Below are 112612 nucleotides of genomic sequence, written 5' to 3'. Positions count from 1 at the left end.
AAAGGTCCAGACCTATTGACGCACTGGTCTAGTCCTCTTAATCTCTGCGTCACCTCCGAGGTTCGGTCCGGCGGTGTGCGCACACCAGGACCCCGACACGACCCACCCCTTTGCCAGTTGTGTTCTGCCGACCTCCCCAGGAGGAACGACCACATGCTGTCCCCCACCCGAGCGAGAGCCACGCTGCTCGCCGCCGGCGCCGCCGTCGCCGGACTGCTGCTGAGCTCACTCGCCGCAGGTCCGTCGGCCGCCGCCGACCAGACCTCCTGTCGACCCGACGGGCTGTACCAGACCCCCGGCGTCGATGTCCCCTACTGCTCCGTCTACGACGCCGACGGCCGCGAGAAGATGGGCGCCGACCACCAGCGGCGCGTCATCGGTTACTTCACCAACTGGCGTACCGGCAAGGACGGCAAGGACGCCTACCTCGTCCCGGACATCCCGTGGGACAAGGTCACGCACCTCAACTACGCCTTCGCGCACGTCGACGGGTCCAACAAGCTTTCGGTCGGCCCCGACAGCGCCGACAACGCCTCCACCGGTATGACCTGGCCCGGTGTCGAGGGCGCGGAGATGGACCCGGCGCTCCCCTACAAGGGGCACTTCAACCTGTTGACGAAGTACAAGAAGCTGCACCCGAATGTGAAGACCCTGGTCTCCGTGGGCGGTTGGGCCGAGACGGGCGGCTACTTCGGCCCCGACGGCGAGCGGGTCGACTCGGGCGGCTTCTACTCGATGGCGACCAACGCCGACGGCTCGGTCAACCAGACGGGCATCAACACCTTCGCCGACTCGGCCGTCGACTTCATCAAGAAGTACGGCTTCAACGGCGTCGACATCGACTACGAGTACGCGACCACGATGAAGGACGCGGGCAACCCGCTGGACCACGCGCTGTCCAACGGCCGCCGCGCCGGGCTGGTCCAGGGCTACGACGCCCTGATGAAGACGCTGCGCGAGAAGCTCGACCGCGCGGGCGAGGCCGACGGCAAGCACTACCTGCTGACCGTCGCCGCCCCCTCCTCCGGCTATCTGCTGCGGGGCATGGAGACGTACCAGATGCAGAAGTACCTGGACTACGTCAACATCATGTCCTACGACCTGCACGGCGCCTGGAACGAGTACGTCGGCCCGAACGCCTCCCTGTTCGACGACGGCAAGGACGCCGAACTGGCGCAGGCGGGCGTGTACTCCACCTCGCAGTACGGCGGCACCGGCTACCTCAACACCGACTGGGCCTACCACTACTTCCGCGGCTCCATGCCGGCCGGCCGGATCAACATCGGCCTGCCGTACTACACCCGCGGCTTCAAGAACGTCGAGGGCGGCACCGACGGCCTGTGGGGCAAGGCGGCCACGACCGAATGCCCGGCGGGCGCGGGTCTGACCACGTGCGGTGACGGCGCGGTCGGCATCGACAACCTCTGGCACGACAAGGACACCAACGGCAAGGAATCGCCCGCCGGTTCCAACCCGATGTGGCACGCGAAGAACCTGGAGAAGGGCATCGTCGGGGACTACGTCACCGACTACGGCTTCCCCGCGGACACCCAGCTGACCGGCACGTACGCCCGTAAGTACGACTCCACGCTGGTCGCCCCGTGGCTGTGGAACGCCCAGAAGAAGGTGTTCCTCTCCACCGAGGACGAGCAGTCGGTGAAGGCCAAGGCCGACTACGTCGTGGACCAGGGCATCGGCGGCACGATGATCTGGGAACTGGCGGGCGACTACCGGTGGAACGAGGCAAAGGGGCAGTACGAGACCGGCTCCACGCTGACGACCGCGATGTACGACGCGTTCAAGTCGGCGGCCCCGTACGGCGCGAAGCGCTCCACGATCGACCTGCCGACCGAGGCGCTGGACATCGACGTCTCCTTCGGGCAGTTCCCGCTGGGCGACTCCAACTACCCGATCAGCCCCAAGCTGAAGATCACCAACCGGACCCAGGCGACCCTGCCGGGCGGTACGGAGTTCCAGTTCGACTACTCCTCCTCCGCCCCGGCCAACGCCAAGGACCAGTCCGGCTTCGGTACGACGATCATCCGCAGCGACCACACGGCGGCCGACAACATCGGCGGCCTCAAGGGCGACTACAACCGCGTCTCGCTGAAGCTCCCGGCCTGGCAGACCCTGGCCCCCGGCGACTCGGTGGAGCTGGACTTCGTCTACTACCTGCCCACCTCCACCCCGTCGAACTGGACCGTGACCTTCGACGGGAAGTCCTACTCCCTCGCCGGTGACCTGGCCCGCGGCACCACCGTGGTCGAGCCCGGCACCGGGACCGGCCCCACGCCGACCCCGGACCCGACCGGCCCGACGCCGACGCCGACCCCGACCCCGACCGAGCCGGGCGGCGACTGCTCGGCCGCGGCCTGGGACGCGGCCACCGAGTACGGCGGCGGCTCCACCGTCAGCCACGGCGGCCACGAGTGGAAGGCCTCGTGGTGGACGAAGGGCGAGACGCCCGGATCCACCGAGTGGGGCGCCTGGAAGGACCTCGGCGCCTGCTGATCCCTCCATCGACCGCCCGGCGATCCGTCCTGTGACCGCCGGGCGGTCCCTCCCGTGACCGCCGGACAGGCCCCGGAGGCATTCCGGCGCACCGAACCCTGTTCTGGCAGGCTGGCCCCATGACGACGATTCTGGTCACCGGCGCCACCGGAACCCTCGGCCGGCAGGTCGCGGAGCGGCTGCGCGCCGAGGGGGCCGACGTCCGCGGGCTCAGCCGGCGCTCCCCCTCGTACGCCGTCGATCTGCGCGACGGCAAGGGGCTGGACGCGGCGGTCGAGGGGGCGGACGTGATCGTCCACTGCGCCACCACCCCGCGCGGCGGCGACGACCGGGCGGCGGGGTTCCTCCTCGACGCGGCGGAGCGGGCCGGGACGCCGCACCTTCTCTACATCTCGATCGTCGGCGTGGACCGGCTGCCGCTGGGCTACTACACGGTCAAGCACCGGGTCGAGCAGATGATCGAGAACTCCGGGCTCGGCTCGACGATCCTGCGGACCACGCAGTTCCACGACCTGGCCCTGCGCATCCTGTCCGGCGCGGCGAAACTGCCCGTGCTGCCGGTGCCCGCGGGCGTGTCGCTCCAGCCGGTCGACAGCGGCGAGGTCGCCGACCGGCTCACGGCCCTGGCGCTCGGCGGTCCGGCGGGCCGGGTGCCCGACCTGGGCGGCCCCGAGGTCCGTGAGCTGACCGACCTCGCCGGGGCGTTCCTGCGGGCCACCGGCCGCAGGCGGCGGGTGGTGCCGGTCCGGCTGGCGGGCAAGGCGTACGCGGGCTACCGGCGCGGCGATCATCTGTCACCCGAACACGCCGTGGGGACCGTGACGTTCGAGGAGTTCCTCGACCGCCGCCACCGCCACCCGGCCTGAGCCCGCGCGAACCGGCCACCTGCGGGTCAGCGGGTCAGCGGGTCAGCGGGTCAGCGGGTCAGCGGGTCAGCGGGATCCTCGCGGGGGGGGCGGTCAGCCCTCCGGTGCGAACAGCGCGTCCTGCGCCGCGTCCCGCGCGGTGATCAGCGCACCGCGCAGCACGGCCCCGTCGCCCAGCGAACCAGCGCGGACCTCGGTGCGCAGCGGGGACATCGTGGCCAGCCGCTCCTCGACCCGGGCGGCGAGCGCGGCCCCGCCCGCATGGCCGACGGCCCCCGCGAGCAGGACGCAGCCCGGGTCGAGCACCGAGACGACGGCGGCGGCGCCGAGGGCGAGGCGGTCCGCCAGCTCCTTCAGGAAGGGCTCGCCGGTCTCCCCCGCCTCCAGGGCGGTCCGCACCGCGTCCACGGCCGCCGCCTCCTCCCGGCCGTCGGTCGGCGCGCCGAGCTCCACGAGCCCGTGCCCGGCGGCGAGTTCGCAGAGCGCGACGGAGCCGGCCAGCGAGTGGAAGCCGCCCTCGCAGTTGACCGCCGAGGGCAGCCCGCTCACCCCGGGAACGGGGAGGAAACCGATCTCCCCCGCACCGCCGGACGCGCCCTGACGCAGCTTGCCGTCCAGCATCACGGCGGCCCCGATCCCCTGGCCGAGCCAGAGCAGGACGAAGGTATCCCGGTCGTGGGCGGCGCCCTCCCGGTGCTCCGCGACGGCCGCGAGATTGGTCTCGTTCTCCACCAGGACGGTGGCGGGCAGCCGCCGCTGGAGCTCCCGCACCAGGCCCCGGTGCCAGGCGGGCAGCCCGGTGGTGTCGCGCAGTTCGCCGGTGACGGGGTCGATCAGCCCGGGCGCGCCGACACCGACGCTGTGCAGCGGTACGGATCCGGCTTCGCGGGCGGTGCGCTCCAGCAGGGCGGCGGCCTGCTCGACGGCCGGTCCGGTGCCGGTGTCGCTGCCGATGGGCAGGGAGCCCTCGGCGAGGGTGGCCCCCAGCAGATCGGTGACGACCACGCCGACGCTTCCGAGGCGTACGTCGAGCGCCGCGAGGTGGGCCCGGTCGGCGACGATCCCGTACAGCCGGGCGTTGGGTCCGCGGCGGACGGCGCCGGACTCGCCCACGACCCGGATCAGCCCGGCCCCCTGGAGCCGCTCGACGAGGTCGGCGACGGTGGGGCGGGAGAGTCCGGTCAGCGTCTTGAGCTGGGTGGCCGTCAGCGGGCCGTCCTGCTGGAGCAGCCGCAGGGCCAGCCGGTCGTTGATGGCCCGAGCCGTGCTCGGTGATGCGGGCATAACCGGGATCCTTCCAGATCGTCGCCGCGCCGCTTCCGGGGCGTTCCCCGAGGCGTTCTCCGGGGCACGAAGTAACGACTATTTATCAGGCAGGGTTCCTGATAGTTTACGCCACGCATCGTCGCAGGGGAGCGCCGGGACGGCCGGGGCATCCGAGAATTCCCAGGGGAGGGACACGACGGCATGACGAACGACTCGACCGTCACGGTCTACAGCGCGGACCAGGTGAAACGGGCGCGGATCGCCGTCGCCGCGGTCTTCACCGTGCACGGGGCGGTGACCGGCAGCTTCGCGACCCGGGTGCCGTGGATCCAGGATCACGCCGGGGTGAGCGCGGGTCAGCTCGGACTGGCGCTGGCCTTCCCGGCGATCGGCGCGTCGATCGCGATGCCGCTGGCCGGCCGGATCAGCCACCGGTTCGGGGCGCGGACCGCCCTGCGGGGGCTGCTGGCGCTGTGGACGGTGGCGCTGATCCTGCCCGCCCTCGCACCGAGCCTGGTCACGTTGTGCGCGGCGCTCTTCGTCTACGGGGCGACGGCGGGGATGTCCGATGTCGCGATGAACGCGCTGGGCGTCGAGGTGGAGAACCGTCTCGACAAGTCGATCATGTCGGGTCTGCACGGCATGTGGAGTGTGGGCGCGCTGATCGGTTCGGCGGCGGGCACGGTCGCCGCTCACACCGGTACCGACGCCCGTCTGCACCACGTCATCGCGGCTCTGGTCCTCACGGCGCTGGGGCTGATCGCGTGCCAGGGCGTCCTCGATCTCCAGAGCAGTCCGGAGGAGGAGCCGCCGCCGCGTTTCACGCTGCCGCCGAAGTCGGCCCTGATCATCGGGGCGGTCGGATTCTGCGCGGTGTTCGCCGAAGGGGCGAGCCTGGACTGGTCGGCGGTCTACCTGCGGGACGTCCTGGACAGCTCCGACGGTCTCGCGGCGGCGTCCACCACGGCGTTCGCCCTGATGATGGCGGTGGCCCGGATCGCCGGGGACCGGATCGTCGACCGGTTCGGCGCGGTCCGCACGGTGCGGACCGGTGGGCTGATGGCCACCGCGGGCGGCCTGCTGGTGGTGTTCTCGCCCTCCGCCGCGGCCGCGATGTGCGGCTTCGGGCTGCTGGGCCTGGGCGTGGCGGTCGTGGTCCCGCTGGCCTTCGCCGCGGCGGGGCGCAGCGGACCGAACCCGAGCCAGGCCATCGCGGGCGTCGCCACCATCACGTACACCTCCGGTCTCATCGCCCCCTCCGCGATCGGCTCGCTGGCCGAGGCGACCTCGCTGGTGGTGTCGTTCGGCGTGGTGACGGTGCTGGCCTTCGGCCTGGTGCTGGGCGCCGGGGTGCTGCGGTCGGCCGACCGGAAGGTCACCGGCTCGGCGGTCGGCGGCGGTACGACGACGAAGAGCGCGGCCGGAAGCTGACCGGGGCCGGACCCGGGCCGACCCGGGCCGAGCCGGACCGAGCCGAGCCGAGCCGAGCCGAGCCGAGCCGAGCCGAGCCGAGCCGAGAGGAACGGCGTGTGCGCGGCGGCGGGAAACGGGCGGCGCACGAGCGGTACGAGGACGGGAACGCGGTACGGCGGCGCGCGGCGGGTGACCTCCGCGTGGACGCCGTCCGCCGCACCACTACCATGGCGCTGATCTTTTCCGCAGGTGAACACCGAAGCCCGGATCGCGGACCGGCCGGCACACCGAGCAGACCTTCAGGGAGCAACCATGAGCCTCGGCGTGCGCTGGACCTTGCACGGCGACGGGAAGACACCGGCGCCCGGGGCGGTGGTGCGCCCCGACGAGCGGCTCTCCTGGCCCCGTACGTTCGGACTCGGCGCACAGCACGTGGTGGCGATGTTCGGGGCGTCGTTCGTCGCGCCGGTCCTGATGGGCCTCGACCCGAACCTCGCGATCATGATGTCCGGCGTCGCGACCGCGATCTTCCTGCTGGCGACCAAGGGCCGGGTGCCCAGCTACCTGGGCTGCTCGCTCTCCTTCGTCGGCGTCGCGGCCACGATCCGGGCGAGCGGCGGCGATGTCGCCACCATCACGGGCGCGGTGTTCGTGGTCGCGGTGGCCCTGTTCCTCGTGGGTCTCGCCGTGCAGCGGTTCGGTGCGCGGATCATCCACGCGGCGATGCCGCCGGTGGTGACGGGCGCGGTCGTGATGCTGATCGGCTTCAACCTGGCGCCGGTGACCGCGTCCACGTACTGGCCGCAGGACCAGTGGACAGCGCTCGCGGTGATGCTGTTCACCGGCCTCGCCGTGGTGTGCCTGCGCGGGTTCCTCTCCCGGATCGCGATCTTCCTCGGGCTGGTCTTCGGGTACGTGCTGTCCTGGGTCCTGGACCTGGTGTTCGGCAAGATCCACTCTCCGGCGGGCGGCGCGGAGGCCGTCGACCACTGGCGCCTCGACCTGTCCGCCGTCGGCTCGGCCGACTGGATCGGACTGCCGTCCTTCCACGCGCCGAGCTTCGAGTGGTCCGCGATCCTGGTGGCGCTGCCCGTGGTGATCGCGTTGGTCGCGGAGAACGCCGGGCATGTGAAGGCCGTGGGCGAGATGACCGGGGACTCGCTGGACGACAAGCTCGGCACCGCCATCGCGGCGGACGGTGCGGCGTCGATGCTCTCCACCGCCGTGGGCGGGCCGCCCAACACCACGTACTCCGAGAACATCGGCGTGATGGCCGCGACCCGGGTCTACTCCACGGCCGCGTACTGGGCGGCGGCCTGCTTCGCCCTGCTCTTCGGCCTGTGCCCCAAGTTCGGCGCGGTCGTCGCCGCGATCCCGGGCGGGGTGCTCGGCGGGATCACCGTGATCCTTTACGGGATGATCGGCCTGCTCGGCGCGCAGATCTGGCTCAACGGCCGGGTGGACCTGCGTAATCCGCTCAACCTCGTCCCGGCCGCCGCGGGCATCATCATCGGCGTCGGCGGGGTCAGCCTGAAGATCACCGACAACTTCGAGCTGGGCGGTATCGCGCTCGGCACGATCGTCGTGATCACCGGCTACCACGTGCTGCGGGCCTTCGCCCCGGCCCATCTCAAGACGCAGGAACCGCTGCTGGACTCGGGCACCTCCGCGTACGACGAGGACGCCGCCGAACCCGAGGGACCCGAGAAGTCCTGAGTCGCCGGTCAGCAGCGCCTGGTCCCGGGGCGAGAGATCGCGGACCATCCGGTCCAGTTCGGCCGTCACTTCGCCATGGGTCCCCATCGCCAAGCGGGTGCCCTCCTCGGTCAGCTCCACCCAGCAGCCGCGACGGTCGCTCTCGTCCCGGGAGCGGATCAGCAGCCCCCGCCGCGCGGCGCGGTCCACCAGACCGCTCAGGCTCGACTTCTCCAGGTGCAGGGCCTTGCCGAGTTCGTTCATCCGGGCCCGGCCACGGACGAGGACGGCGCACAGGAGCTCGGCCCGCTGCTGGGTGAGGTCGTGCCGGCGTCCCGCGTCCGCGAACAGATGCAGGACGAGGTGCGACAAATTTTGGGATCACGAACCATATCCAGAGCAAGGGCACGCTCGGCGAAGGAAGGGAACGGAACATGACCGTACAGAGAGTCGTCTTCGGCTTCGGTGCGCCGACCGGTTTCGACGATGTGCCCGGACTGCTGCGGGCCACGGAACAGGCAGATCGCGACGGCCTCGACCACTTCTCGCTGCCGGACCATCCCTACCTCGGCGACCGCCTCGACGCGTACGCCGCCATCGGCTTCGTCCTCGGCCGGACGCGGAACATCGCGGGCATCGCCAACGTCAGCAATCTGCCGACCCGGCCGGCTCCGATGCTGGCCAGGACGGTGACGACCCTGTCGGCGCTCTCCGGCGGGCGCATCGTGCTCGGTATGGGCGCGGGCGGCCTGTGGGACCGGATCGCCGACCTGGGCGTGGACCGGCTCTCGCCGGGCGAGGCCGTGGACGCCTTCGAGGAGGCGATCGTGCTCATCAGGTCGCTGGGCGGCGGCGGCGCGCCGGTCACGCACCGAGGACGGCACTACCGGATCGACGCGATCGAACCGGCACCCGTGGCGGTGCCGCCCGTGTGGACCGGGTCGGTGGGCCGCAAGTCGCTGGCCGCCACCGGCCGGGTGGCCGACGGCTGGATCCCGGGCCATGCGGCGGACTGGCTCAGCGAGCGCTACCGCGAGTCGCGGCCCGTCATCGACGAGGCGGCGGCGGCCGTGGGCCGCGATCCGGGCGAGATCCGGACCGTCTTCAACCTTCCCGGACGCATCACCGACCGGCCGTCGGCCGCGCCGCGCGACCGGGCCGGGCGCTGGGTGGGCGGTTCCGTCGGCCAGTGGACCGAGGAGCTGACCGGTGCGGTGCTGGAGCACGGCGCGTCGGGCTTCACGCTCTTTCCCTCCGGCGACGAGGACCCCGACGTCACGGTCGGCCACTGGGCCCAGGACATCGTCCCGGCCGTCCGCGAGGCCCTCGCGAAGGAGTACGGCACAGCGGCGGAAAGCCCGTGAGCCGGAGCAGCCGGTGCACCGGGTCCGCGGAGCAGCGGACCGGCGCGTTCAGCAGGTGGGCCTGCCCGTGGCTCAGCCGGTGGCCAGGGCGTAGGCGTACTCCGGGGTGAAGGAGCCCGCCGCGCCCGAGCAGCCGTCGGACTCCCCCGGCAGCTTCACCCACAGGTAGGCGTCGATCCGGGCCTCGCCGGTCCGTGTCGTCGGGGTCTGCCCCAGTGCCCGGCCCTCCGGGTCGCACCACTGACCGGCGGCGGGCGCTCCGTTGCCGTTGCGGCTGGTGTCGACGACCGCGCCGAGGCCGGCCGGGCCGCCGAGCGCGGCGAGCACCCGGCGGGCGTAGGCGGTCTCGTCGGCGGTGCGGTGGAAGTTCGACACGTTGGTGAAGATGCCGTCGCCGCTGGTGGCCGCCCCGGCGGCCCTGAGCGCGGCGGCCTGTTTCGCGGGGGTGTGCCAGCCCGAGTGGCCGCCGTCGAAGTAGACCCTGGCCTGCGGGTTCGCGGTGCGCAGGGCGCGTCCGGCGCGGGCCAGCGAGGCGAAGCGGGCGGCCCGTTCCGGGGCGGTGAGGCAGTCGGACAGGGCGATGGCGTCCGGCTCCAGGATCACGATCGCCGGGCCGGCGCCGAGCCCCTCGGCGAACTCCCGTATCCACGCGTCGTACGCCGCGAGGTCCGGGGCGCCGCCCTGGGACGCGCCGCCGCAGTCCCGGTCGGGTATCGCGTACGGCACGAGCACCGGGGTCCGTCCGGCGGCGGCCGCGCCCCGGGTGACCGCGCGGACCTGTCCGGCTATCTCGCCCGGGTTGTGGACGGCGAACCAGACGGCGGCGGGCTGCGCCGCGATCCGGGACTCGATCACCGGGCGGCGCGGGTCGTCGGGGTGGGCCCGTACCCAGTCCAGGACCTGCGACTGCGGGTGCCGGAACAGCCGGGCCCCGGGCGGCGCGGCGGGGGTGGCCGGGCGGGTGGGCGAGGGCGTGGCCGTGGGGGCGGCGCTGGGGCGGGTCGCCGTGCGCGAGCGCGAAGGGGCCGGGGCAGGGGTCGCGGAGGGCGGGATCGCCGTAGCTGACGGGGCCGTGGGCGTCGGCACGGCGGGGAGGGGCTGGAGGACCGGCGGGGGCGTGGGTTCGGGGCGGGCGGTGTTGCGCCCGTCGTCCTGGCCCGCGTCGATCAGCCCGGCGGTGGCGCCGATCGCCACGACCGCCGAGGCGACGGCCAGCAGGGCGTGGCGGCGGGTGGCACGTCGGCGTTCCCGGTGTGCGATACGGCGTTGCGCGCGTGAACCCGGCACTCCTCGATCCCCTTTTCCGGCACCGTTGTTCGTCCGTTCCGATGAACCTCCGGCCGGTCGGCGCCGTGCCGAGCCTATGGCTGGGACGCTCCGCGCATGACGCAGATCGAGCAGTCCGCGGTACCGGGCAGGGGCGGCGACCAGACGACAGCCGACTCCCCGGTGATCGAACGTATGCGGGAATTGCGTTCCCGGTGGCCGTCCGGGGACGGGGTGGCGGTCTTCAACGAGGCCTATCTGGACGTCGTCGAGCGGGTGGATCCGTACCTCGGCAGGGGCGGCTTCGACGACCGGGAGGCCGCTGCCCTGCTGGGCGTGCGCTGCGCGGAGCGCTATCTGTCGGCCGTGGAGACGGCGACGGCGGGCGGGCGGCCGCCGGAGTGCTGGCGCCCGCTGCTCCAGTTCCGCCGCCATCCCGGCGTACGCCCGCTGCAGTTCGCGCTGAGCGGTCTGCAGGCGCATGTCGGGCACGACCTGGTCCTGGCGGTGGTGGACACCTGTCGTACGCTCGGCTGCGCTCCGCCGGACCTGGAGGGGGAGTTCGAGCGCGTGGGCGATCTCCTCGTGTTGCTGGAGGAGCGGATCCACGACGATCTGATGCCGGGTCCCGAGCTGCTGGAGATCGCGGATCCGGTGACGCACCTGGTGAGTGCGTGGAGTCTGGAGCGGGCCCGCGAGGCGGCCTGGTCGGCGGCCCGGGTGCTGTGGCGGCTGCGCGGATTCCCCGCGCTGGCCGAGGAGTTCGGGCAGCGGACCGACGCGGGCGCGGGCCTGGTGGCGCGTTTCCTGCTCACGCCCTGCCGCTGACGCCCACGTCGGTGTGGAGCCTTCGTGCTCAGTCCTCCGGGAGCTCCACCGGGGCGATCTCGTCGAAGACGTCGCCGGGGCCGGGGTTGGTCCCGTCGGTCGCCCCGCCGAACTGGTGCATGACGCCCCACACGGCGTTCAGCGCGGTCTGCACGGCGCCCTCGGCCCAGCCGGCCGTCCAGGAGATGTCGTCGCCCGCGAGGAACAGGCCCCGCTTGTCGGCGGGCAGCCTGTCCTGCATGAAGTGGGTGAACAGCCGCCGCTGGTAGCGGTAGTGGCCGGGCAGGTTCGCCTTGAACGCACCCATGAACCAGGGCTCGTTCTCCCAGGAGACGGTGACCGGGTTGCCGATGATGTGGCTGCGGACATCGACGTTCGGGTAGATCTCGCCGAGCGACTTGAGCATGACCTCCATGCGCTCCTTCGGGGAGAGCGGCAGCCACTTCAGGCTGTCGTCGCACCACGTGTAGGAGAGGCAGATGACGGCGGGCTTGTCCGGCCCGTCGTCCAGGAGGTACGTCCCCCGGGTCATCCGGTCGGTGAGCGTCATCGACATGGTGTCGCGGCCGGTGGTCGCGTCCTTGTCCAGCCAGAACGGGCGGTCGACCGGGACGAACAGCTTGGACGACTCCATGTAGTGGGTGCGCTCCATCGCCGTCCAGTGGTCGATCGGGAAGAGCGCGTCATCGCAGTCGATCTTGGAGAGCAGCAGCCAGGACTGGCCGGTGAAGACCGCGGCCCGGAAGGTGCGGATGTCGCCGGTGGCGTCGGTGACCGTGATGCGGTTGCCCGCGGTACGGGTCAGCCGGGTCACGGCCGGGCGCGGCTCGCCGTCGTGCAGGGAGGCCAGCGAGGTGCCGAGCGGCCAGTGGACGATCTTCTGCGGCTCGCGGTCCCACAGGCGCAGCGGAAGCTGCTGGCTGCCGCCGACGATGCCGCGGTGGTGGTCGTCGGCCTCGGTGTAGACGACGCGCAGGATCTCCAGGATGGAGTTGGGGAAGTCGGTGTCCCAGCCGCCGGTACCGAAGCCGACCTGGCCGAAGATCTCGCGGTGCCGGAAGGACTTGAACGCGTCGGACTCGCAGAGGAAGCCGTAGAAGGTCTGGTTGTCGAGCCGCTCGACGAGCTGCGACCAGATCTCCCGGATGCGCGGGACGTCGCGCTCGCGCAGCGCCCGGTTCATGTCGGAGAAGTCGGCGCCCTCCTCCAGACAGGCGTTCCAGGCCTCGGCCACGTCGCGGTAGACCTGCGGCAGGTCGTCGATGGTCTCGGCGTAGTGCGACTCGCCCTTGAGGTCCACGACGGTCGAGGGCGTGGCCGGGGAGAGCGGGTTGGGGAAGGGCCGGGTCTCCAGTCCCACCAGGTCGATGTAGTGCTGGAGCGCCGTGGAGGACGGCGGGAAGCGCATCGCGCCCATCTCGGCGGTGAGCGAGGGGTCGCAGCCGTCGAAGCCGACGGTACGCAGCCGGCCGCCGATCTGATCGGCCTCGTAGACGACGGGCTTGAGGCCCATCTTCATCAGCTCGTACGCGGCGATGATGCCGGAGAGCCCGCCGCCGATGACGGCGACCTCCTGGCCGTGCTCGGTCGCCGGTATCTGGCCGAGGCCCGCCGGGTGGGCGAGGAAGTCGTCGTACGCGTACGGGAAGTCCGGCCCGAACATGGTGATCGGCGGGGCGGCCGCGTCGGTGTGCTGGACGGCGTTGGGCACCGTGGACGTCATGGGGTACGGACTCCTTGCGCGGTACGGAAGAGAAGGCGGGGCGGGCTCAGGCGAGGGAGCCGTACAGACCGGGGCGGCGGTCCTGCAGATAGGGGTTGGCGGCGCGCGAGGCGGCCAGGAACTCCGGGTCCACGTCGCCGACGACGAGTTCCTCGCCGCGTCCGGCGCGGGTGCGCACGGTGCCGTCGGGGCCGGCCAGACAGCTGAGCCCGACGAACTCGAACTCGCCTTCCGGGCCGGTGCGGTTGACGTACGCCACGTACATCTGGCTCTCGAAGGCCCGTACGGGGACGACGGATTCGGCGACGAACTGGAAGGGGTGCATCTGCGCGGTGGGCACCAGCAGCAGATCGGTGCCGGCCAGGGCGTGCGCCCGTACGTTCTCCGGGAACTCGACGTCGTAGCAGATCAGCAGGCCGATACGGAGGCCGTCGAGGTCGGCCTGGACGACGGTCTGCTCGCCGGGGGTGAACCACTCCTGCTCGAAGCAGCCGAAGAGGTGGGTCTTGCGGTAGTTCGCGAGGCGCCCACCGTCGGGGCCGATGAGCTGGGAGGCGTTGAAGATCCGCTCCCCGTCGCGCTCCGGGTAGCCGTACAGGACGGCGAGTCCGTGGCGTACGGCGATCTCGGCGACGGCCTCGGCGCCGGGGCCGTCGGCGGGCTCGGCCAGCACGGGGACGGCGTCGCCGATGGCGTAGCCGGTGAGGAACAGCTCGGGCGCGACCAGCAGCCGGGACCCGGCATCGGCGGCCCGTGCGGCGGCCTCGTCGAGCACCTTCAGGTTCTCGGCGACGGCGCCCGGGCGTCCGGAGCTCTGAAGCAGGGCGGTGCGCAACGACGGCATGGCTGACCTCGGACGGTGCGGGCGGGGTGGGGAGACGTATCGAAGGTACGTGGCCCGGTTCGGCCCGGACAAGGCGCGAGTGTTGCGCGTCGACCGTTGATTCGTTGCGCGCGGAGGGCTGGCGGCGGCGAATCGTTGCGCCGGGGATCTACGCAGGTCAGCGGGGTGATGTGCACCACTGTGCGCCGGGTTCTACCGGGCCCTCCCTAGACGGGTGGCGCCTCCGCCGAGTACCTGCGCAGGAGCGGCGAGAGCACCAGGACGGACTTGGTCCGCTCGACGTACGGCTCCCCCGCGATCCGCTCCAGGACCTGTTCGAAGTGGCGCATGTCGGCGGCGAAGACCTGCACCACCGCATCCGCGTCGCCCGTGACGGTGGAGGCCGCGGCGATCTCCGGGTAGCGGGCGAGGCCCTGCTTGATCGCTTCCGGGGAGGTGTTGCGGCTGCAGTAGATCTCGATGAACCCCTCGGTCTCCCAGCCGAGCGCCGCCGGGTCGACCCGCACGGTGAAGCCGGTGATCGCGCCTTCGGACCGCAGCCGGTCGACGCGGCGTTTCACGGCGGGGGCGGAGAGGCCGATGAGCGCGCCGATGTCGGCGTAGGAGCGCCGGGCGTCTTCGGCGAGGGCGTGGACGATGCGTTCGTCGAGGTCGTTCAGGCGCACGTCGGGCGGTTCACTTCTCTGCGGTGGGTCGGCTTGCGGGAGGCGGAGGGTGCCGCCTCCCGCAGTAGACCACGGGCCGCCGCCCTGGGCATGCCCGGTGCGGCGGGGCAGGCCGTCAGAAGGGGAACTGTGAGCGGCCGTGCTGGATGGAGATCCACTTCTGGGTGGTGAAGGCGTCGATCATCGAGTCGCCGTTCAGCCGGCCGAGACCGGAGCTCTTCTCGCCGCCGAAGGGGACGATCGGCTCGTCGTGGACGGTGCCGTCGTTGATGTGGATCATGCCGGTGTGGATGCGCTGTCCGATCCGCACCCCGCGCTCGATGTTGCCGGTGTGGACGGCGCCGCTGAGCCCGTACGGGGTGTCGTTGGCGATGCGGACGGCCTCGTCCTCGCCGTCGAAGGGGATCAGCAGGGCGACGGGGCCGAAGATCTCCTGGTGCAGGACGGGCGAGTCGGCGGCGAGGCCGGTCAGCACGGAGGGGCTGACCAGGTTGCCGTCGGCGCGGCCGTGCAGGAGGGCCGTCGCGCCGGCCGCGACGGTCTGGTCGACGAGCTTGGAGACGGACTCGGCCTGCGAGGAGTTGATCAGCGGGCCGATCTGGGTGGCCGGGTCGGCGGGGTCGCCGACGGTGAGCGAGGCGACCTTGGCGACGAACTTCTCGGTGAACTCCGCCTCGACGGCGCGGTCGACCAGGATGCGGTTGGCGGCCATGCAGACCTGGCCCTGGTGGACGTACCGGCTGAAGACCGCCGCGTCGACGGCGTAGTCCACATCGGCGTCGTCGAGCACGATCAGGGCGCTGTTGCCGCCGAGTTCGAGGACGGCGCGCTTGAGGTTCCGGGCGCAGACGGTGGCGACGTGGCGGCCGACCTTGTCGGAGCCGGTGAAGGAGATGACCTGCGGCACGGGGTGCTCCAGCAGGGTGTCGCCGATCTCCGCGATGTCGGTGATCACGACGTTCAGCAGCCCGGCGGGCAGCCCGGCGTCCTCGAAGATCCTGGCCAGCAGGGTGCCGCCGCAGATCGGGGTGTTCTGGTGCGGCTTGAGGACGACGGCGTTGCCGAGGGCCAGCGCGGGCGCGACGGACTTGAGGGAGAGCAGGAAGGGGAAGTTGAACGGGCTGATCACGCCGACGACCCCGACGGGCACGCGGTAGACGCGGTTCTCCTTGCCCTCGGTGGGCGAGGGGAGGATCTGTCCGGCGGGGCGCAGGGCCAGCTGGATCGCCTCGCGGAGGAACTCCTTGGCCAGGTGGAGTTCGAAGGCGGCCTTCAGCCGGGTGCCGCCGAGCTCGGCGACGATGGCCTCGCCGATCTCCGCCTCGCGCTCCTCGACGAGGCGCAGCGCCTTCTCCAGGACGGCCCGCCTGCTGTACGGGTTGGTGTCCGCCCACGCCTGCTGGGCGCGCTCGGCGGCGCGGTAGGCCTGGTCGACCTCTTCGGCGGTCGCGACCGGGATCGAGGCGAGCTTCTCCCCGTCGAACGGGTTGAAGTCGATGATGTCCCAGGACCCCTTCCCCGGCCTCCACTCGCCGTCGATGTACTGGTGGGCCAGGTCAGTGAAGAAGGACATGAGATCCCTTACCGCAGAGAGGCAGGCAGCTGAGTGCGCTTCATATTACTTATATTTCAACAGAGTTGAAGCGCGCCCCCGGCCACCTCCGAAGGCCCGAAAACGACCCCGCCCCCTCCGGTGCGAAGTACCGGAGAGGGCGGGGTCGTTGCGGTGAATTCGGGATCAACTCCAGCTGGCGTGCAGCGGCTTGCCCTCGGCGTAACCGGCGGCGCTCTGGACGCCGACGACGGCCTTCTCGGCGAACTCCGCCAGGGAGGCGGCACCGGCGTAGGTGCAGGAGGAGCGGACGCCCGCGATGATCGAGTCGATCAGGTCCTCGACGCCCGGGCGGGTCGGGTCGAGGAACATCCGCGAGGTGGAGATGCCCTCCTCGAAGAGCGCCTTGCGGGCGCGGTCGTACGCGGACTCCTCCGAGGTGCGGTTCTTGACGGCGCGGGCCGAGGCCATGCCGAAGGACTCCTTGTAGAAGCGGCCGTCGGCGGACTGCTGGAGGTCGCCGGGCGACTCGTACGTGCCCGCGAACCAGGAGCCGATCATCACGTTGGACGCGCCGGCGGCGAGCGCCATCGCGACGTCGCGCGGGTGGCGGACGCCACCGTCCGCCCAGACGTGCTTGCCGTGCTTCTTCGCCTCGGCGGCGCACTCCAGGACGGCGGAGAACTGCGGGCGGCCGACGCCGGTCATCATCCGGGTGGTGCACATGGCGCCGGGGCCGACACCGACCTTGATGATGTCCGCGCCCGCCTCGATCAGGTCGCGCACGCCCTCGGCGGCGACGATGTTGCCCGCGACGATCGGCACCTGCGGGTCGAGCGCCCGGACGGCCCTGACCGCGCTGATCATGGATTCCTGGTGGCCGTGGGCGGTGTCCACGACGAGGACGTCGGCGCCCGCGTCCAGGAGCTGCTTGGCCTTGCCGGCCACGTCGCCGTTGATGCCGACGGCGGCCGCGATGCGCAGCTTGCCCTCGGCGTCGGTGGCGGGGGTGTAGAGCGTGGCGCGCAGGGCGGCCTTGCGGGTGAGTATGCCGACGAGGCGTCCCTGCGCGTCGACCGCGGGGGCGAGCTTGCGGTTGGCGCCGTCGAGCTTGTTGAAGGCGTCGCGCGGGTCGATGTCGGCGTCGAGCAGCACCAGGTCCTTGGACATGACCTCGGAGAGCTGGGTGAAGCGGTCGACGCCGGTGAGGTCGTGGTCGGTGACGACGCCCACGGGACGCCGGTCGGCGTCGACGACGACGCCCGCGCCGTGGGCGCGCTTGGGCAGCAGCGACAGCGCGTCGGCGACGGTCTGGCCGGGGGCCAGCTCGATCGGGGTGTCGAGGACGAGGTGGCGCGTCTTGACCCAGGAGATGACGTCGGTGACGACCTCGATCGGGATGTCCTGGGGGATGACGACGAGCCCGCCGCGGCGGGCGATGGTTTCGGCCATTCGGCGGCCCGCGATGGCGGTCATGTTGGCGACCACGAGCGGGATGGTGGTGCCGGTCCCGTCGGGCGACGAGAGGTCCACACCCTGCCGGGAGCCGACCGCGGAGCGGCCCGGAACCATGAAGACGTCGTCGTACGTGAGGTCGTACGGAACCGCGGGGGACTCTGTGTAGCGACCGGTGCCCGGCTCAAGAAAGCGCATAACACTCATTTTTTCATACGAAACGGTGCAGGTCGTTTCCACGAAGACACAGCAAAAGACCCCCGCGTTCGTCCGTTCCTCCAAGAGTGCTCCGAGGAGGTGGCCGGGGGCCCCGGGCAAGTGCAACCTGCCTTACCCACGGACCCTACCCGAACGGTATTCGAATCATTCGTGATCACCATCCCTGGACCGGGTGACAAGGGGTCAGGTAGCTTCAAACCCGCAGGTCTCGGGGGTGTCCGAAGCGTCGATCGGGCTCGTCGGCAACCCTGGGCACACCGTTTGACCGGAGAGGATCCAGATCCGCCTGTGGACAGCGAACTGCCGGACATCTACTGCCCGTTCCCGCAGCGGACCAACCCGCACGTGGGACACACCCGGGGGCATCTGGACGCCTGGACCAGACGGACGGGTCTGGTCCACCGCGAGTCCGCGAGGAACCGATTCGAACAAGCCGATTTCGGGGCGTTCGTCGGCATGGTCTACCCGACGGCCGACGAGCACCACCTCGATCTGGTGGCCGACTGGTTCGTCTGGCTCTTCCTGGTCGACGACCAGCTCGACGACGGCCACCTCGGCCGTTCACCCGACCGGGTGAGAGACGTCGTCGACCGGATGCGCGCGGTGGTCGACGGCTCCGCCCCCGAGCCGCTGCCGGGGGAAGAGGTCCCGGCCGCCGTGGTCGCCCTGGCCGATCTGTGGAAACGTACGACGCCGAACGCCGCCCCGCACTGGCGGACCCGGTTCGCCTGGCATCTGGTCACCTACCTCACGACCGCCACGACCTGGGAGGCGGGAAACCGCGCCGAGGACATGGTGCCCTCGGAGGACACGTACATCGCCAAACGCCGGCACACCGGGGCCATCCACGTCTGCATGGACCTCATAGAGATCGTGGCGGGCATCGAGGCCCCGGAGTCGGTCCACAACGACCCCCGCTTCATCACCGCCCTGGAAGCCGCGTGCAACCACGTGTGCTGGGCCAACGACGTGTACTCCTTCGAGAAGGAGCAGGTGCTCGGCGAGATCCACAACCTCGTCCACCTGGTCCGCCACCACCGGGGCCTCGGGGAACAGCAGGCGCTGGACCACGTCGCGGAGCGCCTCGCGATGGAGACCGAGCGGTTCCTGACCGCCGAGGACGAGCTGCTGGAGCTGTATCCGGAGCTGTCCGGGCTGCTGGTGCCCTATCTCGACGGGATGCGGAGCTGGATGCGCGGCAACCTGGACTGGTCGCGCCAGACGCCGCGGTACAACCCCGCCGACGTGGGCCAGTACGAGGAGCCCGAGGAGTATCTGGAGGAGACCGTGCTGGGCGCCCCCCCCGGCCCCCCCGCGCCCCCCGCCCCCCCCCGGGGCGGGGCGGGGCCCCCCCGGGCGGGGGGGGGCCGGCCCGGCGGGGGCCCGCCCCCCCGGGGGGGCCCCGGCCCCGCGGCGCGTCCTGGGTGTCACTCCCCGTCGGGGTCGGCCCGCTCCAGCGCCGGGCGGGTGCCCGCGGCGGACTCGGTGAGCAGATAGTCGGCCGCGGCGGTGTCCGTGACCAGGCTGGTGACCAGGCCGGAGCGGAGCACCGCGCCGATCGCCGCCGCCTTGCGCTGGCCGCCCGCGATCGCGACCACCTCGGGGATCCGGCGCAGCCGGTCCGCCTCCACGGTGATGCAGCGCTCGCCGAGGTCACGGCCGACCCGGCGGCCGTCGGAGTCGAAGAGGTGCGCGGACATCTCGGCGGCGACGCCGAGCGAGGCGTAGTGGGCGCGCTCCGCGTCCGAGAGCATGTCGTGGACCGTGGAGATGCCCGGCTCCCAGGAGCCGATGGAGACGGCGGCGACCGTCACCTTGTCGAAGTACTCGAAGGCGCGGGCGATGCCCGTCTGGTCGCGCAGCGCGGCGGCCGTCGCGGGGTCGGGCAGCAGCATCGGGGCGTAGATGGGGTGCGCCTCGCCGCCGGACACCTGGGCGGCCCGGCGGACCGCCTCGACCGAGCCGCGCTCGGCGGTGCCCGCGTCGTAGACGCCGGTGAGCTGGACGACCGTGCACGGCGGGAGCCGGTCGAGGGCGGCCGCCATGTGAATGGTGGAGCGGCCCCAGGCCAGGCCGAGCACATCGCCCTCGGCCACCAGTTCGCCGAGGAGATCGGCCGCGACCTCGCCCAGGTTCTCCGGGTCGGGGGCGTCCTCCTGCTCCTCGGCCGGGGACTCGACGACGACCGCGTGCCGCAGCCCGTAGCGGGCGCGCAGGGCGTCGGAGCGTTCGGCGTCCAGCTCGGCCGGTACCCGGATCTCGATGCGTACGAGATCACGTTCCAGGGCCGTCTCCAGGACCCGGGCCACCTTGAAGCGGCTCACGCCGAACTCCTCGGCGATCTGGATCTTGGACTTGCCCTCCAGGTAGAACCGGCGGGCCATGGCCGCCGCCTGCACCAGCTCCGCGGGTCCCATCCGCATGGCTGACCGACCCGCCGAGATGCCAGACACCGCGATCTCCTCACTGCTGTTCACACGCCTGATACGCCGTTCATCCTGTCAGATCCGGCGATCCTTGATCGGTCCTGTCGGACCGCGTTCATCTGCCCTTGGTTCAGTGTCCGCACGCCCAGGGGGCGACGGCCGTGACCGCGTCCGCCTGCGCCCGCAGCTCGCGCACCGCCGCCGCCGGGTCCGCCGCTCCGTAGACCGCGGATCCGGCCACGAAGACATCGGCGCCGGCCTCGGCGCACCGCTCGATGGTGGTGGCCGAGACCCCACCGTCGACCTGCAGCCACAGTTCGAGGCCGTGCTTGCTGATCAGCTCCCGGGTGCGGCGGATCTTCGGCAGCATGATGTCCAGGAAGGCCTGCCCGCCGAAGCCCGGCTCGACCGTCATGATCAGCAGCATGTCCAGCTCGGGGAGCAGATCCTCGTACGGCTCGATGGGCGTCGCGGGCTTGAGCGCCATGGAGGCGCGCGCCCCCTTCGCCCGGATCTCCCGCGCCAGGCGCACCGGAGCCGCCGCCGCCTCCGCGTGGAAGGTGACGGAACCCGCTCCGGCCTCCACGTACTGCGGGGCCCAGCGGTCCGCGTCCTCGATCATGAGGTGGCAGTCCAGCGGGGTGTCCGTGGCCTTGCTGAGCGCCTCGACGATCGGCACGCCGAGGGTCAGGTTGGGCACGAAGTGGTTGTCCATGACATCGACGTGGAGCCAGTCCGCGCCTTCGACGGCCTTCGCCTCCTCGGCGAGACGCGCGAAATCGGCGGACAGGATGCTGGGGTTGATCTGCGCCATGCCCCAAGCCTGCCACGTCTCCCGCCGGTTCCCCGCCTCGATGCGCCCCGGAACCTCACACAGCCATCACAGTTCGCACATTCTGGGCATTTTGCCAGCGCTTTACTGTTCTTTTGCTGTTCGTCGGGGCGAGATCCGGCCGGGGCCGCACGAGCCCCTCCGACGGCCGGGCGGTCAGCCGGTCCGGCGCAGCAGCGCCAGGTACATCGCGTCCGTGCCGTGCAGATGCGGCCAGAGCTGGACGTCCGGTCCGTCGCCGAGAGCGGGCACACCGGGCATCAGCGGGCGCGCGTCGATCCACTCCGCCTCCACCGGCTCCCCGCCCCGGCCCTTGAGGACGTCCTGGACCACCACCCGGGTCTCCGCGAGATGCGGGGAGCAGGTCGCGTAGCCGACCACGCCGCCGACCCGCACCGCCTTCAACGCCTCGCGCAGCAGGCCGCGTTGGAGCGGGGCGAAGGACTCCAGGTCCTCCGCGCGACGCCGCCAGCGGGACTCCGGGCGACGCCGCAGCGCGCCCAGGCCGGAGCAGGGCACGTCCATCAGGATCCGGTCGAACGTGCCGGGCAGCCACGGCGGACGGGTGCCGTCCGCCGTGATCACCTGGTACGGGCCGGGGTTGCCGGCGAGCGCCCGCTCGACCAGCCGGGCGCGGTGCGGCTGCTTCTCGGCGGCGAGCAGGGTGGCGCCCCGCCCGGCGGCGAGGGCGGCCAGCAGGGCGGCCTTGCCCCCGGGTCCCGCGCAGCCGTCCAGCCAGCGGGTGTCGCGGCCCTCCACGGGGGCGGCGGCCAGGGCGGCGGCGACGAGCTGGCTGCCCTCGTCCTGGACGCCCGCCCGGCCCTCCTGGACGGCCTCCAGCGCGCCGGGCTCGCCGCCCTCGGCCATCCGGACGGCGTACGGGGACCAGCGGCCCGGCAGGGAGTTGTCCTCGCCCAGGGCCTTGGCCAGCTCTTCGGTGGTGGAGCGGCCGGGGCGGGCCGCCAGCGTCACCTCGGGCCGCTCGTTGTCGGCCTCCAGGAGATCCTCGATGCCCGCCCGGCCGCCGCCCAGCGCGTCCCAGAGGGCGGAGACGATCCAGCGGGGGTGGGAGTGCACGACGGACAGGTGGTCCTCGGCGTCCTCCTCGTACGACGGGGCGACCTTCTCCACCCAGCCGTCGAGGTCGTGCGCGGTGACCTTGCGCAGCACCGCGTTGACGAACTTCGCGCGCCCCTCCCCCAGCACCACCCGGGCCAGCTCCACACTGGCGGAGACGGCCGCGTGGGTGGGGATACGGGTGCCGAGCAGCTGGTGGACGCCCATGTTCAGGACGTCGAGGACCGGCGGGTCGACCTCGCGCAGCGGCCGGTCGATGCAGGCCGCCACGATCGCGTCGTACGTGCCCTGACGGCGCAGCGTCCCGTAGACCAGCTCGGTCGCCAGCGCCGCGTCCCGGCCGTCGAAGTCGCCCTTGGCGCGGGCCTTCTTCAGCAGCGGGGGCAGCACGAGGTTGGCGTACGCGTCACGCTCGTCGACGGCCCGGAGCGCCTCGAAGGCGAGGAACCGGACCGGGTCCTTCTGCGGACGGCGATGGGGCTTGGCGGGACGGCGACGCGGCTGGTCGTTCACGTGAAAGGTGCTCCGCTGATGGTGAGAGGTGCGAACCCTCCCAGCGTACGTCGCCGTCCCCGGGCGCCCGAACGGCAGCCCGGGGCGCGCGAACGCCGCCCCGGACCCCCGAAGCCCGCTACAGGCCCAGCAGCTCGCCGTGGACGATGCGGACGCCGCGCGCCCAGTCGGCGGCCTTCATCGGCTTCTTGCCCTGCGGCTGGACCCAGAGCAGCTCGACCGCGTGCGAGCCGGTGCCGACGTACACGTTGTTCTTGGCGGCCGACAGCTCGCCGGGGGCCAGGTCGGTGCGGTCCAGGACCGGCGTGGCCTGGATGAGCTTGAGCCGCTCGCCCCGGAACAGGGTCCAGGCGCCGGGGGCCGGGGTGCAGCCGCGTACGACACGGTCGACGCGCAGCGCCGGAGCGGACCACTGGATCTGCGCGTCCTCCACCGTGATCTTCGGGGCCAGGGTGACCCCGTCGTGCGGCTGCGGCACCGCGTGCAGCGTGCCGTCCTCGATGCCGTCCATGGTGGCCGCCAGCAGCCCCGCACCGGCGAAGGCGAGCCGGGTGAGCAGGTCGCCGCTGGTGTCGGTGGGGCGGATCTCCTCGGTGAGGACACCGTAGACCGGGCCGGAGTCCAGGCCCTCCTCGATCAGGAAGGTCGAAGCGCCGGTCACCTCGTCGCCGGCCATCACCGAGTGCTGCACCGGCGCCGCGCCGCGCCAGGCGGGCAGCAGCGAGAAGTGCAGGTTGACCCAGCCCCGGGCGGGCACGTCGAGGGCGACCTTGGGCAGCAGGGCCCCGTAGGCGACCACCGGGCAGCAGTCCGGGGCGATCTCGCGCAGCCGGGCGAGGAACTCCTCGTCCCGGGGCTTCGCGGGCTTGAGCACCTCGATGCCGGCCTCCTCCGCCCGCTCGGCCACCGGGCTCGCGACGAGTCGGCGGCCCCGCCCGGCGGGAGCGTCGGGACGGGTCACGACGGCGGCCACCTCATGGCGGTCGGAGGCGATCAGGGCGTCCAGGGCGGGGACGGCGACCTCGGGGGTGCCGGCGAAGACGAGCTTCATGGTGGCTGACTGCCTCTCGGGCCAAGACGTACGGTGACGAGCAGCACACCAGTCTAGGGTCTCCGCCCGGGCCGGGCCCCGGCCCCCACCCTGGTGGAAGAGCACCGCCGCCCTCGCGGAAGCGCGCCGCCCGGGGGGCGTACGCGCGCCGCGCACGCCCCGTGCATATGCACATACGCCCCGATAGCGTGACCACATACCCGGCTCGGGCGTTGGTCAAAGGAGATTGACCGAAGCGGGCCGCCCCGATGCGGCCCGATCCCTTTCAACGCCGGTTCGAGAGGCTTCTTCATGGCCGACCACGCAACCCACGACGCCCAAGCGCGGGCCAGTCTGCATCTTCTGGTGCGGGACATCGAGCGGGTCCGGCGGCAGGTGGACGCGCTGCGCACCCTCACCGCCCAGCTGGGCAACGTCTACCGTCCGCGCCGCTCCGGCCCCTCCGCGGGCTTCGTCGTCTACGGCAGGGCCCCGGCCCCCACCGTCCGCCTCGCGCAGGAACTGCGGGACAGCGTCGAGACCCTGGTCACGGCCGCGGTGGACTTCGACCGCTCGCTGGGCTTCTCCTGGGACGCGGTGGGCTCCGCCCTCGGCGTCACCAAGCAGGCCGTGCACCGCCGTTACGGGACGCGTCGGGCCACGCCGCAGCCCACGGCCGAGACGGGCGGCGAGACGACGGCCGTGCCGCGCCCGGTCTCCGTCGGCACCGGCCTGGCCGGGTCCTCCGCCGGGTCCACCGCCGGAGGGTCCGCCTCGCCGGTGCCCTCCGTCCCGGCGGCCCGCTCGATGCCGCCGCAGCCGTCGACGCAGCCGTCGACGGACCGGCAGCCGGTCCGCGAGGAGCTGCGTCCCGGCGCCTTCCCGGGCCCGCGCAACGGCTGACCGTACGCCGCCCCTCTGCCCCACCGTGCCGGTCGCACGGCGGGGCAGTCTCCTGTCCGGGCCCCCTGGTTGTCGGGACCCCTGGTCCGGGCCCCTGGTGGGTAAGCGCTCCCGGGACTCAGCCGATATCGGGCGGGTCGATCCTGATGCGGATCGGGTCGGTCGCGCCCTTGGCCATGCGGGCCGCGAGCGCCGACTTCAGGGCGCGGGCGAGCGCCGCCCCGCGCCCCGGGACCACCCGGATCAGGGCACGCTCCCAGGTCTCGCCCGGCGGAGCGTCCCCCGGCCGGCGGGGCCTGCCGGGCTCGGCCGAAAGAACGGGCACCGGGCCCAGGATCTCGGCCTCCGGCGGCAGCCCCGCGGTCCGGAGGAACGCGGCCAGGGCATCCGCCGGGCCGGTCGCCGCGGCCATCCGGGAGACCGGCGGGAAGCCCAGCTCGGCCCGCTCCGCCAGCTCCCGCCGGGCGAATCCCGCCGGGTCCCAGCGGACCAGCGCCTGCACCGCACGCTCCGTCGGCTCGGCCACGATCACCACCGTGCCGCCCTCGTCCTGCCCCCGCACCAGCGCCCCCGCCGCCGTCCACCGGCGCAACGCCTCCTCGCCCGCCCGGAGATCGGGACGGCCGAGCATGGCCCAGCCGTCCAGGAGCAGGGCCGCCGCGTATCCGCCCTCGGCGACGGGCTCCGCGCCGGGGGTGGAGACGACCAGGGCCGGAGCATCGGGCACCGCGTCCAGGATGTGGTCGCGCCCCGAGGTGCGGACGGGCACGGCGGGGAAGGCCCGGCCCAGCTCCTCCGCGGTGCGGCGGGCGCCGACGATCTGGGCGCGCAGCCGGGTGGAGCCGCATTCCGCGCAGTGCCAGGTGTGCTCGGCCCGCCCGCACCAGGTGCAGTTCAGATCCTGCTGGTCCGGGGCCTGGAGGGGGCCCGCGCAGTGCCGGCAGCGGGCGGGGGTGCGGCAGCGTTCGCAGGCGAGTCGGGGGGCGTAACCCCGGCGGGGCACCTGGACCAGCACCGGACCGCTGCGCAGGCCGTCGCGCACGGTCTGCCAGGCGAGGCTGGGCAGCCGGGCGGACCGGGCGGCGCCGTCCCGGGCCAGCTCGCCGTCGCCGACCGTACGGATGAGGGGGGCGGCCCGGCGCAGTCGCTCGCGGTCGGCGAGGAGCGGCAGCGCCCAGCCGCTCTCCACGAGCTGGGCGGCCTCGACCGTGCAGCTGGTCCCGCCGAGCAGGAAGCCGCAGCGGCCCTGGGCCGCCCGCAGCTCCAGGACCTCGCGGACATGCGGGAAGGGGGCGTTGTCGTCGCTGTGGCTGGAGTCCCCGTCGTCCCAGACGACGACGAGCCCGAGGTCCTGGACGGGGGCGAACATGGCGGCCCGGGTCCCCACGACCGCCCGGACCGAGCCCCGGCGCACCGCGAGCCACTGGCGGTAGCGCTTCTCGGGGCCGGAGTCGGCGGTCAGCAGGGCGTGCCGGCCCTGGCCGAGCGCCTCGGTCAGGGCGGCGTCGACCCGTCCTGCGGCCCGCCCGTCCGGGACGACGACGAGTGCGCCGCGGCCGGAGGAGAGCGTCGCCGCGACGGCCCCGGCGATCTCGGCGGGCCAGTGCGGGCCGGGCAGCGCGGTCCACACGGCGCGCGGCGCACCGCCCTCGGCCAGTGCGCGCAGGAAGGCCGGGCCCTGGCCGTACCGCTCCCAGGTGCCCGGCTCGGGGGCCGGCGGCGGGGGCAGTGGTTCCGGGGAGGGCTTGGACTCGGCGCGGGCGTTGCGCGGCGGGACGGCGAGCTGGAGGACGTCGGCGAGGCTGCCCGCGTACCGGTCGGCGACGGCGCGGCAGAGCGCGAGCAGCTCGGGTCCGAGGACCGGCTCCGGGGAGACCACGGAGGCGATGGCGGCCAGCGCTCCCTGGTAGTCGGAGTCGGCGCGGCGCTCGACGATGAAACCGTCGATCAGCCCGCCGCCCTCGCGCCGCCCGCCCTGGACGTTGCGCCCGCCGGCTCCGAAGCGGACCCGCACCCGGACGCCGGGCCGGGCGTCGGCGTCCAGCTCCTCGGGGACCGCGTAGTCGAAATACTGGTCGAGGTGGAGGACGCCCTTGTTGACCAGGACGCGGGCGACGGGCAGCTCCTCGGCGAGGGGCGCGCCGCGCCAGGTCCGCGGCTTGGCGCGCGGCACCTTCGCCCGGCGCACGGTCTCCCGGATCAGCGCAAGCTGCTCCGGCGCCCCGGCACCGGGTTCGGCGGACTGCTCGTTCTCGCTGCTCACAGCTGAATTCCTACCAGAGACCACTGACAGCGGCGGGGGCACGGCAGCGGGGCCCGGCCACCGCGTTCGGTGTCCGGGCCCCGCTGTCGTACTCGATGTCGCCCGTCCCGCTGTCGTACGCGGGCGGGTTCGCTACAGACCGGCGGCGGCGCGCAGGGCGTCCACGCGGTCGGTGCGCTCCCAGGTGAAGTCGGGCAGCTCACGGCCGAAGTGGCCGTAGGCGGCGGTCTGGGCGTAGATCGGGCGGAGCAGGTCGAGGTCCCGGATGATCGCGGCCGGGCGGAGGTCGAAGACCTCGCCGATCGCGTTCTCGATCTTCTCGGTGTCGACCGCGGCGGTGCCGAAGGTCTCCACGAAGAGACCGACGGGCTCGGCCTTGCCGATCGCGTAGGCGACCTGGACCTCGCAGCGCGCGGCGAGACCGGCGGCCACCACGTTCTTGGCGACCCAGCGCATCGCGTACGCCGCGGAGCGGTCGACCTTGGACGGGTCCTTGCCCGAGAAGGCGCCGCCACCGTGGCGGGCCATGCCGCCGTAGGTGTCGATGATGATCTTGCGACCGGTGAGGCCGGCGTCGCCCATCGGGCCGCCGATCTCGAAGCGGCCGGTCGGGTTCACCAGGAGGCGGTAGCCCTCGGTGTCCAGCTTGATGCCGTCCTCGACGAGCTGCGCGAGCACGTGCTCGACGACGAACTCGCGGATGTCGGGCGCGAGCAGCGAGTCCAGGTCGATGTCGGAGGCGTGCTGCGAGGAGACGACCACCGTGTCCAGCCGGACCGCCTTGTCACCGTCGTACTCGATGGTGACCTGGGTCTTGCCGTCGGGGCGCAGGTACGGGATGGTCCCGTTCTTGCGCACCTCGGACAGCCGCCGGGAGAGGCGGTGGGCGACGTGGATCGGGAGCGGCATCAGCTCCGGGGTCTCGTCGCAGGCATACCCGAACATCAGGCCCTGGTCGCCCGCGCCCTGCTTGTCGAGCTCGTCCTCATCGCCCTCCACCCGCTTCTCGTAAGCGGTGTCGACGCCCTGGGCGATGTCCGGCGACTGGGCGCCGATGGACACCGAGACGCCGCAGGAAGCACCGTCGAAGCCCTTTTTGGAGGAGTCGTAGCCGATCTCCAGAACCTTGTTGCGCACGAGGTTGGGGATGTCGGCGTAGGCCTTGGTGGTGACCTCGCCCGCGACATGCACCAGACCGGTGGTGATCAAGGTCTCCACGGCGACGCGCGAGGCGGGGTCCTCGCGCAGGAGCGCGTCGAGAATCGTGTCGCTGATCTGGTCAGCGATCTTGTCGGGGTGACCCTCGGTGACAGATTCCGAGGTGAAGAGACGGCGGGACACATCGCTCCCTGGGGTTGCAGCGGCTGCTGGCTGATCATGGGTGGCACGTCCGAGAGCTGCGCTCGGTGCGTACCGTCGGCCAGTTTATCGGTCGCATCCGGCGGGCGGGCCAGGTGTCTCGCCCTTTGGAGGGTTCGTGACATGCGCCACGTGGGTCGCCAGTAGGACAATCCCCCCTCCTCGGCCGCCATTTTGGGCCTTATGGGGCGATTTCGCTCGGCCGGAGGGTTGATTGTGAAATCGGCTGGAACCTTCCTGAAACCAGATCCCAGACCGTGTCGGCAAGTGCTTCCTTGGGTCCGTACGGCACTGGCGTCTCCTGGCCGTCGGCGGCGAGGACGACCGCTTCGTTCTCCTCCGAGCCGAAGGTCCTGCGCTCCCCCACCTCGTTGACGACGAGAAGGTCGCAGCCCTTGCGGCGGAGCTTCGCCCGGCCGTTGGCCAGCACATCGTCGGTCTCGGCGGCGAATCCGACGACGATCTGGTCCGGCCGGGCCCGCTCGGCGGAGACCTCGGCGAGGATGTCGGGGTTACGGACCAGGGTGACTGCGGGGGCCTCCTCGCCGTCCTTCTTCTTGATCTTGCCGGTGGCGTACTCGGCAGGGCGGAAGTCGGCCACCGCGGCCGCCATCACCACGACATCCGCGTCGGACGCGGCCTTCAGCACGGCCTCGCGGAGCTGGACGGCCGTGCCGACCCGCAGGACGTCGGCCCCGGCCGGGTCGGGCAGCCCGGTGTTGGCCTCGATCAGGGTGACCCGGGCCCCCCGGGCCACCGCGGTGCGCGCCAGCGCGTAGCCCTGCTTGCCGGAGGAGCGGTTGCCCAGGAAGCGCACCGGGTCGAGCGGCTCACGGGTGCCTCCCGCGCTGATCACCACATGGCGGCCCGCGAGGTCGGGCCCGGTGACCCCGCGCGCCAGCGTCCGGCGGCAGACCTCGAAGATCTCGCCCGGGTCCGGGAGCCGGCCCTTGCCGGTGTCGACGCCGGTGAGCCGCCCGACGGCGGGCTCGATGACGACCGCGCCCCGGCGGCGCAGGGTGGCGACGTTCTCCTGGGTGGCCGGGTGCTCCCACATCTCGGTGTGCATGGCGGGGGCGAAGACCACGGGACAGCGGGCGGTCAGAAGCGTGTTGGTGAGCAGGTCGTCGGCGAGCCCGTGGGCCGCCTTGGCCAGCATGTCCGCGGTGGCCGGCGCGACCACGACGAGGTCGGCGCCCTGCCCGATCCGCACGTGCGGGACCTCGTGGACGTCCTGCCAGACCTCGTCGGACACCGGGTGGCCGGAGAGCGCCGACCAGGTGGCGGCCCCCACGAAGTGCAGCGACGCGGCGGTCGGGACGACCCGTACGTCGTGGCCGGACTCGGTCAGCCGGCGCAGCAGCTCGCACGCCTTGTAGGCGGCGATGCCCCCGCTGACCCCCAGGACGACCTTCGGCTTGTCCACTGCGTCTCCCCGCACTCGGCAACGTAAGGCAACGTATGCGTCCCATGCTGCCTCACCGCCGTGAGCGCGTTCACCCGGCCCCGGACACACCTCAGGCCCGGCGGACGGGCCGCCGGGCCTGGAGTGAAGGTGCTGTGCCGCTGAATTACTGCGCGGGGCCCTCGATGGCCTCGGAGGTCAGCAGGCCCGCGTTGATCTCGCGGAGCGCGATCGACAGCGGCTTCTCGTGCACGTGGGTGTCGACGAGCGGACCGACGTACTCGAGGAGGCCTTCACCGAGCTGCGAGTAGTACGCGTTGATCTGGCGGGCGCGCTTGGCCGCGTAGATCACCAGGCTGTACTTCGAGTCGGTGGCTTCGAGGAGCTCATCAATCGGCGGGTTGATGATGCCCTCGGGCGTGGTGATGGAAGAGGACACTCTCTGCCTTCCGAAGGGGGTGTAGATCAAAGATCAAAGAGATCTGAGCGATCGCATGGATCTAGGCCTGAAGCATCAACGTTAGCAGCTCGCGGGCCACGTCCTCGACGGAGGTGTTGACGAGCGTCGTATCGAACTCGGCCTCGGCAGCCAGTTCGACCTTCGCGGCGGCGAGCCGGCGCTCGATCACCTCGGGCGCCTCGGTGCCCCGGCCGGTGAGCCGGCGGACCAGCTCCTCCCAGCTCGGCGGGGCCAGGAAGACCAGCCGCGCGTCATCCATCGACTGACGGACCAGCCGGGCGCCCTGGAGATCGATCTCCAGCAGGACCGGCTCGCCGGCCTCCAGGCGGTCCAGCACGGCACGACGGGGTGTGCCGTAGCGGTTGCCCGCGAACTCGGCCCACTCGAGCAGTTCACCGTTGGCGACGAGCTTGTCGAACTCCTCGTCGTCCACGAAGAAGTAGTGGACACCGTTACGCTCCCCGGGGCGTGGCTTGCGCGTCGTCGCCGACACGGAGAGCCAGACCTCGGGGTGCACGGTGCGCATATGAGCGACGACCGTGCTCTTGCCGACGCCCGAAGGGCCGGAGAGCACGGTCAGCCGCGGACGTACGTCCGGGGGTACGGGGGACGTCCCCCGGGATGTTGCAGCCATGGGGCGATTATCCAGGTTCTCAGGAGTGCCTGAGAACGTCAGGCGGCGCTGCCGCCGAACTCACGCTCCAAGGATGCGATCTGATTGGAGCCAAGACCCCTGACCCGGCGGCTCTCGGAGATGCCGAGACGCTCCATGATCTGCTTGGCGCGGACCTTGCCGACGCCGGGCAGGGATTCCAGCAGTGCGGAGACCTTCATCTTCCCGATGACGTCGTTCTCCTGGCCCTGCTTGATGACCTCGTGGAGGGAGGCGCCGGAGTGCTTGAGTCGATTCTTGACCTCGGCCCGCTCCCGGCGAGCCGCGGCGGCCTTTTCGAGCGCGGCTGCGCGCTGTTCAGGGGTAAGGGGCGGAAGAGCCACGCCTACGTCACCTCGGATGTCGATCTGTCGGATACGGACCGGCGGGGAAGCTGGACGCCACCCCACCAGGTGAGCGACGAACACACTGTGCTCGGCTGCTCTCGACGGAGACTAGCGGCAAGGGCCGCTCTAGTCAGCGAGAACAGACGAAAAGTCCTGGTCAGCTGTGGCCGACCAGGATTTTCCCGACATATCGACCACGTTTCCGGTCAGTAACGCGTCAGTAATTCGTCAACACGCTGTAAACGTGTCAGGGTCAGCTGCCGGATACGGCACGACGGACCTCGTCCGCGAACCGCTCGGCCGCTTCGCGCAGCCCGGACACGTCCGGACCCTGGCGCAGCACGCCCCGGCTCACGCTGGGCACCACGTTGCCCACCGCGTCGCCGAACACCGCCGGAAGATCCGCGGGGGTCGCCCCCTGGGCGCCGATGCCGGGCGCGAGGAGCGGTCCGTTGATCGCCAGGTTCACCCCCGCGTCACCGAGCGTCGCGCCGACCACCGCACCGACCGAGCCGAGCGGAGCCGCTCCCTCGTTCTCCGCCGCCATGTGGTCGAGCATCAGCTGGGCGAGCGAGCGGCCGTCGGCGGCCGTGGCCCGCTGGACCTCGGCGCCCTCCGGGTTGGAGGTGAGGGCGAGGACGAAGACGCCCGCGCCGGAGACGGCGGCGGCGTCCAGCGCCGGGCGCAGCGAGCCGAAGCCCAGGTACGGGGAGACGGTGACCGCGTCCGAGAAGAGCGGCGAGTCCTTGTCCAGGTAGGTCGCCGCATAGGCCCCCATGGTGGAGCCGATGTCGCCACGCTTGGCGTCCATCAGGACGAGCGCGCCGGCCGCCCGGGCCTCCTCGACGGCCTTCTCCAGGACGGCGACGCCGCGCGATCCGAAGCGCTCGAAGAACGCGGACTGCGGCTTGAGGACGGCGACCCGGTCGGCCAGCGCCTCCACGACGGTCCGGGTGAAGCGCTCCAGACCGGCGATGTCGTCGTTCAGGCCCCAGGAGGTGAGCAGCGAGGCGTGCGGGTCGATGCCGACGCAGAGCGGCCCGCGGGTGTCCATGGCGTGGCGCAGGCGGGCGCCGAAGGGTTCGAGCGTCACAGGGCGGCCTTCTTCCGGGTCTCGGCGCCGACGGCCTCGGCGAGGGTGGCGTACGGGGAGGCGGCGAGCCGGGCGGCGAGGCCCTGGTGGATCGCGCGGGCGTAGCAGGGACCTTCGTAGATGAAGGCGCTGTAGCCCTGGACGAGGGTGGCCCCGGCGAGGATGCGCTGCCAGGCGTCCTCGGCGTTCTCGACGCCCCCGACGCCCACCAGGGTGATCCGGTCCCCCACACGGGCGTACAGACGGCTCAGGACCTCCAGCGAGCGCTCCTTGAGGGGTGCGCCGGAGAGTCCGCCGGTCTGTCCCACCAGCTCGGGGTCGGACTTCAGACCCAGGCCCTCGCGGGCGACGGTGGTGTTGGTGGCGATGATGCCGTCCAGGCCCAGCTCCACGGCGAGGTCGGCGACGGCGTCGACGTCCTCGTCCGCGAGGTCCGGGGCGATCTTGACGAGCAGCGGGACGCGCCGGGTGGTGACGGTGCGGTCGGCGGCCTCCCGTACGGTGGTGAGCAGCGGGCGCAGCGACTCGGTCGCCTGGAGGTTGCGCAGGCCGGGGGTGTTGGGCGAGGAGACGTTGACGACCAGGTAGTCGGCGTGGCCGGCCAGCGCCTCGGTGGACTTCACGTAGTCGGCGGCGGCCTCGGCCTCGGGCACGACCTTGGTCTTGCCGATGTTGACGCCGACGGTGGTGCGGAAGACCGGGTTACGGGCGGCCAGGCGGGCGGCGACGGCGGCGGAGCCCTCGTTGTTGAAGCCCATGCGGTTGATCAGCGCACGGTCCGCGACGAGCCGGAAGAGGCGCTTCTTGGGGTTGCCGGGCTGCGGTTCGCCGGTGACGGTGCCGATCTCGATGTGGTCGAAGCCGAGCATCGCCATGCCGTCGATCGCAACGGCGTTCTTGTCGAAGCCGGCGGCGAGCCCGAAGGGGCCGTGCATCCGCAGGCCGAGGGCCTCGGTGCGCAGCTCCTTGTGGCGGGGGGCGAGGGCGGCGGCGACGAAGGTGCGCAGCACGGGGATCCGGGCGGCGAGGCGGATCCAGCGGAAGGCGGCGTAGTGGGCCTGCTCGGGGTCCATCCGCTTGAAGACCAGCCGGAAGAAGAGCTTGTACATGAAGAGATGTCCTTGGTGCTCGGTGCGCTCGACAGGGCTCGCAAAGAGGGGGACACCGTTTCCGGTGTCCCCCTCTCGGGCGGCTAGTCGCGCGCCGCGGTCAGATGCTCGGCGTGTTCCTGGAGGGAACGGACGCCCACGTCGCCGTGGTTGAGTGCGTCGATGCCCTGGACGGCGGCGGCGAGCGCCTGGACCGTGGTCAGGCACGGTACGGAGCGGGCCACGGCCGCGGTGCGGATCTCGTAACCGTCGAGCCGGCCGCCGGTGCCGTACGGCGTGTTGACGATGAGGTCGACCTCGCCGTCGTGGATGAGCTGGACGATGGTCTTCTCACCGTTGGGCCCGGTGCCCTCGGACTGCTTGCGCACGATGGTGGCGTTGATGCCGTTGCGCTTGAGGACCTCGGCGGTGCCGGAGGTGGCCATCAGCTCGAAGCCGTGGGCGACCAGCTCGCGGGCCGGGAAGATCATCGAGCGCTTGTCCCGGTTGGCGACCGAGATGAACGCGCGGCCCTTGGTGGGCAGCGGGCCGTAGGCGCCGGCCTGCGACTTGGCGTACGCCGTGCCGAAGACCGAGTCGATGCCCATGACCTCGCCGGTGGAGCGCATCTCCGGGCCGAGGACGGTGTCGACGCCCCGGCCGTGGATGTCGCGGAAGCGCGACCACGGCATCACGGCCTCCTTGACGGAGATCGGCGCGTCCAGCGGCAGGGTGCCGCCGTCGCCGGTCTTCGGCAGCAGGCCCTCCGCGCGCAGCTCGGCGATGGTCGCGCCCAGCGAGATGCGGGCGGCGGCCTTGGCGAGCGGGACGGCGGTCGCCTTCGAGGTGAAGGGGACCGTGCGGGAGGCGCGCGGGTTGGCCTCCAGGACGTAGAGGATGTCGCCGGAGAGCGCGAACTGGATGTTGATCAGTCCGAGCACGCCGACGCCCTTGGCGATGCCCTCGGTGGAGGCGCGCAGCCGCTTGATGTCGAAGCCGCCGAGCGTGATCGGGGGCAGGGCGCAGGCCGAGTCGCCGGAGTGGATGCCGGCCTCCTCGATGTGCTCCATGACGCCGCCGAGGTAGAGCTCGGTGCCGTCGTAGAGGGCGTCCACGTCGATCTCGATGGCGTCGTCGAGGAAGCGGTCGACCAGGACCGGCCGGGTGGGGCTGATCTCGGTGGACTCGGAGATGTACGAGGCGAGGCGCGTCTCGTCGTACACGATCTCCATGCCGCGTCCGCCGAGGACGTAGGACGGGCGGACCAGGACCGGGTAGCCGATCTCGTCGGCGATGGCCTTGGCCTCGCCGAAGGTGGTGGCGGTGCCGTGCTTGGGCGCGGGCAGTCCGGCCTCGGCGAGGACCCGGCCGAAGGCGCCGCGGTCCTCGGCGGCGTGGATGGCCTCCGGGGAGGTGCCGACGACGGGCACGCCGTTGTCCTTGAGCGCCTGGGAGAGGCCGAGCGGGGTCTGGCCGCCGAGCTGCACGATGACACCGGCGATCGGGCCCGCCAGCGATTCGGCGTGCACGATCTCCAGGACGTCCTCCAGGGTGAGCGGCTCGAAGTAGAGCCGGTCGGAGGTGTCGTAGTCGGTGGAGACGGTCTCCGGGTTGCAGTTGACCATGACGGTCTCGTAGCCCGCGTCGCTGAGCGCGAAGGAGGCGTGCACGCAGGAGTAGTCGAACTCGATGCCTTGGCCGATGCGGTTGGGGCCCGAGCCGAGGATGATCACGGCCGGCTTGGTGCGGCTCGCGACCTCGCTCTCCTCGTCGTAGGAGGAGTAGAAGTACGGCGTGTTCGCGGCGAACTCGGCGGCGCAGGTGTCGACCGTCTTGTAGACCGGGCGGATGCCGAGCGCGTGCCGGACCTCGCGGACGACGTCCTCGCGCAGTCCGCGGATCTCGCCGATCTGGGCGTCGGAGAAGCCGTGCCGCTTGGCCTCGGCGATCAGGTCGGCGTCCAGGCGCTCGGCGGAGGCCAGCTCGTCGGCGATCTCCTTGATCAGGAAGAGCTGGTCGACGAACCAGGGGTCGATCTTCGTGGCGTCGAAGACCTCTTCCTGGGTGGCGCCGGCGCGGATCGCCTGCATGACGGTGTTGATGCGGCCGTCGGTCGGGCGGACCGCTTCCGCGAGCAGCTCGGCCTTGTCGCCGACCGGGCCGGTGAAGGCGAACTGCGAGCCCTTCTTCTCCAGCGAGCGCAGGGCCTTCTGGAGGGCCTCGGTGAAGTTCCGGCCGATCGCCATGGCCTCGCCCACCGACTTCATGGTGGTGGTGAGGGTGGAGTCGGCGGAGGGGAACTTCTCGAAGGCGAAGCGCGGGGCCTTGACGACGACGTAGTCGAGGGTCGGCTCGAAGGAGGCCGGCGTCTTCTCTGTGATGTCGTTGGGGATCTCGTCCAGGGTGTAGCCGACGGCCAGCTTGGCGGCGATCTTGGCGATCGGGAAGCCGGTGGCCTTGGAGGCGAGCGCCGAGGAGCGGGAGACACGCGGGTTCATCTCGATGACGATGACCCGGCCGTCGGTGGGGTCGATGGCGAACTGGATGTTGCAGCCGCCGGTGTCGACGCCGACCTCGCGGATGATCGCGATGCCGACGTCGCGCAGCCGCTGGTACTCGCGGTCGGTGAGCGTCATCGCCGGGGCGACGGTGATGGAGTCGCCGGTGTGGACGCCCATCGGGTCGAAGTTCTCGATGGAGCAGACGACCACGACGTTGTCGTGTCTGTCGCGCATGAGCTCCAGCTCGTACTCCTTCCAGCCGAGGATGGACTCCTCCAGGAGCACCTCGGTGGTCGGGGAGAGCGTGAGGCCCTGTCCCGCGATGCGGCGCAGCTCCTCCTCGTCGTGGGCGAAGCCGGAGCCGGCGCCGCCCATGGTGAAGGAGGGGCGGACGACCACGGGGTAGCCGCCGAGGGTGTCGACGCCGGCGATGACGTCGTCCATGGTGTGGCAGATGACGGAGCGGGCGGACTCGCCGTATCCGATCTTCGCCTTGACGGCCTCGACGACGCCCTTGAAGAGGTCGCGGTCCTCGCCCTTGTTGATCGCCTCGACGTTGGCGCCGATGAGCTCGACGCCGTACTTCTCCAGGACGCCGTTCTCGTGCATGGAGATCGCGGTGTTGAGCGCGGTCTGGCCGCCGAGGGTGGGCAGGAGCGCGTCGGGGCGCTCCTTGGCGATGATCTTCTCGACGAACTCGGGGGTGATCGGCTCGACGTAGGTGGCGTCGGCGATCTCCGGGTCGGTCATGATCGTCGCCGGGTTGGAGTTCACCAGGATGACGCGCAGGCCCTCGGCCTTGAGGACGCGGCAGGCCTGGGTGCCGGAGTAGTCGAACTCGGCGGCCTGGCCGATGACGATCGGACCGGAGCCGATGACCAGGACGGACTGGATATCGGAGCGCTTAGGCACGCTGGCCCTCCATCAGGGTGGTGAAACGGTCGAAGAGGTACGCGGCGTCGTGCGGGCCCGCGGCCGCCTCGGGGTGGTACTGGACGCTGAAGGCGGGCCGGTCCAGGAGCTGGAGGCCCTCGACCACCTGGTCGTTCAGGCAGACGTGGGAGACCTCGGCGCGGCCGAACTCCGTGTCGGAGACCTTCTCCAGCGGGGCGTCGACGGCGAAGCCGTGGTTGTGCGCGGTGACCTCGACCTTGCCGGTGGTGCGGTCCTGCACCGGCTGGTTGATGCCGCGGTGGCCGTACTTCAGCTTGTACGTGCCGAAGCCGAGCGCGCGGCCGAGGATCTGGTTGCCGAAGCAGATACCGAAGAGCGGGGTCGAGCGCTCCAGGACGCCGCGCATCAGGGCGACCGGGTGGTCGGCGGTGGACGGGTCGCCGGGGCCGTTGGAGAAGAAGACGCCGTCGGGGTTCACGGCGTACACCTCCTCCAGGGTGGCGGTGGCGGGCAGCACGTGCACCTCGATGCCGCGCTCGGCCATCCGGTGCGGGGTCATGCCCTTGATGCCGAGGTCGATCGCGGCGACGGTGAACTTCTTCGTGCCGATCGCGGGGACGACGTACGCCTCCTTCGTCGCCACTTCGGCGGAGAGGTCGGCGCCGGTCATCTCGGGGGCCTGGCGGACCTTGGCGAGCAGCGTGCCCTCGTCGGGGATGGCGTTGCCGGAGAAGATCCCGACGCGCATCGCGCCGCGCTCGCGCAGATGGCGGGTGAGGGCGCGGGTGTCGACGCCGCTGATGCCGACGACGCCCTGCGCCACCAGCTCCTCGTCCAGCGAGCGCTGCGAGCGCCAGTTGGAGGGCTTGCGGGCGGGGTCGCGGACGACGTAGCCGGAGACCCAGATGCGGCCGGACTCGGGGTCCTCGTCGTTGACGCCGGTGTTGCCGACGTGCGGGGCCGTCATGACGACGACCTGGCGGTGGTACGAGGGGTCGGTCAGCGTTTCCTGGTAGCCGGTCATGCCGGTGGAGAACACCGCTTCGCCGAAGGTCTCCCCCACGGCCCCGTAGGCACGGCCGCGGAAGGCGCGGCCGTCCTCCAGGACGAGTACGGCGGGGGTCTGGTCCCCCCGGGTGGAGATCGTCATCGTGCGGTGCCTTCCGTAGTGGTGCTGGTGAGTTCCGTGGCGGCCCGGCCGCCGGTGAGCAGGCTGACGGCGTCGACCCAGGCCTGGTGCTCGGCGGCGTGGTCGGAGCGGAAGCCGGAGTCGATCAGCGTCTCGCCGTGCGCCCAGGTGATGATCAGCAGGCCGCCCTCGGGGAGGACCTTGCCCGCGAGCGCCTTGTCGAGACGGGCCTCGCGCAGGGCGTCGGCCGGGATGAAGAAGTCGGCCGCTCCGGGTCGTACGACGTCCAGGCCGCGGGCGGTGAGCGTGAGCTCGGTACGGCTGCGGGTGCCGAGGCCGTGCGCGACGATCCGGTCGAGCCACTGACCTGCGGTGGTGGAGGCGTGGTAGCGCCCCTGGAGGGTCAGCAGCGTCTCGTCGTCGGCGAAGTCCTCGGGGGTGGCCGGGAGCTCCGGGATGCCGGACTGGAGGCTGGCGCGCCACTTCCAGCCCTGGCGCATCAGCCAGTAGACGAGGGCGATGAAGACGAACAGGCCGGCCACCCAGGCGATGCGGGCGGCCCAGTCCGTCACTTCCGCCGACTTCTGCTCGGCGGCCAGGTGGTACAGGGGGGTCAGAGTTGTCACGCGAGCTTCCCGTCGACGACCGTGGCACGGCCCCGCAGGAAGGTATGGGTGACGCGGCCCGGCAGCTCACGACCCTCGTAGGGGGTGTTGCGGCTGCGGGACGCGAAGCCCGCGGGGTCCACGGCTCCACGGTATGCCGGATCGACCAGGGTGAGGTTGGCGGGCTCACCCGCCGAGACGGGGCGGCCGTGTCCTTCGAGCCGGCCGATGGCCGCGGGGCGGAAGGACATGCGGTCGGCGACGCCCGCCCAGTCGATCAGGCCGGTGTCCACCATCGTCTGCTGGACGACCGAGAGCGCGGTCTCCAGGCCCACCATGCCCATGGCGGCCGCGGCCCACTCGCAGTCCTTGTCCTCGTGCGGGTGCGGGGCGTGGTCGGTGGCGACGCAGTCGATCGTGCCGTCGGCGAGCGCCTCGCGCAGGGCCAGGACGTCGGCCTCGGTGCGCAGCGGCGGGTTCACCTTGTAGACCGGGTTGTAGCTGCGGACCAGCTCGTCGGTGAGGAGGAGGTGGTGCGGGGTGACCTCGGCGGTGACGTTCCAGCCCTTGGACTTGGCCCAGCGGACGATCTCCACGGAGCCGGCGGTGGAGAGGTGGCAGATGTGGACGCGGGAGCCGACGTGGGCGGCGAGGAGGACGTCGCGGGCGATGATCGACTCCTCGGCGACGGCGGGCCAGCCGCCGAGCCCGAGTTCGGCGGAGACGATGCCCTCGTTCATCTGGGCGCCCTCGGTGAGGCGGGGCTCCTGGGCGTGCTGGGCGACGACGCCGTCGAAGGCCTTCACGTACTCCAGGGCGCGGCGCATGATCACCGCGTCGTCGACGCACTTGCCGTCGTCGGAGAAGACCCGCACCCCGGCGGCGGAGTCGTGCATCGCGCCGAGCTCGGCGAGCTGCTTGCCCTCCAGGCCGACGGTGACGGCGCCGATGGGCTGCACGTCGCAGTAGCCGGACTCCTTGCCGAGCCGCCAGACCTGCTCGACGACGCCGGCGGTGTCGGCGACGGGGAAGGTGTTGGCCATGGCGTGCACGGCGGTGAAGCCGCCGACGGCCGCGGCCCTGGTGCCGGTGAGGACGGTCTCGGAGTCCTCGCGGCCGGGCTCGCGCAGATGGGTGTGCAGGTCGACCAGGCCGGGCAGCAGGATCTGGCCCTCGGCCTCGATCACGGTGGCGCCGGCGGCGTCGATGCCGGTGCCGACCTCGGCGACGATCTCGCCGTCGATGAGAACGTCCTGCGGCTCGCCGCCGAGGATCCGCGCACCGCGGATAAGGATCTTGCTCATGGTTACTTGTTCTCCTCGGTACGGGCGGGGGCGGCGGACAGCGCGGTGTCGGAGCCGCCGAGCAGCAGGTAGAGCACGGCCATGCGGATGGAGACGCCGTTGGCGACCTGCTCGACGACCGTGCAGCGGTCGGAGTCGGCGACCTCGGCGGTGATCTCCATGCCGCGGACCATCGGGCCGGGGTGCATGACGATGGCGTGTTCGGGCATCTTCGCCATCCGCTCGCCGTCCAGGCCGTAGCGGCGGGAGTATTCGCGCTCGGTCGGGAAGTAGGCGGCGTTCATCCGTTCGCGCTGCACACGCAGCATCATCACCGCATCGGACTTCGCCAGCACGTTGTCGAGGCTGTAGCTGACGTCGCAGGGCCACTGTTCGACGCCCACGGGGACGAGGGTGGGCGGGGCCACCAGGGTGACGTGCGCGCCGAGCGTGGTCAGCAGGTGGACGTTGGAGCGGGCGACGCGGCTGTGCAGGATGTCGCCGACGATCGTGATGCGGCGGCCGTCCAGGTCGCGGCCGAGCCCGGCGTCGGCGCCGACGAGCCGGCGGCGCATCGTGAAGGCGTCCAGCAGGGCCTGGGTGGGGTGCTCGTGGGTGCCGTCCCCGGCGTTGACCACGGCCCCGTCGATCCAGCCGGAGGTGGCGAGCCGGTAGGGGGCGCCGGAGGCGCCGTGCCGGATGACGACGGCGTCGGCGCCCATCGCCTCCAGGGTCAGGGCGGTGTCCTTCAGGGACTCGCCCTTGGAGACGGAGGAGCCCTTGGCGGAGAAGTTGATGACGTCGGCGGACAGCCGCTTGGCGGCCGCCTCGAAGGAGATGCGGGTACGGGTCGAGTCCTCGAAGAAGAGGTTGACGACGGTACGGCCGCGCAGGGTGGGGAGCTTCTTGATCGGCCGGTCCGCGACCCGGGCCATCTCCTCGGCGGTGTCGAGGATCAGGACGGCGTCGTCGCGGGTGAGGTCGGCGGCCGAGATGAGGTGACGCTTCATCTGGGGGTTCTCCGGGTGGCTGGAGGGAGTTTCAGGCATGCGGACGCGCGGAAGCCGCCGTACGGCCCCGGAAGGACGTACGGGAGGGCTCGGGCTACTGCGGGTCCGCGGGGGCGGTCTGCTTGACGCCGAGCAGCACGGCGTCGCGGCCGTCCTCCTCGGCGAGCTGGACCTTGACCGTCTCCCGCAGCGACGTGGGGAGGTTCTTGCCGACGTAGTCCGCGCGGATCGGGAGTTCCCGGTGGCCGCGGTCGACGAGGACCGCGAGCTGCACCGCGCGCGGGCGGCCGATGTCGCCGAGCGCGTCGAGGGCGGCGCGGATCGTGCGGCCGGAGAAGAGCACGTCGTCGACCAGGACGACCAGGCGGTCCTCGATCCCCTCGCCGGGGATGTCGGTGCGGGCCAGGGCGCGCGCCGGGCGCATCCGCAGGTCGTCGCGGTACATCGTGATGTCGAGCGATCCGACCGGCGTCTTCCGGCCGGTGATCTGTTCGAGTTTGTCGGCGAGCCGGCGGGCGAGGAAGACGCCCCGCGTCGGGATGCCGAGCAGCACCACGTCGTCGGCGCCCTTGGCGCGTTCGACGATCTCGTGGGCGATACGGGTCAGAACACGGGCGATGTCGGGGGCCTCGAGAACGGGGCGCGCCGCGTTGCCGGTGTCGTCGTGCTGTGCGTCCATAAGAAACGGACCTCCTTCTCCGCCTCACGGGACGGATCGTTAAAGGACGTCGAAATTGCGTCATCCACGCTACCAGGGCTTGCGCTCGGCCCTGACCCCACCCCCGGGAGGTGCCGGTCCGGACCATTCGGCTTGACGCATCCAAGTAACGCTGCGTAACCTCACAGTGAGTTACCAGCCACGCGGCGGAGCCGCACACTGTTCCAGCGTCCGGGGAGCCATATGTCCAGCGAATACGCAAAACAGCTCGGGGCCAAACTCCGTGCCATCCGCACCCAGCAGGGCCTTTCCCTCCACGGCGTGGAGGAGAAGTCCCAGGGTCGCTGGAAGGCCGTCGTGGTCGGTTCGTACGAGCGCGGCGACCGTGCCGTGACCGTGCAGCGCCTCGCCGAGCTGGCGGATTTCTACGGGGTCCCGGTGCAGGAGCTGCTGCCCGGCACGACGCCGGGCGGGGCCGCCGAGCCGCCGCCGAAGCTCGTCCTGGACCTGGAGCGCCTCGCCCACGTCCCGCCGGAGAAGGCCGGCCCGCTGCAGCGCTACGCGGCGACCATCCAGAGCCAGCGCGGTGACTACAACGGCAAGGTGCTCTCGATCCGCCAGGACGACCTGCGCACGCTCGCCGTGATCTACGACCAGTCGCCTTCCGTGCTCACGGAGCAGCTCATCAGCTGGGGCGTGCTGGACGCGGACGCGCGCCGCGCGGTCTCCCACGACGAGGGCTGAGCGAGCGGGGCCGGGCCCCACAGCAGAAACGTTGCCGCCGGGGGGGGGGGGGGGGGGGGGGGGGCGGGGCCCGGGCCGGGGGGCCCCCCCGGGGGGGGGGGGGGGGGGGGGGGCGCCCCCCCCCCCCCCCCCGGGGGGGGGGGGGGGGGGGGGCCCCCCCCCCCCCCCCCCCCGCCCGGCGTTTGTGTGCCCCGGGTTCCGGCGATGCGGCGGAAGGACTCGAACCCACGGCCGACGGATGATGAGTCCGCTGCTCCAGCCGGCCGGTACGCCGAAGGGCCCACGGTCGGCTGACCGTGGGCCCTTCGTGGCGTGAGCGCGACCGAACCGCCGCGGCCGGGGGCTACTGCTCCCGGCGGAGGTTCGGCTTGAGGTCCTTGAAACGGGCCAGCAGGCCGTTCACGAAGGACGGGGAGTCATCGGTGGAGAACTCCTTGGCGAGCTGGACGGCCTCGTCGATCACCACGGCGTCCGGGGTCGCGTCCATCCAGATCAGCTCGTACGCACCGAGCCGCAGGATGCTCCGGTCGACGACCGGCATGCGGTCGATCTCCCAGTCCACGGCGTAGGTGACGATGAGGTCGTCGATCCGGTCCGCGTACTGCGCGTACCCCTCGACGAGCTCCATCGTGAACTCGCCGACCGGGGGCTGACGGTCGTCGGTCCGCGAGAGCCGCACCCAGTCCGCGAGGACGCTCTGCACGGACTCACCGCGCTGGTCGGCCTCGAAGAGGATCTGGAAGGCGCGCTTGCGGGCCTTGTTCCGGGCAGCCACGGTTAGCTGTTCACCCGGCCGAGGTAGTCGCCCGAGCGGGTGTCGACCTTGATCTTCTCGCCGGTGCTGATGAAGAGCGGCACGCCGATCTCGTAACCGGTCTCCAGGGTGGCGGGCTTGGTGCCACCGGTGGAGCGGTCGCCCTGCACGCCCGGGTCGGTGTGCTGGATCGTCAGCTCGACCGCGGCGGGCAGCTCGACGTAGAGCACCTCGCCCTCGTGCTGGGCGACGGAGGCGGTGAAGCCCTCGATCAGGAAGTTGGCGGCGTCGCCGACGGCCTTGCGGTCGACCATGAGCTGGTCGTACGTGTCCATGTCCATGAAGACGAAGTACTCGCCGTCCATGTACGAGAACTGCATGTCGCGGCGGTCAATGGTGGCCGTCTCGACCTTCACGCCGGCGTTGAACGTCTTGTCGACGACCTTGCCGGAGAGCACGTTCTTGAGCTTGGTGCGCACGAAGGCGGGGCCCTTGCCGGGCTTGACGTGCTGGAACTCGACGACGGACCAGAGCTGGCCTCCGTCGAGCTTGAGCACCAGGCCGTTCTTGAGGTCGTTCGTGGAAGCCACGGTTGCGGAATCTCCTGGACTGAAGCTGGTGGAACGACCGAGGATGCGCGCTAGAGCGCGAGCAGCTCCTTGGTCGTCATGGTGAGTAGCTCGGGTCCGCCGTCCGCCTCGGGGCGCACGACGAGCGTGTCATCGATCCGGACACCGCCCCGGCCCGGGAGGTGGACCCCCGGTTCGACGGTGACCGGCACACAAGCGTCCAGTTTACCCATGGCTGTCGGTGCCAGTTGCGGGTCCTCCTCGATTTCGAGCCCCACACCGTGCCCGGTCCTCGGCTGAAGGCCCTCTCCATGCCCCGCGGATTCCAGCAGGTGCCGGGCGGCATGGTCCACGTCCCGGTAGGCCGCCCCCGGTGCCAGGGCTTCCCGGCCGGCCCGCTGAGCGGCGAAAACGAGGTCGTAGAGCTCGATCTGCCACTCGGCGGGGGCGGTCCCGATGACGAAGGTCCGGCCGATCTCGCAGCGGTAGCCGTGGTAGCTCGCGCCGAGGCGGACGGAGAGGAAATCACCCTCCTCCACCCTGCGGTCCGAGGGCCGGTGGCGTCCCTGGCCGGAGTGGGGGCCGGTGGCCACGGAGGTGGCGAAGGCGGGGCCGTCCGCCCCGTGGTCGACGAGGCGGCGCTCCAGTTCGAGGGCGAGGTGCCGCTCGGTGCGGCCGACCAGGATCGATTCGAGGAGTTCACCGAGTGCCTGGTCGGTGATCTCGGCGGCGATCCGGAGGCAGCCGATCTCCTCCTCGTCCTTGACGATCCGCTGCTGCTCCACGGTGAAGCCGAGATCGGCCAGTTCCAGGCGCGGGGCGGCCTTCGCCATGGCACGGTGCCGGGCCACGGTCAGGTCGTGCTCCTCCACGGCGAGCGAGCCCGCGCCGGACTCGGCGGCGAGCCCCGCGGCGGCGACCACCGGGTCGGCGTCCGGGACGGGCAGGAGGTCGATCCGGAGCGCCTCGTCGGGCCGCCCGTGGGCGGGTTCGCCGGTCGGGGCGCGGGGGCAGAGCAGAACGTCCTCGCCGGGGCCGAGCAGCAGCACGGCGCCGGGAGGCGCTCCGCCCGCGAGATAGCGGACGTTGGCGGGGCGGGAGACCAGGGCGGCCGCGGAGCCCGCGGCGGCGCACCGGTCGCGGAGCAGCCCGCGTCGGACGGCGTGCACCTCTGACATGGTTCGAGCGTACGAGCGGGGGCGGCGGCCCGCCCGGCCAGCGCACCCGACCGGGGGGCAGGGCGCCGGAGGGCGGTCGCGGTCGGGCGGGCGCCCCGGCGGCTACCAGGTGGGCGGGCTCGCGATGGAGCGGGCCAGTACGTCGTCCAGGACGCGGGCGGTGGTCTCGACGTCGTACGTGGAGTTGTCGATGATCGGGAGGCCGGAGCCGTACCAGCCGGCCATCCGGCCGTGGATGCGGGCGACCTCCTCGTCGGAGAGCCTGCGGTTGCCGCTGCGGGCGGCGTTGCGCTCCAGGACGATCTCCAGGCCGGGCAGCAGGACCACGGGCAGCAGGCCGGGGCCCACGTGGCGTTTCCAGCCGCCGAGGCCGACGACCGGGCGGTCGGGGAAGACGGCGTCGTCGAGGATGCAGGAGATGCCGTTGGCGAGGAAGTTACGGGCGGCGAAGCCGCAGGTGCGGCGGGCCAGTCGGTACTGGGCCTCGGAGTGGTCGTTCCAGCCGGCCTGCGGGTCGGCGAAGCCGGAGCAGACCCACTCCCGGACGTCGTCGAGGGAGACGTGGGCGGTGGGCACCCGGCGGCGGGCCGCCCAGAGCTTGGCGACGGTGGTCTTGCCCGCCCCGGCCGGGCCGATGAGCAGCACGGCGAGCGTCGCGCCGCCGGTGCCGGGCTCGGCGGGGGGCGCGGGCAGCGGAACGGGGCCGCCCGGGGGCAGCTGGATGTGCCCGGTGTGCCCGGAGGCCTGGCCGGCGGGCGGCGGCGTGGGTCCTGTGCCGCTCCAGCCGGGCTGCGGGGCCTGGCCGGGGGCGGCAGGGGCGGGCTGCCGGGTCTGGCCCTGGGCCGGCGGAGGTGCCTGGCCGGGGGCCGGGGGTGGCGGAGCCTGCCCGGCGGCCGGGGGCGGCGGGGGTATCGGGGGCGGGCCGGGGTGACCGGGGTGCTGGGCCTGGTACGGCCGGCCGACGTGCCCGATGCCGGGGCCGTGGGGCGGCGGCAGCGGGGCCCCCACTGCGTGCTGCATCCGGTGCCACTCCGTCTCGTAACTGCAACTGACGCTGATGGGACGGCCACCGTACCCTCCCGGGCCGTCTCGAGGTGAACGGCCCGGGAGGGTGCGAAGTGCCCGCCGGCCGTGCGGAGGCCGGACGGGAATCGCGAAGGTGGCCGGTCCGTCAGTCCGTCAGCTCGTCGGCCAGGGCGCGCAGGGCGAGCCGGTAGGAGCCGATGCCGAACCCGGCCACCGTGCCCGTGGCCACCGCGGCGACCACGGAGGTGTGCCGGAACTCCTCGCGGGTGTACGGGTTGGAGATGTGCACCTCGATCAGCGGGGCGGTGCGCTGGGCGGCCGCGTCCCGCATGCCGTACGAGTAGTGCGTGAAGGCGCCCGGGTTGAGAACGACCGGAATCGATCCGTCCGCCGCCTCGTGGAGCCAGCGGATCAGCTCGCCCTCGTCGTTGGTCTCCCGCACCTCGACGTCGAAGCCGAGCTCCTTGCCGAGGGCCGTGCAGGTCTCCACGAGTCCGGCGTAGGAGGTGGCCCCGTAGACGTCGGGCTCGCGCGAGCCGAGCCGGCCGAGGTTGGGGCCGTTCAGGACGAGGACCCTTCGGGTCACGCGGAGACCTCCCCGTAGGCGGCGAGCAGCACGGCCGGGTCGGGGCCCTCCAGGACGGTGGGCCTGCCGATGCCGTCCAGGACGATGAAGCGCAGCAGGTCGCCGCGCGACTTCTTGTCGACCTTCATGTTCTCCAGCAGCTTGGGCCACTGGTCGCCGCGGTAGGCGAGCGGCAGGCCCACCGACTCCAGGACGCTGCGGTGCCGGTCGGCGGTGGCGTCGTCGAGGCGTCCGGCGAGCCGGCCCAGCTCGGCGGCGAAGACCATGCCGATGGAGACGGCGGCGCCGTGGCGCCACTTGTAGCGCTCGTTCTTCTCGATGGCGTGGGCCAGGGTGTGGCCGTAGTTGAGGATCTCGCGGAGTCCGGACTCCTTGAGGTCGCTGGAGACGACCTCGGCCTTGACCCGGATGGACCGCTCGATCAGCTCGGCGGTGTGCGGACCTGCCGGGGTGCGCGCGCCCTCGGGATCGGCCTCGACCAGGTCGAGGATGACCGGGTCGGCGATGAAGCCGGCCTTGATGATCTCGGCCATGCCGGATACGTAGTCGTTGACCGGCAGCGAGTCGAGCGCGGCGAGGTCGCAGAGGACCCCGGCGGGCGGGTGGAAGGCGCCCACCAGGTTCTTGCCCTCGGCGGTGTTGATGCCGGTCTTGCCGCCGACGGCCGCGTCCACCATGCCGAGGACGGTGGTCGGGATCGCGATCCAGCGGACCCCGCGCAGCCAGGTGGCCGCGACGAACCCGGCGACGTCCGTGGTGGCGCCGCCGCCGATGCCGACGATGACGTCGGTGCGGGTGAAGCCGGTCTGGCCGAGCGCCTTCCAGCAGTAGGCGGCGACCTCGACGGTCTTGGACTCCTCCGCGTTCGGCAGCTGGATGGCGATGGCCTCGTACCCCTGGTCGGCGAGGTCCTGGCGGACCGCCTCACCGGTCTCGTCGAGGGCCTCGGGGTGCAGCACGGCGACCCGCTTGGCGCGGTCGCCGATCAGCTGGGGCAGCTCGCCGAGGAGCCGGTGGCCGACGAGGACCTCGTACGGGTCGGAGCCCGCGGAGCCTGCGACCTGGATGCGGGTGGGGCCCTGCTGCGTCATGCCGGTGTTCTCCACGCCGGGGGCGGCTGGGCCCTCCGGCAGTTCCAGTGCGTCGATGATCGCCTGGGCGACCTCTTCGGGGGTGTGCTCGTCGGTGGCGACGACGGTGCGGGCGACCTCTTCGTAGAGGGGGCGGCGGGCGTCCATCAGATCGCGCCACTGCCGGCGCGGGTTGACCGCGAGCAGCGGGCGGGCGGCGCCGAGGCCGACGCGGCGGACGGCCTCGTCCACGTCCATGGAGAGGTAGACGACCGGCCGGCCGGTCAGCAGCTTCCTGGTCTCCGCGTCCAGGACGGCCCCGCCGCCGAGGGAGAGGACGCCCGTGTGCCCGGCGACGGCCGCCTCGACGGCCCGGCGCTCCAGGGCGCGGAAGTGGTCCTCGCCCTCGTCGTAGAAGATCTCCGCGATCGGCTTGCCGGCCTCGGCGACGACGTCGGCGTCGGTGTCCCGGTAGGCGGTGCCGAGCCGGGCGGCGAGCAGTTCGCCGACGGTGGACTTGCCGACGCCCATCGGGCCGACGAGGACGACCAGGGGGCCGCTCATCGGATCTGGAGGTGGTCGAGGTACGACTGGACGTTGCGGTGGGTCTCGGGGACGCTGTCGCCGCCGAACTTCTCCGCGACCGCGTCGGCCAGGACGAGGGCGACCATCGCCTCCGCGACGATGCCCGCGGCGGGGACGGCGCAGACGTCGGAGCGCTGGTGGTGGGCCTTGGTGGCCTCGCCGGTGACGACGTCCACGGTGGCCAGGGCGCGCGGCACGGTCGCGATGGGCTTCATCGCGGCGCGCACGCGCAGCAGCTCGCCGGTGGTGAGCCCGCCCTCGGTGCCGCCGGAACGCCCGGAGGTGCGCTTGATGCCGTCCTCGGTGGCGACGATCTCGTCGTGCGCCTTCGAGCCGGGGACCCGGGCCAGGTCGAAGCCGTCGCCGACCTCGACGCCCTTGATCGCCTGGATGCCCATGAGCGCGGCTGCGAGCCGGGCGTCCAGGCGGCGGTCCCAGTGCACGTGCGAGCCGAGCCCGACGGGCACGCCGTACGCCAGCACCTCGACGACCCCGCCGAGGGTGTCGCCGTCCTTGTGGGCCTGGTCGATCTCGGCGACCATCGCCTTGGAGGCGTCGGCGTCCAGGCAGCGGACCGGGTCGGCGTCCAGCCTCTCCACGTCGGCGGGGACCGGGAGGACACCGTACGGCGCCTTCGCGGCGGCCAGCTCGACGACATGGCTGACGATCTCGATGCCCGCGGTCTCCTTCAGGTAGGAGCGGGCGACGGCGCCGAGGGCGACGCGCGCGGCGGTCTCCCGGGCGCTGGCGCGCTCCAGGACCGGCCGGGCCTCGTCGAAGCCGTACTTCTGCATCCCCGCGAGGTCGGCGTGGCCGGGCCGGGGGCGGGTCAGCGGAGCGTTGCGGGCGAGCTTCGCCAGCTCGTCGGGGTCGACCGGGTCGGCCGACATGACCTGCTCCCACTTGGGCCACTCGGTGTTGCCGACCATCACGGCGACCGGGGAGCCCATGGTGAGGCCGTGGCGTACGCCGCCGAGGAAGGTGACCTCGTCCTTCTCGAACTTCATCCGCGCGCCGCGCCCGTAACCGAGCCGTCGCCGGGCCAGCGCCTCCGCCACCATCTCCGTCGTGATCGGGACACCGGCGGGAAGACCCTCCAGCGTCGCCACCAGTGCGGGTCCGTGCGACTCCCCCGCGGTCAGCCAGCGCAACCTGCTCAACGGTGCTCCTCATGCTCGCGCCTGAAATCCAACGGCGCCACCGGGTGCGCGGCCCTGGCCCGCCACCCCCGATCCTTTCACGACCGGAGGCAGGGTCCGGCCGCCGGTCCAGCAGACGGACGTCCCGGGCCGGCCGACGGACCCGTCAGCGGTCCGCGAGCGCGGCTTCCCCGGCCTGCCGCATGGCGGCCAGTGGCGCCGGGATCCGGCCGGTCATCTGCTCGACCTGGAGCAGTGCCTGGTGCACCAGCAGGTCGAGTCCGCCGACCACCGCCCCTCCGTTCGCCGACCAGGCGGCGGCGAGTGCGGTGGGCCACGGCTCGTACAGCACGTCGAAGAGGATGCCCGGGGTTCCCGGTACGGATCCGGCCAGGGCGTCGGTGGTGCCCGCCGGGGTGGTGGCGATGACGAGCGGCGCGGTCAGCGCCGCTGCCGCGTCCGCCCAGTCGGCGATCACGACGTCGACGCCGAGCCGCTCCCCCCAGGCCCGCATCTCGGCCGCGCGCTCGGGGCTGCGCACGTAGGCGGTGACCGGTCCGGCGCAGATCGCCGCGAGCGCGGCCAGCGCGGAGGAGGCGGTGGCACCGGCTCCGAGCACCGCGGCGGACTCGACCTTGTCGACGCCACGTTCGCGCAGAGCGGCGATCATGCCGGGGATGTCGGTGTTGTCGCCGATCCGGCGGCCGTCCTCGGTGAACACGACGGTGTTGACGGCCTCCACGGAGGCGGCCGTCGCGCTGATCTCGTCGAGCAGCGGGATGATCGCCCGCTTCAGCGGCATGGTCAGCGACAGCCCGGCCCAGGAGGCGTCCAGTCCCTCGATGAACCCGGGCAGCCCCGCCTCGTCGACCTCGAACCGGTCGTAGGACCAGGCGTCGAGGCCGAGCTCGGCGTATGCGGCGCGGTGCAGGACCGGGGAGAGGGAATGCGCGATGGGCGAGCCGAGGACGGCGGCCCGGCGGCGGATATCAGCCAAGTCCCTGCTGTTCCTTCCACTTCTCGTTCAGCTTCTCGTGCTCCTCGACGGTCTTCGTGAAGTCGGTCTTCTTGCCGTCGAGCGAGATGAAGAACATCCAGCCCTTCCCGGTCGGGTTGAGCGACGCCTTGATGGCGTCCATGCCCGGGTTGCTGATCGGCCCCGGCGGGAGACCCGTGTGGTAGTAGGTGTTGTAGGGGTCCGGGTTGGTCCGGATCTCCTTGGAGCCGATCGTGATCTTGCTCTGGTTCTTGAGGTAGTTGAACGCCGAGTCGAATTCGAGCTTGCGGTTGGTGATCGTGTTGTCGGGTTCGAGCCGGTTGTAGACGACTTCGGCCATCTTGCGGAAGTCGTCGTGCGTGAGGCCCTCCGCCTGCACCAGGCTCGCCACCGTGAGCACCTGCCACGGACCGTCGAGGTTGAACTTCTTGGCCGTGGCCTTGAAGTCGATGTTCTCGTACTCCTTGTTGGCCCGCGCGACCATCCGCTTCAGCGCGTCCTCGGGCTTCGATCCCTTGGCGACCGGATAGGCCGCCGGGTAGAGGAAGCCCTCCAGCGGGTCCTTCACATCCGGGTTGTCATCGGCCCAGTCGGGCAGGCCCAGCGACTCCGCCTTGGTCTTGGCGATCTTCGCCGTGGTGCCCTTCTTGAGCTCCAGCCGCTTGTCGATCTCGGCATAGACCTGGACGTTACGGGTCCCCTCCGGGATCACGAACGCGTTCTGGCTCTTCGGGTCGAGCATGAGCGTGATCGCGCTGGCCGCCGACATCTCCTTGTTCAGGAGGTAGACGCCCGCCTGGAGCAACTTGCCCTTGGGGTTGTCGTTCTGCGCCGCGACGAAGGCGTCGGAGGACTTGATGACGCCCTTCTTGCGCAGGATGTTGGCGATGTCGTAGCCGAGCGATCCTTCGGGGATCTCGACCTCGACCTGCTCGCCGGTGCCGGATCCCGCGAAGTCGGCCGGAGCGCCGAACTGCTTCTTCCAGAAGGTGTAGCCGACGTAGGAGACTCCGCCGAGGCCGCCGAGCAGGACGACGGAGACCACCAGGCAGGCACAGCCGCTGCGGCTCTTTTTCTTCTTGCCCTTGCCGCCCCGGCGCGAGGAGCGCGATCCGTCGTCGTCCGGGTCATCGTCGTCGTCGCGCGGCTCACGGCCCGGTTCGTCCGCACCGGTGAAGAAAGGATGCGTCTCTTCCTGCGGCTCGTCCGGATCCCAGTCCGTCGACGGCTGTTGCTGTTGCTGTTGCTGATGCTGTTCGGGAGCGGCCTCGCGGCGGCCCGGGGGCTGCGGCGGGGGGTAGGCCTCCGGGGTGCCGTAGTAGTCCTGGCCCGTGTCGTACGCGCCGGGGTGCTGCGCGTACGGATCCTGGGGCTCGGCCCCGTACGGCATGGCGGCCTGCTGCCCGGTGTCCCAGCCGCCGTCGTACTGCGGCTGGGCACCTGGCTGCTGGGCGTACGGGTCCTGCTGCGGCGCGCCGTACTGCTGCTGCGGCTGCTGCTGGTTCTGCGGCTGCTGCCCGTACTGCTGATGCTGCTGCGGGTACTGCTGGTGCTGCTGCTGGTCGTACGGCTGCTGCGGGTACTGCTGGTGGTTCTGGTGCTGCTGGGCGTACGGGTCCTGCGGATAGGACTGCTGCTGGTCGCCGTACTGGCCCTGGCCGTGGGCGGCCTGCTGGCCTCCCCATCCCTGGTCCCCGTACAAGGGGTCCTCGGGATGCCACGGTTCGGAGCCGGGGCCCCGGCCATACTCAGTCATCGATCCCCTAGAGCCGCGAGACGACGTTCCGTCTCTTCGCTTCGCTGTGCGGTGTTTGTTCGAATCACCGCCGCATCGCGCGGAACGTTACCGTATCGCGATCAGACAACCACTTCGACGCCCTCACCCGGGGGATTGCCTGACGCCCGTTCGGACTCCAGAGCGTTCTGAAGGATCACCACAGCGGCAGCCTGGTCGATGACAGACCGGCCCTTCTTGGACTTCACGCCCGAGGCGCGCATCCCCTGAGCGGCCGTCACTGTGGTCATCCTCTCGTCCACCAGTCGCACCGGAACGGGTGCGATCGAACGGGCGAACTCCTGAGCGAACGCCCGGACCTTGGCGGCCGCGGGTCCCTCGCCGCCGCCGAGGGACCGCGGCAGACCGAGGATGACCTCGATCGGTTCGTACTCCTCGACGAGTCCGCGGAGCCGCCGGTGGGCGGCCGGGACGTCGCGTCCCGGCACGGTCTCCACCGGCGTGGCCAGGATCCCGTCGGGGTCGCACGAGGCGACCCCGATCCGGGCGTCCCCGACGTCGACGGCGAGCCGTCGGCCCCGGCGCATCGCTGTCATCCCGCTCGTCACGCCGTCTCGGTGACGAGGCGTTCGACAGCGGCCACGGCGTCGCCGATGGCGGCCGGGTTCGTGCCGCCGCCCTGGGCGACGTCCGGCTTGCCGCCGCCACCGCCACCGAGCGTCTTGGCCGCGGTGCGGACGAGGTCACCGGCCTTGAGACCGCGCTCGCGGGCCGCCTCGTTGGTGGCGATGACGGTGAGCGGGCGGCCGTTGGCCGTGGTGAACAGGGCCACGACGGCCGGGCGGCCGCCCTGGATGCGGCCGCGCACGTCCAGGACCAGCTTGCGCAGGTCGTCGGCGGAGGTGCCGTCGGGGACCTGGCCGGTGACCAGGGCGGTGCCGCGGACGTCCTTGGCGGACTCGACGAGCCCGGCGGCGGCCGCGAGGACCTTCTCCGCGCGGAACTTCTCGATCTCCTTCTCGGCGTCCTTCAGCTTGCCGAGCATGCCCGCGATCTTCTCCGGGAGCTCCTCGGGGCGGCCCTTGACCAGCTCCTGGAGCTGGGCGACGACCGTGTGCTCCTTGGCGAGGAAGTTGTACGCGTCGACACCGACGAGGGCCTCGATGCGGCGCACGCCGGAGCCGATGGAGGACTCGCCGAGCAGCTTCACCAGACCCAGCTGGGCGGTGTTGTGGACGTGCGTGCCGCCGCACAGCTCCTTGGAGAAGTCGCCGATGGTGACGACGCGGACCCGCTCGCCGTACTTCTCGCCGAACTCGGCGATGGCGCCCTGCTTCTTGGCCTCGTCGATGGACATGACCTCGGCCTGGACGTCGAGTTCCCGCGAGAGGACCTCGTTGATCCGCTGCTCGACGTCGGTGAGGACCGTGCCGGGAACGGCGGCGGGCGAACCGAAGTCGAAGCGGAAGCGGCCCGGGGAGTTCTCCGAGCCGGCCTGGGCGGCCGTCGGGCCGAGCGCGTCGCGCAACGCCTGGTGGGTGAGGTGGGTGGCGCTGTGGGCGCGGGCGATGGCGCGTCGGCGGGTGTTGTCGATGGAGGCGAAGACGGAGGCTCCGACCGTCACCTCGCCGACCTGGACGACGCCCTTGTGGACGTGGACGCCGGGGACCGGCTTCTGCACGTCGCGGACCTCGATCACGGCGCCGGTGTCGAGCCGGATCCGGCCGGTGTCGGCGAGCTGGCCGCCGCCCTCGGCGTAGAAGGGGGTGCGGTCGAGGACGACCTCGACCTCGTCGCCCTCGGTGGCGGCGGGCGAGGGCACGCCGTCGACCAGGAGCCCGACGATGGTGGACTCACCGGCGGTGGAGGTGTAGCCGGTGAACTCGGTGGCGCCGGAGGTGTCGGCGACCTCGCGGTAGGCGGACAGGTCGGCGTGACCGGTCTTCTTGGCGCGGGCGTCGGCCTTGGCCTTGTCGCGCTGTTCCTGCATGAGGCGGCGGAAGCCGTCCTCGTCCACGGACAGCCCCTGCTCGGCGGCCATCTCCAGGGTCAGGTCGATCGGAAAGCCCCAGGTGTCGTGGAGCAGGAACGCCTTGTCGCCGGCGAGGACCTGGCCGCCGGCGGCCTTGGTCTCGGTGACGGCGGTCTCCAGGATGTTGGTGCCGCCCTTGAGGGCCTTGAGGAAGGCGGCTTCCTCGGCGAGCGCGACGGTCTCGATGCGCTTGCGGTCGGTGATCAGCTCCGGGTACTGCAGGCCCATCGTGTCGACCACGACGTCGACCAGGTCCTTGACGACCGAGCCGGTGGCGCCCATGAGGCGCATGTTGCGGATGGCGCGGCGCATGATGCGGCGCAGCACATAGCCGCGGCCCTCGTTGCCGGGGGTGACGCCGTCGCCGATGAGCATCACCGACGTACGGATGTGGTCGGCGACGACGCGGAGCGAGACGTCGGTGCCCTTTTCGGCGCCGTAGCGGACGCCGGTGAGCTCGGTGGCCTTGTCCATGACGACGCGCAGGGTGTCGGTCTCGTACATGTTCTGTACGCCCTGCAGGATCATGGCGAGGCGTTCGAGGCCGAGACCGGTGTCGATGTTCTTCGACGGCAGGTCCCCGAGGATCGGGAAGTCCTCCTTGCCGTCGCCGGCGCCGCGCTCGTACTGCATGAAGACCAGGTTCCAGATCTCCACGTAGCGCTCGTCGTTGACGGCCGGGCCGCCCTCGACGCCGAACTCGGGGCCGCGGTCGTAGTTGATCTCCGAGCAGGGGCCGCAGGGTCCGGGGACGCCCATGGACCAGAAGTTGTCCTTCTTGCCCAGGCGCTGGATGCGCTCGGCGGGAACGCCGATCTTGTCGCGCCAGATCTGCTCGGCCTCGTCGTCGTCGAGGTAGACCGTGATCCAGAGCTTCTCGGGGTCGAGGCCGTAGCCGCCGTCCTCGACGGAGTTGGTCAGCGCGTCCCAGGCGAGCTGGATGGCGCCTTCCTTGAAGTAGTCCCCGAAGGAGAAGTTCCCGCACATCTGGAAGAAGGTGCCGTGGCGGGTGGTCTTGCCGACCTCTTCGATGTCCGGCGTACGCACGCACTTCTGCACGCTGGTGACGCGCGGGGCGGGCGGCTTGACCTCGCCGAGGAAGTACGGCTTGAAGGGGACCATGCCCGCGGGGACCAGCAGCAGAGTCGGGTCGTCCGCGATGAGCGACGCCGAAGGCACGGCGGTGTGACCGCGCTCCTCGAAGAAGCTCAGCCAGCGGCGGCGAATTTCAGCCGACTCCATCAGTGGTCCTCATTCCGGTTGTTCGTTTTGTAGGGAAGTGTGCGGTACGTGTTCGCGGGCTCGGCCGCGTCGACGGCGAAGTGCCGCTGGACGGGAAGGTCGGGGTCGACCGGCGCTTCCAGGCCCAGGGCGCCGCCCAGTTCGGCTTCGCGACGGACCATGCCCTCACGGACGTCGAGGGCGAAGTCCTTGAGCTTGTGACCGGTCTCGATCGCCTTGTCCGCGGCCTGCGCCGCGAGGCTTTCGGGGGTCAGCTGCTTGAGCTTGCGGTTGACCTTGGTGGTGGCCCACACACCGGCGGCTGCGCCGGCGGTGAACCAGAACGTGCGGCGGAACATCGCTGGATCAGTCCTTCTGTCCGCGGGCGTTTCGGCGTTCGCGCCTGCGTCCGCGCGCCGAGGGTACGGTCCGGCCGACGATCACCGTGCGGCGGGCGGAGCCACGGCCCCGCGCCGGTTCCGGTTCGGGCTCGGGTGCGGTGCGGCGGCCGAGGGCCTGCCGTACGCCGTAGCCGAACGCCGCGACCTTGACGAGGGGGCCGCCGAAGGTGGAGGCGACGGTGGTGGAGAGCGCGGAGGCGTTGGAGGTGACTTCCTGGACGTCGCTCGCGATGGCGTCGACCTTGTCCAGCTGGGTCTGCGCGGAGCGCACCGTCGCCGAGGCGTCGGCCAGCAGCGGGACGGCCTGATCGGTCACGTCCGCCACGAGTTTGGTGGTCGCCCTGAGCGTCTGGGCGAGCCTCACCAGCACCACGGCGAGGAACGAGACCAGGATCGCCCAGAAGACGGCCACGAGGATCCCGGCCACCTCTCCACCGGACACTGTGCACCGCTCTCTGCTCGTCGCTCGGCCCTGCCGGGCCTTGTCCCACGAGCCTATCGCGCCGCACATCTCCTCCCCTACCGCATTCCCCGCGGGCCGGGCGGGAGTTGCTTTACGAGATTGTACGGAGAGCTTTCAAGCCAGTACGCTCCGTGTTTCATGCGACGCCTGCACGACCCCTCCCCGAATCCCGATGACCCGGACGCCCGCCCCGCGGCGGCGCCCGGCAATCTCCCGGCCGAACTGAACAGATTCGTGGGACGTGAGGACGAACTGGCCGAGCTGGACGGGCTGCTGGAGGAGTCCCGGCTCGTCACCGTCGCCGGGGTGGCGGGCGTGGGCAAGACCCGGTGCGTCACCCGCCTCGCCGCGCTGCGGGAGAAACGGTACTGCGATGGGGTCCTGCTGGCCGAGCTGTCCGCCGTACGCCACCCCGACCTGCTGGAACACGCGCTGGTCGACGCGCTGGGCCTGACCGATCACACCAACAGGCCACCGCGCGCCGCCCTCGTCGAACATCTCTCCGAGCGCCGGACGCTGCTGGTGATCGACGGCTTCGAGCACCTCGTGGACGCCTGCGCCGACCTCGTCACCGAGCTGCTGCGCCGGGCCCCGCGCCTCCGGGTGCTCGCGGCCGGACGCTGCCCCCTGCGGGTGGACGGGGAACGGACGTTCCCGCTCGCCCCGATGTCCGACGGGGACGCGGTGGAGCTCTTCACCGAACGGGCGCGCGGGGTGCGGCCGGGCTGGGCGCCGACGGCGGGCGAGCGGACGGCCGTGCTGGAGCTCTGCCGCCGCCTCGACGGCATTCCGCTGGCCCTGGAGCTGGCGGCGGGGCGGCTGCGCGCCCTCTCGGTGGAACAGGTGCTCCTGCGCCTGGACGACCGGTTCCGGCTGCTGACCGGCGGCCGGCGCGGCGCGCCGCCCCGCCATCAGACGCTGCGTACGGCGATCGGCTGGAGCCATGAGCTGTGCACGCCCGAGCAGCGGCTGCTGTGGGCGCGGCTCTCGGTGTTCGCCGGCCAGTTCGACCTGGAGGCCGCCGAGTACATCTGCGGCGGTCCCGACCTGCCGGCCGACTCGGTGCTCGATGTGCTGGACGAGCTGCTCGCCCAGTCGGTGGTGGAGCGCGAGGACGGCCCGGCCGGCGCCCGCTACCGGCTGCTGGACACGGTCAGCGAGTACGGGGCGCAGTGGCTGGCGGCCGCCGGGGACGCCCAGCGGCTGCGGCGGCGGCACCGGGACTGGTTCCTGGGGCTCGCGACCTGGTGCGAGCTGGACTGGTTCAGTCCGCGCCAGGCGGAGGTGGCGGCCCGGATCGACAGCGAGCTGCCCAACCTCCGCCGGGCGATGGAATGTTCGATGGAGACCCCCGACGAGGTGCATCTGGCGCAGTATCTGGCGGGCACCCTGTGGTTCTACTGGGCCGGCTGCGGGCGGCTGTCCGAGGGGCGGCACTGGCTGGACCACGTCCTGGAGGAACCGACCCCGCACGATGCCGCACGGCTGAAGGTGCTGTGGGTGCTGGGTTATGTGGCGGTGCTGCAGGGCGACGCGATCGGCGCGATCTCGGCGCTCCAGGAGTGCCGGGACGAGGCCGAGCGCACCGGGGACGCGACAGCGCTGGCGTACGCGGTGCACCGCACGGGGTGTCTGGCGATCGTGACGGACGACATGGAGCGGGCCGAGGAGCTGCTCCGCGACGCGCTCGGCCGGTACCGCGAGGTCGGCGAGCTGAACAGCAATGTGCTGATGGCGCAGGTGGAGCTGGCCATGGCGGTGGCGTTCCTCGGCGATCTGGACGCGGCGGCGGTGATCTGCGACGAGGTCCGGGAGATCTGCGAGGACCACGGGGAGCGGTGGGCGCTGGCGTACGCGCTGTACGTCCTGGCGTACGCGGCGCTGCGGCGGGGAAGGCCGGCGCGGGCGCGGCAGATGCTCGGGGAGTGCCTGACGATCGGCCGGACGTTCAACGATCTGCTGGGCACGGTGCTGTCGCTGGAACTGCTGGCCCTGGTGACGGCGGTGGAGGGGGACGCCGGGGAGGCCGCCGTGCTCCAGGGTGCGGCGGAGGGCATCTGGCCGTCGGTGGGTCTGCAGCTGTTCGGCTCGGCGTTCTACGGGCGGCCGCGGGCGGAGTGCGAGGAGCAGGCGCGCCGGGAGCTGGGGAACGCGGCGTACGAGGAGGGGCTGCGGGCGGGCCGGCGGCTGGATCCGGACACCGCGGTCGACCGTGCGCTGGCCGGCGGCGGACCGGCCGCGGCGAAGGACGTGCCGGGTGCGGGCGGGGCGGCGGCACCGGGCGGGCCCGGGGGAACGCGAAGGCCCGCCGCCTCCCGGATGACAGGGAGGGGCGGGCCGGAGCGCTGGTGAGAGCGGCTACGCCTGGATCAGCGGGCGTAGTACTCGACGACGAGCTGCTCGTCGCAGATCACCGGGATCTCCTTGCGGTTCGGGTCCCGGTCCAGGCGGAAGGCCAGGGCCTTCAGGTTCACCTGGAGGTAGCGCGGGGTCTCACCGTCGGTGTCGTAGCCACCCTCGCGGGCCACCTGGAAGGGGACCTTGGTGCGGCTGCGCTCGCGGACCTGGACGACGTCGTCGGGGCGCACGCGGAAGGACGGCTTGTCGACCTTGCCACCGTTGACCTCGATGTGGCCGTGGACGACCATCTGACGGGCCTGGTAGATGGTGCGGGCGATGCCCGAACGCAGGACCAGGGCGTCGAGGCGGCGCTCGAGCTCGACGACCAGCGCCTCGCCCGTCTTGCCTTCGGCCTTCTTGGCACGGTCGTAGGCGCGCGCCATCTGGCGCTCGCTGATGTCGTACTGCGCACGCAGGCGCTGCTTCTCCAGCAGACGGACCTTGTAGTCCGAGTTCTGCTTGCGGCCACGGCCGTGCTCGCCCGGCGGGTACGGACGAGCTTCGAAGTACTTGACAGCCTTGGGCGTCAGAGCGATGCCGAGGGCACGCGACTTCTTGACCTTGGGACGCGACTGGTTAGGCACGTTCTCCAGACCTCCGTTGTAGGTTAGGTTAGGTTTACCTTACTCAAGGAGATCGCATGTCTCGCCCTGGGAACACCACTCACGTCACGGACAGCACAGACAGCGGCAGCACACCAGAAGGTGCTGCTACGACGGAAGGCCGATCTGATCGTGGTCAGCCGCGTCCCAGCGGGCTTGAAAACACTCGGATGCCGTCAGCAGCCGAACGCACACGAACTCTCGTACAGAGTACCTGCTCCGCGCTGCTCGTCGTACCGGGGCTCGATCTGGCCCGTGCGGAGCCCCTGGTCCCGGACAGCAGGAGCGTGGGACCCGAGGGCGATCTGTTCCTCGAATTCCCCGCGGATTCCCCGGCGGTTCGGGCCGCGACGCACGCGCAGGGCGACGAGCTGACCGCCGTGCTGGAGATCACGGACGTCGCTCCGGTCTCCGTACCGCACCGGATCCGCGGCCGCGCGTGGGTCTCCGGCTGGCTCACCTCCGTACCCGGCATCGCCGAGCCCGGCCGGATGATGCTGCGCCTGGAGTTCGGCGAGGCGTACGTGGACGACCTCTGGGGCGCCGAGGACATCGAGCCGGAGGACTTCCGCGACGCGGCCCCCGACCCGCTGGTCCTCCATGAGGCGGAGCTGCTCCAGCATCTGCACTCCGCCCACGACGAGCAGATGCGCACCCTGTGCGGTCTGCTGGGCGAGCGCACCGCCCGCGCCTGCTCCTCGCACCAGCCCAGGGCCGTGCCGGTCGCGCTCGACCGCTTCGGGCTGCGGGTCCGCTTCGTCGAGGACCAGGGGTCCTGCTTCGACGCCCGCTTCGAGTTCCCGGAGCCGGTGCGCGATGTCACCGAGCTGCGCCGCGCCATGCACACCCTCTTCGAGGCGGCCGCGTCCTGACGGGACGAGCGGGCCTCAGGACGGCTCCGCGCTCCCGCCGGAACGGCCCAGGCGCTCGCGGACGCGCTCGACGACGTCCGCGTACCGCGCCTCGGCGCCGTAGCGGGTGGGGGTGTAGTACTGCCGGTCGCGGACCGCGTCCGGGGCGTACTGCTGGGCGGCGATGCCGCCCTGCACGTCGTGCGGATAGACATAGCCCTGGGCATGGCCGAGCTTGGCGGCGCCCTTGTAGTGGCCGTCGCGCAGATGGGCCGGGACAGGTCCCGCGAGCCCCTTGCGGACATCCTCCTGCGCTGCGGAGATCGCCAGCGTCGCCGCGTTGGACTTGGGCGCGAGCGCCAGTGCGATGGTGGCGTGGCTGAGGGTGAGCGCCGCCTCCGGGAAGCCGATCATGGCGACGGCCTGGGCTGCCGCCACCGCCGTCGGCAGCGCGGTGGGATCGGCCAGGCCGATGTCCTCGCTGGCCGAGATCATCAGCCGCCGGGCGATGAACCGCGGGTCCTCGCCGGCCTCGATCATCCGGGCCAGGTAGTGCAGAGCGGCGTCCACGTCGGAGCCACGGATCGACTTGATGAGCGCGCTGGCCACGTCGTAGTGCTGGTCGCCGTCGCGGTCGTACTTCACGGCGGCGCGGTCGACGGTCGCCTCGACCGTCTCCAGGGTGATCTCCGCCTCGTGCGTGGCGAGCGCCGCACCGGCCGCCGCCTCCAGGGCCGTGAGCGCCCGGCGCGCGTCGCCGCCCGCGATGCGCAGCAGATGCGCCTCCGCGTCCTCGGGCAGGGTGAGGGCTCCGCCGAACCCGCGCTCGTCGGCCAGCGCCCGGCGCAGCAGATCACGCAGGTCGTCGTCGGTCAGCGATTCCAGGGTGAGCAGCAGGGAACGCGACAGCAGCGGGGAGATGATCGAGAAATACGGATTCTCCGTGGTGGCGGCGATGAGGGTCACCCAGCGGTTCTCCACGGCGGGGAGCAGGGAGTCCTGCTGGGCCTTGGAGAAGCGGTGGATCTCGTCCAGGAAGAGAACGGTCTCCTTGCCGAAGCCACCGGTGGCGCGGCGCGCGCTCTCGATGACGGCCCGGACCTCCTTGACGCCCGCGGTGATCGCGGAGAGCTCCACGAAGCGCTTGTTGGTGGCCTTGCTGACCACGTACGCCAGGGTCGTCTTGCCGGTGCCGGGCGGGCCCCAGAGGATCACCGACGACGCCCCGGCCGGACCGCCGCTCCCCTCGACGAGCCGGCGCAGCGGCGAGCCCGGCTTCAGCAGATGCTGCTGGCCGACGACCTCGTCGAGGACGCGCGGACGCATCCGGACAGCGAGGGGGCTGCTGGACGGGTCCTTCTCCTGGCGGTCTTCGGCGGCTGCGGTAAAGAGGTCGGGCTCCACGTCATGAAGCCTATGCGACCCCACTGACAGCGCCCCGCCGGCACCTGTCGGGGGCGGTGGACGCTCAGCTGGTCCAGAAGTCCCACCAGCGGGTCAGGATCAGCATGCCGATGATCCCGATCCACAGCACGGGCGGCACCCAGGGGAACTCGGTCAGCCCGTTCCGCAGCCAGGCGGGCGCGGGGAGAATGCGGTGCTTGACGTTGTGCGTGGTGACGTAACAGAACATGACGATGGTGGCGACCCAGGCCAGGCAGCACCACAGGCAGAGCGAGTTGATGTTGTAGAGCGACTGGTACTGGAGCCAGGTGCAGAAGCCGACCCCGAACAGGGTCCCGGCGTTCAGCCCCAGCCAAAACCAGCTGCGGTAGCGGGCGCCGGCGAGCAGGCCCATGCCGATCGCGATGACCATGCCGTACGTGACCAGGCCCAGCATCGGGTTGGGGAACCCGAACGCCGAGGCCTGCTCGCTCTTCATGATGTTGCCGCACGCGACGACGGGGTTGAGACTGCAGCCGGGGGTGAAGGAGGGGTCCTCCAGCAGCTTGAACTTGTCGATCGTGATGACCCAGGAGGCCAGCACCCCGGCCGCACCGGTGATCACCAGGAGCAGGGCGAGACCGCGTCCGGCCCCGAAGGTGCGCTTGCCGCCGCCCTCGTCCTGGTCCGAGGAGAGGTCGTGGTCTACCGCAGCAGTCGTCATATCGCCGTTCCGTCACCGAGTGGTCAGCCGGGCAAGGTCATTGTGCCGCACCCCCGTACGGGTCAACCGTTCGATGGACATAAAGGTGTACGTCCGGTGGGCAGCGGAACGTCGCTCCCACGGGATGCTCGGACCCATGACGGAACTCGTGGTGAACGTGCGCGGACTGCGCAAGCGATACGGCGGTGTGACCGCGCTGGACGGCCTGGACCTGGGCATCCGGCGCGGCGAGGTGTGCGGACTGCTCGGCCCGAACGGCGCCGGGAAGAGCACCTGCGTGGGCGTGCTCCAGGGGCAGCGGGACCGGGACGGCGGCAGCGTGGAGGTCCTCGGCGTCGACCCCGCGACGGCCGACCGCCGTCAACGGTCCCGGGTCGGGATCGTCTGGCAGGATGAATCCGCGCCCGCCGAGTTGACGGTACGGGAGACGGTCCGGCACTTCGCCCGCTACTACCCGCACCCGCGCGACCCCGACGAGACCATCGCCCTGGTCGGTCTGGAGGCCAAGGCGGGATCCCGGACCAAGGCCCTCTCGGGTGGTCAGCGCCGACGTCTCGATGTGGCGCTCGGGGTGATCGGCTCCCCCGAACTCCTCCTGCTCGACGAGCCGACCACCGGTTTCGATCCGGCGGCCCGGCGGCAGTTCTGGGAGCTGATCCGGCTGCTCGCGGACGGCGGCACCACCATCCTCCTCACCACGCACTATCTGGAGGAGGCCGAGGCGCTCGCCGACCGGCTCGTGGTCGTCGCCGCGGGCGCCGCGGTCGCCGAGGGGACTCCTGAGGAGCTGCGGGCCCGGTACGGCACCCGCGCCACGGTCCGGTGGACGGAGCCCGACGGATCGCCGCGCTCCGAGGAGACCGGGACGCCGACGCGTACGGTCACCGCGCTCGCCGACCGTTTCGGCGGAGAGGTCCCGGGGCTGCTGGTCACCCGGCCCACGCTCGAAGACGTCTATCTGCGGCTCACCGGGCAGTCGGAGGTCGTCCGATGACCGCGCCGGACACCACCGGCCTGCCCGGTGCGTGGCGCCTGGGTCTGCTGCGCGGCGGTCTGGAACTGAAGCAGTTCTTCCGCCTGCGCGACCAGGTCGTTTTCTCGCTCGCTTTCCCCGTCGTCCTGCTGGTGCTGCTCGCCTCGATCTTCGGCGGTGAGGTGGCGGACGGCGAGGTGCCCGTCTCGCAGATCTATGTGGCCGCGATGCTCGGGGCGGGCATCATGGCGACCAGCTTCCAGTCGCTCGGCATCTCCATCGCGATCGAGCGCGACGAGCGGCTGCTGCGCCGGCTGATCTCCACACCGATGCCGCCCGCCGCCTACTTCCTGGGGAAGGTGTGGCTGGTCCTGGTCACCGGGGCCCTGGAGGCGGCCGTCCTGCTGGCGGTCGGGGTGGGACTGTACGATCTTGACCTGCCCGGGGACGTGTCGACCTGGCTGACGTTCGGCTGGATCTTCCTGCTCGGGACGGCTGCCTGCGCGCTGCTCGGCATCGCGATCAGCAGTCTGCCCGGGTCGGGCCGGAGCGCGGGCTCGGTGGTCATCCTGCCGTTCCTGGTGCTCCAGTTCATCTCCGGCGTCTACATCCCGGCGAGCGAACTCCCGGACTGGATGCTGAACATCGGCGCCCTGTTCCCGCTGAAGTGGATGTGCCAGGGCTTTCGAGGAGTCTTTCTGCCCGAGTCGGCCGCCGTGCTGGAGCAGGCGGGCGGCTGGGAGTTCGGACGGATCGCCCTCGTGCTGGGCGCGTGGTGCATCGGAGGATTGCTGCTGTGTCTGCTGACGTTTCGCTGGAAGAGCCGGCGCGACGGCTGACCGGAGCGGGCGGGGCTCGTGACTCCGACGTCTGGGTCCGGTCGCTGCCTCCCTGGGACGGGTATTTCGCCGTCGTCTGGGCGGTCACCCTCGCCGTGGTGCTGGGGGCCGCCGAACCGTCGTGGCCGGTCCGCGCGACGGCGGCCGCGATCGTCGCGCTGAATCTGCCGTGGTACGTCCTGGTCGGCCGGCCCGCCATGCTGGACGACACCGGGGCCGAGGGGCCCGCCCGCCGCTATGTGGTGGGAGCGCTACTGCTCTTCCTGCCCACCGCGATGCTGGTCGGCGAGACGCAACTCGTCACGTTCGCGCTGGCCCCGCAGTGCTTCATGCTGCTGCGGCTGCGGGACGCGCTGTGGGTGCTGGGCGGCATGGGCGCGGTGCCGTTCGTCGGCTGGACGCTGCTGTGGCATCCGACGGCGGGCGAGAGTGCGTTCCGGCTCCTGCTGGCGGTGGCGACCTTCGCGTTCAGCGCGTTCCTGGGCCGGTGGACGACGCGGATCATCGCCCAGAGCCGCGACCGGGCCGCGCTGATCGCCGAGTTGGAGGCGGGCCGCGAGGAGATCGCCCGGCTGTCCACGGCACACGGGGCGCTGGCGGAGCGGGAGCGGATGTCGCGGGAGATCCACGACACGCTGGCCCAGGGCTTCACCAGCCTGCTGATGCTCTCCCAGGCCGTCGAGTCCGAGCTCGACCACGATCTGCCGCAGGCCCGGCGCCATGTGGCGCTGATGACCCGGACCGCGCGGGAGAACCTCGCCGAGGCACGGGCGCTGGTGGCCGGTGGCTCTCCGGCCGATCTGGCCGGCAACTCGCTGGCGGACTCCCTGAACCGGCTGACCGACCGGCACACCGCGCAGACCGGCGCCCCGGCCCCGCTGACGGTGGTCGGCGACGTCCGCCCGCTGCCGACCGCGTACGAGGTCGTCGTCCTGCGCGCCTGCCAGGAGGCCCTCGCCAACACCCGTAAACACGCGGGCCCGTCCGTTCCGGTGACCGTCGTACTGACGTACGCCGCCGATGCCCTGGCCCTGTCCGTACGGGACGAGGGGTGCGGCTTTGATCCCCGGGCGCCGCGCGAGGGCTACGGTCTCGACGGCGTACGGGCCAGGGCCGAGGAGGCGGGCGGCGGCGCGGCGGTCCGCAGTTCGCCGGGTGCCGGGACCTCGGTGACCGTGACCCTGCCACTGCCCCCGGCCGTCCCGTCCGCGGGCGCCCCGCAGCGCCCCTAGAAGGAGTTTGTGATGATCCGAGTCCTGCTGGCCGACGACCACCCCGTCGTACGGGAGGGGCTGCGCGGGATGCTGGATGCCGAGCCGGACCTGGAGGTCGTGGGTGAGGCGTCCAGCGGTCCGCGCGCCGAGGCGCTCTGCGCCGAACTGCTGCCGGACATCGTGCTGATGGACCTGCGGATGCCGGGCGGCGGGGGCGTCGAGTCGATCCGCCGGATCCGGGCGGCCGGGCTGCCGGGCCGGGTCGTCGTGCTGACCACGTACGAGAGCGACAGCGACATCCTGCGCGCGGTGGAGGCGGGCGCGTCCGGCTATCTGCTCAAGGACCTGGGCCGGGCGGAGCTGGCGGACGCGATCCGGGCCGCGGCCCGGGGCGAGACCGTGCTCGCGCCGACGGTGGCGACCCGGCTGGTGGACCAGTTGCGCGAAGTGCCGGAGCTGCCCCGGCTCTCGGAGCGTGAGACGCAGGTGCTGCGGCTGGTGGCGGAGGGGTGCACCAACGCGGAGATCGGGCGGCGGCTGTTCATCGGCGAGTCGACGGTGAAGACCCATCTGCTGCGGGTCTTCGGCAAGCTGGGCGTCAGCGACCGGACCGCCGCGGTGACCGGGGCGATGCGTCATGGGCTGCTGTGAGCGGACGGAAAAGGCGCGGGCGGCAGGACCTGGAGTCCTGCCGCCCGCGCCCGTTCACGGCTCGCTGTCAGCCGAGGCGCTTGGCCAGCTCCGCCGCGACCTCGGTCAGCGGCACCGCGTTCTGCTCGCCGGACTCCATGTCCTTGAGCTGGACGACGCCCTCGGCGAGATCGCGCTCGCCCGCCACCAGGGTGTAGCGCGCGCCCGAGCGGTTGGCGCTCTTCATCGCGCCCTTCAGGCCGCGGCCGCCGAACGCGAAGTCGGCGGCGATCCCCGCGCGGCGCAGCCCGGTGACGACGCCGAACAGCACCCGGCGGGCCTCCTCGCCGAGCGGGACCGCGTACACGCTGGTGGTGAAGGGCAGGTCGAGCTCGATGCCCTCGGCCTCCAGCGCGAGGACCGTGCGGTCCACGCCGAGCGCCCAGCCGACGGACGGCAGCTCGGGGCCGCCGATCATCTCGGAGAGGCCGTCGTAGCGGCCGCCGCCGCCCACCGCAGACTGCGAGCCGAGACCGTCGTGGACGAACTCGAAGGTCGTGCGGGTGTAGTAGTCGAGGCCGCGCACCAGCTTCTCGTCGTCCTCGAAGACCACACCGGCGGCCGTGAGGAGCGCCCGGACCTCCTCGTGGTACGCCTTGCACGCGTCGCACAGATAGTCGCGGAGCTTCGGGGCGTCGGTGAGCTGCTTCTGTACATCGGCCCGCTTGTCGTCCAGGACGCGCAGCGGGTTGATCTCGATGCGGCGGCGGGTCTCCTCGTCGAGGTCGAGGTCGCGCAGGAAGGTCTGGAGCGCCTCGCGGTAGACCGGGCGGCACTCCTTGTCGCCCAGCGAGTTCAGCAGGATGCGGAACTGGCGCAGGCCCAGCGAGCGGTACGCCTGGTCGGCGAGGATGATCAGCTCGGCGTCCAGGACCGGGTCCTCGGTGCCGATGGCCTCGGCGCCGACCTGCGAGAAGTGGCGGTAGCGGCCCGCCTGCGGGCGCTCGTAGCGGTAGTACGAGCCGGAGTACCAGAGCTTGACGGGGAGGTTGCCCGCCTTGTGGAGGTTGGCCTCCAGGGCGGCGCGCAGCACGGACGCGGTGCCCTCGGGGCGCAGGGCCAGCTGGTCGCCGCCCTTGGTGGTGAGGGTGTACATCTCCTTGGTGACGATGTCGGTGGACTCGCCGACACCGCGCGCGAAGAGCTCGACGTTCTCGAAGCCGGGCGTCTCGATGTAGCCGTAGCCCGAGTCGCGCAGCGGGGCCGCGATGGCCTCGCGCACCGCGAGGAACGTCGCGGAACGGGGCGGGGTCAGGTCGTACGTGCCCTTGGGGGCCTGAAAGGTGCTCACGATTACGTCTCTCGTCTACATTCCTCGGCGCGGCGCCGCGTCCAGACCGTTCAGGAACGGGTTGGAGGCGCGCTCGCGGCCGATGGTCGTCTGGGGGCCGTGGCCGGACAGCACCACGGTCGAGTCGTCGAGCGGCAGGCACACGCGGGCCAGCGACTCGAGCAGCTCGGCGTGGTCGCCGCCGGGCAGGTCGGTGCGTCCGACGGAGCCGGCGAAGAGCAGGTCGCCCGAGAAGAGGACCGGCGGAATATCCGCGGCCTCGGGCATCCCGAACGTCACCGACCCCTTGGTATGGCCGGGCGCATGCGAGATGCCGAACTCCAGACCCGCCAGGGTCAGCCGCGAGCCGTCGGTCAGCTCCTTGACGTCGTCCGGCTCCCCCACGGTCAGCTCGCCCATGAGCGGCATCCCGATCGAGCGGCCGAGCGCCTTCTCCGGGTCGCTCATCATGTAGCGGTCCTCGGGGTGGATCCAGGCGGGGACGTCGTGGGCGCCGCAGACGGGGACGACCGAGGCGACATGGTCGATATGGCCGTGGGTGAGCACGACGGCGACGGGCTTGAGCCGATGCTTCTTCAGCGTTTCCTCGACGCCCTGGGCGGCCTGGTGGCCCGGGTCGATGATCACGCACTCCTCACCGGCGGCGGGGGCGACCAGGTAGCAATTGGTCCCCCAGGCCCCGGCGGGGAACCCGGCAATGAGCACGATCGTCCTTAATGTTCGTCCGGAGGATGCGGCCGCAGAAAAGGATGCAGCAGATCAGAGCCTACCGGCGCTCCTCATGACACAGGTAACCCATATACGGTACGGGCAACTCAGGCCCTCATTTCACGACGTAACAAGGAGCCCAACCGGTGTCCAGCAGCGAACAGCGGCGGCGGCAGCTCGCCCGGGAAAAGTTCGAGCGCCAGCAGAAGCGCCGGGAGGAGGCCCGCCGCAGGACCAGGCGCATCACCGCGATCGTCGCGGCCTCGGTGGCCGTGGTCGCCGTCGTGGGCGTGAGCGCGTTCGTCGTGTCGGGCAAGGACGACGACAAGGACAAGAAGAGCGACGCCGCCTCCAGCCAGAGCCCCGCTCCGGAGCCTTCGGAGAGTGAGAGCAAGGCTCCCACGCCGCCGATGAAGATCGACAAAAAGGCGAAGTACACGATGTCGCTCAAGACGAGCCAGGGCGACATCGCGTTCTCGATGGACGCGGCGAAGACCCCGGAGACGGCGAACTCCTTCAAGGCGCTCGCCGACAAGGGCTACTTCGACGACACCAAGTGCCACCGGCTGACCACCCAGGGCATCTTCGTGCTCCAGTGCGGCGACCCGAAGGGCGACGGCACGGGCGGCCCGGGCTACAACATCCCGGACGAGAACCTGGACGCGCTCGGCAAGGCGGGCGCCGACGGCACGGTGTCCTTCCCCCCGGGCACGGTGGCGATGGCCAATACCGGCCAGCCCGACTCCGGCGGCAGCCAGTTCTTCCTGGTCTACAAGGAGACGAAGCTCCCGCCCACCTACACCCCGTTCGGCACGATGGACGACGCCTCGCTGAAGGCCGTCCAGAAGGTCGGCGAGGCCGGTGTCGAGGGCGGCGCGGGCGACGGCGCCCCGAAGAAGGCCGTGACGGTCGAGAAGGCTTCGGTCGAGAAGGACTGAACCGGCGGGGACGGCGACCGGCCGGGCGGCCACCGGCGGGGCGGGGAGCTGCCCGGGCCGGAGCGGAGAATTTCGGCCGCGCGGAGTGCGGACAGCCGGGTGGCCGGTCGCCTAGATTGGCGTTGTGCAGGGCGGGCGAGGCCCGCCCCAGGAAACTGTGGACGATGCCCGGGGGGCGAACCCCCTCGCAGGCATCAGGTGGAGGAGGCGCTGTGAGCAGCGACCCGTGGGGCCGCGTCGACGAGACGGGCACCGTGTACGTGCGTACAGCCGAGGGCGAGCAGGTCGTCGGATCGTGGCAGGCCGGTTCCCCCGAGGAGGCTCTGGCTTATTTCGAGCGCAAGTACGACGGCATTGTGGTCGAGATCGGCCTCCTCGAACGGCGGGTGAAGACCACCGATCTGTCGGCGAAGGACGCGACGACGGCGATCGGCCATCTGCGGCAGCAGGTCGACGAGCACCACGCGGTGGGCGACCTCGACGCGCTGCGCAAGCGGCTGGACGCGCTCGTCGCGACGGTCGAGGCGCGGCGCGAGGAGCGCAAGATCCTCAAGGCCAAGCAGACCGACGAGGCCAAGCACGCCAAGGAGGCGCTGGTCGCCGAGGCGGAGGAGCTGGCGCAGAGCGAGCAGTGGCGGTCGGCCGGTGAGCGGCTGCGGGCGCTGGTGGACACCTGGAAGGGTCTCCCCCGCCTCGACCGCAAGTCGGACGACGAGCTGTGGCACCGCTTCTCGCACGCCCGCTCGGCGTTCTCCAAGCGGCGCAAGGCGCACTTCGCCGCGCTGGACGCCCAGCGCGAGGACGCCCGCAAGGCCAAGGAGAAGCTGGTCACCGAGGCCGAGGCGCTGTCCGGCTCCACGGACTGGGTGACCACGGCCGCGCGCTACCGCGACCTGATGACCGAGTGGAAGGCGGCGGGCCGCGCCCAGCGCGAGTCCGAGGACGACCTGTGGAACCGCTTCCGCGGCGCCCAGGACGTCTTCTTCGCCGCCCGCAGCGAGGTCTTCGCGGAGCGGGACGCCGAGCAGGGCGAGAACCTCAAGCTCAAGGAGGAGCTCGCCGCCGAGGCCGAGAAGCTGGTGCCGGTGAAGGACCTGAAGGCGGCCCGGGCCACCTTCAGGGGCATCAACGAGCGCTGGGAGGCCATCGGGCACGTACCGCGTGACGCCCGCCCGAAGGTCGAGGGCCGGATGCAGGCGGTGGAGCGGGCGCTCCAGGAGTCCGAGGAGTCGGAGTGGCGCCGGACGAACCCGGAGGCGCGGGCCCGCGCCGCGGGTCTGACCGGTCAGCTCCAGGCCGCCGTGGACAAGCTGCGCGGCCAGATCGACACGGCTCGCGCCCAGGGCAACAACGCCCGCGCGGACAAGCTGGCCAAGGAGCTGGAGGGCCGGCAGGCGCTGCTGGACCAGGCGCTCAAGGGCCTGGAGGAGTTCGGCGGCTGATACGGCTGTCAGAGGGCCCCGGTACGCATCGCGTACCGGGGCCCTCCTCCGTTGTCCGCCGCTACGGCCTGCGGGCCGAGGTGACCCGGTAGACGTCGTAGACGCCCTCCACGCCGCGTACGGCCTTCAGGACGTGCCCCAGGTGCTTGGGGTCGCCCATCTCGAAGGTGAAGCGCGAGGTGGCCACCCGGTCGCGGGAGGTCTGGACGGCCGCCGACAGGATGTTGACGTGCTGGTCGGAGAGGATCCGGGTGACGTCGGAGAGCAGCCGGGAGCGGTCCAGCGCCTCGACCTGGATGGCGACCAGGAAGACCGAGGACTGGGTGGGCGCCCATTCCACTTCGAGGATCCGCTCGGGCTGCTGCGAGAGCGACTCCACGTTGACGCAGTCGGCGCGGTGCACGGAGACGCCGCTGCCCCGGGTGACGAAGCCGATGATCGGGTCGCCGGGGACGGGCGTACAGCAGCGGGCCAGCTTGACCCAGACGTCCTCGACGCCCTTGACGACGACGCCGGGGTCCGCGTTGGCGCGGCGCTTGCTGCGGCCGCCGTGCGAGGGCGGGGTGGACTCGGCGAGGTCCTCGTTGGCCTCGTCATGGCCGCCGAGCGCCTGCACCAGCTTCTGTACGACACCCGCCGCCGCGACATGGCCCTCGCCGATCGCCGCGTACAGCGAGGAGATGTCCGGGTAGCGCATCTCGTGGGCGAGGGTGACCAGCGAGTCGCCGGTGAGGATGCGCTGGATCGGCAGGTTCTGCTTGCGCATGGCGCGCGCGATGGCGTCCTTGCCCTGCTCGATGGCCTCGTCGCGGCGCTCCTTGGAGAACCAGGCGCGGATCTTGTTGCGGGCGCGCGGCGACTTGACGAAGCCGAGCCAGTCCCGGGAGGGTCCGGCGCCGGCCGCCTTGGAGGTGAAGACCTCGACCAGGTCGCCGTTGTCGAGCGTCGATTCGAGCGGGACGAGCCGCCCGTTGACGCGTGCTCCTATGGTCCGGTGGCCGACCTCGGTGTGGACGGCGTACGCGAAGTCGACGGGGGTCGCGCCGGCCGGCAGCGCTATCACGTCGCCCTTCGGCGTGAAGACGAAGACCTCGTTGCGCGAGAGGTCGAAGCGCAGGGACTCCAGGAACTCGCTGGGGTCCTCGGTCTCCTTCTGCCAGTCCAGGAGCTGGCGCAGCCACGCCATGTCGTTGACGGTGTCCTGGCCGCGGCCGGTGTTCTTGGGGATGTCGGTGCGCACCTTGGAGGCGCCCGCGACGGCCTCCTGCTTGTACTTCCAGTGCGCGGCGATGCCGTACTCGGCGCGGCGGTGCATGTCGAACGTACGGATCTGGAGCTCGACGGGCTTGCCGCTGGGACCGATCACCGTGGTGTGCAGCGACTGGTACATGTTGAACTTCGGCATCGCGATGTAGTCCTTGAACCGCCCGGGCACCGGGTTCCACCGGGCGTGGACGGTGCCGAGCGCCGCGTAGCAGTCGCGGACCGTGTCGACGAGGACGCGGATGCCGACCAGGTCGTAGATCTCGGCGAAGTCGCGGCCTCGCACGATCATCTTCTGGTAGACGCTGTAGTAGTGCTTGGGGCGGCCGGTGACGGTGGCCTTGATGCGGGCGGCGCGCAGGTCGGACTGCACCTCGTCGGTCACTATGGCGAGGTATTCGTCGCGCTTGGGGGCCCGCTCGGCGACGAGGCGGACGATCTCGTCGTACATCTTGGGGTAGAGGATCGCGAAGGCGAGGTCCTCCAGCTCCCACTTGATGGTGTTCATGCCCAGCCGGTGCGCCAGCGGGGCGTAGATCTCCAGCGTCTCGCGGGCCTTCTTCTCCTGCTTCTCCCGCTTGAGATAGCGCATGGTGCGCATGTTGTGCAGGCGGTCGGCGAGCTTGATGACCAGGACCCGGGGGTCCTTGGCCATGGCGACGACCATCTTGCGTACGGTCTCGGCCTGCGCGGCCTCGCCGAACTTGACCTTGTCCAGCTTGGTGACGCCGTCCACGAGCAGGGCGACCTGGTCGCCGAAGTCGCGCTTGAGGGTGTCCAGGCCGTACTCGGTGTCCTCGACGGTGTCGTGCAGCAGGCCCGCCATCAAGGTCGCCGGATCCATGCCGAGCTCGGCGAGGATCGTGGTGACGGCCAGCGGGTGGGTGATGTAGGGGTCGCCGCTCTTGCGCTTCTGGCCCCGGTGCCAGCGTTCGGCGACCTGGTAGGCCTTCTCGATCTGGCGGAGCGTGGCCGTCTCGATCTTGGGGTCGTTGCCCCGGACCGTACGCAGGAGGGGTTCCAGGACCGGGTTGTACGGGCTGGAGCGCTGTACGCCCAGTCGGGCGAGGCGGGCCCGTACCCGGTTGGACGAGCCGCCGCTGCGGGAGGCGGACCCGGTGGAGGCTCCGGCCTTCGCGGGGGGTCCGGGCGGCGGGGGTTTGGGCGCGGCGGCGGCCGGTTTCCTGGCCGGAGGCTGCGCCGGGCTGTCGGTCACGGCCGGTTTCGGGGCCTCGGGGGCCGCGGGCTTGGCCGGAGCGGTGGGCTCGGCGGGCTTGGCCGGAGCGGCCGGCTCGGCGGGCTTCACGGCCTCAGGGGGGCGCACGGCGTCGGCTGCGGGCTCGGGGGGCGCGGGCTTCGGCGCGTTCGAGGGCGCGGCCTTCTGCGGCGTGGCGGGGGCCGCCACGGGCTTGTCGGGCTGCGGGGCGGCGGCTGACTGGGCCTCGTCTGGCAAGAGCGCTCCTCGTGCGGATCCGGGGTACCCGGAGAGCCCATGGTATCGATCCCCCGGCGGGACCTCTCCCGGGGACGGTGGGAGCCCGCACAACGAGGGACGGGCACCCGGTTGTTCCCGGGTGCCCGTCCCTCGTGCGTGGTGTCCGTCCCTCGTGCGTGGTGTCCGTCGCCGGACGCCGATCGGCGGCTCAGACCGTGATCAGCGCCTCCAGCGGCGCTCCGGCGAGACCCGGCTCCAGGCGGGCCCGGCCCGCGAGGAAGCCGAGCTCCATGAGGACCGCGACGCCCGCGACCCGGGCGCCGGCCCGCCGGATGAGCTCCAGTGAGGCCTCGGCGGTGCCACCGGTGGCGAGGACGTCGTCGATGACCATGACCCGGTCGTCGGCGTCGAGGTCCTCGGCGTGGATCTCGATCTCCGCGCTGCCGTACTCCAGCTCGTAGGACTGGCTCAGCGTGGCTCCGGGGAGCTTCCCTGCCTTGCGGACCGGGATGAAGCCGATGCCCGCCCGGACCGCGACGGGCGCGGCCAGGATGAAGCCGCGGGCCTCCAGCCCGACGATCTTCGTGGCGCCGTGCCGTACGCACAGCTCCGCGAGGGCGTCGGTGAGCGCCGTGAAGGCCACCGGGTCCGCGAGCAGCGGGGTGATGTCCTTGAACATCACGCCCGGCTTCGGGTAGTCCGCGACATCGCGGATCCGGCTGAGCAGCAGCTCCCTGGTGGATTCGGTGGTGCTCGTCATCGCTCAGCGCTTCCCGGGGGTGCGGTGCGACCGGGGGCGGCCGATCGCCGTGCCCGCGGTCTCGGCGCTGTCCAGTGCGTCCTGGGGGCCGTCGTCGTCGGGCGACTCGCCCTTGGCGGCCGCGGCGGCCCGCTTGGCCAGGACCCGCTTCTTCAGGGCCTTCATCTGCGGGTCGCGTTCCTTGAGGTCGGCGACGAGCGGCGTGGCGATGAAGATCGAGGAGTAGGCGCCGGCGGCGAGACCGACGAACAGCGACAGCGAGATGTCGTTCAGCATGCCCGCGCCGAGGACGCCGCCGCCGATGAACAGCAGACCGGCCACCGGCAGGAGCGCCACCACCGTGGTGTTGATGGAGCGGACGAGCGTGCTGTTGATCGACCGGTTGGCGATCTCGCTGTACGTGAAGCGGGTCTGCTTGGTGATGTCCTTCTGGCCCTCCTTGAGGCTGTCGAAGACCACCACCGTGTCGTACAGGGAGTAACCGAGAATGGTCAGCAGACCGATCACCGTGCCCGGGGTGACCTCGAAGCCGACCAGGGCGTAGACACCGACCGTGATGGTGATGTCGTGGATCAGCGCGATGAGGGCGGCGACGGCCATCCGCCACTCGAAGGCGATGGCCAGATAGATCACCACCAGGATCATGAAGACCCCGAGACCGGTCCACGCCTTGTTGGCGATCTGCTCACCCCAGCTGGGGCCGACCAGGTCCGCGTTGATGTCGTTGGCCGGGATGCCGAGCTCGTCGGAGAGGGTCTCCTTGATCTCGTTGGCCTTGGCGGTGTCGACCTCGGTGATCTGGATACGCAGACCGCCGTTGCCGAGCTCCTGGACGATGGCCTGGTGCCCGGAGGCCTCGGTCGCCACGTCCGTGGCCTGGGAGGTCGAGATCTGGGCCTTGGTGTCGGTCGTGAAGACCGCGCCGCCCTTGAACTCGATGCCCATGCGGAGGCCGCCGACCGCCACGCCGATGATCGCCGTGATGGTGATCAGTATCGAGATGCCGTACCAGATCTTGCGGTTGCGGATGAAGTCGTAGCCGACCTCGCCGCGGTAGAGCCGGGCGCCGAGATTGCCGAGTCGCGACATCTCACGCCTCCTTCGGTTCGGTGGGGGCGTTGACACGGCGCGTGCGGCGCAACGGCGGCTGGGCACCGAGCCGCTTCGGGTCCAGACCGGACCACGGACCGCCCTTGGAGAAGAACTTCGTCCGGCCCATGAGCGTCATCAGGGGCTTGGTGAAGAGGAACACCACGACGACGTCGAGGAGCGTGGTGAGGCCGAGCGTGAAGGCGAAGCCCTGCACCTTGCCGACGGTGACGATGAAGAGCACCGCGGCGGCCAGGAACGACACGAAGTCGGAGACCAGGATGGTGCGCCGGGCACGCGGCCAGGCGCGCTCGATGGCCGGACGGAGCGTGCGTCCCTCGCGGATCTCGTCTCTGACGCGTTCGAAGTAGACGATGAAGGAGTCCGCTGTGATGCCGATGGCGACGATGGCGCCGCAGACCGCCGGGAGGTTCAGCGCGAAGCCGATGGCCGGGCCCAGCAAGGCCATGATCGCGTACGTCAGGAGGCCGGAGACCAGCAGGCTGAGCAGCGCGATGAACGCGAGACCCCGGTAGTAGACGACCAGGTAGATGATGACCAGCGCCAGACCGATCGCACCGGCGATCAGGCCCGCCTGGAGCTGCTCGCTGCCGAGCGCCGCGGTCACCGTGGTGACGCTGACCTCCTTGAAGGTCAGCGGGAGTGCACCGTAGGACAGGATGTTGCCGAGGTCCTCGGCCGACTGCTGGTCGAAGCTGCCGGAGATCTGGGCGTTCTTGCTGAGCGCCGTGCGCACCGAGGGGGCGGAGACGACCTCGCCGTCGAGGACGATCGCGAACTGGTTCATCGGCGGCTGCTGCTGCGAGAGCCGGCTGGTGATCGTCTGGAACTTCTTCGCGCCCTTGGAGGTGAACTCCATCGACACGATCCACTCGCCGGTCTGCTGCTCGATGGCGCCCTTGGCGTCGTCGACGTCGCTGCCGGAGACCTCGGCCGGGCCGAGCACATACTTTTCGTAGCTGCCCGGGACGTTCGAACCGCAGGCGACGATCGAGTCGGTGGGCTTGGCGTTCTTGCCGGCCTCGGTCCGCTGCTTGGGGTCGGTGCAGTCGAGCTTGGCGAACTCCTCCTGGAGCTTGGCCGTGGCCGGGTCCGCGGAGGGCGAGGCCTCGGGGGAATCGGACGGCTTCGGCTTGTCGGAGGCGCCGGGGGTCGGGTCGTCCTTCGTCAGGGCGCCGGTGACCGCGCGGCCCTGGGTGGTGGCGCTCGCCGAGGGGGTGGCCTCCGAACCGGTGGCCTCCTCGGGCTTGTCCTCGTCCTTGGCCTTGTCCTCACCCTCGGCGGACTCGCCGGGCTTCGGGGTGGCACTGCCGGAGGGAGTCGCCGAGCCGGAGGGCTCGGGCGCCTCGGGGCCGCTCGCCTGAACCGCCAGAACGGGCCGGAAGTAGAGCTGGGCGGTGGTGCCGACCTGCTCCTGGGCCTGCTTGGAGTTCGTCCCCTTGGGGATGTTGACGATGATGTTCTTCGAGCCCTGGGTCTGGACCTCGGCCTCGGAGACACCCAGACCGTTGACACGCCGCTCGATGATCCCGACCGCGGTGTCCATGTTGGTCTGGTTGATCGCGTTCGGCTTGCCGGGCTGGTTCTGCGCTTCCAGCGTGATCGACGTCCCGCCGGCCAGGTCGATGCCCAGCCGGGGCGTGGTGTGCCCGGACAGGAACAACCCGCCGGTGAGCGCGACCATGGCGATGAGGATCAGAGCCAGGGAACGCCCCGGCCTGCCCTGACCGCCGGACGGCCCTCGGCCCTTCTTGGGTGCTGCCACCTTCTCGTTTCTCCCTGTCCAACCGCCCCGCGCCGGGTACGCGCCCGAGCGGCCACGAAGTGTAGTGGGGACCCTGCCCCCGCAGACGACCGCACGGTCCCGGGGACGCCGCCCGCCGGTGGGCGTGCGACGTCCCCGGGATCGTGAGAACTACTTGGAGTCGGCCTCGCCGTCGGTCTTGCCCTCGCCCTTGGCGTCCTTGACGTCCTTGACGGCGGCGTCCTCGGTGTCGTCGGCGTCGGCGTCGCCCTTGACCAGGTCGATCTTGGCGTCGTCGGGCTCACCGGTCAGCGAGGAGGCGTCGTCGGGAACGACGGTGCCGTCCGCGTCCAGCTCCTGGTCGTCGCCGTGCACGATGCGGTTGTACTCCGCGTCGTCCAGGACGGCGCCGATCGAGTTCTTCGCGTAGATGGCGTGCACGCCGGGGGCGACCTCGAGGAGAACGGTGTCGTCGTGGACTTCCTTGACGGTGGCGTACATCCCCCCGATCGTCCGGACGCCGGTACCGGGCTGCATGTCGCTGCGCATCTGCGCGGCCGCCGCCTGCTTCTTCTTGGCGGAGCGGGTCATCAGGAACATGGCCCCGATGAGCACGATGAAGGGGAGGAGAGTCAAGATATCCACGGGACGGGAATTCCTTCGCACGACCGCGCTGGAATGCGGCCTGTATATACGGGGGTGGGTACACCGACCGGTAAGGGCGGCATCGGCGGAGTCTAAGCGAGTCCGCATCGATGGAACAACGCCCAGCATGGCACCGGGGTTCCTGTACACGCGAACCTGTGACGCATCACGCCCCGAACAGGCCCTGTTGTCCCTTTGCTCCGTGCTGCGGCGGAACCAGTCCCAGATGCGCCCAGGCCGCCGGGGTGGCGACGCGGCCGCGCGGGGTCCTGGCCAGCAGTCCTTCCCGTACGAGGAAGGGCTCGGCGACCTCCTCGACGGTCTCCCGCTCCTCCCCCACGGCGACCGCCAGCGTGGACAGGCCGACGGGGCCGCCGCCGAAGAGCTTCAGCAGGGCGCCGAGGACGGCACGGTCCAGCCGATCGAGTCCGCGGGCGTCAACCTCGTACACCTTGAGGGCCGCCATCGCGATCTTCCGGTCGACCACGCCGTCCGCCTTGACCTGGGCGTAGTCGCGGACGCGGCGCAGCAGGCGGTTGGCGATACGGGGGGTGCCGCGGGAGCGTCCGGCGATCTCGGCGGCGCCCTCCACGTCGATGCCGACGTCGAGGAGGCGGGCGGATCGGTGGATGACGCGCTCCAGCTCGGCGGGGGCGTAGAACTCCATGTGCCCGGTGAAGCCGAAGCGGTCGCGCAGCGGGGGCGGCAGCAGTCCGGCCCGGGTGGTGGCCCCGACGAGGGTGAAGGGGGGCAGTTCGAGGGGGATCGCGGTGGCGCCGGGGCCCTTGCCGACGATGACGTCGACCCGGAAGTCCTCCATCGCCATGTAGAGCATCTCCTCGGCGGGCCGGGACATGCGGTGGATCTCGTCGAGGAAGAGGACCTCGCCCTCCTGGAGGGAGGAGAGGATCGCCGCGAGGTCGCCGGCGTGCTGGATGGCGGGGCCCGAGGTGATGCGGATCGGGGCGTTCATCTCGGCGGCGATGATCATCGACAGGGTGGTCTTGCCGAGGCCGGGGGCGCCGGAGAGCAGCACATGGTCGGCGGTGGCACCGCGGGCGAGGGCGGCCTTGAGGACCAGGTCGAGCTGTTCGCGGACCTTCTCCTGGCCGACGAACTCCTCCAGGTCCTTGGGGCGCAGGGCCGCCTCGACCGCGGTGTCCTCGCCGTCGAGATGGCCGGCGTCGACCAGCCGGTCGTCGAGGACCGGGCCGGTCGGCTCGTCGGTCTCGGGTCCGGTCTCGTCCCAGTTCATCAAGGGCCTCTTCGGTGGTTCGGTGCCGGTCAGCGTGCGCGGTTCAGAGTCTGCAGGGCGGCCCTCAGCAGCTGCGGCACGGGGGGTGCCGTCCCCGCGGCGACGGCGGCCTCGGCCTGCGGGGCGACGGCGTTGACGGCTTCGTCGGCCTCGCGGCTCGCGTAACCGAGGCCGATCAGGGCGGCCTGGAGCTGGTCGCGCCAGCCGGAGGTGACGGGGGCGCCGATGCCCTGCTGGCCGATGTGCGCGCCGACCGGTTCGCCGAGCCGGTCCTTGAGCTCCAGGAGCAGCTTCTGGGCACCCTTCTTCCCGATGCCGGAGACGGCGGTCAGGGCCTTCTCGTCGCCGGTGGAGACCGCGAGGCGCAGGGCGTCGGGGCTGTGGGTGGCGAGCATCGCCTGGGCGAGGCGGGGGCCGACGCCGCTGGCGGTCTGGAGCAGCTCGAACACCTGCCGCTCGTCGTCGTCCGCGAAGCCGTACAGCGTGAGCGAGTCCTCGCGGACGACCAGCGAGGTGGCGAGCTTGGCCTCCTTGCCGACGCGCAGGTCGGCGAGGGTGTGCGGGGTGCACTGGACGGCCATGCCGATGCCGCCGACCTCGATGACGGCCGTGGTCGGGGCGAGGGCGGCCACCGGGCCGGAGACGAAGGCGATCATGCGGTGCGGCCTTTCAGCGTGCGGGGCGTGCCGGGGGTGCCGGTCGTGCGAGGGGCGCCGGCCGCGCCTGACGTACGGGATGCGCCGGGAACCCCGGGCGTACGGGATGCGCCGGACGTGCGGTGCGCGGCGACCGCCTGCTGGAGGCGGTTCTGTGCGGGGGCGCGCCAGATGTGGCAGATGGCCAGGGCCAGGGCGTCGGCGGCGTCGGCGGGTTTGGGCGGTGCGTCCAGCCGCAGCAGCCGGGTCACCATCGCACCGATCTGGGCCTTGTCCGCACGGCCGGATCCGGTGACGGCCGCCTTGACCTCGCTGGGGGTGTGCAGGGCGACGGGGATGCCGCGGCGGGCGGCGCAGAGCATGGCGACCGCGCTGGCCTGGGCGGTGCCCATCACCGTACGGACGTTGTGCTGGGCGAAGACCCGCTCCACCGCCACGTAACCCGGGGAGTGCTCGTCGAGCCACTGCTCGATGCCCTGCTCGATGGCGACGAGCCGGTCGCCGAGCTCCGCGTCGGACGGGGTGCGCACGACGCCGACGCCGATCATGGTCAGCGGGCGGCCCGCGACCCCTTCGACCACGCCGACACCGCACCGGGTCAGCCCCGGGTCAACACCCAGAACCCGCATGGAGCCCCCCTGTCCTTGACGCTCGCGACACCCACTCGTTCATCTGTTCCCGCAGGCTATCGGCTCGCACTGACAATCCGTCGCAACCGACAAGACGACGGGCCGACGGGGTGTGTCCCCGTCGGCCCGTCGCACGGTGCTGTCCGCCCTGCCGGCCGTGCCGTCAGGCGTCGACCTTCTCCATGACCTCGTCGGAGACGTCGAAGTTGGCGAAGACGTTCTGCACGTCGTCGCTGTCCTCCAGCGCGTCGATGAGCTTGAAGATCTTGCGGGCGCCCTCTTCGTCGAGCTCGACCTGCATGGTCGGCAGGAAGTTGGCCTCGGCGGAGTCGTAGTCGATGCCCGCCTCCTGGAGCGCGGTGCGCACCGCGACCATGTCGGTGGCCTCGCTGACCACCTCGAAGGTCTCGCCGAGGTCGTTGACCTCCTCGGCGCCCGCGTCGAGGACCGCGCCGAGGACGTCGTCCTCGCCGAGCTCGCCCTTGGGCACGATCACGACGCCCTTGCGGTTGAACAGGTACGAGACGGAGCCCGGGTCGGCCATCGAGCCGCCGTTCCGGGTCATCGCGACACGTACGTCGGAAGCGGCACGGTTGCGGTTGTCGGTGAGGCACTCGATGAGCACCGCGACACCGTTGGGGCCGTAACCCTCGTACATGATCGTCTCGTAGTCGGCGCCGCCCGCTTCGAGACCGCCGCCGCGCTTGACCGCGGAGTCGATGTTCTTGTTCGGGACGGAGCTCTTCTTCGCCTTCTGGATGGCGTCGACGAGCGTGGGGTTGCCGTCGGGGTCCACGCCGCCGGAACGCGCCGCGACCTCGATGTTCTTGATCAGCTTCGCGAAGAGCTTGCCGCGCTTGGCGTCAATCACGGCCTTCTTGTGCTTCGTCGTAGCCCATTTAGAGTGGCCGGACATCTGCCTTCTCCTTCGCGTCACCAAAATCGAGTCGAACCCGAGAGATCCTACCGGGGTCCGCTCAGTTCACTGCGCGCACCATGTCCACGAACAGAGCGTGCACGCGATGATCGCCGGTCAGTTCGGGATGGAACGACGTAGCGAGGACATTTCGCTGCCGTACGGCGACGATGTGGCCGCCGTGCTCCGCGATGACCTCGGCCTCGGCTCCGACGGACTCGACCCAGGGCGCCCGGATGAACACGCCCTCGACGGGGCCGCCGTCGATCCCGTCGACCTCGACCGCCGCCTCGAACGACTCGTTCTGCCGGCCGAAGGCGTTGCGCCGCACGATCATGTCGATGCCGCCGACGGTCTCCTGGCCCGAAATGGGGTATCCCCTGCTCGAACGGAGTTGAGAGCTTGGGGAAGGGTCGAGGATCTTCTCGGCCAGCAGGATCATTCCGGCGCAGGTGCCGTAGACCGGCATCCCGGCCCGGACCCGCTCGCGCAGCGGCTCCATCATGCCGAAGAGCACGGCCAGTTTGGACATGGTGGTGGACTCGCCGCCCGGGATGACCAGGCCGTCGACCTCGGCGAGCTCCTCGGGACGCCTCACCGGCCTGGCCACGGCGTCCGCCGAGGCCAGGGCGATCAGGTGCTCCCGTACGTCGCCCTGGAGTGCGAGGACGCCGATCAGGGGGGTGTCGCTCATCAGTGGTTACCAGCCGCGGTTGGCGTAGCGCTCGGACTCGGGCAGCGTGTCGCAGTTGATGCCGACCATGGCCTCGCCCAGGTTGCGGGAGGCGTCCGCGATGACCTTCGGGTCGTCGTAGAAGGTGGTGGCCTTCACGATGGCGGCGGCGCGCTTGGCCGGGTCGCCGGACTTGAAGATGCCGGAGCCGACGAAGACGCCCTCGGCGCCGAGCTGGCGCATCAGCGCGGCGTCGGCGGGGGTGGCGACACCACCGGCGGAGAACAGCACGACCGGCAGCTTGCCGAGCTCGGCGACCTCCTTGACCAGCTCGTACGGGGCGCGCAGGTCCTTGGCGGCGGCGTACAGCTCGTTGTTGTCGAAGCCGCGCAGCCGGGCGATCTCGTTCTTGATCTGGCGCAGGTGGCGGACGGCCTCGACGACGTTGCCGGTGCCGGCCTCGCCCTTCGAGCGGATCATGGCCGCGCCCTCGGCGATCCGGCGCAGGGCCTCGCCCAGGTTGGTGGCGCCGCAGACGAAGGGGGTGGTGAAGGCGAACTTGTCGCTGTGGTTGACCTCGTCGGCCGGGGTCAGGACCTCGGACTCGTCGATGTAGTCGACGCCGAGGGACTGGAGCACCTGGGCCTCGACGAAGTGGCCGATGCGGGACTTGGCCATGACGGGGATGGAGACGGCCCCGATGATCTCCTCGATCATGTTGGGGTCGGACATCCGGGCCACGCCGCCGTCCTTGCGGATGTCGGCGGGGACCCGCTCCAGGGCCATGACGGCCACGGCGCCCGCGTCCTCGGCGATCTTCGCCTGCTCGGCGTCGACGACGTCCATGATCACGCCGCCCTTGAGCTGCTCGGCCATGCCGCGCTTGACGCGGGCGGTGCCGGTGGCGGGGTACTCGGCGGACTGCGGGGTGCTGGGAAGCGTGGACACGGGACCTCACTCGGTGAAAGACGCTGGATACTGCATCGCCGAGCAAACGCTGTGGGACCGGTCCACAGCAAGGGCCAATGGACAGGGCGTGGATCGTTTTGGCCCTGAATCGTTCCCCGGCCCAGGCGCCGGGGCCCCTTTCCCAGGTGCTGTGGCCCGCTTCTCAGGTGCCTGGGCGGTCCGCGAGGGCCACCGGCGGGGCGTCGTCCATCTCGAAGGCGAGCGGGAACGGCGCGTGCCCGGCCAGCCGGAAGAGCCGGACCGTACGGTGCCGGCGCAGGGCGCGGGCTGCGCGCACGGCGTCGTTGTGGAAGCGCCGGGCCATGGGGACGCGGCGTACGGCGGCGGCCAGTTCGGTGGCGGCCTCCTCGCCGCCGGGGATCTCCTTCACCGCGTCGACCTGGGCCGGTTCGCCGAAGACGGCGCGCAGGGCGGTGCTCAGTTCGCTCTCGGCGACCTCGCGGTGGTCCTCCTCGGCCTGCCGGGCGGCGTGCGCGGCCTCGTACAGGACGATCGAGGCGGCCGGGTCCAGGACGCCGGAGGTGGCCAGCTCCTGGGTGACCGAGGCGCGGCGCAGCAGTTGGGCGTCGAGGGCGGCACGGGCGGCGTCGATCCGGGAGTGCAGGCGGTCGAGCCGGCCGGCGGTCCAGCTGAGGTACACGCCGATCGCGACGACGGCGAGAACGATCCAGACGATGAGGGTTACGGTCACGGGCCCACACGCTACCGTCGCCGGAGGCCCCCGCTTCAACAGGAGGCCCCAGGGGCTCAGTCCCGTGCGAGTCCGAACCGGGCCCGCAGCCCCGGGCGTTCGTCCGCCGCGACCGAGGCGGCCCCGTCGGCCACCGTCTCGTACACCGCGAGGATGTCGGCGCCCACCGTCGCCCAGTCGAAGCGGCGTACGTGGGCCTCGCCGCGCTCGCGCAGTCCGGCCCGGCGTTCCGGGTCGCCCAGCAGCCGGATCGCGGCGGCGGCCAGCGCGTCGGCGTCCTCGTTGGCGAACAGGTCGCCCGCCGCGCCCTGGTCCAGCACCTGCGCGAAGGCGTCCAGGTCGCTCGCCAGCACCGGCGCTCCGGCCGACAGCGCCTCGACCAGGATGATGCCGAAGCTCTCGCCGCCGGTGTTGGGGGCGACGTACACATCGACGCTGCGCAGCAGCCGGGCCTTGTCCTCGTCGCTGACCATGCCGAGGAACTCGACGCGCTCGCGCAGCTCCTTCGGCAGCGAGGCCACCGCCTCCTCCTCGTCGCCGCGCCCGGCGACCAGCAGCCGGGCCTCGGGGCGGGCGGCGAGGATCGCGGGCAGCGCCTTCATCAGGACGGGCAGGCCCTTGCGGGGTTCGTCGATGCGGCCGATGAAGCCGAGGGTCTGGCCCTGCCATTCGGCCTTCGGCCCGGCCTTGGCGAAGAAGCCGACGTCGACGCCGTTGGGGATGACGACGGCGTCCCCGCCGAGGTGCTCGACCAGGGTGCGCCGGGCGTACTCGCTGACCGCGATCCGGGCGCTGATCTTCTCCAGCGCGGGCTGGAGGATCGGATACGCGGCGATCATCGCCCGGGAGCGCGGGTTGGAGGTGTGGAAGGTGGCCACGATCGGGCCCTGCGCCGCCCAGCAGGCCAGCAGGCCCAGCGACGGGGAGGTCGGCTCGTGGATGTGGATGACGTCGAACGTGCCGTCGTGCAGCCAGCGCCGCACCCGGGCCGCCGACAGGAAGCCGAAGTTCAGCCGGGCGACGGAGCCGTTGTACGGGACGGGGACGGCCCGGCCCGCCGAGACGACGTACGGCGGCAGCGGTGTCTCGTCGTCGGCGGGGGCCAGGACGGAGACCTCGTGGCCGAGCCGGATCAGGTGTTCGGCGAGGTCCCGGATGTGGAACTGCACACCACCCGGTACGTCCCAGGAGTACGGGCAGACGATGCCGATCTTCACGTGGGTTCCCCCCGGGGGTCCAGGTCGTCCAGCCAGAGGCGCTGGAGCATGTGCCAGTCCTCCGGGTGCTCGGCGATACCGCCGGCGAAGGCGTCGGCCAGGGCCTGGGTCATGGCGGAGGTCTTCTCGGCACGGGTGCCCTCCTGCGGCACCTCGACCGCCGGGTGGATGCGCGCCTTCATCACCGGTGTGCCGTCGTACCAGAGGGTCACCGGCATCAGCAGCGCGCCCGTCTGCTGGGCGAGCAGCGCCGGGCCCGCGGGCATCCGTGCGGTGGCGCCGAAGAACGACACCTCGACGCCGGACGCGGACAGGTCCCGGTCGGCCACCAGGCAGATCAGGCCGCCCGCGCGCAGCCGCCTGGCCAGGGTGCCGAAGGCGGCCCCGCCGCTGTGCGGCAGGACCTCCATGCCCAGGCCCTCGCGGTAGGCGACGAACCGGTCGTAGAGCGTCGCCGGCTCCAGCCGTTCGGCGACGGTGGTGAAGGGGACCTTCAGGTCGGTGGTGACCCAGGCGCCCGCGAGGTCCCAGTTGCCCAGGTGCGGCAGGGCGATGATTACGCCTTTCCCGGCGTCCAGGCCCTCGGTCAGGTGGTGGGTGTCCTTGACGTCGATGCTCGCCTTGATGCGCTCCGGGGTCCAGGTCGGCAGCCGGAACGACTCCATCCAGTAGCGCATGTAGGAGCGCATCCCGGCGCGGGACAGCTCGGCCAGCCGCTCCGGGCCGGCGTCGGGGACAACCCGGGCGAGGTTGGACTCCAGGCGCAGGACGCTCTTGCCGCGCCGCTTCCAGGTCTGGTCGGCGATGGTGCGGAAGAGCCGGGCGGCGGCGGGCTCGGGCAGCTTCTTGACGGCGCCCCAGCCCAGTCCGTACAGCCCGTCGGTGATCCTGCCCTTCAGGCCGGACGCGCCGGCGCTCACCGGTCGGCCTCGCTCCCCTGGCCGGCGGAACCGGTGGCGGACGCGTCCGCCGGACCGGCGGTGGCCTCCGCCGCGTCCGCCTCGGCGGATTCACGGCGTACGGTCACCACGCGCTGGACCAGCGTCACAAGGCTGCCCGCGGCGACGATCCACAGCGCGATCGGCAGCAGGATGTCGATACCGGGGACACCGAACGTGTGGAGCCCGGCGAGACCGGCGGCGACCAGCGAGATGACCAGCCGCTCGGCGCGCTCCACCAGGCCGTTGACCGCGACCGGCAGGCCGATCGACTCGCCGCGCGCCTTGGTGTACGAGACCACCTGGCCGCTGGCCAGGCAGAAGATCGCGACGGCGCACAGGATGTTGTCGTCACCGCTGCCCGCGTACCAGAGGGCGAAGCCGGCGAAGATCGCCCCGTCGGCGACCCGGTCCAGCGTCGAGTCGAGGAACGCGCCCCACCGGCTGGAGATCCCGGCCTGCCGCGCCATGTTGCCGTCGACGAGGTCGGAGAAGACGAAGATCGTGATGACGATCGTGCCCCAGAAGAACTCCCCCATCGGGAAAAAGACCAGCGCACCTGCCATCACTCCGGCCGTGCCGATGAGAGTGACCGCGTCGGGACTGACCCCGAGGCGGAGCAGCAGAGCGGCGAACGGCGTGAGGACACGCGTGAAGAATGCACGCGCGTACTTGTTCAGCATGGCCTTCCCGAGGGTTCGGTTCGCCGAGCGGCCCCTACGGCCACCGGCTGGCCCATCGTAGTCACCGCCGGTGCCTTCCTCCGGACGGGCACCCGCCGCCGGGTGTCACACCGGCCCGTGGCCCGGCCCCGCGCGGCCGGTGCGCGACGTATGGACGGGGCCCCGCTCCGGTGCCAAGCTCGAAGGACCGCGGGCGTCGCCGAAGCCGCCGCGGCGGCCTCCCCGTGCCCGTGACCACCGCTGCTCCGCGCGCGGTCGCCCTCCCCCGCACCGCGCCATCGACCGGGAGGCACGCATCATGGGCGACAAGGCACACGCACACCCCGGGGCCGCCGGAGGAGTACCGACGGCCGGCCACCCCTCCGCCGTACGGAACGTGGTGCTGGTCGGCCCCAGCGGATCGGGCAAGACCACGCTGGTCGAGGCGCTGGCCCTGACGGCGGGGGCCCTGAACCGGGCCGGACGGGTCGAGGACGGGGCGACCGTCTCCGACTACGACGAGATCGAGCAGCGCCGACGGCGTTCCGTACAGCTCTCGCTGGTCCCGGTGGCCTGGGACGGCTGCAAGATCAATCTGCTGGACACCCCCGGCTACGCGGACTTCGTCGGGGAGCTGAGGGCCGGTCTGCGCGCGGCGGACGCGGCCCTCTTCGTCGTCTCGGCGGCCCAGGACGCGGCGTCCGTGGCCGCGACCACCCGGGCCGCCTGGGAGGAGTGCGCGCTCGTCGGCATGCCGCGCGCGATCGTCGTGACGCATCTGGACACCGCCCGCACCTCCTACCGGGAGATGAACCGGATCTGCGCCGAGGCCTTCGGCGGCGATGACCCCGACGCCGTACTGCCGCTGTACCTGCCCGTGCTCGGGCCCGAGGGAGCCGACGGGCACGCCCCGCTGACCGGGCTCACCGGGCTGCTGAGCCGGCGGATCCTCGACTACTCCTCGGGGGAGCGCGCCGAGCTGCCGCCCGCGCCCGACCAGGAGGAGCCGCTGCGGGAGGCCCGGGAGCGGCTGATCGAGGGGATCATCGCCGAGAGCGAGGACGAGTCCCTGATGGACCGCTATCTCGACGGCGAGGACATCGACGTCGCGACGCTGATCGCCGATCTGGAACGGGCCGTCGCCCGGGGCTCCTTCCACCCCGTCCTCACCGCGGCCCCGGCGGCCGAGGGCGCCCGCCAGGGCATCGGCACCGTCGAGCTGCTGGAGCTGATCACCCGCGGCTTCCCGACCCCGCTGGAGCGCACCCCGCCCGCCGTCACCACCCCGTCGGGCAAGCCGCGGCCCGCCCCGGTCTGCGATCCCGGGGGCCCGTTGGTGGCCGAGGTCGTCAAGACGGCCTCCGACCCGTACGTGGGCCGGGTCTCGCTGGTCCGCGTCTTCTCCGGCACCCTGCGCCCCGACGACTCCGTACACCTGTGCGGCCACGGCCTGAACGCGACCGGGCACGCGCCGCGCCCCTGTCATGAGGCGGAGATCCGCGTCGGGGCGCTCACCTCGCCGTTCGGCCGACGGCAGCACGCCCTGGACCGGTGCGTCGCGGGCGATCTGGCGTGCGTGGCCCGGCTCGGCGAGGCGGAGACCGGCGACACGCTCTCCCCGGCCGACGACCCCGTCCTCATCGAGCCCTGGTCGACGCCGGACCCGCTGCTCCCGCTGGCCGTACGGGCGCACGGCAAGGCGGACGAGGACAAGCTGTCGCAGGGCCTGGCCCGGCTGGTCGCCGAGGACCCCACGCTGCGCCTCGAACAGAACCCGGACACCGGTCAGGTCGTCCTGTGGTGCCTGGGCGAGGCCCATCAGGAGGTCGCCCTGGAGCGGCTGCGCAACCGTTACGGCGTCCAGGTCGACGCGGAGCCGCACCGGGTGCCGCTGCGCGAGACGTTCGCCGGGCCGGCCGCCGGACGCGGACGGCACGTCAAGCAGTCGGGCGGGCACGGCCAGTTCGCGATCTGCGAGATCGAGGTGGAGCCGCTGCCGCCGGGCTCCGGCATCGAGTTCGTCGACAAGGTCGTCGGCGGTTCGGTGCCGCGCCAGTTCATCCCCTCGGTGGAGAAGGGCGTGCGGGCGCAGGCCGCCCGGGGGCTGGCCGCCGGACACCCCCTGGTCGACGTCCGCGTCACGCTGCTTGACGGCAAGGCCCACTCGGTGGACTCCTCCGACGCCGCCTTCCAGACCGCCGGGGCGCTCGCGCTGCGGGAGGCCGCCTCCGACACCCGTATCCAGCTCCTGGAGCCGGTCTGCGAGGTGAGCGTCCTGGTCCCGGACGACTACGTGGGCCCGGTGATGAGCGATCTGTCGGGGCGGCGGGGCCGGGTCGTGGGCACCGAACAGAGCCCGGGCGGACGTACCCTCGTACGGGCCGAGGTGCCGGAGATCGAGGTCGGCCGATACGCGGTGGACCTGCGCTCCCTGTCGCACGGCACCGGCCGTTTCGACCGCGCCTACGCCCGGCACGAGGCGATGCCGCCGCAGGTCGCCGAGCGGGTCCGCGCGGAGGGGGCGGACGCGTCACCCGGCGCGTGACCGGCGCACGGTCGCACGCGCCGCCCGTGTCCACGCCGGTGACGGGTGGTGCGGTGATCCGGACGATACGCTGTGGTCGCAGCTCAGAAGGTATGCCGCGTACGGTAGTTGGGCACACCGCAGGAGCAGACGTGCGGCGAGTGGGGGCGACAGGTGGCCAACGACGGATTCGACTTCTCACCCGGGGCCCAGATCCCGATCCAGGGCTCGGGCGGCCAGACCGTGGCGACCAACGCCCTGGCCTCCGCAGCGTACCGGGACAGTCCGGTGGAGACGATCCTCGACGCCAACAGCGAGTGGCACAAATCGACGGTGAAGCCGGGCTCCTCCAAGCTCTTCAAGTCCGACTACTTCAAGCCGAATCTGGGTGAGGCGTTCGCCCGTGCCGTCCAGGAGCGCATGCTCGGCGGCGCGCGCGGGGCGCTCATCCAGTCCTTCGGCACGGACCCGCAGACCGTGGTGGAGCACTGCCTGTCGGCGAACAACCTGCGCAAGGCCCGGGACACCCGGCTCACCCTGGTGACCGTGGTGTTCGGCGTCCTGTTCCTGCCCGGCATGCTGGCCTGGGTGATCGCCTTCCGGATCCGGGACGCGCTCAACAAGTCCAAGGACACGGCGTTCCGCGCGGTCGGCACGGTGCTCCTGGCCGCCTTCGGGGTCGGCGCGGCGGTCCTGATGGTCACGCTCCCCCTGGACGGGCTGCTCGCCCTCTACATCCGGGGCGCGCTCGTCGCCCCGGTGATCGGCTGGCTGATCGCCAAACGGATCGCGGAGACCTCGGCCAAGGACATGCGGGCCCGCTGGGAGGGCCTGCTCTCCGGCACCGGGGTGATCGCGAAGATCCCCGAGGCGGTGCCGAAGAACCCCAACGAGACCGCGCGCGAGGCGCTGCGCCAGGGGCTGGAGAAGCTGTCGGCCGAGCAGCAGTCGAACGCCGTCTTCTACGCCGGCCCCAAGGGCGTCCTCGGGATGGGCACCCGCTGGGGCAGCTGGCAGCTGGCCGAGGAGCTGCTGCCCAAGGACCCGACGAAGGAGATCCACCAGTTCCGCAGCTGGGACCTGATCCGGATCATCCACGACCAGCTGAAGATGCTGGAACGCGGGCCGCTGAACACCGGCGGCTTCCCGAAGCCGTCCGTGAAGCACTGGATCGTCTCGCCCATCGGGGAGAACGCCGACTCCGTCACGCGCCCCGACGGGGAGGACGTCGCCACCTTCCAGGTGAAGCCCCACGAGATACAGCGGATCTGCAACCACCAGCAGTTCGGCAGCGGCGACCGCCACTACCTGGGCGTGCAGTTCACCCTGTGGGACGGTCAGCTGGTGATCACCATGATGATCACCGTCACCGTGCTCCACGAGACCCTGCGCATCGAGGTCACGGGCCATGCGCTGGGGCCGGTGCACGGCCTGTTCCTCTCCAAGCCGGCGGCGAAGACGAAGACGGTCAACAAGACCGTCCGCTTCTGGGAGACCCGGGACATCCAACTGGCCCTCGTGGACGCCAAGGAGGTCGTGCGGCTCGCCCTGCGGGCCCCGCTCACCTGGTATCCGCCGCTGCTGGACTACCTGGGCGGGAAGATAGTGCTGCCCGAGCCGTTCGGGCTGCGGCACGCGTGGGCGGCCAAGCCGTGGAACCACCGCTTCATGGCGGACGACGCGATGCGCGCCGCCACCCCGGTGCTGCGGGCCGTCCACACGGCGGCGATGCGGGTCCTCGCGGAGAACGGCGTCGACACGGAGCGCTTCGACAACCGCTCGATGATACTGAGCGGCCTCGTCCAGGACCCGGCCCCGCGCAAGGCCGACGTCTACGACGCGTAGCGGGACGGAAGGGGCTTGCCCGGCCGGAGCGATCCGGCCGGGCAAGCCCCTTCCGAGTACGGCGCACGCTGTACGGCGTTCGCTGTACGGCGTTCGCTCAGTGAACCGGCAGCTCGCCCGTCGGCCAGGCGTCGGCCAGCATCGCCCGGGTGTCGCCCAGCAACTGGGGCAGCACCTTGGTGTGGCCGATGACCGGCATGAAGTTGGTGTCCCCGCCCCAGCGCGGCACCAGGTGCTGATGCAGATGCGCGGCGATCCCGGCACCCGCCACCGAGCCCTGGTTCATACCGATGTTGAAGCCGTGCGCCCCGGAGGCCGCCCGCAGCGCGACCATCGCCCGCTTGGTGAAGTCCGCCAGCTCCACCGTCTCCGGACCGTCCAGTTCGGTGTAGTCGGCCACATGACGGTAGGGAACGACCATGAGGTGGCCGCCGTTGTACGGATACAGGTTCAGCACCGCGTAGACGTGCTCCCCGCGTGCCACGACGAGCCCGTCCTCGTCGGATTTCGCGGGAATCGAACAGAACGGACAGCCGTCCTCGGCGCCCGGGCCGCTCGGCTTGTTCTCACCCTGGATGTACGCCATCCGATGGGGCGTCCACAGACGCTGAAACGCGTCGGGCGTCCCCACGCCGATCTGCTGCTCCGGCTCACTCGTCATGCCGATCAGCATATTGCGTCACCCCGGCGGAGCGTGTCGCCGGGGCCGCACCGCTCGGCCGCCCACGATGCTGAGGCGATGACCGACCGACCCGCATCCGAGCCACCGGCCCGGCTGACGCGCTGGGAGCAGCGCACCGAGGTTCCGCTCTTCGCCGCGGGGCTGATCTTCCTGACGGGGTACGCGGTCCGGGTGCTGACCCCGCACGAGGCCGAGCCCTGGAACGACATCGCCCTGATCCTCGTCTGGTCGACCTGGCTGCTGTTCCTCGTGGACTACGCGACGCGGCTGCGGCTCAGCGGCCTGGGCGCGCGCTTCGTCCGCGGCCACTGGCTCGACACCCTGGTCCTGCTGCTGCCGCTGCTGCGCCCGCTGCGGATGGTCCAGGTGTACTTGGCGGTGCAGCGCCGGCGTGACCGGCCGCGGCTGAACCTGTACGCACGCGTGATGGCGTACGCAGGCCTGACCGCCGTCCTGCTCGGCTTCGCCGCCTCGCTCGCCGTCTACCACCTGGAGCACGCGGCCCCCGACGCCTCCATCCGGACGTTCGGCGACGCGGTGTGGTGGGCGTGCGCGACGCTCACGACGGTCGGTTACGGGGACGCCGCACCGGTCACGTTCTGGGGCCGGACGGTCGCGGCGGGGCTGATGGCGTGCGGTCTCGCGCTGCTCGGGGCGGTGACGGGGTCGTTCTCGTCGTGGCTGATCCAGGTGTTCACCCGGGAGGACGAGAAACGGCCCCCGGAGCGCGGGTAGCGCTGCGGGGGCCGCTGTCTGCCGTACGGATCAGACCTGTACGCGGTCCTCGACGGCCTTCGCGATCTTGGCGAGGGCCTCGTCGACCGGGATGCCGTTCTCCTGCGAACCGTCGCGGTAGCGGAAGGAGACGGCACCGTTGGCCATGTCCTCGTCACCAGCGATGATCATGAACGGGACCTTGTTCCTCTGCTGGTTCCTGATCTTCTTCTGCATCCGGTCCGAGGAGGCGTCCACGTCCACCCGCAGCCCCTGCTTGCGCGCCTTGGCGGCGAACTCCTGGAGGTAGGGGATGTGGGCGTCGCCGATCGGGATGCCGACGGCCTGGACCGGGGCGAGCCAGACCGGGAACGCGCCCGCGTAGTGCTCCAGGAGCACGGCGAAGAAGCGCTCGATGGAGCCGAACAGGGCGCGGTGGATCATGACCGGGCGCTGCTTGGAGCCGTCGGGGCCGGTGTACTCCAGGTCGAAGCGCTCCGGCAGGTTGAAGTCGAGCTGCACGGTCGACATCTGCCAGGTGCGGCCGATGGCGTCCCGCGCCTGCACCGAGATCTTCGGGCCGTAGAACGCGGCGCCGCCCGGGTCCGGGACCAGGGGCAGACCCTGCTTCTCCGCGACCTGCTGCAGCGTCGCGGTGGCTTCCTCCCAGGTCTCGTCCGAGCCGACGTACTTCTCCGGGTCCTTGGTGGAGAGCTCCAGGTAGAAGTCGGTGAGCCCGTAGTCGCGGAGCAGGTTCAGCACGAAGGTGAGCGTGCGGTCGAGCTCCTCCGCCATCTGCTCCTTGGTGCAGTAGATGTGCGCGTCGTCCTGCGTGAAGCCGCGCGAGCGGGTCAGGCCGTGCACGACGCCCGACTTCTCGTAGCGATACACCGTGCCGAACTCGAAGAGGCGCAGCGGCAGTTCGCGGTAGGAGCGGCCGCGCGCGTCGAAGATCAGGTTGTGCATCGGGCAGTTCATCGGCTTGAGGTAGTAGTCCACCCCGTCGTCGAGCTGCATGGGCGGGTACATGCCGTCGGCGTACCAGTCCAGGTGGCCGGACTTCTCGAAGAGCTTGCCCTTGGTGGCGTGCGGGCTGTAGACGAACTCGTAGCCCTCCTCCTCGTGCCGGCGGCGCGAGTAGTCCTCCATGGCCCGGCGGACGACGCCGCCCTTGGGGTGGAAGACGGCGAGGCCGGGGCCGATCTCGTCGGGGAAGGAGAAGAGGTCCAGCTCGTTGCCGAGCTTGCGGTGGTCGCGCTTGGCGGCCTCCTCCAGGAACTCCAGGTGCGCCTTCAGCTCGTCCTTGGTCGGCCAGGCGGTGCCGTAGATGCGCTGGAGCATCGGGTTCTTCTCGCTGCCGCGCCAGTACGCGGCGGCGTTGCGCATCAGCTTGAACGCCGGGATGAACCGGGTGGTGGGCAGGTGCGGACCGCGACAGAGGTCCTTCCAGCACAGGTCACCGGTCTTGGGGTCGAGGTTGTCGTAGATGGTCAGCTCGCCGCCGCCCACCTCGACGTCCGCGCCGTCGTCCGAGGAGGCGGAGCCCTTGATGCCGATGAGCTCCAGCTTGTACGGCTCGTCGGCCAGCTCCTCGCGGGCGGCCTCGTCGGAGACCACGCGGCGGGAGAACTTCTGGCCCCGCTTCTGGATCTCCTGCATCTTCTTCTCGATGGCCTTGAGGTCCTCGGGGGTGAACGGCTTCTCGACGTCGAAGTCGTAGTAGAAGCCGTCCTTGACCGGCGGGCCGATGCCGAGCTTGGCGTCGGGGAAGAGCTCCTGCACGGCCTGGGCCATGACGTGCGCGGTGGAGTGGCGCAGGATGTTGAGGCCGTCCTCGGAGGAGATCTCCACCGGCTCGACGCTCTCGCCGTCCTGGAGCTCGTAGGAGAGGTCCTTCAGCTCGCCGCCGATGCGCGCGGCGACGACGGTGCGCTGACCGGGGAAGAGCTCGCCGGCCGTCGTGCCCGTCGTCACCACGTGCTCTTCCCGCTCGGAATCGCGTTGGATGATCACACGGACGTCTGACACCGGTCTCTCCTGTCTGAGGGGGCGCCTGCCTTCACATGGCTAAGCACTGCGAATCGTACCGAGCCGTACGCCCCCGACGCGAACGCCTTCCGGGCCGGACTACGGCTCCTCCCCCGCGCACGCCTCCTCGAAGGAGTCCACGTTCTCCTGGAGCGCCTTCATCAGCCGGTCCCGCTCGGCCTCGTCGACCTGGACGGGCGCGACCTGGGAGGCCCCGGTGAGCCGCCGGAAGCCGCCCCGGTTCTCCAGGCGCCCCTCCACCCGCAGCGGCAGCCCCACGAGGTGCGCGTGGCCCGCGATGCGGTACGCCTCCTCGTCCAGCTCCACCCGCACGTGCGCGACCTCGGCCCCCGCCAGCACCCGCAGCCGTACGATCCCGGCGCCGCGCGGCCCCGAGCGGCGCAGCCGGACCACCGCACCGGTCAGCCGCACCTGCACGGCGGGTTCGTCGCGGAGGTAGCGGGCTCCGGCGGCGCGCAGGGCGGGCAGGTCGCCCGGGGAGAACTCGACGGGCGCGGGGCGGGCCGGGCAGCCGTCCGGGGTGCCGGCGGCGGGCGCCCACCGCAGATCGATCCCGGCCCCCTCGGTGCCGCGCACCAGGGCGATCAGCGCCTCGGTCAGCTCCCGGCCGACGCCCGCCTCGACCGCGCTGTCGAAGGCCTCCATGCCGCCGGTGGCCCGCTGGTAGTCCACCGCCTCGCGGGTGGCGTGCAGGGCGTGGCAGAGCCGGACGGCGACGGCGCGCCCGGAGGCGACGGGGACGTACGCGGTGAGGGCGCGGCCGTCGGCCCCGGGCCCGATCAGGGCGTCGTCCAGGGCGGCGCGGGCTTTCCTGCGGTGGCGGGCGCCGTGGTAGCCGGCCCGGCCGCGGGCCGCGAGGGCCCCGGCCATGAGGACCTGCCGGGCGGCCGAGCGCAGCTCCTCCGCCTCGGTCCAGCCCGAGGCGCCCGCGGCGGCCGCCACCGACTCGGGGACCTCGCGCCACCAGCGGATCTCGTCGCTGGGCACGGTGAGGGAGACCAGGACGTCGCGGGCGGAGGGGTCGGCGCTGCGGCCGAGGGAGTCGAGGGCCTCCTCGATCAGCTCCCCGCTGTCGGGAAAGGCCGCGCTCTCGGGCAGCAGCAGGCTCGTCGCCCCGGCGGCGGATCCGGGCGGGGTCCAGCGGCCGTACCGTCCCGGTGCTCCCCCGCGCCGCTGCCAGCCGTGCCGGCGCAGGAGGGCGGCGAGGACGGCGGGATCGGGCAGCTCCGCACCGGCCACGGCGACCAGCGGCGGCCCGGGGCGGGCGGTGGGGTGCGAGCGGGCGGCGGGCAGTCCCGCCCCGCCCGTGGGCTCGTCCATCGACCGGTGCATCAGGGTCTCCCTCCGGCCCCGACCCGGGCCATGATGTCGCAGAGTGCGCGGTCGTCGAAGATCCGCGAGGTCGGGATGCGCACAGTGGTCCGGTACCGGCCCGTCACCGCGTGGCCGGCCAGGTTGGTCCAGTAGCAGCAGTGGCGCAGGTCGAGGCTGCCCGGTCCGGCGCGCAGCCAGTCGTCCTGGCTGCGGGGCACGAGCATCACGACCAGGATCTTGTGCACCGACACCGGGCTGCGGGCGAGCTTGACGAGGTGGGCGTTGTCGAGCGTGAAGGAGAACGCCCCGCCCGCGGGGTGCGGTGCTATCTGGTAGGTGCACTTGAGCTGCACCTTGATGGTCACTTCGTCGTCGACGGTGTGGGCCGGGGCGCCGTGGCTGACGTGCCAGTCGATGCCGTTGTCGGGAAAGGGCTGGGACAGCGAGCATCCCGCCGCCGCCGCGACGGCGTGCAGATAGCCCACCTGAAGGGTCTCCATGCAGGCGGTGGTGGCGAGGGAGCCGCGCAGCGGCGCGTCGAGCTGCTGCGGCAGCCGGGGCCCGAGGGCCTCGGCGCGGGTGGGTCCCCCGGGGTCGGGCTGCGCGAGCGCCATGGCTCCGTGTGCCTTCCGGGCGTGCCGATCGATGGCAGGTGGCCTGCCGGCGGGGTGTCGTGGGCTGGGCGGATCGACGGACGCCGGAGGTAACTTCCGTACGTCTCAACTGTGTTGTCACCGCATCGGACCGCCCGCAAACGGCGTATCAGGCAAACAGCCCGGGTATCACCGATATCGGGCAGAGGAATCATTCCATCTGCCGTGCAGGTGCGAGGAGTTCGGGGATGATGCACTGGTTCGAGGGGCCGCTGGCCGCTTTTGACACGGAGACGACAGGCGTGGACGTCGAGCAGGACCGGATCGTTTCGGCCGCTCTCGTCGCGCAGGACACCGCGGGCGGTCGCGTCCGCGTCACCCGCTGGCTGGTCAATCCGGGGGTTCCGGTCCCGCCCGGGGCGACCGAGATCCACGGTCTGACCGACGATCACCTTCAGCGCAACGGGCGTTGGCCCGCCCCGGTGATGGACGAGATAGCCCGTTCACTGGCGGAGAGCTGCGCGACGGGTCGGCCGCTGGTCGTGATGAACGCTCCCTTCGATCTGACGCTGCTGGACCGGGAGCTGAGGCGGCACCGGGCATCGTCGCTGGCCGGATATCTCGACGGCGTGCCGATGCGCGTCGTGGATCCGCGGGTGCTGGACAAACACCTGGACCGCTACCGCAAGGGCCGCCGTACGCTCACGGATCTGTGCGCGAGCTACGAGGTGGTGCTCGACGGGGCCCATGACGCGGCGGCCGACGCGACCGCGTCGCTGGAGCTGGTGCGGGCGGTGTGCCGGCGCTTCTCGGCCCGGATGGAGCGGCTGTCGCCGTCCGAGCTGCACACCCTTCAGGCCACCTGGCACGCGGCTCAGGCGCGCGGCCTGGAGGCGTGGTTCGCGAAGAGCGGGACGCCGGAGGCAGTGGATCCGGCGTGGCCGCTGCGCCCGGAACTGCCCGCGGCGGCGTGAGGGGTTCGAGGAGCCTGGACATGCGAAAGCCGGTCCGCGTGATGCTTGCGGACCGGCTTTCCCCGGTGGGCGATACTGGGTTCGAACCAGTGACCTCTTCGGTGTGAACGAAGCGCTCTCCCACTGAGCTAATCGCCCGGGAACGGGTTGAACCATACAGGGCTCCGCGGCCTTCGTTCAAACTCCTTCCCGCCTCTCCTTCCCGCCCTCCTTCCTCCCTCGTTCCCGTCGCGCTCTACTCAGGGCGGCGTGGCCGGGAAGTGAGTATCCGCGCGCATGTACGGGCGGGGTGGCCGGGGCCACACTCCCGTACATGGAACACGTGCCCCCGCCCGCCGAGGAACTGGCCCGCCTCGACCGAGAACTGGCCGAGCTGGACGCCCGCAGGGCCCAGCTGCTGACCCGGCGCGCCTGGCTGCTCGCCGCGCTGCGGCCGCCCGCGCCGACGGCCGCGCCCGGCTGGAACCCGTCGGGCTGGGGCGCGCCTCCCGCCGCTCCCGCGCAGCCGTGGGGTTACGTGCCGCCGAAGCAGCCGTCGGCCCCGCGCAGCGCCCAGAACATCCTGCTGACGCTGGGCGGTCTGCTGCTGACGGTCGCGGCCGTCGCGTTCACGCTGGTGAGCTGGGGCTCGATGGGGATCGGCGGCCGGTCGGCCGTGCTGGCCGCGGTGACGCTGGGGGCGCTGATCGCCCCGGCGGTGCTGCTGCGGCGGAAGCTGGCCGCCACGGCCGAGGCGCTGGTGGCCCTGGCCCTGGTGCTGACGCTGCTGGACGTGTACGCGTTCCACGCGGTGGCCGCGCCCCATACGGACGGGCTCGCTTTCACGGCTGTCGCCTCGGCGGTGCTCGCGGCGCTGTGGACGGCGTACGGGCTGGCGCTGGGGAAGCTGCGGCTGCCGTTGCCGGCCGCCGTGGTGCTGGCCCAGTGGCCGCTGCTGTTCTGGGCCTGGGCCGTGGGCGCACCGGCGCTGGTGGTCGGGTGGGCGCTGCTGGCCACAGCCGTGCTGGACGGGACGATCGCACTGCGGGGCAGGGGCACGGGGGTGCGGGTCACGGCGTGCGTCGGCGGAGCGGTGATGGGCTTCTTCGCCCTGATGGTGGGCCTGACGCTGTCCGTGACCGCCTCCGGTCCGCTCGATGCGGTGGCTCCGGGCGCGCTGCTGCTGGTGGCAGCGGCGGCGGCCCTGGCCGGGGCGTGGCACGCGCCGCGGGGTTTCGCGCGGATCGGCGGCGCGGTGGCCGGCCTCGCGGCGGTGGCCGCGGTGGGCGGCGTACCGGCGGCGGCGCTGTCGGACGGCTGGCTGGTGCTCGCGTACCTGCTGTGCGGCCTCGCCCTGACGGCGGTCGTACGGACCCGGCTGCCGAGGAACGCCGTATACGGGGTGCTGGCGGCGTCGGCCGCGGTGGTGGCCGGGGCCCTGGTGTGGGCGCTGCCGCCGGCCGCGGCGGTGCTGCTGGGCCCGGTGACGCAGTTGTCGGACGTGTGGGCGGGGTCGCCGGAAGCCCTCCGGTCCGCGCTGGGGTCGACGATGCGGTGGTCGGAGCTGTCGGCGGCCCCGGTGGTGCTCGTCCTGGTGGCCGGGCTGCTGGGGGCGGCGTACCGGTGGTGGCCGTCGCTGGCGCGGATCACCGCACCGCTGGCCGTGCCGAGGACGCCGGGCGCGGGCGGGACGGGCGCGGGGATGCCGGGCGCGGGGGCGCCGGGCGCGGACGGTACGGCGGCCCACGGGGTGGCGGCTCCCGGGACCGCGGCGCCCTGGCCGGCCTGGCCCGGCTGGTCCGGCTGGTCCGGTGCCGGTGCCGGTGCGGGTGCCGGTGTGCGCAGGCCGTCCGGTGCGGCGCTGCGCGGGGTCGCCGGTGCGGGGGCGGTGGTTCTCGGCTGGGGGGCGTTGCTGCTGGCCGGGGCCGTGCTGGACGTGCCCTACGCGCTCGCGGTGGCCGGGGAGACGGTCCTGGTGGCCGGTCTGCTCGCCCTGGCGGTCCGGGGTACCGGCAGCGACCGGGGCGCGTCGGCGGCGGTGCGGGTGACCGCGCTGGTGGCGGCGGTGTCCGGGGCGGTGGGCGTCGGGGTGCTGTCGCTGGCGTCGGAGGGGGCCTCCTACGCGGTGTTCGGCACGCTGGCGGTGCTGTTCGCCGGGGCGGCGGTCCGGGCGGGGTCCGAGGTGGAGCGGGCGGTGTGCGCGGTGGCCTCGACGGTCTGGGCGACCGTGCTGACGGGGTTCGCGGGTCGGTCCCTGGGGCTCGCCCCGCACGAGGCCGCGCCGCTGGTGCTCGTGGTGCCCGCGCTGACCGTGCTGCTCGGGGCACGGCTGCGGCGGAACCCGACGGCGTTGCCGGTGGAGCTGACGGGCGCGCTGGGGGCGCTGGTGGCCGTGGGGCTCGCGGTGTCCGACGCGCCGTTCCTGGCCCTGGTGCTGGCGTTGTGCGGGGTGCTGGCAGCGGGCGCGGCCGTGCGGCCCGAGCGGCGGCCGGTGGCGGGCTACCTGGCGGCGGCGCTGTTCGTGCTGGCCACCTGGGTGCGGCTGGCGGCCTCGGAGGTGTCGTTCCCGGAGGCGTACACGCTGCCGGTGACCGTGCCCGCACTGGTGGTCGGGGTGCTGCGGCGGCGCAGGGACCCGGAGGCGTCCTCGTGGACGGCGTACGGGCCGGGGCTCGCGGCGACGCTGCTGCCGAGCCTGGCGGTCGCCTGGACCGACACGGACTGGCTCCGGCCGCTGCTGCTGGGGGTGGCGGCGCTGGTCATCACGCTGCTGGGCGCGCGCTACCGCCTCCAGGCGCTGCTGCTGCTCGGCGGGGCGGTGCTGGCGCTGGACGGGCTGCACGAGCTGGCGCCGTACGTGGTGCAGGTGGCCGGGGCGCTCCCCCGCTGGCTGCCGCCGGCCCTGGCCGGGCTGCTGTTGCTGGTGGTGGGAGCCACGTACGAGCAGCGGCTGCGCGACGCCCGCCGGCTGAAGGACGCGCTGGGGCGGATGCGGTGAGCCGCGCCCGGGCCGGGGAAACGGGCCGGGCAACGCAGAGGGCCCGGGAGACGGAATCCGTCTCCCGGGCCCTCTGTCCGGGTGGGCGATACTGGGTTCGAACCAGTGACCTCTTCGGTGTGAACGAAGCGCTCTCCCACTGAGCTAATCGCCCGGGCGCACCGCAAACATTACCCCATGTCAGCGGTGCTCCTGGACCGTCCCCGACCGCCTCCGGGCTACTCGCTGATCTTCCACGGCATGGTGAGCCCGAACTTCCAGACGTAGATCCCGACCAGCACCGCCATGATCACGAGCCCCACCGTGGTGAGGATGATGTTGCGCCGCCGGACCTTGGGATCGAGGGCCCGCTGCGCCGCCTCGGTGACCTTGCGCTTGGTCCAGCGCAGCACCAGCTGGGCCCAGACGAACTCGGTCGCCCAGATCGCCATGCCGCCGAAGATCACCAGCCAGCCGGGGCCGGGCAGCACGAGCATGAGCACGCCCGCGATCACGACGCCGAGGCCGACGACGAAGACGCCGACCTGCCAGCTCAGGTGGAGCGCTTTTGATGCCTTGATGAAACCCGGTGCCCGCGAGCCCAGCTCACGTTCCACCCGGTCCGATTCCCCCGTGGCGGATGCCGGGGTCACCTTCTCGGCGACCTCGCTCCGCTCGTCACTCTCCGCGTTCATGAAGCTCAACTTACCCGACCTGTCTTCGTCACTGGATTGGGCGCATAACTCAAAGTTACACGCCGCCAGGGGAGGGGCCCGAAGCATCACAAATGGGTCAGAGGGGTTTACAACGCCACCGTAGGTGGCATGTCGATTTCGCCGACGTGCGAATCCCCGAGCGCACACTGAGCGAAAGGCCCTGGCGCTTATGAACACCACGGTCAGCTGCGAGCTGCACCTGCGCCTCGTTGTGTCGAGCGAGTCCTCACTGCCTGTACCCGCGGGCCTGCGGTATGACACGGCCGATCCCTATGCCGTGCACGCCACCTTCCACACCGGAGCGGAGGAGACGGTCGAATGGGTTTTCGCCCGTGACCTCCTTGCCGAGGGGCTGCACCGGCCCACCGGCACCGGAGACGTCCGCGTCTGGCCATCTCGTAGTCACGGTCAAGGCGTCGTATGCATCGCCCTGAGTTCCCCGGAGGGAGAAGCCCTGCTCGAAGCTCCGGCGCGGGCCCTGGAGTCGTTCCTGAAAAGGACCGACGCCGCGGTTCCGCCGGGCACCGAGCATCGTCACTTCGATCTCGACACGGAGCTCTCCCACATCCTGGCCGAGAGCTGAGCCAGGCAGAGAGCCGCTCGACGCCGTCGACTCGGGGAGACGACGTCGTGCCGACAACCGCATAGGGCAGACACCGGCGCCGTCGTCGCGGAATCCACCGCGACGGCGGCGCCGGTGCGCTCGCGGGACCCCTGCTCCCACCGGGAGCCGGAGGGACCGATTCCGCTCCCTGCCGGGCCCACGCCGGACCCGGCACCGGTGGGGCGAGCCAGTAGAGTCAGCCGCCATCGGCAGGCGCCCGCCCGCCGGAAGGCCAGGGAGCGAAGCGTGCTGATCCCTCACGACACCCGGATCGCCCTCGACACGGTGGTCGATCTGGTGAACACCGCACCGGAGAGCCGGCCGCCGCGGGACGACCCCGCGGACGGGCTCACGGGCGGATCCGAGGACGGTCTCGTCGATGTCCCCGCGCTGTACGCCTTCGCCGAGCGGCATCTCATCAGCGGGGTCGGCGCGCTCGGCGAGAGGGACCTGACCGCCGTGCGCGACGTACGGGCCCGGTTCGCCGAGGTCTTCGCCGCGCCCGACCCCCGTACCGCCGCCGACCTGGTCAACCGGCTCGTCGCGGCGGCCGGGACCACCCCGCAGCTCACCGACCACGACGGCTACGACTGGCATGTGCACTACTTCGCCCCGGACGCCTCGATCGCCGACCATCTCGCGGCCGACTGCGGCATGGCGCTGGCCTTCATCATCGTGGCGGGCGAGCAGGAGCGGCTGCGGCGCTGCGAGGCGCCGGGCTGCGGGCACGCGTTCGTCGACCTGTCGCGCAACCGCTCCCGCCGCTACTGCTCGAGCCGTACGTGCGGGAACCGGCTCCACGTCGCGGCCTACCGGGCCCGGCGCAAGGAAGCCGCGGGCTGACGTCCGCCCCGCCCCGCACGGTCGCCCGACGCGTCACAGCACGAAGAGATCGTGCAGGGCGGCCATCAGCAGCAGACCCCCGATCACCGTCAGGAAGATCATCAGGGGCGGCTGGGAGAGCGCGAAGAGACAGCCGCGGGGCTCTTCGGCGGGGGGTGCGGGGGCATCGCCCCGGGAAGTGTCCACCATCTCGGGGTGATCATGACGCACTCGCCGCCGGGTTGGCGATCAACCGGGGGCATTCCCCCGGGAGTTCACCGTCCCGTGGCCATCGATATTCGCTCCGGCGTACGGGTCGCCGTCAGGCATTCGGACCGGCGGGCCAGGATGCCGCGCTTCTCAGATGCCGTGCTTCTTGAGGATCGCCTCGATGTCGCTGAAGTCGTCGCCGGGCGCGGCGGCCTCCTGCTTCTTCTTCGACTTCGTCTGCGGCTGCGGCTGGGGCTTCGCGGCCGCCGCCGGTCCGGCCGTGGCGCCGGCGCCGAGCGAGGGGGCGGAGGCGGCCGGGGCGACCGCCTCGTTCCGCCCGGCGGCCCGCGCGGCCTTGCGTTCCGCGCGGGTGCTGCCGCTGCGGCGCTCGATGGCGCGGGTGGTCATGAACAGCAGCCAGGAAAGGCCGAGCACCCCGAAGCCGAGCCAGATACTCGGCTTGAAGGCGATCCCGGCGACCCACTCGACGACCCCGGTCAGCACGAGCCCGACCGGGACGAGGGAGTAGGCGGCGATCCTCGTCGCTGTGAGGAACCGTTTGCGGTACGCGGTCACCGCGGCGATGCCCAGGCCGGCCGCCGACACCGCGGAACAGATGGTCTCGGCAAGCATCAGGGCCTCCAGGCGCAGGGGGTACGTCCCTTCCATCCTGCACCGACGACCGCCGCCGGGGCCACGGCGGCGGCTCACTTCAGGGACATTTCAGGGCCGGACTCCTCCCCAGGGGGTGTCCCGGTCCCGATTGGGACGCGCCCGCCCCGCCTGGAAGACTGGCCGCATGAGCGATTCCACCCCCGCGGCACCGGTCGTCCTCGACCTCTGGTGCGATCTCGAATGCCCCGACTGCCACCGAGCCCTCGACGATGTGCACGCCCTGCGCGCCCGGTACGGCGACCGCGTCGAGATCCGGCTGCGGCACTTCCCGCTGGAGAAGCACCAGCACGCCTACGCCGCGGCCCAGGCCGCCGAGGAGGCGACGGACCAGGGCAAGGCCTGGCCGTACATCGAGGCCCTCCTGTCCCGCACCGCCGACCTCGGCCGCACGGGCGAGCCGGTACTCCTGGACGTGGCACGCGAACTGGGCCTGGACGTCGAGGAATTCGACACCGCGCTGATCGACGGCCGGCATCTGCTGATCGTCGACGCCGACCACGCGGAGGCCAAGGCGATCGGCGTCACCGGCACGCCCACCTATGTGATCGGCGACGAGCGGCTGGACGGCGGCAAGAGCCAGGACGGGCTGCGCGAGCGGATCGAGGAGATCGTCGACCGGACCCTGGCCGCGCAGAGCTGACCGGGCGCAGAGCTGACCGGGCACCGACCGGCCGGGAAACCGGCAGCGGCCGGTGGACCGGTCGGCGGACCGGCCGGGAAGCCCTACAACGTCTTGGCCAGGTTGTACCGCGTCGTCGCGTAGCCGAGGGACTCGTACAGCCGCAGGGCCGGGGTGTTGGAGGCGAAGACGTGCAGGCCGAGGCGGTTCGCGCCCGAGCCGCGGGTGATGTCCTCGGCGTGCAGCATCAGGGCCCGGCCGTGACCCCGGCCCCGGTGTTCCTCGCGCACCTCGACATCGAAGACGTATCCGGCCGGGCCGCCCGGCGGCAGCTCCCGCCGGGCCACCCACACATGGCCGACGACCTCGCCCGCGTGCACCAGCACCTCGAAGCGCACCCCCTCGGTCGCCAGTCCGTCCGGCAGGAGGGCGGCGTGGTCGGTCTCGGACTTGCGCCGGGCCTGCTCGGGCTCCACTCCGCGGTCGATCCAGTCCTGTGCGAAGGTCCGCACCGCGTCCTGCCGCCAGGCCGCGAACTCCTCCTCGCTCATCGCCCGCGCGGTGAGTCCGGTGGGCAGCGGGACCGGGTCCGGGCCGAGGTCCTTGACCATGTTGCGGCTGCGTTCGGTGTAGCCGAGGGCGGCCGCGAGGCATCGGGCGGGCTCGTTGCCGGCGGGGACCTCCACCCGTACCCGGGTGCAGCCCCATCCCCGCAGCACCTCCTCGGCGGCGAGCGCGGCGATGGTGCCCCGGCCGCGTCTGCGCCGGGACTCCTCCACGCTGAGGGAGCCCAGCACCCCGGCGGTCGCGCCGAACGCGTCGTCGGTGCTGATCGCGACGGTGCCGACGGGCCGCCCGTTGTCGCACACGTCGTACTGGCGGGCCCGCGCCCCGTCGGCGCCTTGCTGAAGCGGCCCGGACGGCCGGAGTGTCGTGGTCATCAAAGGGTTGTATCCCCTGCACGACACCCCGTCACGCGCTTTTCGGCGCCGCGCGGGACCCGTTGACGCCGCGCGGGACCCGTCGACGCCGCCGGAACCCGTCGGCCGTCGGAGCCCGTTACGGGTCGAGGTCGTCGCCGGCCCGCTCGGCGAAGATCCGCATGGCCTTCGCCGTCACCGGTCCGGTCTCCGGGGACAGCTCGCGGTCGTCGACCCGGTGCACCGCCTGGATGTCGCGGAGCGTCGAGGTCAGGAACACCTCGTCGGCCTCGGCGAGTACGTCCATCGGGAGGTCGGTCTCCTCGGCCCCGGTCCACTCCACCGCCAGGGCGCGGGTGATCCCGGCGAGACAGCCGGAGGCCACCGGCGGGGTGTGGATGCGGCCGTCCAGGACGACGAACACATTGGAGCCGGTGCCTTCGCAGAGGCGGCCGACGGTGTTGGGGAACAGCGCCTCGGACGCGCCCCGTTCCCGCGCCCGTGCCAGGGCGACGACGTTCTCGGCGTACGAGGTGGTCTTCAGGCCCGCGAGCGCGCCGCGTTCGTTGCGCGTCCAGGGGACGGTGATCACCGCCGTGCTGTCCGGGCGGCGACTCACCCCGTCGAGGGCGACGACAAGGCTCGGCCCGTCGGTGCCCCGGTCCGAGCCGAGCGGGGAAAGACCGCCGGTGTAGGTGATCCGCAGGCGTCCCAGGGGGACGGGGTTGGCATCGATGACCGCGGCGGCGGCGCGCCGGACCTCGTCGTGGTCCGGGTCGGGCAGGCCCAGGCCCCGGGCGGACCGGGTGAGGCGGTCGAGGTGCCGGGTCAGGGCGAAGGGGCGCCCCTCGCTCGTACGCACCGTCTCGAAGATGCCGTCGCCCACGGTCAGCCCGTGGTCGAGCACCGACAGCCGGGCGTCGTCGGCGCTCCGCAGTCCGCCGTTGACCCAGATCCTCATAGCGCGGTCCTTCCTGTCTCCAGATGCGCACCCGACGCTACAGCGAGCAGCCGGGAGGCCTTGAGTTCGGTCTCGTCCCATTCGCGCTCCGGGTCGGATCCCCAGGTGATCCCGGCGCCGGTCCCGAACCGCAGCAGCGGCGCGGGGCCGGTGCGGTCGATCCAGAAGGTCCGTATCCCGACGGCGAGCGAGGCCGTACCCCGGTCGGCGTCGACCCAGCCGATCGCACCGCAGTACGGCCCGCGCGGGGCCCGCTCCAGCTCGGCGATGATCCGCAGCGCGCTGGACTTCGGCGCCCCGGTGACCGAGCCGGGCGGGAAGGCCGCCGCGAACAGCTCGGGCCAGCCCGCCCCGTCGGCCAGCCGGCCCCGGACGGTGGAGACGAGGTGGACGAGGCCCGGATGCTTCTCCACCACGCAGAGATCGGGCACGCTCACGCTTCCGGTGGCGCAGACCCGGCCCAGGTCGTTGCGGACCAGGTCCACGATCATCACGTTCTCCGCGTGGTCCTTCTCCAGGAGATCGTCCTCGGTCCGCCCGGTGCCCTTGATCGGCCCGGACTCCACGGTCCGCCCGTCGCGACGCAGGAAGAGTTCCGGGGACGCGGTGGCGACCTCCACACCGTGGCCGGGCAGCCGGATCGTTCCCGCGTACGGGGCGGGGTTGCCGCGGGCGAGCAGCGAGGTCAGGGCATCGACGTCGGCCCCGGCCCCGCCGCCGGGGAGCGGCGCGGACAGCACGCGGCAGAGGTTGGCCTGGTAGACGTCGCCCGCCGCGATGTGTTCACGGATCCGCCGTACGCCCGCCGTGTAGGCGTCACGGTCCAGCGAGGAGGACCAGTCCCCGACGCCGGGCCCGCGCCAGGCTCCGGGCACGGGAGCGGGCACCGTCTCCTTGCGTACGTCGGAGAAGCGGGCACAGACGATACGGCCCTCGAAATCGGCGGATACCGCCCAGAAACCGGACGAGTCAAGAGCCGCGGGATCGTGGGTCACATCCTGCAGACCGGAGGCTATGAGGCCGTCGAAGCGGGCCAAGGGGGCGAGATCGGACACGCGAATGAGTCTAGGACGGTGTGCGGTGACCTGCGTCGGGGCGAGGTCACCGCAGCACGCTGCACAAACGCGTTTTTGTGCTGGCCCAGGAATCCGCTAGAGTTCAACACGTCGCCGGGACGCGGAAGCGGGCCGGGAAAGACAAGCGGACGTAGCTCAGTTGGTAGAGCGCAACCTTGCCAAGGTTGAGGTCGCCAGTTCGAACCTGGTCGTCCGCTCGCAGAAGGTGGGGGATTTTTCCCGAGCCCCCATCCCTGGTGGAGTGGCCGAGAGGCGAGGCAACGGCCTGCAAAGCCGTCTACACGGGTTCAAATCCCGTCTCCACCTCCAAGGACGATTAGCTCAGCGGGAGAGCGCTTCCCTGACACGGAAGAGGTCACTGGTTCAATCCCAGTATCGTCCACTGGTCCGCAAGGATCATCGGTCCGCAAGGATCCCCGCGCGATTAGCTCAGCGGGAGAGCGCTTCCCTGACACGGAAGAGGTCACTGGTTCAATCCCAGTATCGCGCACGCAGTACACGCAGGTTCACCCTGCGCGATTAGCTCAGCGGGAGAGCGCTTCCCTGACACGGAAGAGGTCACTGGTTCAATCCCAGTATCGCGCACCACCGAGAACCCCTGGTCGTCTCCACGACCGGGGGTTCTTTCGTTCCTCTTGCTTGCGGTCGGCCCCCTCCGTGGCCCGGCGGCGCGATGGCCGGCCTTCGGGCCACGGAGGAACGCTCAGGAACGATCAGGACGAGAACAGCATCCGGCCGAAGCCCTTCTGGCGGCGGTGGCCGTAGTGCCCGCCGTGCTGCGGCGCACCCCAGGCGGGGGCGTGGGCGGCGGGGGCGGCCGGGTACGCCTGCGGGGCGGGAGCGGCCGGGTAGCCGCCGGGGGCGGGGGGCGCGGGCGGAGCCTGCTGGGACCACTGGGACTCCAGGCGGGTCAGCGACTCCAGCTCGCCGTAGTCGAGGAATATCCCCCGGCAGCCACTGCACTGCTCGATCTGGACGCCGTTGCGGTTGTACGTGTTCATCGGCGCGTGACACTTCGGACACTGCATCATCGGCTCGGCTCCTCGCCCTCGTTGTGCCGTCGCCGGAATGTCGGAAGGTCTGCCCGGCCACGGTCCGTTCAGCCTACGACGCGGGGTCGGCGGCCAACTCGGGCGGCAGCGTAGCGATTCGGGCACAGGATTCGATCATCAACTGTTCGAGTTCGTCCGGATCGCGCTTCTCCGCAGCGCACTTGGCCAGGGCGAGGGCCGCCGTCTGCACCGTCAGCGCGCGGGCCGGGACGTCCAGTTCGGGCCAGGGGTCCCCGGTCGGGGGAACCGCGGGTCCCCCGGCGGACCGGTAGGCGTCCAGGAAGGCGGACCAGTCCTCGGGCGCCAGGAGCCCGGCCGCGTACCAGGCGGCGGGCCGGGCGAGGTCCCACGCCGGATCGCCCACCCCCGCGTCGTCCACGTCGATGAGCAGCCAGGGCCCGTCCGGCGCGGGATGGCGGACGAGCTGGCCGAGGTGCAGGTCCCCGTGGCACAGGAAGCCGGCCCTCCGGGCGGGCACCGGTGCCTCGCCCCTGGCCCAGGCGGGCAGGGCGCGCCAGCCGGCCAGCACGGGCAGGACGGCCGGGTCGCCGGGAAGGGCGGCGCGCATCCGGGCGACGGCCCGCGCCGCCTTGGCCGGTCCACGCATCGGCGGGAGCCGGAACGGGGGCTCCGTCCGGTGGAGGCGGGCGAGCAGCACGGCGGCCTCGGCCCAGGGAGCCGCCTCGGGGTCGGTGGGGTCGACGGGCGCGCCGAACGGCCAGAGCGTGACCGGGCGGGGAGCGGGCGCGGACGCGGGGTGCTCGGAGGGTCCTGGCCGCCGGGGGGTGCCGGAGGGCTCCGGGTGCCCGGAGTCGGTGGGCGACCGCTCCGGGGCGGTGAGCGGCGGGAGCAGGATCCCGGTGAGCCGCGGGGCGGCGGCCAGGGCGATCCGGGCCGCCAGCGCCTCGCGGTCGGTGTCGGCGGCGTGGGCCTTCGCCACGATCGCGCCGCTGCGGACCACCGTGCCGTCGGGCCGGTCCGCGAGGACCTGCGGCGGCTCGCACCCGCACCGCGTCCTGGTGGGGTGCGCGAGGCGGTGGGCGAGGGTGCCCAGGTCATGGACGACCGAGGTCTCGGTGGTGGTCAACGGCTCCCCCGGCGGCGGTCGGCCCGGCCGTGGCACCGGGCACGCGGTGAGCGTAACGCGCGAGCGGGTCCGGACAGCGCGATGCCCGGTCAGCTCCCCAGCTGACCGGACAAACGCTGCCGTCCGCCGCACCCCCGTCCCCACGGGGCTGTTGGCCGGATGTGTGGGTCCGGACCGCTCTTCCGGACCCCGGGCGCCGCTCAGCGCCCCAGCATCACCGCCACGGACGACGCCTGTGTGACCACCGCGTCCCAGCCGCCGAAGGCGACCACGAGCAGGGCCGCCAGGGGAAGGACCATCGCCGTCGCCACCAAGGGGTGACGGGTGCCGGACGAACGGGCGCCGAACGCGGCGTACGCCTTGCGTCCCTGCATACGGACCATCGTCCGCGTTGCCGTGTCCGACATGGTTCCTCTCCTGACCTGAATGGGGGCGGCGAGCGTGTGACCTCGGGGGACGAGTGCTGCGCCCGCCGCTTGATCTCAACATTAGGTAAGCGGCGAGCACGGGGCGTCATGCCCGCGTACCTAATCCCGGGCCTCCCGGAGGATGAGCCGTCGTCGATCGGCGTACTCCCCTGGGTGGAGACGGACCACCGGAGGTTGGGGTCATCCCGGAGGGGGCACGGGGCCGGTCCGGCAGGTGCCCGGTACCTGATGCGGTACGTGGTCGGTAGGCGCTTCGGTACGTGCCCGTCGGCCGCGCGGGTGCGCCCGGTGGGTGACTTCACTCACGCCCACCGCCCCCGGCGGGCGGCCGCCCCCGTGCCGGAGGCCGCCCGGGACACCACCACCCGGTATGCCGGGACGGTGGTCACCGCCTCCACGACGACCGCGGTCCGCCGTTCCCGCAGTGATCCAATCCCCCTTGCCCGGTGGCCCCTTGAGCGGGCCGGCCGGCCGAGAGGCCCGGATCCGCTGCGCCCTGACCCCTCTTCATCTCTCCCGTACGGCACGGACAATCGAATCCCCGGTGAGGGCGCGGCCTCTGAGCGCGCCGGGCGCGGGGTACGTAAGCTGTGCCTCGTCAGGCGGACCAGGCAGCGGGGATGGGCAGACGATGGCGATGATGCGGCTCCGGCGCGAGGACCCGCGTCTCGTCGGCTCGTTCCGGCTGCACCGGCGGCTCGGCGCGGGTGGCATGGGCGTCGTCTACCTCGGCTCCGACCGGCGCGGCCAGCGGGTCGCGCTCAAGGTGATCCGGCCCGACCTGGCGGAGGATCAGGAGTTCCGCTCGCGGTTCGCGCGCGAGGTGTCGGCGGCCCGGCGGATCCGCGGCGGCTGCACGGCCCGGCTGGTCGCCGCCGATCTGGAGGCGGACCGCCCGTGGTTCGCGACGCAGTACGTGCCCGGCCCCTCGCTGCACGACAAGGTCGCCGAGGAGGGCCCCCTGCCCGCCGCCGAGGTCGCCTCGATCGGGGCGGCGCTCTCCGAGGGCCTGGTGGCGGTGCACGAGGCGGGGGTGGTCCACCGCGACCTGAAGCCGTCGAACATCCTCCTCTCCCCCAAGGGCCCCCGCATCATCGACTTCGGCATCGCCTGGGCGACCGGGGCGAGCACGCTCACCCATGTCGGTACGGCGGTGGGGTCGCCCGGGTTCCTCGCGCCCGAGCAGGTGCGGGGCGCGGCGGTGACGCCCGCGACGGACGTCTTCTCGCTCGGCGCGACGCTGGCGTACGCGGCGATGGCCGACTCCCCCTTCGGGCACGGCAGTTCCGAGGTGATGCTGTACCGCGTCGTGCACGAGGAGCCGCAGCTCCACGATGTCCACGACGCGTTGGCCCCGCTGGTGCGCGCCTGTCTGGCGAAGGACCCGGAGGAGCGGCCCAGCACGCTCCAACTGTCCATGCGGCTCAAGGAGATCGCGGCGCGCGAGGCGCAGGGGCTGCACGAGAGCCGGCCGCCCGTCCAGCGCTCCGCCCAGGACGCCGACCGGCCGACCGGGCGGATGGCCGATCCGTACGCCGAACAGCACACCCGCCGTTCCGATGGCCCGTCCGCCTCCCGCCCCCAGCCGGGCAGGCGCGGCGCGCCCGCGCGTTCGGGTCCGCCGCGCACCGGTGGCTCGCGCCCGCAGCAGGCGTCACGCAACACGACGCGTTCCGGGGGGAAGCGGCAGGGGTCCCCGGCCGGGACGAACGGCCGGCCCGGGACCCGCTCCGGGGGCCGCTCGACCTCGGCGGGGCGGCGTCCGGCCAATCCGCGGCTGCTGCGTCAGCGGCTGGTGGTGTTCGTCGTGGTGACGCTGCTGGTGGCGCTGGGCATCGCGGCGGCGCAGGGTTGCCAGGGGCCGGCCCGAGGTCTCGGCGGGAGCGAGCAGCCGGACCGTGCGCCTCGGGCGCAGGCCTGGCAGGCGTGGCAGGACAGTCCCGGTGGCTCCGGTGATCATCCGGTCCGGGGTGTGCAAGGGGCGGCACGGTCGTCCTGACGCCGGAGCCCCTGTACGTCGGGGCCCCTGCGGCGGCTTGTCCGTGCTCAGCTCTCCGGGCGGCCCGTGGCCACCGCGTAGAACGCGACGGCTGCCGCCGCGCCCACGTTCAGCGAGTCGACGCCGTGCGCCATCGGGATGCGGACCCATGCGTCGGCGGCCATCAGGGCCTGCGTGGACAGCCCGTCGCCCTCCGCGCCGAGCATCAGCGCCACCCGCTCCAACCGGTGCGGGGCCGCCTCGTCGATGCTGGTGGCCTTGGCGTCCGGGGTGAGGGCGAGGAGCCGGAAGCCGGCCTCCCGTACCGTCTCCAGCCCCTTGGGCCAGGCTTCCAGCCGGGCGTAGGGCACGGAGAAGACCGCGCCCATGGAGACCTTGACCGAGCGCCGGTAGAGCGGGTCGGCGCAGTCCGGTGAGAGCAGGACGGCGTCCATGCCGAGCGCGGCCGCGCTGCGGAAGATGGCGCCGATGTTGGTGTGGTCGTTCACCGACTCCATGACCACCACCCGGCGTGCGGTGGCGAGCAGTTCGTCGGAGGCGGGCAGCGGCTTGCGCTGCATGGAGGCGAGCGCCCCGCGGTGCACGTGGTAGCCGGTGACCCGTTCGGCGAGCTCGGGGGCGACGGCGTACACCGGGGCCGGAACCTCGTCGATGACGTCGCGCATGACGTCGACCCACTTGGCCGAGAGCAGCATGGACCGCATCTCGTACCCGGTCTGCCGGGCGCGTCGGATCACCTTCTCGCCCTCGGCGATGAAGAGGCCCTCGGCGGGTTCGCGTCGTCGTCGCAGCTCGACGTCGGTCAGGCCGATGTAGTCGCTCAGCCGGGGGTCGTCGGGGTCGTCGACGGTGATGAGTTCTGCCACAGGGTGATACTGCCTTGTCCGGTGTGTGGTGCCAACGCCTGGGAACGAGATACGTAACCGCGGGTTACTTCTCCGTCGGCTGTTCGGCCGGGGCCGTCCTCGGTGCGGAGTCCGGGCCGACCGCGACGACCTCGCCGATGACGATCACGGCGGGCGGGCGCACGTCCTCGGCGACCGCACGCTCGCCGACGTCCGCGAGGGTCGCGTCGACCCGGCGCTGGGCGGCGGTGGTGCCCTCCTGGACGAGGGCGACCGGGGTGGCCGGGTCCTTGCCGTGGGCGATCAGGGCGGCGGCGATGGCGCCGATCTTGTCGACGGCCATCAGCAGGACGAGGGTGCCGCGCAGCCGGGCGATGGCCTCCCAGTCGACCAGCGAACGCGGGTCCTCGGGGGCGACATGGCCGCTGACCACGGTGAACTCATGGGCGACGCCCCGGTGGGTGACCGGGATGCCGGCCGCTCCGGGGACGGAGATGGTGCTGGAGATCCCGGGGACCACCGTGCAGGGGATGCCTTCGGCGGCCAGGGCCTGGGCCTCCTCCATGCCGCGGCCGAAGACGAACGGGTCGCCGCCCTTGAGCCGGACCACGGACTTGCCCGCCTTGGCGTGCTCGATGAGCGCCTGGTTGATCGCCTCCTGGGCCATGAACCGCCCGTACGGGATCTTCGCCGCGTCGATCACCTCGACGTGCGGCGGGAGTTCGTCGAGCAGGTCGCGGGGGCCGAGGCGGTCGGCGATGACCACGTCGGCCTCGGCGAGGAGGCGGCGGCCGCGCACCGTGATCAGGTCCGGGTCGCCGGGGCCGCCGCCGACGAGCGCGACGCCGGGGGCGCGGGTGCGGTGGTGCGGGGCGGTGAGGGTGCCGTCGCGCAGGCCCTCGACGATGGCGTCGCGGATGGCGGCGGAGTGCCGGGGGTCGCGGCCCTGGGAGGTGGTGGTGAGGACGGCGACGGTCACGTTCTCGCTGCGTCCGGTGGCCGGGGTCCAGGCGGTGGCGGCCTCGGCGTCATCGGCCCGGACGCACCAGGTGCGGGTGCGCTCTGCCTCGGCGGACGCGGCGTCGTTGGCCGGGGTGTCGGAGGAGGCGATCAGGGCGTACCAGGTGTCGGCGAGGTCGCCGTCCTGGTAGCGGCGGCGCTCCCAGCGGATCTCCCCGGCGTCCGCCATGGCCTCGACGGAGGGCGTCGCGGACGGGGAGACCAGGGTGATGACGGCACCGGTGGCGATGAGCTGCGGCAGTCGGCGCTGGGCGACCTGGCCGCCGCCGACGACGACGACCCGGCGGCCGTGCAGGCGCAGGCCTACGGGGTACGCGGGGTGGTCGGCGTGATCGGTGTGACCCGCGCGGTCGGCGTGGTCTGCGGGCTCGGCCATGGCGGTACGGCTCCTCGTGCGGGTGCTGCGTTGCGTGCCGCTGCGGCTGTGGAGCGGCTGTGACGTGCGGAAAGTGGGGTTCCCGGGTGGGGAACACGATACGGGGTGGGGGTGGGTGGGGCGCCTGCGGCGGGCCCTCTCCCCTACCCGCCCCTTCCCGAAACCGGGGGGGCGCCCCCCCCCCCCCCCCGGCCCCCGCCCCCGGGGCCGGGGGGGGGTCGAAACCCAACGCCCCCAC

General features: G+C 71.9%; 99 protein-coding genes, 8 tRNA genes and 1 pseudogene. 31 read left to right on the top strand and 77 right to left on the bottom strand.

The window, feature by feature from the left end; all coding sequences use genetic code 11:
• The first annotated feature begins 153 nt into the window (after positions 1 to 153).
• Both ACIQPT_RS31075 and ACIQPT_RS31070 read left to right on the top strand, forming a co-directional pair.
• Positions 154 to 2511 (top strand): chitinase C-terminal domain-containing protein, encoded by a 2358-nt coding sequence (locus tag ACIQPT_RS31075; RefSeq protein WP_401160691.1) that lies wholly within the window; start codon positions 154 to 156, stop codon positions 2509 to 2511.
• A gap of 119 nt (positions 2512 to 2630) precedes the next feature.
• A complete protein-coding gene (locus ACIQPT_RS31070; RefSeq protein ID WP_401160690.1) occupies positions 2631 to 3377 on the top strand; it encodes an SDR family oxidoreductase in 747 nt (248 codons plus the stop codon).
• Between the two features lie 93 nt (positions 3378 to 3470).
• Here ACIQPT_RS31070 and ACIQPT_RS31065 read toward each other — a convergent pair whose 3' ends face one another.
• Positions 3471 to 4661: an ROK family protein gene (locus ACIQPT_RS31065; RefSeq protein ID WP_401160688.1), complete on the bottom strand. Its 1191-nt coding sequence runs from the start codon at positions 4659 to 4661 to the stop codon at positions 3471 to 3473.
• Between the two features lie 183 nt (positions 4662 to 4844).
• Between ACIQPT_RS31065 and ACIQPT_RS31060 the strand changes: the two genes are divergently transcribed.
• Both ACIQPT_RS31060 and ACIQPT_RS31055 read left to right on the top strand, forming a co-directional pair.
• Positions 4845 to 6074 (top strand): MFS transporter, encoded by a 1230-nt coding sequence (locus tag ACIQPT_RS31060; protein WP_401160686.1) that lies wholly within the window; start codon positions 4845 to 4847, stop codon positions 6072 to 6074.
• A 294-nt stretch (positions 6075 to 6368) separates the two neighbouring features.
• Complete coding sequence (locus ACIQPT_RS31055) at positions 6369 to 7772, top strand: uracil-xanthine permease family protein (RefSeq protein ID WP_401160684.1); 1404 nt, start codon at positions 6369 to 6371, stop codon at positions 7770 to 7772.
• A 141-nt stretch (positions 7773 to 7913) separates the two neighbouring features.
• On the opposite strand, the pseudogene ACIQPT_RS31050 reads toward ACIQPT_RS31055, so the two are convergent.
• Positions 7914 to 8123 (bottom strand): annotated as a pseudogene (locus ACIQPT_RS31050) (MarR family transcriptional regulator); the annotation flags it as partial.
• Between the two features lie 62 nt (positions 8124 to 8185).
• On the opposite strand from ACIQPT_RS31050, the gene ACIQPT_RS31045 reads away from it, so the two are divergent.
• Entirely contained in the window at positions 8186 to 9115 is a 930-nt protein-coding gene (locus ACIQPT_RS31045; protein WP_401160682.1) for an LLM class flavin-dependent oxidoreductase, read from the top strand.
• Positions 9116 to 9187: 72 nt separating this feature from the next.
• Here ACIQPT_RS31045 and ACIQPT_RS31040 read toward each other — a convergent pair whose 3' ends face one another.
• The gene (locus tag ACIQPT_RS31040; protein WP_401160680.1) at positions 9188 to 10402 is read right to left on the bottom strand and encodes a glycoside hydrolase family 6 protein; all 1215 of its coding nucleotides are present in this window, start codon (positions 10400 to 10402) and stop codon (positions 9188 to 9190) included.
• A gap of 96 nt (positions 10403 to 10498) precedes the next feature.
• Between ACIQPT_RS31040 and ACIQPT_RS31035 the strand changes: the two genes are divergently transcribed.
• Entirely contained in the window at positions 10499 to 11209 is a 711-nt protein-coding gene (locus tag ACIQPT_RS31035) for a DUF5995 family protein (protein ID WP_401160678.1), read from the top strand.
• 28 nt (positions 11210 to 11237) lie between these two features.
• Here ACIQPT_RS31035 and ACIQPT_RS31030 read toward each other — a convergent pair whose 3' ends face one another.
• From ACIQPT_RS31030 to ACIQPT_RS31010, 5 genes are all read right to left on the bottom strand, one after another.
• A complete protein-coding gene (locus ACIQPT_RS31030) occupies positions 11238 to 12932 on the bottom strand; it encodes a flavin monoamine oxidase family protein (protein ID WP_401160676.1) in 1695 nt (564 codons plus the stop codon).
• Positions 12933 to 12978: 46 nt separating this feature from the next.
• Entirely contained in the window at positions 12979 to 13776 is a 798-nt protein-coding gene (locus tag ACIQPT_RS31025; RefSeq protein WP_401160674.1) for a carbon-nitrogen hydrolase family protein, read from the bottom strand.
• Positions 13777 to 13982: 206 nt separating this feature from the next.
• Complete coding sequence (locus ACIQPT_RS31020; RefSeq protein ID WP_401160672.1) at positions 13983 to 14441, bottom strand: Lrp/AsnC family transcriptional regulator; 459 nt, start codon at positions 14439 to 14441, stop codon at positions 13983 to 13985.
• A gap of 115 nt (positions 14442 to 14556) precedes the next feature.
• Positions 14557 to 16014 carry an aldehyde dehydrogenase family protein gene (locus ACIQPT_RS31015; protein WP_401160670.1) on the bottom strand — a complete coding sequence of 486 codons (1458 nt, stop codon included), beginning with the start codon at positions 16012 to 16014 and terminating at the stop codon, positions 14557 to 14559.
• A 165-nt stretch (positions 16015 to 16179) separates the two neighbouring features.
• Positions 16180 to 17646, bottom strand: a complete 1467-nt coding sequence (locus tag ACIQPT_RS31010; RefSeq protein ID WP_401160668.1) for a GuaB1 family IMP dehydrogenase-related protein — start codon at positions 17644 to 17646, stop codon at positions 16180 to 16182.
• Between the two features lie 309 nt (positions 17647 to 17955).
• Here ACIQPT_RS31010 and ACIQPT_RS31005 point away from each other — a divergent pair, with 309 nt between their 5' ends.
• A complete protein-coding gene (locus tag ACIQPT_RS31005) occupies positions 17956 to 19164 on the top strand; it encodes a terpene cyclase (protein ID WP_401160666.1) in 1209 nt (402 codons plus the stop codon).
• Here ACIQPT_RS31005 and ACIQPT_RS31000 read toward each other — a convergent pair.
• The 4 genes from ACIQPT_RS31000 to fmt form a co-directional block, all read right to left on the bottom strand.
• Positions 19095 to 20090 (bottom strand): sugar-binding transcriptional regulator, encoded by a 996-nt coding sequence (locus ACIQPT_RS31000; RefSeq protein WP_030584156.1) that lies wholly within the window; start codon positions 20088 to 20090, stop codon positions 19095 to 19097. The genes ACIQPT_RS31005 and ACIQPT_RS31000 overlap by 70 nt on opposite strands.
• Positions 20091 to 20223: 133 nt before the next feature.
• Positions 20224 to 20907 carry a ribulose-phosphate 3-epimerase gene (rpe, locus tag ACIQPT_RS30995; RefSeq protein WP_205082168.1) on the bottom strand — a complete coding sequence of 228 codons (684 nt, stop codon included), beginning with the start codon at positions 20905 to 20907 and terminating at the stop codon, positions 20224 to 20226.
• A 174-nt stretch (positions 20908 to 21081) separates the two neighbouring features.
• Positions 21082 to 22515, bottom strand: coding sequence for an RsmB/NOP family class I SAM-dependent RNA methyltransferase (locus ACIQPT_RS30990; protein ID WP_401160665.1), 1434 nt, complete (start codon positions 22513 to 22515; stop codon positions 21082 to 21084).
• 118 nt (positions 22516 to 22633) lie between these two features.
• On the bottom strand, positions 22634 to 23566 hold the full coding sequence (fmt, locus tag ACIQPT_RS30985; protein ID WP_401160664.1) for a methionyl-tRNA formyltransferase: 933 nt from the start codon (positions 23564 to 23566) through the stop codon (positions 22634 to 22636).
• A gap of 291 nt (positions 23567 to 23857) precedes the next feature.
• Here fmt and ACIQPT_RS30980 point away from each other — a divergent pair, with 291 nt between their 5' ends.
• The gene (locus ACIQPT_RS30980) at positions 23858 to 24448 is read left to right on the top strand and encodes a hypothetical protein (RefSeq protein ID WP_401160662.1); all 591 of its coding nucleotides are present in this window, start codon (positions 23858 to 23860) and stop codon (positions 24446 to 24448) included.
• A 118-nt stretch (positions 24449 to 24566) separates the two neighbouring features.
• Here the strand turns inward: ACIQPT_RS30980 and ACIQPT_RS30975 are convergent, their stop codons facing one another.
• From ACIQPT_RS30975 to pyrR, 14 genes are all read right to left on the bottom strand, one after another.
• Positions 24567 to 26711: a primosomal protein N' gene (locus ACIQPT_RS30975; RefSeq protein ID WP_401160660.1), complete on the bottom strand. Its 2145-nt coding sequence runs from the start codon at positions 26709 to 26711 to the stop codon at positions 24567 to 24569.
• A 132-nt stretch (positions 26712 to 26843) separates the two neighbouring features.
• Entirely contained in the window at positions 26844 to 28052 is a 1209-nt protein-coding gene (gene metK, locus ACIQPT_RS30970; protein WP_007453217.1) for a methionine adenosyltransferase, read from the bottom strand.
• Positions 28053 to 28251: 199 nt separating this feature from the next.
• Entirely contained in the window at positions 28252 to 29496 is a 1245-nt protein-coding gene (gene coaBC / locus ACIQPT_RS30965) for a bifunctional phosphopantothenoylcysteine decarboxylase/phosphopantothenate--cysteine ligase CoaBC (protein ID WP_401160658.1), read from the bottom strand.
• A 145-nt stretch (positions 29497 to 29641) separates the two neighbouring features.
• A complete protein-coding gene (gene rpoZ, locus ACIQPT_RS30960) occupies positions 29642 to 29914 on the bottom strand; it encodes a DNA-directed RNA polymerase subunit omega (RefSeq protein WP_003970369.1) in 273 nt (90 codons plus the stop codon).
• A gap of 61 nt (positions 29915 to 29975) precedes the next feature.
• Entirely contained in the window at positions 29976 to 30569 is a 594-nt protein-coding gene (gene gmk, locus ACIQPT_RS30955; protein WP_381781681.1) for a guanylate kinase, read from the bottom strand.
• Between the two features lie 38 nt (positions 30570 to 30607).
• The gene (locus tag ACIQPT_RS30950; protein ID WP_014157387.1) at positions 30608 to 30931 is read right to left on the bottom strand and encodes an integration host factor; all 324 of its coding nucleotides are present in this window, start codon (positions 30929 to 30931) and stop codon (positions 30608 to 30610) included.
• Between the two features lie 256 nt (positions 30932 to 31187).
• Entirely contained in the window at positions 31188 to 32027 is an 840-nt protein-coding gene (pyrF, locus tag ACIQPT_RS30945; protein WP_401160654.1) for an orotidine-5'-phosphate decarboxylase, read from the bottom strand.
• Complete coding sequence (locus tag ACIQPT_RS30940; protein ID WP_401160652.1) at positions 32024 to 33136, bottom strand: quinone-dependent dihydroorotate dehydrogenase; 1113 nt, start codon at positions 33134 to 33136, stop codon at positions 32024 to 32026. Before ACIQPT_RS30940 ends, pyrF begins: the two co-directional genes overlap by 4 nt.
• 83 nt (positions 33137 to 33219) lie before the next feature.
• Positions 33220 to 36528, bottom strand: coding sequence for a carbamoyl-phosphate synthase large subunit (gene carB, locus ACIQPT_RS30935; RefSeq protein WP_401160651.1), 3309 nt, complete (start codon positions 36526 to 36528; stop codon positions 33220 to 33222).
• Positions 36521 to 37660, bottom strand: a complete 1140-nt coding sequence (gene carA, locus ACIQPT_RS30930) for a glutamine-hydrolyzing carbamoyl-phosphate synthase small subunit (RefSeq protein ID WP_401160649.1) — start codon at positions 37658 to 37660, stop codon at positions 36521 to 36523. The genes carB and carA overlap by 8 nt, the downstream gene beginning before the upstream one ends.
• Positions 37657 to 38265, bottom strand: coding sequence for a hypothetical protein (locus tag ACIQPT_RS30925; protein WP_401160647.1), 609 nt, complete (start codon positions 38263 to 38265; stop codon positions 37657 to 37659). The genes carA and ACIQPT_RS30925 overlap by 4 nt, the downstream gene beginning before the upstream one ends.
• Positions 38262 to 39548 carry a dihydroorotase gene (locus ACIQPT_RS30920; protein ID WP_401160645.1) on the bottom strand — a complete coding sequence of 429 codons (1287 nt, stop codon included), beginning with the start codon at positions 39546 to 39548 and terminating at the stop codon, positions 38262 to 38264. The genes ACIQPT_RS30925 and ACIQPT_RS30920 overlap by 4 nt, the downstream gene beginning before the upstream one ends.
• Before the next feature lie 2 nt (positions 39549 to 39550).
• Positions 39551 to 40537: an aspartate carbamoyltransferase catalytic subunit gene (locus ACIQPT_RS30915; RefSeq protein WP_401160643.1), complete on the bottom strand. Its 987-nt coding sequence runs from the start codon at positions 40535 to 40537 to the stop codon at positions 39551 to 39553.
• A gap of 94 nt (positions 40538 to 40631) precedes the next feature.
• Positions 40632 to 41216 carry a bifunctional pyr operon transcriptional regulator/uracil phosphoribosyltransferase PyrR gene (gene pyrR / locus ACIQPT_RS30910; protein ID WP_401160642.1) on the bottom strand — a complete coding sequence of 195 codons (585 nt, stop codon included), beginning with the start codon at positions 41214 to 41216 and terminating at the stop codon, positions 40632 to 40634.
• Positions 41217 to 41438: 222 nt separating this feature from the next.
• Between pyrR and bldD the strand changes: the two genes are divergently transcribed.
• Entirely contained in the window at positions 41439 to 41939 is a 501-nt protein-coding gene (gene bldD, locus ACIQPT_RS30905; protein ID WP_003970358.1) for a transcriptional regulator BldD, read from the top strand.
• 204 nt (positions 41940 to 42143) lie between these two features.
• Here bldD and ACIQPT_RS30900 read toward each other — a convergent pair.
• From ACIQPT_RS30900 to ACIQPT_RS30835, 14 genes are all read right to left on the bottom strand, one after another.
• Positions 42144 to 42215, bottom strand: a tRNA-Met gene (locus ACIQPT_RS30900).
• Positions 42216 to 42282: 67 nt separating this feature from the next.
• Complete coding sequence (gene nusB / locus ACIQPT_RS30895; RefSeq protein WP_401160640.1) at positions 42283 to 42714, bottom strand: transcription antitermination factor NusB; 432 nt, start codon at positions 42712 to 42714, stop codon at positions 42283 to 42285.
• Between the two features lie 2 nt (positions 42715 to 42716).
• Positions 42717 to 43283, bottom strand: coding sequence for an elongation factor P (gene efp, locus ACIQPT_RS30890; protein WP_007453234.1), 567 nt, complete (start codon positions 43281 to 43283; stop codon positions 42717 to 42719).
• 50 nt (positions 43284 to 43333) lie between these two features.
• The gene (locus ACIQPT_RS30885) at positions 43334 to 44440 is read right to left on the bottom strand and encodes a M24 family metallopeptidase (RefSeq protein WP_401160638.1); all 1107 of its coding nucleotides are present in this window, start codon (positions 44438 to 44440) and stop codon (positions 43334 to 43336) included.
• 102 nt (positions 44441 to 44542) lie between these two features.
• Positions 44543 to 45460, bottom strand: a complete 918-nt coding sequence (locus tag ACIQPT_RS30880) for a Pro-rich N-terminal domain-containing protein (protein WP_401160637.1) — start codon at positions 45458 to 45460, stop codon at positions 44543 to 44545.
• Positions 45461 to 45611: 151 nt separating this feature from the next.
• A complete protein-coding gene (gene aroQ / locus ACIQPT_RS30875) occupies positions 45612 to 46052 on the bottom strand; it encodes a type II 3-dehydroquinate dehydratase (RefSeq protein WP_003970353.1) in 441 nt (146 codons plus the stop codon).
• Positions 46049 to 47686: a 3-dehydroquinate synthase gene (gene aroB, locus ACIQPT_RS30870; RefSeq protein WP_401160635.1), complete on the bottom strand. Its 1638-nt coding sequence runs from the start codon at positions 47684 to 47686 to the stop codon at positions 46049 to 46051. The genes aroQ and aroB overlap by 4 nt, the downstream gene beginning before the upstream one ends.
• Positions 47683 to 48867 carry a chorismate synthase gene (gene aroC / locus ACIQPT_RS30865; RefSeq protein WP_401160633.1) on the bottom strand — a complete coding sequence of 395 codons (1185 nt, stop codon included), beginning with the start codon at positions 48865 to 48867 and terminating at the stop codon, positions 47683 to 47685. Before aroC ends, aroB begins: the two co-directional genes overlap by 4 nt.
• A gap of 145 nt (positions 48868 to 49012) precedes the next feature.
• Positions 49013 to 49843, bottom strand: coding sequence for a shikimate dehydrogenase (locus ACIQPT_RS30860; protein ID WP_401160631.1), 831 nt, complete (start codon positions 49841 to 49843; stop codon positions 49013 to 49015).
• A complete protein-coding gene (mltG, locus tag ACIQPT_RS30855; protein WP_401160630.1) occupies positions 49836 to 51599 on the bottom strand; it encodes an endolytic transglycosylase MltG in 1764 nt (587 codons plus the stop codon). The genes ACIQPT_RS30860 and mltG overlap by 8 nt, the downstream gene beginning before the upstream one ends.
• Positions 51600 to 51700: 101 nt before the next feature.
• Complete coding sequence (ruvX, locus tag ACIQPT_RS30850; RefSeq protein ID WP_401160628.1) at positions 51701 to 52174, bottom strand: Holliday junction resolvase RuvX; 474 nt, start codon at positions 52172 to 52174, stop codon at positions 51701 to 51703.
• An 8-nt stretch (positions 52175 to 52182) separates the two neighbouring features.
• Entirely contained in the window at positions 52183 to 54852 is a 2670-nt protein-coding gene (gene alaS, locus ACIQPT_RS30845; RefSeq protein ID WP_401160626.1) for an alanine--tRNA ligase, read from the bottom strand.
• Positions 54852 to 55190 (bottom strand): DUF6167 family protein, encoded by a 339-nt coding sequence (locus ACIQPT_RS30840; protein WP_401160624.1) that lies wholly within the window; start codon positions 55188 to 55190, stop codon positions 54852 to 54854. Before ACIQPT_RS30840 ends, alaS begins: the two co-directional genes overlap by 1 nt.
• Before the next feature lie 7 nt (positions 55191 to 55197).
• Entirely contained in the window at positions 55198 to 55659 is a 462-nt protein-coding gene (locus ACIQPT_RS30835) for a DUF948 domain-containing protein (RefSeq protein WP_007457957.1), read from the bottom strand.
• A 174-nt stretch (positions 55660 to 55833) separates the two neighbouring features.
• Here ACIQPT_RS30835 and ACIQPT_RS30830 point away from each other — a divergent pair, with 174 nt between their 5' ends.
• Positions 55834 to 58047: an ATP-binding protein gene (locus ACIQPT_RS30830; RefSeq protein ID WP_401160622.1), complete on the top strand. Its 2214-nt coding sequence runs from the start codon at positions 55834 to 55836 to the stop codon at positions 58045 to 58047.
• 17 nt (positions 58048 to 58064) lie between these two features.
• Here ACIQPT_RS30830 and rpsD read toward each other — a convergent pair whose 3' ends face one another.
• Positions 58065 to 58679 (bottom strand): 30S ribosomal protein S4, encoded by a 615-nt coding sequence (rpsD, locus tag ACIQPT_RS30825; RefSeq protein WP_015607373.1) that lies wholly within the window; start codon positions 58677 to 58679, stop codon positions 58065 to 58067.
• A gap of 188 nt (positions 58680 to 58867) precedes the next feature.
• On the opposite strand from rpsD, the gene ACIQPT_RS30820 reads away from it, so the two are divergent.
• A complete protein-coding gene (locus tag ACIQPT_RS30820) occupies positions 58868 to 59569 on the top strand; it encodes a DUF2470 domain-containing protein (protein WP_401160620.1) in 702 nt (233 codons plus the stop codon).
• A 15-nt stretch (positions 59570 to 59584) separates the two neighbouring features.
• Here the strand turns inward: ACIQPT_RS30820 and ACIQPT_RS30815 are convergent, their stop codons facing one another.
• Positions 59585 to 60952: a replication-associated recombination protein A gene (locus ACIQPT_RS30815; protein ID WP_401160619.1), complete on the bottom strand. Its 1368-nt coding sequence runs from the start codon at positions 60950 to 60952 to the stop codon at positions 59585 to 59587.
• Positions 60953 to 61016: 64 nt separating this feature from the next.
• Positions 61017 to 61655, bottom strand: a complete 639-nt coding sequence (locus ACIQPT_RS30810) for a vitamin K epoxide reductase family protein (RefSeq protein ID WP_401160617.1) — start codon at positions 61653 to 61655, stop codon at positions 61017 to 61019.
• Positions 61656 to 61791: 136 nt separating this feature from the next.
• Between ACIQPT_RS30810 and ACIQPT_RS30805 the strand changes: the two genes are divergently transcribed.
• From ACIQPT_RS30805 to ACIQPT_RS30790, 4 genes are read left to right on the top strand one after another with little or no spacing between them, the layout of a single operon-like run.
• A complete protein-coding gene (locus tag ACIQPT_RS30805) occupies positions 61792 to 62649 on the top strand; it encodes an ABC transporter ATP-binding protein (RefSeq protein ID WP_401160615.1) in 858 nt (285 codons plus the stop codon).
• The gene (locus ACIQPT_RS30800) at positions 62646 to 63467 is read left to right on the top strand and encodes an ABC transporter permease (RefSeq protein WP_401160613.1); all 822 of its coding nucleotides are present in this window, start codon (positions 62646 to 62648) and stop codon (positions 63465 to 63467) included. The genes ACIQPT_RS30805 and ACIQPT_RS30800 overlap by 4 nt, the downstream gene beginning before the upstream one ends.
• Positions 63425 to 64699 carry a sensor histidine kinase gene (locus ACIQPT_RS30795; protein WP_401160611.1) on the top strand — a complete coding sequence of 425 codons (1275 nt, stop codon included), beginning with the start codon at positions 63425 to 63427 and terminating at the stop codon, positions 64697 to 64699. Before ACIQPT_RS30800 ends, ACIQPT_RS30795 begins: the two co-directional genes overlap by 43 nt.
• Before the next feature lie 12 nt (positions 64700 to 64711).
• Positions 64712 to 65332 (top strand): response regulator, encoded by a 621-nt coding sequence (locus ACIQPT_RS30790; RefSeq protein WP_401160609.1) that lies wholly within the window; start codon positions 64712 to 64714, stop codon positions 65330 to 65332.
• Positions 65333 to 65399: 67 nt separating this feature from the next.
• Here ACIQPT_RS30790 and hisS read toward each other — a convergent pair whose 3' ends face one another.
• The gene (hisS, locus tag ACIQPT_RS30785; RefSeq protein WP_401160607.1) at positions 65400 to 66662 is read right to left on the bottom strand and encodes a histidine--tRNA ligase; all 1263 of its coding nucleotides are present in this window, start codon (positions 66660 to 66662) and stop codon (positions 65400 to 65402) included.
• A gap of 15 nt (positions 66663 to 66677) precedes the next feature.
• Positions 66678 to 67367 (bottom strand): MBL fold metallo-hydrolase, encoded by a 690-nt coding sequence (locus tag ACIQPT_RS30780; protein WP_401160605.1) that lies wholly within the window; start codon positions 67365 to 67367, stop codon positions 66678 to 66680.
• A 149-nt stretch (positions 67368 to 67516) separates the two neighbouring features.
• Between ACIQPT_RS30780 and ACIQPT_RS30775 the strand changes: the two genes are divergently transcribed.
• Both ACIQPT_RS30775 and ACIQPT_RS30770 read left to right on the top strand, forming a co-directional pair.
• On the top strand, positions 67517 to 68308 hold the full coding sequence (locus tag ACIQPT_RS30775; RefSeq protein WP_401160603.1) for a peptidylprolyl isomerase: 792 nt from the start codon (positions 67517 to 67519) through the stop codon (positions 68306 to 68308).
• 212 nt (positions 68309 to 68520) lie between these two features.
• Complete coding sequence (locus tag ACIQPT_RS30770; RefSeq protein ID WP_401160601.1) at positions 68521 to 69750, top strand: DUF349 domain-containing protein; 1230 nt, start codon at positions 68521 to 68523, stop codon at positions 69748 to 69750.
• Between the two features lie 61 nt (positions 69751 to 69811).
• Here the strand turns inward: ACIQPT_RS30770 and ACIQPT_RS30765 are convergent, their stop codons facing one another.
• From ACIQPT_RS30765 to pgsA, 15 genes are all read right to left on the bottom strand, one after another.
• Positions 69812 to 72466: a RelA/SpoT family protein gene (locus ACIQPT_RS30765; protein WP_401160599.1), complete on the bottom strand. Its 2655-nt coding sequence runs from the start codon at positions 72464 to 72466 to the stop codon at positions 69812 to 69814.
• A 190-nt stretch (positions 72467 to 72656) separates the two neighbouring features.
• Positions 72657 to 73208, bottom strand: coding sequence for an adenine phosphoribosyltransferase (locus tag ACIQPT_RS30760; RefSeq protein ID WP_401160598.1), 552 nt, complete (start codon positions 73206 to 73208; stop codon positions 72657 to 72659).
• Between the two features lie 3 nt (positions 73209 to 73211).
• Complete coding sequence (gene secF, locus ACIQPT_RS30755) at positions 73212 to 74297, bottom strand: protein translocase subunit SecF (protein WP_401160597.1); 1086 nt, start codon at positions 74295 to 74297, stop codon at positions 73212 to 73214.
• Position 74298: 1 nt separating this feature from the next.
• Positions 74299 to 76083, bottom strand: coding sequence for a protein translocase subunit SecD (secD, locus tag ACIQPT_RS30750; RefSeq protein WP_401160595.1), 1785 nt, complete (start codon positions 76081 to 76083; stop codon positions 74299 to 74301).
• A 150-nt stretch (positions 76084 to 76233) separates the two neighbouring features.
• Positions 76234 to 76707 (bottom strand): preprotein translocase subunit YajC, encoded by a 474-nt coding sequence (gene yajC, locus ACIQPT_RS30745; RefSeq protein ID WP_401160593.1) that lies wholly within the window; start codon positions 76705 to 76707, stop codon positions 76234 to 76236.
• A gap of 166 nt (positions 76708 to 76873) precedes the next feature.
• A complete protein-coding gene (gene ruvB, locus ACIQPT_RS30740; protein ID WP_401160591.1) occupies positions 76874 to 77962 on the bottom strand; it encodes a Holliday junction branch migration DNA helicase RuvB in 1089 nt (362 codons plus the stop codon).
• A 29-nt stretch (positions 77963 to 77991) separates the two neighbouring features.
• The gene (ruvA, locus tag ACIQPT_RS30735; RefSeq protein WP_401160589.1) at positions 77992 to 78618 is read right to left on the bottom strand and encodes a Holliday junction branch migration protein RuvA; all 627 of its coding nucleotides are present in this window, start codon (positions 78616 to 78618) and stop codon (positions 77992 to 77994) included.
• Entirely contained in the window at positions 78615 to 79247 is a 633-nt protein-coding gene (gene ruvC / locus ACIQPT_RS30730; RefSeq protein ID WP_401160587.1) for a crossover junction endodeoxyribonuclease RuvC, read from the bottom strand. The genes ruvA and ruvC overlap by 4 nt, the downstream gene beginning before the upstream one ends.
• Positions 79248 to 79410: 163 nt before the next feature.
• On the bottom strand, positions 79411 to 80163 hold the full coding sequence (locus tag ACIQPT_RS30725; RefSeq protein ID WP_026242063.1) for a YebC/PmpR family DNA-binding transcriptional regulator: 753 nt from the start codon (positions 80161 to 80163) through the stop codon (positions 79411 to 79413).
• 61 nt (positions 80164 to 80224) lie between these two features.
• The gene (gene pdxT / locus ACIQPT_RS30720) at positions 80225 to 80857 is read right to left on the bottom strand and encodes a pyridoxal 5'-phosphate synthase glutaminase subunit PdxT (RefSeq protein WP_401160585.1); all 633 of its coding nucleotides are present in this window, start codon (positions 80855 to 80857) and stop codon (positions 80225 to 80227) included.
• A gap of 6 nt (positions 80858 to 80863) precedes the next feature.
• Positions 80864 to 81784 (bottom strand): pyridoxal 5'-phosphate synthase lyase subunit PdxS, encoded by a 921-nt coding sequence (gene pdxS / locus ACIQPT_RS30715; protein WP_018960500.1) that lies wholly within the window; start codon positions 81782 to 81784, stop codon positions 80864 to 80866.
• Between the two features lie 163 nt (positions 81785 to 81947).
• Positions 81948 to 82496, bottom strand: a complete 549-nt coding sequence (locus ACIQPT_RS30710; protein WP_401160583.1) for a hypothetical protein — start codon at positions 82494 to 82496, stop codon at positions 81948 to 81950.
• Between the two features lie 56 nt (positions 82497 to 82552).
• A complete protein-coding gene (locus ACIQPT_RS30705) occupies positions 82553 to 83713 on the bottom strand; it encodes a glycosyltransferase family 4 protein (RefSeq protein ID WP_401160582.1) in 1161 nt (386 codons plus the stop codon).
• Positions 83710 to 84633: a phosphatidylinositol mannoside acyltransferase gene (locus ACIQPT_RS30700; RefSeq protein WP_401160580.1), complete on the bottom strand. Its 924-nt coding sequence runs from the start codon at positions 84631 to 84633 to the stop codon at positions 83710 to 83712. Before ACIQPT_RS30700 ends, ACIQPT_RS30705 begins: the two co-directional genes overlap by 4 nt.
• Positions 84630 to 85334 (bottom strand): phosphatidylinositol phosphate synthase, encoded by a 705-nt coding sequence (pgsA, locus tag ACIQPT_RS30695; protein ID WP_401160578.1) that lies wholly within the window; start codon positions 85332 to 85334, stop codon positions 84630 to 84632. The genes ACIQPT_RS30700 and pgsA overlap by 4 nt, the downstream gene beginning before the upstream one ends.
• Positions 85335 to 85632: 298 nt before the next feature.
• On the opposite strand from pgsA, the gene ACIQPT_RS30690 reads away from it, so the two are divergent.
• Both ACIQPT_RS30690 and ACIQPT_RS30685 read left to right on the top strand, forming a co-directional pair.
• A complete protein-coding gene (locus ACIQPT_RS30690) occupies positions 85633 to 87858 on the top strand; it encodes an elongation factor G-like protein EF-G2 (RefSeq protein WP_401160576.1) in 2226 nt (741 codons plus the stop codon).
• 153 nt (positions 87859 to 88011) lie between these two features.
• The gene (locus tag ACIQPT_RS30685) at positions 88012 to 89682 is read left to right on the top strand and encodes a hypothetical protein (protein WP_401160575.1); all 1671 of its coding nucleotides are present in this window, start codon (positions 88012 to 88014) and stop codon (positions 89680 to 89682) included.
• Between the two features lie 97 nt (positions 89683 to 89779).
• Here the strand turns inward: ACIQPT_RS30685 and ACIQPT_RS30680 are convergent, their stop codons facing one another.
• Entirely contained in the window at positions 89780 to 90355 is a 576-nt protein-coding gene (locus tag ACIQPT_RS30680; protein ID WP_401160573.1) for an HIT family protein, read from the bottom strand.
• Positions 90356 to 90421: 66 nt separating this feature from the next.
• Here ACIQPT_RS30680 and ACIQPT_RS30675 point away from each other — a divergent pair, with 66 nt between their 5' ends.
• Complete coding sequence (locus tag ACIQPT_RS30675) at positions 90422 to 91099, top strand: potassium channel family protein (RefSeq protein ID WP_401160572.1); 678 nt, start codon at positions 90422 to 90424, stop codon at positions 91097 to 91099.
• A 30-nt stretch (positions 91100 to 91129) separates the two neighbouring features.
• Here the strand turns inward: ACIQPT_RS30675 and thrS are convergent, their stop codons facing one another.
• From thrS to ACIQPT_RS30660, 3 genes are all read right to left on the bottom strand, one after another.
• On the bottom strand, positions 91130 to 93106 hold the full coding sequence (gene thrS / locus ACIQPT_RS30670; protein ID WP_401160570.1) for a threonine--tRNA ligase: 1977 nt from the start codon (positions 93104 to 93106) through the stop codon (positions 91130 to 91132).
• Positions 93107 to 93205: 99 nt separating this feature from the next.
• On the bottom strand, positions 93206 to 94459 hold the full coding sequence (locus tag ACIQPT_RS30665; RefSeq protein ID WP_401160568.1) for a hypothetical protein: 1254 nt from the start codon (positions 94457 to 94459) through the stop codon (positions 93206 to 93208).
• Positions 94459 to 95055, bottom strand: coding sequence for a DUF4365 domain-containing protein (locus ACIQPT_RS30660; RefSeq protein WP_401160567.1), 597 nt, complete (start codon positions 95053 to 95055; stop codon positions 94459 to 94461). Before ACIQPT_RS30660 ends, ACIQPT_RS30665 begins: the two co-directional genes overlap by 1 nt.
• 227 nt (positions 95056 to 95282) lie before the next feature.
• Between ACIQPT_RS30660 and ACIQPT_RS30655 the strand changes: the two genes are divergently transcribed.
• Complete coding sequence (locus tag ACIQPT_RS30655) at positions 95283 to 96008, top strand: 3'-5' exonuclease (protein WP_401160566.1); 726 nt, start codon at positions 95283 to 95285, stop codon at positions 96006 to 96008.
• Positions 96009 to 96074: 66 nt separating this feature from the next.
• Here ACIQPT_RS30655 and ACIQPT_RS30650 read toward each other — a convergent pair.
• A tRNA-Val gene (locus tag ACIQPT_RS30650) sits at positions 96075 to 96146 on the bottom strand.
• A gap of 175 nt (positions 96147 to 96321) precedes the next feature.
• Here ACIQPT_RS30650 and ACIQPT_RS30645 point away from each other — a divergent pair.
• On the top strand, positions 96322 to 98985 hold the full coding sequence (locus ACIQPT_RS30645; protein ID WP_401160565.1) for an SCO7613 C-terminal domain-containing membrane protein: 2664 nt from the start codon (positions 96322 to 96324) through the stop codon (positions 98983 to 98985).
• 82 nt (positions 98986 to 99067) lie between these two features.
• Here ACIQPT_RS30645 and ACIQPT_RS30640 read toward each other — a convergent pair.
• Both ACIQPT_RS30640 and ACIQPT_RS30635 read right to left on the bottom strand, forming a co-directional pair.
• Positions 99068 to 99139, bottom strand: a tRNA-Val gene (locus tag ACIQPT_RS30640).
• 64 nt (positions 99140 to 99203) lie between these two features.
• Positions 99204 to 99659, bottom strand: coding sequence for a TIGR02611 family protein (locus ACIQPT_RS30635; RefSeq protein WP_401160563.1), 456 nt, complete (start codon positions 99657 to 99659; stop codon positions 99204 to 99206).
• A gap of 190 nt (positions 99660 to 99849) precedes the next feature.
• Here ACIQPT_RS30635 and ACIQPT_RS30630 point away from each other — a divergent pair, with 190 nt between their 5' ends.
• A complete protein-coding gene (locus ACIQPT_RS30630) occupies positions 99850 to 100263 on the top strand; it encodes an SsgA family sporulation/cell division regulator (RefSeq protein ID WP_003959770.1) in 414 nt (137 codons plus the stop codon).
• Between the two features lie 267 nt (positions 100264 to 100530).
• Positions 100531 to 101127: a CGNR zinc finger domain-containing protein gene (locus ACIQPT_RS30625; protein ID WP_401160561.1), complete on the top strand. Its 597-nt coding sequence runs from the start codon at positions 100531 to 100533 to the stop codon at positions 101125 to 101127.
• A gap of 33 nt (positions 101128 to 101160) precedes the next feature.
• Here the strand turns inward: ACIQPT_RS30625 and ACIQPT_RS30620 are convergent, their stop codons facing one another.
• The gene (locus ACIQPT_RS30620) at positions 101161 to 101316 is read right to left on the bottom strand and encodes a hypothetical protein (protein WP_164494018.1); all 156 of its coding nucleotides are present in this window, start codon (positions 101314 to 101316) and stop codon (positions 101161 to 101163) included.
• A 150-nt stretch (positions 101317 to 101466) separates the two neighbouring features.
• Entirely contained in the window at positions 101467 to 101949 is a 483-nt protein-coding gene (locus tag ACIQPT_RS30615; protein WP_401160560.1) for a hypothetical protein, read from the bottom strand.
• 166 nt (positions 101950 to 102115) lie between these two features.
• On the opposite strand from ACIQPT_RS30615, the gene ACIQPT_RS30610 reads away from it, so the two are divergent.
• On the top strand, positions 102116 to 102631 hold the full coding sequence (locus ACIQPT_RS30610; RefSeq protein WP_401160558.1) for a DsbA family protein: 516 nt from the start codon (positions 102116 to 102118) through the stop codon (positions 102629 to 102631).
• 83 nt (positions 102632 to 102714) lie between these two features.
• Here the strand turns inward: ACIQPT_RS30610 and ACIQPT_RS30605 are convergent, their stop codons facing one another.
• From ACIQPT_RS30605 to ACIQPT_RS30595, 3 genes are all read right to left on the bottom strand, one after another.
• Positions 102715 to 103551, bottom strand: coding sequence for a GNAT family N-acetyltransferase (locus ACIQPT_RS30605; protein ID WP_401160556.1), 837 nt, complete (start codon positions 103549 to 103551; stop codon positions 102715 to 102717).
• 118 nt (positions 103552 to 103669) lie between these two features.
• On the bottom strand, positions 103670 to 104491 hold the full coding sequence (locus ACIQPT_RS30600) for an aminotransferase class IV (protein ID WP_401160554.1): 822 nt from the start codon (positions 104489 to 104491) through the stop codon (positions 103670 to 103672).
• Entirely contained in the window at positions 104488 to 105546 is a 1059-nt protein-coding gene (locus ACIQPT_RS30595) for a chorismate-binding protein (RefSeq protein WP_401160552.1), read from the bottom strand. The genes ACIQPT_RS30600 and ACIQPT_RS30595 overlap by 4 nt, the downstream gene beginning before the upstream one ends.
• A 145-nt stretch (positions 105547 to 105691) precedes the next feature.
• On the opposite strand from ACIQPT_RS30595, the gene ACIQPT_RS30590 reads away from it, so the two are divergent.
• The 5 genes from ACIQPT_RS30590 (at position 105692) to ACIQPT_RS30570 (ending at position 106155) form a co-directional block, all read left to right on the top strand.
• Positions 105692 to 105764 (top strand) — tRNA-Gly (locus tag ACIQPT_RS30590).
• 38 nt (positions 105765 to 105802) lie between these two features.
• A tRNA-Cys gene (locus ACIQPT_RS30585) sits at positions 105803 to 105876 on the top strand.
• A 1-nt stretch (position 105877) separates the two neighbouring features.
• Positions 105878 to 105949 (top strand) — tRNA-Val (locus ACIQPT_RS30580).
• Positions 105950 to 105985: 36 nt separating this feature from the next.
• Positions 105986 to 106057 (top strand) — tRNA-Val (locus tag ACIQPT_RS30575).
• Positions 106058 to 106080: 23 nt separating this feature from the next.
• Positions 106081 to 106155 (top strand) — tRNA-Val (locus ACIQPT_RS30570).
• 125 nt (positions 106156 to 106280) lie between these two features.
• Here the strand turns inward: ACIQPT_RS30570 and ACIQPT_RS30565 are convergent.
• The 3 genes from ACIQPT_RS30565 to ACIQPT_RS30555 all read right to left on the bottom strand — a co-directional run bounded on the left by ACIQPT_RS30565 (position 106281) and on the right by ACIQPT_RS30555 (position 108113).
• A complete protein-coding gene (locus ACIQPT_RS30565; protein ID WP_401160550.1) occupies positions 106281 to 106598 on the bottom strand; it encodes a zf-TFIIB domain-containing protein in 318 nt (105 codons plus the stop codon).
• A 73-nt stretch (positions 106599 to 106671) separates the two neighbouring features.
• Positions 106672 to 107706, bottom strand: a complete 1035-nt coding sequence (locus ACIQPT_RS30560) for a phosphotransferase family protein (protein ID WP_401160549.1) — start codon at positions 107704 to 107706, stop codon at positions 106672 to 106674.
• A gap of 200 nt (positions 107707 to 107906) precedes the next feature.
• Positions 107907 to 108113, bottom strand: a complete 207-nt coding sequence (locus tag ACIQPT_RS30555) for a hypothetical protein (RefSeq protein WP_401160547.1) — start codon at positions 108111 to 108113, stop codon at positions 107907 to 107909.
• Between the two features lie 652 nt (positions 108114 to 108765).
• Here ACIQPT_RS30555 and ACIQPT_RS30550 point away from each other — a divergent pair.
• Positions 108766 to 110133: a protein kinase gene (locus ACIQPT_RS30550; RefSeq protein WP_401160545.1), complete on the top strand. Its 1368-nt coding sequence runs from the start codon at positions 108766 to 108768 to the stop codon at positions 110131 to 110133.
• Positions 110134 to 110180: 47 nt separating this feature from the next.
• Here ACIQPT_RS30550 and ACIQPT_RS30545 read toward each other — a convergent pair whose 3' ends face one another.
• Together ACIQPT_RS30545 and cobA are read right to left on the bottom strand one after the other, a co-directional pair.
• The gene (locus ACIQPT_RS30545; protein ID WP_401160543.1) at positions 110181 to 110999 is read right to left on the bottom strand and encodes a TrmH family RNA methyltransferase; all 819 of its coding nucleotides are present in this window, start codon (positions 110997 to 110999) and stop codon (positions 110181 to 110183) included.
• A gap of 64 nt (positions 111000 to 111063) precedes the next feature.
• Entirely contained in the window at positions 111064 to 112374 is a 1311-nt protein-coding gene (cobA, locus tag ACIQPT_RS30540; protein WP_401160542.1) for a uroporphyrinogen-III C-methyltransferase, read from the bottom strand.
• Positions 112375 to 112612 lie beyond the last annotated feature (238 nt).

The organism is Streptomyces sp. NPDC091289 (assembly GCF_044757365.1).
GTDB lineage: Bacteria > Actinomycetota > Actinomycetes > Streptomycetales > Streptomycetaceae > Streptomyces.
The sequence above is the reverse complement of the archived record's forward strand: the minus strand, read 5'-3'. Positions and strand labels throughout refer to the sequence as shown.

What these genes read in the sequence shown, in the direction of transcription:
- ACIQPT_RS31075 (WP_401160691.1), top strand. Translation starts at nt 154, where the DNA reads ATGCTGTCCCCCACCCGAGCGAGAGCCACGCTGCTCGCCGCCGGCGCC.
- ACIQPT_RS31070 (WP_401160690.1), top strand. Translation starts at nt 2,631, where the DNA reads ATGACGACGATTCTGGTCACCGGCGCCACCGGAACCCTCGGCCGGCAG.
- ACIQPT_RS31065 (WP_401160688.1), bottom strand. Translation starts at nt 4,661, where the DNA reads ATGCCCGCATCACCGAGCACGGCTCGGGCCATCAACGACCGGCTGGCC.
- ACIQPT_RS31060 (WP_401160686.1), top strand. Translation starts at nt 4,845, where the DNA reads ATGACGAACGACTCGACCGTCACGGTCTACAGCGCGGACCAGGTGAAA.
- ACIQPT_RS31055 (WP_401160684.1), top strand. Translation starts at nt 6,369, where the DNA reads ATGAGCCTCGGCGTGCGCTGGACCTTGCACGGCGACGGGAAGACACCG.
- ACIQPT_RS31045 (WP_401160682.1), top strand. Translation starts at nt 8,186, where the DNA reads ATGACCGTACAGAGAGTCGTCTTCGGCTTCGGTGCGCCGACCGGTTTC.
- ACIQPT_RS31035 (WP_401160678.1), top strand. Translation starts at nt 10,499, where the DNA reads ATGACGCAGATCGAGCAGTCCGCGGTACCGGGCAGGGGCGGCGACCAG.
- ACIQPT_RS31030 (WP_401160676.1), bottom strand. Translation starts at nt 12,932, where the DNA reads ATGACGTCCACGGTGCCCAACGCCGTCCAGCACACCGACGCGGCCGCC.
- ACIQPT_RS31025 (WP_401160674.1), bottom strand. Translation starts at nt 13,776, where the DNA reads ATGCCGTCGTTGCGCACCGCCCTGCTTCAGAGCTCCGGACGCCCGGGC.
- ACIQPT_RS31015 (WP_401160670.1), bottom strand. Translation starts at nt 16,014, where the DNA reads ATGTCCTTCTTCACTGACCTGGCCCACCAGTACATCGACGGCGAGTGG.
- ACIQPT_RS31010 (WP_401160668.1), bottom strand. Translation starts at nt 17,646, where the DNA reads ATGCGCTTTCTTGAGCCGGGCACCGGTCGCTACACAGAGTCCCCCGCG.
- ACIQPT_RS31000 (WP_030584156.1), bottom strand. Translation starts at nt 20,090, where the DNA reads ATGCGGATGGGACCCGCGGAGCTGGTGCAGGCGGCGGCCATGGCCCGC.
- rpe (WP_205082168.1), bottom strand. Translation starts at nt 20,907, where the DNA reads ATGGCGCAGATCAACCCCAGCATCCTGTCCGCCGATTTCGCGCGTCTC.
- fmt (WP_401160664.1), bottom strand. Translation starts at nt 23,566, where the DNA reads ATGAAGCTCGTCTTCGCCGGCACCCCCGAGGTCGCCGTCCCCGCCCTG.
- ACIQPT_RS30980 (WP_401160662.1), top strand. Translation starts at nt 23,858, where the DNA reads ATGGCCGACCACGCAACCCACGACGCCCAAGCGCGGGCCAGTCTGCAT.
- gmk (WP_381781681.1), bottom strand. Translation starts at nt 30,569, where the DNA reads ATGGCTGCAACATCCCGGGGGACGTCCCCCGTACCCCCGGACGTACGT.
- ACIQPT_RS30940 (WP_401160652.1), bottom strand. Translation starts at nt 33,136, where the DNA reads ATGTACAAGCTCTTCTTCCGGCTGGTCTTCAAGCGGATGGACCCCGAG.
- carA (WP_401160649.1), bottom strand. Translation starts at nt 37,660, where the DNA reads ATGACGATCTCCACCCGGGGGGACCAGACCCCCGCCGTACTCGTCCTG.
- ACIQPT_RS30920 (WP_401160645.1), bottom strand. Translation starts at nt 39,548, where the DNA reads ATGAGCAAGATCCTTATCCGCGGTGCGCGGATCCTCGGCGGCGAGCCG.
- ACIQPT_RS30915 (WP_401160643.1), bottom strand. Translation starts at nt 40,537, where the DNA reads ATGAAGCGTCACCTCATCTCGGCCGCCGACCTCACCCGCGACGACGCC.
- pyrR (WP_401160642.1), bottom strand. Translation starts at nt 41,216, where the DNA reads ATGGACGCACAGCACGACGACACCGGCAACGCGGCGCGCCCCGTTCTC.
- bldD (WP_003970358.1), top strand. Translation starts at nt 41,439, where the DNA reads ATGTCCAGCGAATACGCAAAACAGCTCGGGGCCAAACTCCGTGCCATC.
- ACIQPT_RS30885 (WP_401160638.1), bottom strand. Translation starts at nt 44,440, where the DNA reads ATGTCAGAGGTGCACGCCGTCCGACGCGGGCTGCTCCGCGACCGGTGC.
- ACIQPT_RS30880 (WP_401160637.1), bottom strand. Translation starts at nt 45,460, where the DNA reads ATGCAGCACGCAGTGGGGGCCCCGCTGCCGCCGCCCCACGGCCCCGGC.
- aroB (WP_401160635.1), bottom strand. Translation starts at nt 47,686, where the DNA reads ATGAGCGGCCCCCTGGTCGTCCTCGTCGGCCCGATGGGCGTCGGCAAG.
- mltG (WP_401160630.1), bottom strand. Translation starts at nt 51,599, where the DNA reads ATGACTGAGTATGGCCGGGGCCCCGGCTCCGAACCGTGGCATCCCGAG.
- ruvX (WP_401160628.1), bottom strand. Translation starts at nt 52,174, where the DNA reads ATGACAGCGATGCGCCGGGGCCGACGGCTCGCCGTCGACGTCGGGGAC.
- alaS (WP_401160626.1), bottom strand. Translation starts at nt 54,852, where the DNA reads ATGGAGTCGGCTGAAATTCGCCGCCGCTGGCTGAGCTTCTTCGAGGAG.
- ACIQPT_RS30840 (WP_401160624.1), bottom strand. Translation starts at nt 55,190, where the DNA reads ATGTTCCGCCGCACGTTCTGGTTCACCGCCGGCGCAGCCGCCGGTGTG.
- ACIQPT_RS30830 (WP_401160622.1), top strand. Translation starts at nt 55,834, where the DNA reads ATGCGACGCCTGCACGACCCCTCCCCGAATCCCGATGACCCGGACGCC.
- ACIQPT_RS30820 (WP_401160620.1), top strand. Translation starts at nt 58,868, where the DNA reads ATGCCGTCAGCAGCCGAACGCACACGAACTCTCGTACAGAGTACCTGC.
- ACIQPT_RS30810 (WP_401160617.1), bottom strand. Translation starts at nt 61,655, where the DNA reads ATGACGACTGCTGCGGTAGACCACGACCTCTCCTCGGACCAGGACGAG.
- ACIQPT_RS30805 (WP_401160615.1), top strand. Translation starts at nt 61,792, where the DNA reads ATGACGGAACTCGTGGTGAACGTGCGCGGACTGCGCAAGCGATACGGC.
- ACIQPT_RS30800 (WP_401160613.1), top strand. Translation starts at nt 62,646, where the DNA reads ATGACCGCGCCGGACACCACCGGCCTGCCCGGTGCGTGGCGCCTGGGT.
- ACIQPT_RS30790 (WP_401160609.1), top strand. Translation starts at nt 64,712, where the DNA reads ATGATCCGAGTCCTGCTGGCCGACGACCACCCCGTCGTACGGGAGGGG.
- ACIQPT_RS30760 (WP_401160598.1), bottom strand. Translation starts at nt 73,208, where the DNA reads ATGACGAGCACCACCGAATCCACCAGGGAGCTGCTGCTCAGCCGGATC.
- secF (WP_401160597.1), bottom strand. Translation starts at nt 74,297, where the DNA reads ATGTCGCGACTCGGCAATCTCGGCGCCCGGCTCTACCGCGGCGAGGTC.
- ruvB (WP_401160591.1), bottom strand. Translation starts at nt 77,962, where the DNA reads ATGAACTGGGACGAGACCGGACCCGAGACCGACGAGCCGACCGGCCCG.
- ruvA (WP_401160589.1), bottom strand. Translation starts at nt 78,618, where the DNA reads ATGATCGCCTTCGTCTCCGGCCCGGTGGCCGCCCTCGCCCCGACCACG.
- ruvC (WP_401160587.1), bottom strand. Translation starts at nt 79,247, where the DNA reads ATGCGGGTTCTGGGTGTTGACCCGGGGCTGACCCGGTGCGGTGTCGGC.
- ACIQPT_RS30725 (WP_026242063.1), bottom strand. Translation starts at nt 80,163, where the DNA reads ATGTCCGGCCACTCTAAATGGGCTACGACGAAGCACAAGAAGGCCGTG.
- pdxT (WP_401160585.1), bottom strand. Translation starts at nt 80,857, where the DNA reads ATGAGCGACACCCCCCTGATCGGCGTCCTCGCACTCCAGGGCGACGTA.
- pgsA (WP_401160578.1), bottom strand. Translation starts at nt 85,334, where the DNA reads ATGCTGAACAAGTACGCGCGTGCATTCTTCACGCGTGTCCTCACGCCG.
- ACIQPT_RS30690 (WP_401160576.1), top strand. Translation starts at nt 85,633, where the DNA reads ATGGGCGACAAGGCACACGCACACCCCGGGGCCGCCGGAGGAGTACCG.
- ACIQPT_RS30680 (WP_401160573.1), bottom strand. Translation starts at nt 90,355, where the DNA reads ATGCTGATCGGCATGACGAGTGAGCCGGAGCAGCAGATCGGCGTGGGG.
- ACIQPT_RS30675 (WP_401160572.1), top strand. Translation starts at nt 90,422, where the DNA reads ATGACCGACCGACCCGCATCCGAGCCACCGGCCCGGCTGACGCGCTGG.
- ACIQPT_RS30665 (WP_401160568.1), bottom strand. Translation starts at nt 94,459, where the DNA reads ATGCACCGGTCGATGGACGAGCCCACGGGCGGGGCGGGACTGCCCGCC.
- ACIQPT_RS30660 (WP_401160567.1), bottom strand. Translation starts at nt 95,055, where the DNA reads ATGGCGCTCGCGCAGCCCGACCCCGGGGGACCCACCCGCGCCGAGGCC.
- ACIQPT_RS30655 (WP_401160566.1), top strand. Translation starts at nt 95,283, where the DNA reads ATGATGCACTGGTTCGAGGGGCCGCTGGCCGCTTTTGACACGGAGACG.
- ACIQPT_RS30645 (WP_401160565.1), top strand. Translation starts at nt 96,322, where the DNA reads ATGGAACACGTGCCCCCGCCCGCCGAGGAACTGGCCCGCCTCGACCGA.
- ACIQPT_RS30635 (WP_401160563.1), bottom strand. Translation starts at nt 99,659, where the DNA reads ATGAACGCGGAGAGTGACGAGCGGAGCGAGGTCGCCGAGAAGGTGACC.
- ACIQPT_RS30630 (WP_003959770.1), top strand. Translation starts at nt 99,850, where the DNA reads ATGAACACCACGGTCAGCTGCGAGCTGCACCTGCGCCTCGTTGTGTCG.
- ACIQPT_RS30620 (WP_164494018.1), bottom strand. Translation starts at nt 101,316, where the DNA reads ATGGTGGACACTTCCCGGGGCGATGCCCCCGCACCCCCCGCCGAAGAG.
- ACIQPT_RS30615 (WP_401160560.1), bottom strand. Translation starts at nt 101,949, where the DNA reads ATGCTTGCCGAGACCATCTGTTCCGCGGTGTCGGCGGCCGGCCTGGGC.
- ACIQPT_RS30610 (WP_401160558.1), top strand. Translation starts at nt 102,116, where the DNA reads ATGAGCGATTCCACCCCCGCGGCACCGGTCGTCCTCGACCTCTGGTGC.
- ACIQPT_RS30605 (WP_401160556.1), bottom strand. Translation starts at nt 103,551, where the DNA reads ATGACCACGACACTCCGGCCGTCCGGGCCGCTTCAGCAAGGCGCCGAC.
- ACIQPT_RS30600 (WP_401160554.1), bottom strand. Translation starts at nt 104,491, where the DNA reads ATGAGGATCTGGGTCAACGGCGGACTGCGGAGCGCCGACGACGCCCGG.
- ACIQPT_RS30565 (WP_401160550.1), bottom strand. Translation starts at nt 106,598, where the DNA reads ATGATGCAGTGTCCGAAGTGTCACGCGCCGATGAACACGTACAACCGC.
- ACIQPT_RS30555 (WP_401160547.1), bottom strand. Translation starts at nt 108,113, where the DNA reads ATGTCGGACACGGCAACGCGGACGATGGTCCGTATGCAGGGACGCAAG.
- ACIQPT_RS30550 (WP_401160545.1), top strand. Translation starts at nt 108,766, where the DNA reads ATGGCGATGATGCGGCTCCGGCGCGAGGACCCGCGTCTCGTCGGCTCG.
- cobA (WP_401160542.1), bottom strand. Translation starts at nt 112,374, where the DNA reads ATGGCCGAGCCCGCAGACCACGCCGACCGCGCGGGTCACACCGATCAC.